Genomic DNA, 114,126 nt, shown 5'->3' on the forward strand with positions numbered 1-114,126 from the left:
GATGACGGCGGCGACGCCGAAGCCGCGGCGCGGGGTGAGGGCGGCGACCACGAGGCCGATGCCGGCGAAGAGGAGCGACAGCAGGGCCACGGAGACCAGTCCTTGCGCGAAGCCCTTCGTCTGGTCGGCGAAGTCCATCTTGGCGAGCAGCGCGCCCACGTAGAGGATCAGAAGGGGGACACCGGTGAGGATGAACAGGGCGGAGGCCATCGCCGCGAACTTGGCCGCCACATAGTCGACTCGCTCGATCGGGCGGGAGAAGTACAGCGGGATGGACTTGAAGCGCAGGTCGCGCGAGACGGACTGCGGTGCCTGCGCCGCCAGATAGAGGCCGATGACCGCCTGCATGACGACCGCGTAGCGGGTGTAGGCCACCGGGAGGTCGTTCATCTTGGTGGTCACCGCGACCGCCACCATGATGGCGGCGGGCACGCACATGACCCCGAAGAGGATCATCGGCAGGACCTTGGACTTCGCCGAGCGGCCCAAGCCGTACGCGCCGCGCAGGCTCTGCGAGAACAGCGAGCGGCGGGCGTAGGCGCGGCCGAGGCGGGCGCCGGAGTAGTTGCGGTAGCCGATGTTGTGGATGACGTCCTGGGCGGGCGCCGTGGTGGTCTCAGGCGGCATCGGGGGCGCCTCCGTTCTGCTGGTCGCGCTCGGCCTCTGCGGGCTTCCGCCGGTCGGTGCCCCGGGCCGGGGTCGTGGCGGGTGCCTCCTCGTCCCGGAAGACCTCCGCGATGCGGTGGCGGCGCTGTTCCATGCGGACCAGCCCGAGGCCGAGGTCGGCGACGGCGTCGCGGACCGTGTCGTACGTGCTGTCGTCGGCGACGTCGACGAGGAGCACCCGGCCGGAGGCGGGGGCGCCGTCGGCCGACCGGCCCGCCGGCTGGACCGTGAGCCCCGCGCCGGCGAGGGCGGTCAGCAGCGCGGCCGTGCCGTCCGGGCGGGCGTCCGAGTCCGTGACCTCCACGGCGAGGGAGCCGGTGGTCTGGGTGAACTCGTCCGTGGAGGAGGAGCGCAGGAGCTTGCCGCCGTCGATGACGACGACGTGGTCGCACGTGCGCTCCAGCTCGCCGAGCAGGTGCGAGGTGACCAGCACCGAGATGCCGAAGTCGCTGTGGACGCGCCGGATCAGGCCGAGCATCTCGTCGCGGCCGGCCGGGTCGAGTCCGTTGGTGGGCTCGTCCAGCAGGACCAGCTGCGGGTCGTGGACGAGCGCCTGGGCCAGCTTGACCCGCTGCTTCATGCCGGTCGAGTAGCCGCCGATGGGGCGGTAGCGCTCCTCGTAGAGCCCCACGTGGCGCAGGGTGTCGGCGGTGCGCTCGCGGGCGGCGGTGGCGGGCAGGCCGGACATGCGGGCCATGTGGACGACGAACTCCGTCGCCGAGACGTCGGGCGGCAGGCAGTCGTGCTCGGGCATATAGCCGACCCGCTCCCGGATCGCCCCGCCCTGGGTGGCGACATCGAGGCCGAGCACGCTGGCGCGGCCCTCGGTGGCCGGGGAGAGGCCGAGCAGGATCTTGATCAGGGTGGACTTGCCGGCTCCGTTGGCCCCCACCAGGCCCGTCACGCCCGGCGTGATGTCGACGGACAACTGGTCGAGAGCGGTCACCCGGGGGAACCGCTTGCTGAGGCTTTCGGTAGCGATCACAGTCACGTCCTCGACGGTAGTGGGGCGCACCGCCACGGTCGTCAGACCAGATGGCTGGTTGTGCCTAGTCCTCGGGTCTGACATTCCCGTAGGGGGTGTCGCACCCTCGGGGGCCGGAGCCCGGGGGTGAGGGTTACCGAAAGTTATCCACAGGCCGTGCACAACCCTTGACGCAGCCGCCGGGCATTGTCACATTCATCAGTGTCAAGTTGCGGGACGTGGACCGACGTGTGACCCACAGGGGACGGCGGGTGGCGATGACCTCAGCAGTGGCTCATGAACTCAGCGCGGATTTGCGGGGGTTCAAGGAAGTACAGCGCCTCGCCTACGCGTGCGCCGAAGCGGTCGCCGGGCAGCTCCGGCCGGGCGTGAGCGAGCGCGACGCGGCCCGGATGCAGCGCGAGTGGCTGCGCGAGCGCGGGGTGCGGGACTGGTTCCATCTGCCCTTCGCGTGGTTCGGGGACCGCACGGCGTTCGTGGGATTCCGGATACCGCTCCAGTTCTTCCCCACGGACCGGCGGCTGGAGCCGGGGATGGCGTTCATCCTCGACATGGCGCCGGTGCACCACGGCTTCACGGCGGACATCGGATATTCGGGCTGCCTCGGGCCCGATCCGCTGCACGACCGGTTGATGACCGACCTCCGGGCGCACCGGGAGCTGATCCTCCGCGAGGTGCGCGAGCGGCGGCCGCTGCGGGAGATCTATGAGGACGTGGACCGGCTCATGATGCGCCAGGGCTACGCCAACCGGCACCGCGCGTATCCCTTCGGCGTGATCGCGCACAAGGTGGGCCGGGTGCGGGAGCGCCGCTGGTCACCGCATGTGTTCGGGTTCGGCACCCAGGCGCTCAAGGGGCTGGCCGCCGACGCCCTGCACGGCCACCGGGAGGGCTGGTCGCCGCTGTGGAGCCCGCACCGGTTCTCGGACCACCCGCCCCGGCCGGGGCTGTGGGCGGTCGAGCCGCATCTCGGCTTCCGGGGGACGGGCGCGAAGTTCGAGGAGCTCCTGGTGGTCACGGATTCCCGTGACCCCGAGGAGAGCGCGTTCTGGCTGGACGACGATCTGCCGCATGTGCGGCACCGGCAGGAGGAGAGGGCCGCATGACCGGCGGAGCCGAGGAGATCGGGACCGGCGCGCGCGAGCGGCGGGTCCGCACGGGCGGCATCGAGCTGTGCGTCACGGAGCTGGGGGACGCCTCGCGCCCCACGGTGGTGCTGCTGCACGGCTATCCGGACAGCAAGGAGGTCTGGTCCGAGGTCGCCGAGCGGCTCCGCGACCGCTTCCACGTCGTGCTGTACGACGTCCGCGGCTGCGGGCGCTCGACGGCGCCGAAGCCGCTGCGGGGCGGCTTCACCCTGGAGAAGCTCACGGACGACTTCCTCGCGGTCGCGGACGCGGTGAGCCCGGACGCGCCGGTGCACCTCGTGGGGCACGACTGGGGATCGGTGCAGGGCTGGGAGTTCGCCACCGTGGCCCGCACCGAGGGCCGCATCGCCTCCTTCACCTCGATCTCCGGGCCGTCCCTGGACCACATGGCCCTCTGGCTCAAGGAGCGCGTGACGCGGCCGACCCCGCGCCGGGCCGCCCAGTTCCTCGGCCAGGGAGCACGGTCCTGGTATGTGTACGCCCTGCACACCCCGGTGCTGCCCGAGGCGCTGATGCGCGGACCGATGGCCAAGCAGTGGCCGAAGATCCTCGCCCGGATGGAGAAGCTGCCCAGCGACACCTATCCGACGCCCTCGCTCCCCACGGACGCGGCGCACGGCGCCTGGCTGTACCGCGACAACATCCGGGCCCGGCTGCGCCGGCCGCGCACGGACGCGTACTCCCATGTCCCGGTGCAGCTGATCACCCCGACCGGGGACGCCTTCCTTTCCGAGCGGCTCTACGACGGCCTGGAGAAGTGGGCGCCCGGCCTGGTGCGGCACACCCTGGCCGCCAAGCACTGGGTGCCGCGCACCCGGCCCGACCAGCTGTCCGCCTGGATCGCCGAGTTCGTGACGGCCCGGGAGGCCGGCACCGCGGGCGCTCCGGCGGGCGGCGGCGCGCCCGCCGACCCGTACGCCCAGGCGTTCGGCGGACGGCTGGTGCTGGTGACGGGGGCGGCCAGTGGCATCGGCCGTGCCACGGCGTTCGCCTTCGCGGAGGCCGGGGCCCGGGTCGTCGCGGTCGACCGGGACGCCGAAGGGGCGGCCCGTACGGCGGAGCTGGCCCGGCTGCTGGGCGCGCCCGAGGCGTGGGCCGAGACCGCCGACGTGTCGGACGAGCAGGTGATGGAGAAGCTGGCCGCCACGGTCGCCGCCGAATACGGCGTGGTCGACGTGCTGGTCAACAACGCCGGCATCGGCATGGCCGGCACCTTCATGGACACCTCGGCCGACGACTGGCGGAAGGTCCTCGACGTCAATCTGTGGGGCGTCATCCACGGCTGCCGGACCTTCGGCAAGCAGATGGCGGAGCGCGGCCAGGGCGGCCATATCGTCAACGTCGCCTCCGCGGCGGCCTTCCAGCCCGCGAAGGACCTCGTCGCCTACAGCACATCGAAGGCCGCCGTGCTGATGCTCACCGAATGCCTGCGCGCCGAGCTGGCCGGGCAGGGCATCGGGGTCACCGCGATCTGCCCCGGCATCGTCAACACCGGGATCACCGCCGGCGCGCGCTTCGCGGGCGTCACCGAGGAGGAGCAGCGGCGGCGCCGCGCCAAGGCCGCCCGCCTGTACGGCATCCGCAACTACCCGCCGGAGAAGGTCGCCGACGCGATCCTGCGGGCCGTGCTCCGCGATCGGGCCGTCGTCCCGGTCACCCCCGAGGCGCACGGGCTGCGCTTCATGTCCCGTTTCACCCCCCGGTTGCTGCGCGCCCTCGCGCGGATCGACCTCCCGCTGTAGCGCACACCCGACCACCGCCGGGAGGTACCCGGCGGACTGCCCGCAGAGGAGCGGAGATGGAGCACGGTCACCGAAGCGGCCACGCGATAACCCCGCGTCGCGTCTCCTTCGACTGGGGCGCGACGCCACTGCACTGGATCCCGGGCGAGCCCACCGCCACGCACGTCATCAACGTCCTGCACCTGCTGCTGCCGGCCGGCGAGCGGTGGTTCGTCAAGGTGTTCAAGGAGGCCCTCCCCCTCGTCGTGGACGAGGAGCTGCTCAAGGACGTGAGGGGCTTCATGGGCCAGGAGGCCACGCACAGCGTGCAGCACGCGTATGTGCTCGACCACCTCGCCGAACAGGGCCTGGACACCGCGCCGTACACCCGCCACGTGGAGTTCCTCTTCGATGTGCTGCTCGGCGAGAGACCGCCGCTCGGCCTGCCGATACCCGACCTGGAGTGGCTGCGGTTCCGGCTCTCGGTGATAGCCGCGGTCGAGCAGTTCACCGCCGTGCTGGGCAACTGGGTGCTCGCCGCCGACGGTCTGGACCGGGCCGACCCGGACCCGGTGATGCTCGACCTGCTGCGCTGGCACGGCGCGGAGGAGGTCGAACACCGGTCGGTGGCCTTCGACATGTACGAGCACTGCGGCGGTGATAACCCGGGACGCTACGCCCGGCGGGTGCTCGGGATGGCGTTCACCGCTCCCGTGCTGGTCTATCTGTGGACGTGGGGCTCGGACTATCTGCTGCGGCACGACCCCGAGCTCATGGGCCGGCAGCGCTATTCGCTGCGGGAGTTCAACAAGGCCGTGGCGAAGGGGCTGCTGCCCTCCTGGAGGGATTTGGGCGCGGCCGTGCCCCGGTACATGAAGCGGTCGTACCATCCCTCGAAGGAGGGGTCCCTGCGCCGGGCCGTGGACTACCTGGCGACCTCGCCGGCGGCGCGGGCCGCGGCGGGCGCGATCGGCCGCGCCGCCATCTCGTGAGGAGCTCCCCGTGAACCAGCGGTCCGAAGCCCCCGACCAGGCCGGGCGACAGTACGAGCGGGCCACGGCCGAGTACCGCATCGAGGACCTGGCCCACCGCAGCGGTGCCACCGTCCGTACGATCCGGGCCTACCAGGACCGTGGGCTGCTCCCCAAGCCGGAGCGGCGCGGCCGGGCCAACGTCTACGGGGACACGCACCTGGCGCGGCTGCGCCAGATCTCGGGGCTCCTGGACCGCGGATACACCCTGGCCAGCATCAAGGAGCTGCTGGACGCCTGGGACACGGGCCGGGGGCTCGGCGGAGTCCTCGGGCTGGTCACCGAGGTCGACGGGCCGTGGACCGACGAGACGACCGAGCGGATCACCCGCGCGGAGCTGGACGAGCGGTTCGGCGGCGCACGGGACGACGAGGCCGTCGACGACGCGGTGGACCTCGGCGTGCTCGTACGGCTGCCGGGCGCGCCGGACGAGTTCCTCGTGCCGAGCCCCCGGGAGCTGTCCGTCGCCGCCGAGCTGCATCTGGCCGGGGTGCCGCTGCCCGCCATCTCCGGGCATCTGCGCGAGCTGCGCACCCAGGTCGAGCACATCGCCGGGCGCTTCCTCGACTTCACGACCGAGCATGTCTTCCAGCCGTACTTCGACCACCCGCCGACCGACGAGGAGGCCACGGAGGCCGCCGCCCTGGTGCGCCGCCTGCGCCCCCTGGCCCAGCAGACCGTCGACGCCGAACTCGCCCGCGCGATGCGGATCTTGGCCACCCGGTATCTGCACCGCCACCTGGGGACGGCGGTCGCGGCGGAGGGTGAGGACGGGAGCGACGACACCGTCGCTCCGGCCGCCGCCCCCGGCGGTGACACCCCCGGCGAGGCGGTCCGTCTGCCCGCCGGGACCGTCCGGGCCGTCCGCGCGCTGGTGGGCGCGTCGAGCGTGGAGGCGTTCATCACCGCGGCCACCGAACGCGAGGTGCGGGCCCGCACGATGGACGCGCTGGTGTCCCGCGAGCGGGGAGACCGCGACGAAAATGGGGAAGCGCCCCCGGACAGGGCTTCTTAAGATCGTTGCCAGTAGGGGCGCGGAGTGCGGCCGAGGAGACCAGCGCGGCGAGGAGCCGATCATGGACACCCAGCGGTCCACCCGCATCTCGAAATTCCTCGCCAAGCACCTCCGCCACGAGCCCGAGCGGATCGGCATCGCCCTCGACCCGCACGGCTGGACGCCCGTCGACGGGCTGCTCGCCGCGAGCGCGGCGCACGGCTTCCCTTTCAGCCGGGCCGAGCTGGAGGAGGTCGTCGCCGCCAATGACAAGCGGCGGTACGCCATCGACGGCGACCGGATCCGCGCCAACCAGGGCCACTCCGTGCCAGTGGACCTGGGTCTGCCGGCCACCGAGCCACCCCCGGTGCTCTTCCACGGCACGGTGGCGGGCTCTGTCGCGCTCATCCGCGCCGAGGGTCTGCGGCCCATGGCGCGCCACGCGGTGCACCTGTCGGCCGACCGCGCGACCGCGACCCGGGTGGGCGCGCGCCGCGGCAAGGCGGTCGTGCTGACCGTCGACGCGGGTGCCATGCACCGGGCCGGTCACGTCTTCCGGCTCAGTGAGAACGGTGTGTGGCTGGTCGATCGCGTACCGGCGGAATTCCTGCGTTTCCCGGGCTGAGCACGACAAAGGCGCCGCGCCCGCACCCTTCTCGGCTCACAACCCGGGCGCTCCCCACACCGGGAACCAGCGCCCCAGGTCCTCCTCGATCCGCAGGTCGTCGCCCAGCAGGGCACGCGCCTGGAGCTCCAGCGCGCTGTCCCGCCTGTCTTCCCCGGCTCCGCCGCCCGCCACCGGCGCGAAGGGGTAGAACGTGCCGCGCTTGTAGAGATAGACGAGGGCCAGTGAACGCCCCTCGGCGGCGCGGAAGCCCAGCAGCGAGCAGAGCAGCTGCGGGCCGAAACCGCCTTCCTGGAGCAGGGTGTTGACCGCGTGCAGGTCGTTGACGAGCGCGACCGTGCCCTCCAGGTCCGCCGGCTGCCGCGCCAGCAGCCAGGTGTAGCCGTACGAGTCCTGGCTGAACTCCACGGGCACGCCGCCGCGCTCCGTATCGGCGTCCAGCAGTGCCCGTACGTCCTGCTGGAGGCGGGTGAAGGCCCCGCCCTCCACGCTCGCGAAACACACCGAGCCCTGCCCGGTGGGGGCGAAGCCGGCGCCCGCTTCGAGGGTGACGGCGGCCGACGGCAGGGCGAAGAGCTGGTCCAGGTCGGGGCGCACCGGCTTGCTGCGGCCGAGGATGGCGTCCAGGAAACCCACGGGCACACGCTCCTTTCAGCGAACCGTCCGGGCGGCGGCCCGGACAGGTCAGGCCCGGCCGAGCTGGGCCGAGATGCGACCGAGCTGCTCCAGCCGCTGTTCCAGGGTCGGGTGGGAGGAGAGCAGCCGGTGCGCGCTGCCCTTGGCGAAGGCCGGGGCGAAGTAGAAGGCGTTGAACGGCTCGGCCTGTCGCAGGTCCCGGGTGGGGATGCGCGCCATCTGCCCGGTGACCTTGGTGAGCGCCGACGCCAGCGCCGAGGGCCGGCCCGTCAGCAGCGCCCCGGCGCGGTCGGCGGACAGCTCGCGGTAGCGGGACAGCAGCCGGGTGAGCAGGAAGCTGATGGCGTAGACGACGGCGCTGATCAGCGGGATCAGCACCACGAGGAGGGCGGCGCTGCTGTCGCGGTCGCCCACCCGCCGGAAGCCGCCCCACAGCCCGATGCGGGTGATGATTCCGGCCAGCACGCCCAGGAAGGACGCGATGGTCATGACGGCGACGTCGCGGTGCGCGACATGGGAGAGCTCGTGGGCGAGGACGCCCTCCAGCTCCTCGGGCTCCAACCGGCGCATCAGCCCGGTCGTGGCGCAGACCAGGGCGTTCTTCTGGTTACGGCCGGTGGCGAAGGCGTTCGGCACGTCGCTGTCGGCCAGGGCCACCCGGGGCTTGGGCATGTCCGCGAGCGCGCACAGCCGGTCGACGGCCCCGTGCAGCTCGGGCGCCTGCTCCGGGGTGACCTCGCGGGCGCCCATGCTGAAGGCCGCTATCCGGTCGCTGAACCAGAACTGGGCGACGAACATGGCACCCGCGATGACCAGGATGATCGGCCAGCCGCCGCGCACCAGGGCCACCAGCACCCCCACGAAGACCACATAGAGCAGCCCGATGAAGAACATCGTGCCCACCATGCGGGTGGTCAGCCCCCGGTCGGCAGCGAATCGGGTCCTCGACGAGCGGTGCATGGGGTACCTCCAAGGCTCTGCGGAACCATGCCCCCAGTACGTGCCTCTGCCCCGATTCTCCCCCCTCACCGGCTGTGCGCGGGGTAAAGGGCGGGGTAAAGAAGGGTCTCCCGCCGCCAGGAGGCCCCACGCCCGTCAGGACAGCTGCGCGAGCCCGTCCGTGGCGATCTTCTCGAAGACCGCCGGGTCGGCCGCGAAGACCGAGTCCGCGATCGGCCAGTGCACCACGATCTCGTCGAAGCCCAGCTCCGCGTGCGAGCCCGCGAAGTCGACGAAGGCGTCGAAGGAGTCCAGCGGCCGGTCCGGGGTGAAGCCCGTGAGCAGGATCTTGTCCAGCTCGGCCGGGTCCCGGTCGAGCTCCGCGCAGGCCGCGCCGAGCCGCTCGATCTGCCCGGCGATGGCCGCCCGTGACTGCTCCGGCGTGCCCGTCTCGAACAGCTTCGGGTCCCCGGTGGTCACCCACGCCTGCCCATGGCGCGCGGCGAGCCGCAGCCCGCGCGGGCCGGTGGCGGCCACCGCGAACGGCAGCCGGGGCCGCTGCGCGCAGCCGGGTATGTTGCGCACCTCGAAGGCCGAATAGTGCTCGCCCTCGTGGGTGACGACGTCCTCGGTGAGCAGCCGGTCGAGCAGCGGTACGAACTCGCCGAAGCGGTCGGCGCGTTCGCGCGGCGTCCACGGGTCCTGGCCGCCCTTGAGGAGCGCCGTGGCGTCGAAGCCGGAGCCGCCCGCGCCGATGCCGAGGGTGATGCGGCCGCCCGAGATGTCGTCCAGGGAGATGAGCTCCTTGGCGAGCGTGACGGGGTGGCGGAAGTTGGGGGAGGTGACGAGCGTGCCCAGCCGCATCCGGGAGGTGGCGCAGGCCGCCGCCGTCAGGGTCGGCACGGCGCCGAACCACGGGCCGTCCCGGAAGGTGCGCCAGGACAGGTGGTCGTAGGTGTAGGCCGTGTGGAAGCCCAGCTCCTCGGCTCGTCGCCAGGTCTCGCGGCCGCCCTCGGACCAGCGGCGGTCGGGAAGGATCACGGTGCTCAGTCGCATGGGACCGAGCCTAAACGCTGGGTATGACAACGTCCTATGCATTGGGTATGACACATCACGCACGCGCGGGACACGGCTTCGCACCGGGCTCAGGCGCGTACCCGGGCGTACGCCAGTGCGCCCCGAATGCCCCGTCGACGAGAATGGGACCCGTGACTTCAGCAATCGAGCAGCCCGAGACCCCCGCGGTACGCCGCCCGGCCACCACCACCCGGCTGATCGCCACCGATCTCGACGGCACTCTCCTGCGCGACGACAAGACGGTCTCCGACCGCACGGTCGCCGCCCTTGCCGCGGCCGAGGCCGCCGGCATCGAAGTCTTCTTCGTCACCGGCCGTCCGGCCCGCTGGATGGACGTCGTCAGCGACCATGTGCACGGCCACGGCCTGGCGATCTGCGCCAATGGCGCGGCCGTCGTCGATCTTCACGACGGCGGTCGCTTCCTGCGGGTCAGCCCGCTGGCGCGCGCCGAGGCCCTCGCCATCGTCCACGCCGTGCGCGCCGCCGCGCCGGGCGCCTCGTTCGCCGTGGAGCACACCACGGGCATCCACTACGAGCCGGCCTACCCGCCGTTCTTCCTCGATCCGGGCGCGCTGATCGCCCCGGCCGAGAAGCTGCTGGCCGAGGCCTCCGGCCATGACGCGCCGATCCTCAAGCTCCTCGCCTTCCACCCCGATCTCGGACCGGACGAGTTCCTCACCGTGGCCCGGGAGGCCGGCGGGGCGCACGGCTCGTTCACCCGCTCCAGCCCGACCGCCCTGCTGGAGATCAGCGGCCTCGGGGTCAGCAAGGCCAGCACGCTGGCCGCGTGCTGCGCGGAGCGCGGCATAGCGCCGGAGGAGGTCGTGGCGTTCGGGGACATGCCCAACGACCTTGAGATGCTCGACTGGGCCGGCACCGCCTACGCCATGGCCAACGCTCACCCCGAGGTGCTGGCGGTCACGGCGCACCACACCGCGGGCAACAACGACGACGGCGTCGCCGCGGTCATCGAGCAGATCCTGCACGGGGCCCGGTGAGCCGCGCGCGCGGCGCCCGCGGCGCCTAGAGCCGCACCCCGCGCGCCACCAGCCACGCCACCGGGTCGACGGCCGACCCGAAGCCGGGCGTGGTGCGGATCTCGAAGTGCAGATGCGGGCCCGTGGAGTTTCCGGTGGTGCCGGACAGCCCGATCCACTGGCCCGCCCGTACCCGCGCCCCGGGCGCGACCAGCAGCGCCGACAGGTGCGCGTACTGCGAGTACCAGCCGCCCTCGTGCTGGACCACGACGCTGATCCCGAAGGGGCCGCCGCACCCCGTCGCGACCACCGTCCCGGCTCCCACGGAGCGCACCGGGGTGCCGCTGGGCACCGCGAAGTCCTGGCCGGTGTGCCCGTTGGCCCAGTTCGCTCCGGTGCCGCCGAAGCCCGCGGTGAGCTGGTACGACTCCACCGGGCGCACCCACTCCTGCGCCGCCCGCGCATCGCCCTGGTCGGCGGCGGCCGGACTCGTGGCGCCGGCGGGGAGGGCCACCGGCTCGCAGCGCCCGGCCCCGACCGCCTCCTGGGCCATCGCGTCGAGCTCGCCGCGCGCGGCCTCCAGCCGTCTGTCGAGGGAGCGCCCGGCCGCCCGCAGCCGCGCCCGGTCCTTGACGAGAGCGGGCCGGGCGCCGGCCAGTGCCTGGGCCTCGGTGATCAGCTTGAGGCTCGTACGACCGTTCTCGTCCAGCATCCGGGCGAGCCGCGCCCTGCGCTGTGCGGCGGGCCTCTGTATGGCCAGCAGCTCCAAGGGGTCGTCGGCCACCTCGGCGCTCTGCGGGGCGGTGAAGCCGCCCGTGCGGTACTGCGCGCGGGCGGCGGCCCCGGCGTCCTCGCGGAGCGTCGCCGTGACGACGCCGCGGCCGCGCAGCAGCTCTTCGAGCAGCTCGGCCCGCGCCGACTGCTCCTTCACCGCGCGCCGCACCCGGTCGTACCGCTGCCAGGTGCGCTCCGCCTCCTCCTCCAGCCGGAACACCTCGGCGGTGACACCGGTCGGCCGTGCGGGGGCCCTGACGGCGATCGACGACTCGGAGGCGAGCGGCGGGCAGACCACCGCGCAGAGCGCGCACAGGATCACACCACTGGTGCGCCGCAGTCGGCGCGGGCCGCGCGGTCCGGGATGAGGACGGTACGGGCGTCGCATGAACGCGATCGTGTACCGGGGCCCGGCCGCGCGCGCCCGCTGAGGCCCGTTCGGTGGAACGGATACGTCCACCAGGGCGGCCGGCGCCGGACGACCTGCCGCCGGTCGGCTGACAAGAGAGGACGCTCACGTGAGGGGCCGACAAAAGAGGAGGCTTGCAGCGCGTTCGGACAAGAGAGGACACCGAAAGGGCTACAAGGGCGCTTCCCACACCACCCGCGTGCCGCCCCCGTCCTCGCCCAGCCCGGGGCCGTACGAGCTGGAGCCGCCCAGCGACTCCGCCCGCTTGGCGAGGTTCTTCAGCCCGCTGCGCCGGCCGCCCTCGGGGATGCCGACCCCGTCGTCGGCGACGGTCAGCCGCACCGCCGCCCGGCCGTCGGGCAAGGTGGCCGTCGCGTCGACGACGATCTCCATCCGGGATGCCCGCGCGTGCCGGAAGGCGTTGGAGAGGGCCTCGCGCAGGGCGGCGATGAGGTTCTTGCCGGTGAGTTCGCCGACCTTCGCGTCGACCGGCCCGAGGAAGGTCGCGGAGGGCTGGAAGCCCAGCGGGACGGCCGCCGTGCCCAGTTCCCGCAGGACACGCGTGCGCAGCCCGGCGGGCGCCTCCGCCGGCCCCTGCTGGAGCGCGAAGATGGCCGTGCGGATCTCCTGGATGGTCACGTCCAGCTCGTCCACGGCCTGGCCGACCCGCATCCGTACGTCCGGCACGACGGCGTTGCGCTGCGCGCTCTCCAGCATCAGGCCGGTGGCGAACAGCCTCTGGATGACCAGGTCGTGGAGGTCGCGGGCGATCCGGTCGCGGTCCTCGAAGACGGCCAGCCGCTCGCGGTCGCGCTGTGCCTCGGCCAGGACGAGCGCCAGCGCGGCCTGCGCGGCGAACTGTGCGGCCAGGGTGCGCTCGGCGGGGGTGTACGGGCGCGCGCCGCGCGCCCGGGGGGTCGCGAGCGTGCCGAGGACGCGGTCGCCGCTCTTGAGCGGCAGCAGCATGCTCGGGCCGAAGCGGGGCGCCACCTCGGTGACCATGCGCGGATCGGTGGCCGAGTCGTCGATGAACACCGGTTCCCCGGCGAGCAACTGGGCGACGACCGGGCTGCCCGACGGCATCACCGTACCCAGCAGGCCGGTGGGGTCGTCGGCGGAGACGGCCACCATCTCCAGGCCGCCCTCGTCGTCCGGCAGCAGCACGATGCCGGCGGCGGAGTCCGCGAGCCGGCGGGCCTGTTCGGCGACGACGGAGAGCGCGTCCTCCGCGTCACTGCCCGACAGCAGGGCCGTCGTGACGGCCACGGAACCGTCGATCCAGCGCATGCGCTGGCGGCCCTCTTCGTGCACGCGCGCGTTGCCGATCGCGATGCCCGCCTCGGCCGCAAGGATCTTGACCATGTGGAGGTCGGCGATGTTGAACTCGCCGCCGCGCTTCTCCGTCAGATAGAGGTTGCCGAACACCTCGCCCTCCACCCGGATGGGCACGCCCAGGAAGTTGCGCATCGGTGGGTGCTCCGGCGGGAAGCCGCACGAGCGCGGGTCGGACGCCAGATCGGAGAGCATCACCGGGGCGGGGTGGTGGATGAGCGCGCCGAGCAGGCCGTGGTGTCCGTCCGGCAGCGCGCCGATGCGCTCGTGCTCCTCCTTGGTGACGCCGTAGGTGATGAAGTCGGCCAGTCCCCCGCCGGTGGTGTCGATGACGCCGATGGCCGCGTAGCGGGCGTCGGCGAGCTCGGCGGCGGTCCGGGCGATCCGGTCGAGGGTGGTGTGGAGTTCCAGGCCGGTGCCCACCGACCGCATGGCCTCCAGGAGCTGCGGCACACGTGCGGTCAGCTCCGTGGACATGCCCTGAAGGCTGCGGGTGGCCTCCGTGGCGATGGCGAGCGGGTCCATCGTGCCCTGGGGGGCCTCCCGCGCGTCCCGCCGGTCGGAGGGTTCTGCCGTGGCTGCCATACCTCAGAGCCTAATAAGCACCATTTGTCAGGGAAAGGCGGCCGTCCGCGGTATCCGTCGCCTCTTCGCGCTCCAGCATCCGCCGGAACGGCCCCTCGGCCGCCGCCAGCTCGCCGTAGGCGCCCCGCTGCACCGCCCGGCCCCCCTCCAGCACGATCACCTCGTCGACCGCTTCCAGGCCGGCCAGGCGGTGCGTGATCAGCACGGTCGTGCGGCCCTCGGTGGCGGCCAGCAGATCGGCGGTCAGCGCGTCGGCGGTCGGCAGGTCGAGGTGCTCGGCGGGCTCGTCCAGGACCAGCACGGGGAAGTCCGCGAGCAGCGCGCGGGCGAGCGCGAGCCGCTGCCGCTGCCCGCCGGACATCCGCGCCCCGTGCTCCCCCACGAGCGTGTCGAGCCCCTCCGGCAGCCCCCGCACCCACTCCAGCAGCCGCGCGGACCGCAGCGCGGCGCACAGCCGGTCGTCGCTCGCGTCCGGGCGGGCGAGCCGGAGGTTCTCGCGCAGGGAGCTGTCGAAGATGTGCGCGTCCTGCGCGCACAGCCCCATCAGCCGCCGCACCGCGTCACCCGCCATGGGCGCGGTGTCCTCACCGGCGAGGGTGTACGTACCGGATTCGGCGTCCAGGAAGCGCAGCAGCACCTGCGCCAGCGTCGTCTTGCCCGCCCCGGACTGCCCCACGACCGCCACCCGGCGGCCCGCGACCAGCTCCAGCGCGAAGTCCTCCAGGGCCGGTACGGGCTGCCCCGGATATCGCGCCGTCACACCGGTCAGGCGCACCGGGAACGGTGCCGGCGGCGCGTCGGCCGTTCCCTCCGTCACGGGCACGGGCGCGTCCAGCACCTCGTGTACCCGCTCCGCGGAGCGCCGCACACGCTGCCGGTACTGCACCGCGAGCGGCAGCCCGGCCACGGCCTCGAAGGCGGCCAGCGGTGTCAGCACGACCACGGCCAGCCACAGCCCGTCGAGGCGCCCGTCGCGCACGGCGGCCACCCCCGCCCAGGCGGCGGCCGCCACGGTCAGCCCACAGGCGAGGGCGCCCAGACCGGAACCGAGCGCCGTGGCGGCCGATCCCCGGCGCGCGATACCGGTGAGCGCGCCGTCGGCGCGGCGTGCGCGCTCCAGACGGGCCGGCAGGGCGCCCGCGACGGTCAGCTCGGCCGTACCCGCCAGCAGATCGACCACCTGCGCCGACAACTCGCCGCGCGCGGGCGCCAACTGGCGTTCCGCGCGCCGGGCGACCGCGCCCGAGAGCGCGGGCACGGCCACACCTGCGATCAACAGCCCCAAAGCCGACACCAGTCCCGCTTCCGGCAGCAGCCACGCGGTGAAACCCACCGAGGCGGCGCTGACGACCACGGCCGACCCGACCGGCAGCAGCCAGCGCAGGAAGTAGTCCTGAAGGGCGTCCACATCCGCGACCAGCCGGGAGAGCAGGTCCCCCCGGCGCGTGTCCCGCAGCCCGGCCGGCGCCAGCCGCTCCAGTCGCCGGTAGACGGCGACCCGCAGCCCCGCCAGGGCGCGCAGCACCGCGTCGTGGGAGACCAGGCGCTCGGCGTAGCGGAACACGGCGCGCCCGATGCCGAACGCGCGGGTCGCGGTGACGGCGACCATCAGATACAGCACGGGGGGCTGCTGCGAGGCGCGCGAGATGAGCCAGCCGGAAACGCCGAGCAGCCCCACGGCACTCCCGAGCGCGAGACTCCCGAGGAGGAGCGCCAGCCCGAACCGCCCCCACCAGGGGCGACCGGCGGCGCGGACCCGGCCCAAGGCGGGGGCGCGCGCGGCGCTTTCGCGCGCCGCGTCGGGGGCGACGTCGCCGGTGGCGTCGGTGATGGCCTCGGTGGCGGCGTCGAACGCGGCGTACGCGCCCGAGGCCGCACCCGCACCCGCCCCGACCGCCGCCCGACCACAGCCCGGCCCCCCGTCCCCCGCCGGCCAGGGCAACCGCACCACCCGGTCCGCGACCGCCAGCAGCGCCGGCCGGTGGACGACCAGCAGCACCGTGCGGCCCACCGCGAGCCGTCGTACCGCCTCCACCACCGCGGCCTCGGTCTCGCCGTCGAGGTTCGCGGTCGGTTCGTCGAGCAGGAGGACGGGCCGGTCGGCGAGGAACGCGCGGGCGAGCGCCAGGCGTTGGCGCTGCCCGGCGGAGAGCCCGGCGCCGTCCTCGCCGAGGCGGGTGTCAGTGCCGTGGTGCAGCATGGAGACGAAGTCGAGCGCACCGGCCGCACGCAGTGCTTCCCGCACCTGCGCGTCCGTGGCGTCCGGCCGGGCCAGTCGTACGTTCTCGGCGACCGTCCCGGCGAGCAGACGGGGTCGTTGCGGGACCCAGGCCACCTGGTCCCGCCAGCTTTCGGGGGAGAGCGATGACAGATCCGTACCGCCTACGAGCACCCGCCCGCCCGTGGGGCGCGCGAAGCCGAGCAGCACGTCCAGCAGGGTCGACTTGCCCGCGCCGCTGGGGCCCACGAGCGCGACCGTCTCCCCGGGCCGCACCTCGAACGAGGTCTCCGGCAGGGCGGGTTCGGCCCGCCCCGCGTGTCGTACGACCAGCCGGTCGACGGTCAGGGCCGCACCCCGCGCGTCGGGGGCCGGCCGGGTCCCGGCGGGCGCGGGCTCGGTCTCCAGGACCGCGAAGACGTCGTCGGCGGCCGCCAGCCCCTCGGCCGCCGCGTGGTACTGCGCGCCGACCTGCCGCAGCGGCAGATACGCCTCGGGGGCCAGGACCAGCACCATCAGGCCCGTGCGCAGGTCGAGTTCGCCGTGCACGAGCCGCATGCCGACGCCGACCGCGACCAAGGCCACCGAGAGCGTGGCCAGCAGTTCCAGCGCGAAGGAGGAGAGGAAGGCGACGCGCAACGTCCGCAGCGTGGCCCGCCGGTAGTCGGCGGTGATCGCGCGGATCGACTCGGCCTGCGCCTTGGCGCGTCCGAAGACCTTGAGCGTGGGCAGCCCGGCGACGACGTCGAGGAAGTGCCCGGACAGCCGGGACAGCAGCCGCCACTGCTTGTCCATCCGGGACTGGGTGGCCCAGCCGATGAGGACCATGAAGAGGGGGATGAGCGGCAGCGTGAGGACGATGACGAGCGCGGAGATCCAGTCCGCGGTGACGATACGGGCGAGCACGGCGACGGGCACCACGACCGCGAGGCCCAGCTGGGGCAGATAGCGGGCGAAGTAGTCGTCCAGCGCGTCGATCCCGCGCGTGGCGAGGGTGGTGAGTTCGCCCGTCCGGTGCGCGTCGAGCCAGCCGGGCCCGAGCCGTGTGGCACGCGTCAGCAGCCGGTCGCGCAGCTCGGACTTCACGGCCGCGCTCGCGCGGTGGGCGGCCAGCTCGGTGAGCCAGGACACCGCTGCCCGGCCGACGGCGACGGCGGCCAGCAGCGCCAGCGGGGTGCACAGGTCACCGGCGGTGCGGCCGTGCTGGAAGGCGCCGGTCACCACCTCGGCGATCAGCATCGCCTGGGCGATGACCAGGCCGGCCCCCGCCAGCCCGAGCACGACGGAGGCGACCAGGAAGAATCGGGTCGCGGAGGCGTACCTGAGCAGTCGGGGGTCGACGGGCTTCATGCGCGTTCCGTCCTCACTGACCTGCGCGGCCTCAGTGGCCGGTGGGTGCCGGGATGTGCTGGGTGCCGATCCGCTTGCGGAACACCCAGTAGGTCCATGCCTGGTAGGCGATGATCACGGGCGTCATGGGTATCGCGACCCACGTCATGATCTTCAATGTGTACGGGCTGGAGGCGGAGTCGGCGACGGTCAGGCTCCACGCCGGGTTGACCGAGGAGGGCATGACGTCCGGGAACAGCGCGAGGAAGACCAGCGCGAACGCGGCCGCGACGGTCACACCGGACAGTCCGAATGCCCAGCCCTCACGCCCGTAGTGGTTCATCACCAGCGCCGCCATCAGGGCGACCACGGCGACGACCAGCGCGGCCAGGCTGCGCCCGTTGCCCGACTCGACCTGGGTCCAGCCGAGGAACGCCACGGCGAGCACACCCGAGGTCATGCCGAGGATCGTGGCGTAGGACCGCGCCCGGCCGCGGATGTCACCGACCGTCTTGAGGGCGGCGAAGACCGCGCCGTGGAAGGTGAAGAGCACGAGCGTGAGGAGGCCGCCGAGGAGGGCGTACGGGCTCAGCAGGTCGAGGACGTCCCCGCTGAAGTTCTTGTCCGGGCCGATCGGCACGCCCCGCACGATGTTGGCGAAGGCGACGCCCCACAGGAAGGCGGGCAGCAGTGAGCACCAGAAGATGGCGTGCTCCCAGTTGCGCTGCCAGCGCTCCCCGGCGCGCTTGTGGCGGTATTCGAAGGCGACGCCGCGCACGATCAGGCAGACCAGGATCGCGAGGAAGGGCAGGTAGAAGCCGCTGAAGAGGGTCGCGTACCAGTCGGGGAAGGCCGCGAAGGTGGCACCGGCGGCGGTGATCAGCCAGACCTCGTTGCCGTCCCAGACGGGCCCGATCGTGTTGATCAGGACCCGCCGCTCGGCGCGGTCCCTGGCCAGGAGCTTGGTGAGGACGCCTATGCCGAAGTCGAAGCCTTCGAGGAAGAAGTAGCCGGTCCACAGGACGGCGATCAGCAGGAACCAGAAGTCGTGCAGTGGCATGGTCGGTGTCTCCGTTCCGCCGCGTCAGTACGCGAAGGTCAGCGGCTTGTCGGCGTCCTCGGGGTGCTCACCGGCACCGCCCTTGGGCAGCCGCAGCCTGGGGTCCTTCGTGGGCGGCTTCTCGTCGGTGTCCGGGCCGGCCTTGGCGTACTTCACCAGCAGCTTCACCTCGACCACCGCGAGCACGCCGTAGAGCAGGGTGAAGACGGCCATGGAGGTGAGGACCTCGCCCTGGCCGACGCCCGGCGACACCCCGCTGCCGGTCTTCATCAGCCCGTAGACGGCCCAGGGCTGGCGGCCCATCTCGGTGAAGATCCAGCCGAAGGAGTTGGCGATCAGCGGGAAGCCCATGGTCAGGACGCCGATCCGCCAGGACCAGGCGGTGAAGAAGGGGCTCATCTCACGGGTGCGCGTCAGCATCAGCCTCGGCACCTCGTGATCGCCCGTGCGGAACTCGGGCGCGAGCCAGAACTTCTTGCGGGTGGTCCACAGCCCGATGAGCGCGGCGACGAAGGACGTCATCCCGAAGCCGATCATGAGCCGGAAGCCCCAGAAGGTCATGAAGATGCTGGGGATGTAGTCCTCCGGCTCGCCGCCGTACCGCGCGGCCTCCTGCGCCGCGACGTCGTTGATGCCGGGGACGGCCTCGGAGAAGTTGTTGTGCGCGAGGAAGGAGAGAACGCCGGGGATCTCTATCTCCACGCTGTTGTGGCCCTTGGAGACATCGCCGACGGCGAAGACCGAGAAGGGCGCCGGCGCCTTGGTCTCCCACAGCGCCTCGGCGGCGGCCATCTTCATCGGCTGCTGCTCGAACATCACCTTGCCGAGGCTGTCGCCGCTGAGGGCGGTGCCCAGCCCGGCGATGACCGCGACGACCAGCCCGACCCGCAGCGAGGCCCGCATCGCGCCGATCTGGGTGCGCTGCTTCTCGCCGAGCTCCTCGCCGCGCAGCTGCTTGCGCTTGGCGCGCCACAGGTGGAAGGAGGCGATGCCGACGATGAAGGCGCCACCGGTGAGAAAGGCGGCGGTGAGGGTGTGGAAGACGACGACGAGAGTGGTGTTCTGGGTCAGGACGGCCCAGATGTCGGTGAGCCGGGCCTTGCCGGTCGCCTGGTCGATGGCGTAGCCCACCGGGTGCTGCATCCAGGAGTTCGCGGCCAGGATGAAGTACGAGGAGAGCACGGTGCCGATCGAGACGATCCAGATGCACGCGCAGTGGATCTTCTTCGGCAGCTTGTCCCAGCCGAAGATCCACAGACCGATGAAGGTCGACTCGAAGAAGAAGGCCAGCAGGGCCTCCATGGCGAGCGGGGCGCCGAAGACGTCACCGACGAACCGCGAGTAGTCCGACCAGTTCATGCCGAACTGGAACTCCTGCACGATGCCGGTGACCACGCCCATCGCGATGTTGATGAGGAAGAGCTTTCCCCAGAACTTGGTCGCGTGGAAGTACTTGTCCTTGCCGGTGCGGACCCAGGCGGTCTCCAGACCGGCCGTGATCGCCGCGAGGCTGATCGTGAGGGGGACGAAGAGGAAGTGGTAGACGGTGGTGATGCCGAACTGCCAGCGGGCCAGCGTCTCCGGAGCCAGAGCCAGATTCACGCGGTCTCTCCTTGCCTCTCGCGTCACCGGCGGCACAGGCCGCCGATGTTTTGCCCGTGTATGCCCCAGGTAAAGCGGGGCAATAAGGAGCGCTTGTGAACGCGTTCACATTCACAAGCCATTATGGCGCACAGCCTTTCGGACAAGTTCATGGGGGTACCCCCTTCGGCCCTAGCGGACCGGCCGCGCGCCGCCACGCGCCGTGGACGCACGAACGCCGCGCATCCCCGGCGGGGACACACGGCGTTCTGGGGGGCGGTCGGGCGATCAGGCCCCGAGCGTCAGATCTCCTTGCGGAACTCCTCCGCCACCCGCAGGAAGAGGTCGTTGGCGGCCGTCTCCCCGATCGTCGCGCGGATGCCCTCGCCCGGGAACGGCCGTACGACCACACCCGCCCGCTCGCACGCCGCCGCGAAGTCCACCGTCCGCTCCCCCAGCCGCAGCCAGACGAAGTTGGCCTGCGTCTCCGGCACCGTCCAGCCCTGGCCCGTCAGCGCCTCGACCACCCGCGCCCGCTCCTCCACCAGCGCCGCCACCCGCTCGCGCAACGCGTCCTCGCTGCGCAGCGAGGCCACCGCCGCCTCCTGGGCGATGTGGCTGACGCCGAACGGCACGGCCGTCTTGCGCAGCGCCGCCGCCACCGGCTCATGGGCGACCGCGAAGCCGACCCGCAGCCCGGCCAGCCCGTACGCCTTGGAGAAGGTGCGCAGCACGCAGACGTTCGGCCGGTCGCGGTAGAGGTCCAGCCCGTCGGGGACGTCTGCGTCCCGTACGAACTCGATGTACGCCTCGTCCAGCACCACCAGCACGTCCGAGGGCACCCGGTCCAGGAAGGACTCCAGCTCGGCCCGGCGCACCACGGTGCCCGTGGGGTTGTTGGGGTTGCAGACGAAGATCAGCCGGGTCCGCTCGGTGACCGCCGCCAGCATCGCCTCCAGGTCGTGGACCTCGTCCGACGTCAGCGGGACCTGCACCGGCGTGGCGCCGGAGACCTGGGTGATGATCGGGTACGCCTCGAAGGAGCGCCAGGCGTAGATCACCTCGTCGCCGGGGCCCGAGGTGGCCTGGACCAGCTGCTGCGCGACGCCCACCGAGCCGGTGCCGGTGGCGAGGTGCGAGAGCGGCACGGAGAAGCGCTCGGCCAGCTCGGCCATCAGGCCGGTGCACGCCATGTCGGGGTAGCGGTTGATCGAGCCGGCCGCCGCGACGGCCTTGTCCAGCACGCCGGGCAGCGGCGGGTAGGGGTTCTCGTTGGAGGACAGCTTGTACGCCACGGGGCCATCGGCGGCGGCGGGCTTGCCCGGCTTGTAGGACGGCACGCCGTCCAGGGCGGGGCGCAGCTTCGGGGTCTTCTCGGTCACCGCAGGTCCTCCTCGACATCCCGTGCGCTCGGGACCGCACGGACACACCGCACACGAAATAGCGGACATGAATACTGCACACCTTAAGAGGATTCCCCCGGGCGGCGTCCAGAGCAGGGGGAGCGCTCTTCAAAGTCACGCGCGCCGGTGGCGAGCGCCGTGGCGCGCATCCCCCATGAAGGTGAGTTGAGACCTCTTCGAGACCTGGGCCATTCACGACGCGCGGATATGCCAGAGGCCAACGGTTCACCGTAAATCCCTGCAAGTCTCTGCGTTTCCATGGTCATTGGGCGGAATTGCGCATGCAGAAACGTGCCTGTCAACAGTCAAAAGCGGCGCCCTGCCAACGGACCACCCGAGCCCTACTATCGGCTCGCCATGACAGCAGCAGGGAAGCATCAGGTGAGCCGGTCGACCGGCCGCCGGCTGGGACGGGCGGGCATCCGGGACGTGGCCGCCGCCGCCGGGGTTTCGATCACGACCGTCTCCGACGCGCTCAACGGCAAGGGCCGGCTACCGGACGCGACCCGCCGCCATGTCCGCGAGGTCGCCGACAGGCTGGGCTACCGCCCGTCCGCCGCGGCCCGCACGCTCCGCACGGGCAAGTCCGGTCTCATCGGCCTGACCGTGACCACGTACGGGGATGAACCTTTCACCTTCACCGAGTTCGCCTACTTCGCCGAGATGGCCAGGGCCGCCACGTCGGCCGCCCTGGCCCGGGGCTACGCCCTGGTCATCCTGCCCGCCACCTCACGCCATGACGTGTGGTCCAACGTCGCCCTCGACGGCACCGTCGTCGTGGACCCCTCCGATCACGATCCGGTCGTCTCCGACCTGGTCCGCCAGGGCATCCCGGTCGTCTCCGACGGCCGCCCCGCCGGCACCCTGCCGGTCACCGCCTGGGTGGACAACGACCACGAGGCCGCCGTGCTCGGCATCCTCGACCACCTCGCCGCGGCCGGCGCCCGCCGCATCGGCCTGCTCACCGGCACCACCACCGACACGTACACCCGGCTCTCCACCCACGCCTACCTGCGCTGGTGCGAACGGGTGGGCCAGGAGCCGGTCTACGAGAAGTACCCCGCGCACGACCCGTGCGCGGGCGCCGTGGCCGCCGACCGGCTGCTCGCCCGCCCCGACCGGCCCGACGCCGTGTACGGGCTGTTCGACCCCAACGGCACGGACCTGCTCGCCGCGGCCCGCCGCTACGGCCTGCGCGTCCCCGACGACCTGCTGCTCGTGTGCTGCAGCGAGTCCACGGTCTACGCCACCACCGAGCCGCCCATCACCACCCTGTCCCTCAAGCCGCGGCGCATCGGCACCGCGGTCGTCCAGCTCCTCATCGACGCCATCGAGGGGCTCGACACCGGGCGCCCGGTCGAGCAGGTCATACCGACCGAACTCATCGTCCGGACCTCCTCGCAGCGCCGCCCGCCCCGCACCACCGTCAGCCCGCCCCGGGGCCCGACGGGCTGAGGAACGGCCGCCGCGGCCCGCCCCGGGTCAACGTGCCGTTCCGCACCGTCGCGACTTCACCCGGCCGAGGGGAGGGCGCGCGGGGCGCGAGACCTGGGGGCGAATGACTCAATTGGGGAGAAAAAACCGTCCCGTGCGCCCGCCCGCCCCGATTCACGGCCCCTGGTGCGTCACAAGGCGCGACGGTCATTCCTATGATGGGCGCACGACACCACGGACCGCCGTCGACCAGGCAAGGTCCACAAGGTGCACGGCGGCGCGATGGTGGAGGGGTCGATGACTCAGGGGGCCGGTCAAGGACCCGCGGCACGGCACACGGCGGCGACCCCGCCCTTCCCCGGGTACGCCGCTCCTCCGCCCATGCCCGCGTACGCCCAGTCGGCGCCGCCCGTGCAGCCGCCCCTGGACGCCCCGGAGGGCTACACCCCGACCGCGCGCGACCTGCCGGTCATCGGCCAGGCCGTCCCCGACGACGTGCCCACGGTCGCCCTGACGCCCCTCCCCGAGCACCGCTCCCCGGCGGCGCCCGCCGGTCCCGGCCCGCTCTACGTCGTCGGCGACGTCCACGGCTATCTGGACGAGCTGCACGCCGCGCTCGCCGCCCAGGGGCTCATCGACGAGAACGGCAGCTGGTGCGCGGGCAACACCCGCCTGTGGTTCCTCGGCGACTTCACCGACCGCGGCCCGGACGGCGTGGGCGTGATCGACCTCGTCATGCGGCTGTCCGCCGAGGCCGCGGCCGCCGGCGGCTACTGCAAGGCGCTCATGGGCAACCACGAGCTGCTGCTCATCGGCGCCAAGCGGTTCGCCGACACGCCCGTCAACTCCGGCGCCGGCACCGCCTCCTTCCAGGCGGCATGGCTGCTCAACGGCGGCCAGCGCACCGACATGGAGCGCCTCCAGGACCACCACCTGCAGTGGATGTCGCGGCTCGACGCGATGGCGGAGGAGGACGGGCATCTGCTGGTCCACTCCGACACCACCGCCTACCTCGAATTCGGCGACTCCATCGAGGCCGTCAACGACGCCGTGACCGAGGCCCTCCAGCGCAACGACCCCGACGAGGTCTGGGACCTGTTCCGCAAGTTCACCAAGCGCTTCGCCTTCCGCGACGAGGCGGGCTCACAGGCCGCCCGCGAGCTGCTGGAGACCTACGGCGGCGGCCGCCTGGTGCACGGGCACAGCCCCATTCCGTATCTGCTCGGCGAAGTGGGCACCGAGGACGCGGACGGCGAGGACGGCGGCACGCCGGCCGTCGACGGTCCGCACCTGTACGCCGACGGGCTCGCGCTCGCCATGGACGGAGGGGTCACGATGGCCGGAAAACTGCTGGTGGTACAACTTCCGCTGAGTGGCTGAGGGTTCAGCGGGTAGGCGTCCGGGCAGGTACGGAGTTCCACCGCCGCGGGGGTAATTCGGCAAACACGCTGTCACCTCGCGCCGGAACGGCTCTACCATCGGGCTTATCCGTAGCAGGCTCTCCTCCGTTTCCGCCCACTGCCCGGTGCAAGCCGGCAAGAAGGCCCTACGGAGCATCGGGGGATGCACATGAACAGCGCTCCGCACCTGCTGGCCGAGGACCGCCCGGAATTCGAGCGGGTTCTCGACCAGGCGTTGCGTACCGCGGACCATGACCCGGAACTGGCCGCCGCGATAGGACAGCGGCTCAATGCAGAACAGCTGCGCACTATGGCGCTCAGCGCCACGACCGCCATCTCGGCATGCGCGAGTACCGAATACCAGAACTATGTAAGGGCGCGCGGCGCCCTGCGCGCGCTCTCCGCCTCTGCGCGCTCCCAGCCGGTTGGCGCCGGAGGCGCGCGCAGCGCCGAAAGCGCCCCTGACAATACGGCCGATCCCGCCACCGCCGACGAGGAGTCCGAGGGTTCCGCCGGAGCCGGCGCGGGCGCGGTCCTCGCCGTGCTCGCCCCGGTCCTCGCCGGGATCGCCGCCCTGCTCTTCCTGGCCGTCGGATACGCCCTGCGAACGGTCGGGACGGACGCGACCGTCGCCGATCCGATGGTCACCATCGGCTGGTGGTTCGCCGGCCTCACCGCCGCCGGGGCGTTCGTCGCCATGGTCGGCATGGTGCTGACGGCCCTGCGCAATGGGGTCGGCGAGGGGAGTGATGCGCGAGGGGTGGGTCTGAGCGAGGAGACCGAGCGGGCCAGGGAGGCATGGCGGCAGGCGCTGCTCCACCGCGGTGTGCTGCCCTTCCTCCGCGAGGCGCTCCACAACGCCCCGGCCCAGTCGCCACCCTCGTTTGTACCGCGCCGGCCCGACGGCCCGAGTCGTACGCCACAGCTGGGTTACTCCCGCCCGGGTTTCTCCAGCCCCGACAGCGAATCCGCCCCCAGCACCCGCCCGAGCTACAGCAGCCCCGACTTCACCAGCCCCGACTACGGCGGCCCGGACCACCGCCCGGACTGACCCGGGCCGCACCGAGAGCTCCGCGAGGCCCCGACACCTGCCGGGGCCTCTCTCAGATCCTCCGTCGGCCAGATCCTCCGTCGGCGGATGGAGCGGCTAGTCCGCGATCGGCAGATAGACCCGGTTGCCGGCCGCCGCGAACTCCTTGGACTTCTCCGCCATGCCCGCCTCCGGGTCCACGGCCAGGTCCCCGCCGTGCTCCCGGCGGATGTCCTGGGAGATCTTCATCGAACAGAACTTCGGCCCGCACATCGAGCAGAAGTGCGCCGTCTTCGCCGGCTCCGCGGGCAGCGTCTCGTCGTGGAAGGCCCGCGCCGTCTCCGGGTCGAGCGCCAGGTTGAACTGGTCCTCCCAGCGGAACTCGAACCGCGCGTCCGACAGCGCGTCGTCCCACTCCTGCGCCCCCGGGTGCCCCTTGGCGAGGTCCGCCGCATGCGCGGCGATCTTGTACGTGATCACCCCGGTCTTGACGTCGTCGCGGTCCGGCAGGCCCAGGTGCTCCTTCGGCGTGACGTAGCAGAGCATCGCCGTGCCCCACCACGCGATCATCGCCGCGCCGATGCCGGAGGTGATGTGGTCGTACGCGGGCGCCACGTCGGTCGTCAGCGGGCCGAGCGTGTAGAACGGCGCCTCCTCGCAGATCTCCTGCTGGAGGTCGATGTTCTCCTTGATCTTGTGCATCGGGACATGGCCCGGGCCCTCGATCATCGTCTGCACGTTGTGCCGCTTGGCGATGGTGTTGAGCTCGCCCAGCGTCCTCAACTCGGCGAACTGCGCCTCGTCATTGGCGTCCGCGATCGAGCCGGGGCGCAGCCCGTCGCCGAGGGAGTACGTGACGTCGTAGGAGGCGAGGATCTCGCAGAGCTCCTCGAAGTTCTCGTAGAGGAACGACTCCTTGTGGTGCGCCAGGCACCAGGCGGCCATGATCGAACCGCCGCGCGAGACGATGCCGGTCTTGCGGCGGGCGGTCAGCGGGACGTAGCGCAGCAGCACACCGGCGTGGACGGTCATGTAGTCGACGCCCTGTTCGGCCTGCTCGATGACCGTGTCCTTGTAGATCTCCCAGGTCAGCTCCTCGGCCCTGCCGTCGACCTTCTCCAGGGCCTGGTAGAGCGGCACGGTGCCGATCGGCACGGGGGAGTTGCGCAGCACCCACTCGCGCGTGGTGTGGATGTTGCGGCCGGTGGAGAGGTCCATGACCGTGTCGGCGCCCCAGCGGGTCGCCCAGGTCATCTTCTCGACCTCCTCCTCGATGGAGGAGGTGACGGCGGAGTTGCCGATGTTGGCGTTGACCTTGACCAGGAACTTCTTGCCGATGATCATCGGCTCGATCTCCGGGTGGTTCACGTTCGCCGGGAGGACCGCCCGGCCCGCCGCGATCTCCTCGCGGACGGTCTCCGGGGAAACGTTCTCCCGGAGGGCCACGTACTCCATTTCCTCGGTGATCTCACCGCGGCGGGCGTACGCGAGCTGGGTCACCGCGGTGCCCTGCCGGCCCCGGCGGGGCTGGCGCGGGCGGCCCGGGAAGACCGCGTCGAGGTTCTTCAGACCCCCGCGCGGAGAGGTGTGCTTGAGGCCGTCGTCCTCCGGGCGCATCGGCCGCCCGGCGTACTCCTCGGTGTCGCCGCGGCCGATGATCCAGTTTTCCCGCAGCGGCTGGAGGCCGCGCCGGACGTCCGTCTCCACGGTCGAGTCGGTGTACGGGCCGGAGGTGTCGTACAGCCGTACGTCCTGCCCGTTGGTGAGATGCACCCGCCGCACCGGGACCCTGAGGTCCGGTCGCGAGCCGGTCACGTAGTCCTTGTGCCAGCCGATCGGCTGACCGGTTTCGGACGTGCGTGCATCCTGCGAGGTCATGAGACCAGAACTCCCTACGCCGGCATTACCCGGTAACAGGTTCGGCGGTCGACGCAGCGGCTTCCGTACAACGATCCGTACGGAGGTCAGCGCCCTCTCAGCCCGGTGCTCCGAGCTCCCGCGATTGCAAAGGTGACACAACGCTAGCGGTTCCCCCGACCGGAGGGCCAGAGGGGCTTGCGATGATGCCTGGCGTGACCCCCACGGATCCTCAGCCTCCAGCCCGCCCGCACAGTCATGGCCACAGCCATGCGCACAGCCACGGCCCGCCCTCGCCGGTCTCCACGCACCTGCGCAAGGTGATCGCCGCCGTTCTGATCCCCTTCGCCGTCGCGGTGCTCGCCGGCCTCGTCATGATGTGGCCCGGCGGCCCGCCCCCGCACAAGCACGCCGGTCTCGGCCTCGACCAGCAGACCCGGTCGGGGCGCGTGGTGAAGATCGAGGAGCAGGACTGCGCCAGGACCGGCGCCCCGCCACCGCAGCAGCAGCCCCAGGAGTCCGGCGCACCGCAGCAGCCGCAGGGGCCCTGCGAGAAGACCGAGATCGAGGTGACGTCGGGCCCCGACAAGGGCCGCACCTTCACCGAGACCGTGCAGCCCAACGCCTCCCGCCGCTACTCGGTCGGTCAGGAGGTCGTCCTCGCCTACGCGCCCAAGGCGCCGAAGAACCTCCAGTACTCGGTCACCGATGTGGACCGCACCCTGCCCATGGCTGTGCTCGCCGGGCTGTTCGCCCTGGCGGTCGTGGTCGTCGGCCGGCTGCGCGGGCTCTTCGCGCTGATCGCGCTCGTGATCAGCTTCGGGGTGCTGACGCTGTTCATCCTCCCCGCGATCCTGCACGGTTCGGATCCGCTGCTGGTGGCGGTGGTCGGCGGCAGCGCGATCATGCTGATCGCGCTCTATATGTGCCACGGCCTGAACGCCCGGACGTCGGTGGCGGTCGTCGGCACGCTCACCTCCCTCGTCGTCATCGGCCTGCTCGGCACCCTGTTCACCGAGTGGGCGCACCTGACGGGCGACACCGACGACCAGACCGGACTCGTGCACGGGCTGTATCCGGAGATCGAGATCCGGGGCCTGCTGCTCGCCGGCATCATCATCGGCTCGCTGGGCGTGCTCGACGACGTCACCGTGACGCAGACGTCCGCCGTCTGGGAGCTGAAGGAGGCCGACCCGTCAGCGAGTTGGCGGAAGCTGTACGGGGCGGCGATGCGCATCGGGCGGGACCACATCGCCTCGGTGGTCAACACGCTGGTGCTGGCGTACGCGGGCGCGTCGCTGCCGCTGCTGCTGCTCTTCTCGATCGCGGACAGCGGGATGGGGACGGTCGCGACGAGCGAGCTCGTCGCGGAGGAGATCGTACGGACGCTCGTCGGCAGCATCGGTCTGGTGGCCTCGGTTCCGGTGACGACCGCGCTGGCAGCGCTCGTTGTCAGTGCCGACCGGCACAATGCGGGTACGGGGAAGGGCCGGGCGGCGAGGGGTGGCAAGCGCCGTCGGGCGAAGTGAGCGCTGAGATCGTGGGGGCGTCGGCGATCAAGGCCAGGGCCTTGGCCCTGGCCGAGAACCAGGATGCGGTGGTCGCGCGACAACTGGCCGAAAACCGGCCGGAGATCGTACGGGCCGGGGCGGGGGCCTTCGGGAACGTCGATCACGTGGTGCCGCTGAACGGCGCGGACGGGGTGTCCGACCTGTTCGCGAAGGCGCTGACGATGGGCGGTGGTACGGGCCTGGGACCGGCCCGGCGGCTACTCGCGAGCATGAGCACGACGACCGGCACGTAGGCCCCGGAAGGGGCTGCGGCGCCAAACGGGAGGAACGCGAAAGGACGACCTCACGGGACGACGGCCCGGCCGGCACGGACGGCACCGCCGAAGGCGGAGACCGGCCGAGGCGAGCAGAGGCCGGTCGAGGTGGCGGAGGCCGGCGGACGACAGCGGAGATCGGCGGACCAGCGAGGTCGGCGGAGATCGGCGGAGATCGGCGGACGACCGGCACGGCGACGCTGTCGGCGCCCGGCGCCGTCGGTGACGGCCTCGCGTCGGAGCGGACGCTCCGGCCGGCGGGAAGGCGGCAGGACCCGCAGCCGCCGTCGGGGACAGACGACAGGACAGCGGCAGGACAGCGGCAGAGCAGGCGGCAGGCCGACCGGCGAGAAGGCGGCAGGAGCCGCAGTCGCGGTCGCGGACAGGCGACAGGACAGCGACAGGACAGGCGGCAAGCCGACCGGCAGGCGAACCCGCCGCCGCTAACCCGCGTTCTGCCCCTCCGGGTTACCGGCGAGGATGTTGTCGAGCGCGGCGGCGAGGTCGTACTCGAAGTCCGCGACCGACCGCTCCTCGCCGAGCGGGGCGATCCGGTCCGTCCGGTCGAGGAAGGCCACCAGCGGCGCCGCCCCGGCACGGAACAGGGCCCCTTCGGCACCCACTTGCAGCCGGATGAACACGTCCGAGAGGTGCTCCGTGGAGGCGGGGGAGATGTGCACATCGCCCTCGCCCGACGGCTGGCTGAGCCCGTCCAGCAGCAACTCCCGAGCGAAAGCCCAGGTCACCGGAGCGTCCCCGGGCAGGTGAAAGGTGAACTTCACCGCATAGGGATCACTGCTGTCGTAGTCCAGCCCCACCGGAATCCGGAAGGACAGCTCCTCGGAGACGAGGAAGGTCATGATCACTTCTGCCTGAACCGTTTCGCGCATCGCCCAATGCCCCGATTCGTCGTTGTAGCCGGGATTGGCTCCCTATGCCCATATACGCTGTCGTCCGACAGCATCTGTGGATCACAGGGAGTGATTTTTCAGATACCAATAGAGATCGAGAGTGAGCTTACGAGCTCTATGACTCTGGAGCGTAGCGACTCGACTACGGGGCGGAGTCGTTCCGCGGGATTCAAGGCAGAGAAATCGCCATAAGCCGTCAACATCGACCCTGGGCATAGGTCAGGAAGGCTGTGGTGGCGATGCGCCGGGGTGACGTACTGCTGTCCCCCGTACACCGGTTGGAGCAGGCGGAACCGGACGCGCGGTCGCGGTCGGCGCGCCTACCAGTCGCCCTTCGACGACGAGGACGACGTGAACTTCTTGACGACGAAGATCAGGCCGCCGATGAGAGCGACCAGCAGCAGGGCCTTGAAGACCAGCGCGATGACGAAGCCGAGCACGCTCATGATCAGCCCGCCGAAGACGGCGAGGACGAGGACCGGCACGGCGATCCACTTCACCCACCACGGGAGTCCTCCGAAAATCCCCTTCTCAGCCATGTCGTTCGTCCCTGCTTTCGCTTCGTGGTCCCGGAGCGGGTCTGCTCCGGCCTCGCTCTCGATGCTAGGACGGACAGGCGGGCCCACGGGGGCCCCGGAGCCCCCGTCCGCCCCTGAGCGTTCCCCTACGGGTCGGGAGGACGGGAGGTCAGCTCTCAGGTGGAGAGAAGACGACCAGGACCCTCAGGTCCTCGCTGATGTGGTGGAAGCGGTGCGCGACGCCCGCGGGTACGTACACCACGCTCCCCCGCGCGACCTGCGTCGTCTCCGTGTCCACCGTGATCGACGCCCGCCCGCTCATCACCAGGTAGATCTCGTCCTGGGCGTGCGGGGTCTGCGGGTCGGTGTCGCCCGCGTCCAGCGCGTACAGCCCGACGGACATGTTCCGCTCGCGCAGGAATTGCAGGTACGCGCCGTCGTTCGCGGCCCGCTCCACCTCCAGCTCGTCCAGCCGGAAAGCCTTCATCGCTCGTCCACCCTCGTCACCCCTGGTCCTCGGTGCTCCACCTTCGGCCGCCCCGGTCCGTGCGGATCCGCGTCGGCCGATCCCGTCTGCAACGATCTCACCATGAAGAATTTCGTAGTCAAGACGATCGCCAACGCGGCGGCCCTGGCCGTGGCCATCTGGCTGCTCAAGGGCATCACCCTGTCCGGCGAGAACACCGTCCGTAAGGTGCTCACGCTGCTGGGCGTCGCGCTCGTCTTCGGCGTGGTGAACTTCATCGTCAAGCCGGTCGTCAAGTTGTTGTCGTTCCCGCTGTTCATCCTCACGCTCGGCCTCATCACGTTGGTGATCAACGCGTTGATGCTGTTGCTGACCTCCTGGATCGCGAGCAGGCTCGACCTGGCCTTCCATGTGGACGGGTTCTGGAACGCGCTGATCGGTGGCGTGATCATCTCGATCGTGGCGTGGGCGATGCACGTGATCCTGCCGGACGAGCAGGACTGACAGGGCCCCCGGCGGAGGCGGACCGAGAAAGGAAAACGCGCATGAAGGACGGCGACGGCACGCGTGTCGTACGGGCGGGGCTGCCGGAGCCGCGGGCGAACGAGCCGGTGCTCCCCGGCCCGGCCTTCGCCGCCCACTACCACCTGCCGGGCGAGGTCTCCGGCCCGTACACCTACGGCCGTGAGGCCAACCCCACCTGGACCGCCCTGGAGCGGGCCCTCGGCGAGCTGGAGTCGCCCGAGGACGGGCCCGGCGCCGAGGCCGTCGTCTTCCCCTCCGGGATGGCCGCGATCTCCGCCGTGCTTCTCTCCTTCCTGCGCCCCGGCGACACGGCGGTGCTGCCGGGCGACGGCTATCAGCTGCTGCCCGCCCTCCGCGAGCGCCTCGAAGGCTTCGGCGTCACCGTACGGACCGCGCCGACCGGCGACGACGCGCAGCTCGCCGCCCTGGACGGCGCGCGGCTGCTGTGGATCGAGTCGCCGTCCAACCCCGGCCTCGACGTGTGCGACATCCGCCGCCTCGCCGGGGCGGCGCACCGCCGGGGCGCGCTCGTGGCCGTCGACAACACCCTCGCGACACCGCTCGGCCAGCGCCCGCTGGAGCTGGGCGCCGACTTCTCCGTGGCCAGCGGCACGAAGGCCCTCACCGGCCACGGCGATGTGCTCCTGGGCCACGTGGCCACGCTCGACCCCGAACTCGCCGTGGCCGTACGGTCCTGGCGCAAGATCACCGGAGCCGTTCCCGGGCCCATGGAGGCATGGCTGGCCCACCGTTCCCTGGCCACGCTCCAGCTCCGCGTGGACCGCCAGGCGTCCACGGCCCTGGCCCTGGCGGAGGCCCTGCGCACCCGTCCCGAGGTCACCGGCCTGCGCCACCCGGGTCTGCCGTCCGACCCGGCGCACGAGGTCGCCGTGCGGCAGATGCGCGGCGGGCGCTTCGGCTGCGTCGTCTCCTTCGTACTCCCGGACCGGGCGCACGCCGAGCGCTTCTTGTCGTCGTTGCGCCTTGTCGACGAAGCGACGAGTTTCGGCGGCGTGCGGTCGACCGCCGAGCGGCGGGGAAGGTGGGGAGGGGACGCGGTGCCGGAAGGTTTCATCCGGTTCTCGGTGGGGGTGGAGGACACGGAGGACCTGGTCAACGACGTGTTGACGGCGCTGAACGCGGCTTAGCACAAAGTGAGTTGATGGCGCCAGAGGGTCATCGATCTACGGTACGGTTTCCGTTATCTCGGCCGCTTCGTGGCTTAAACGAGGCGACCCCCCGCGCTGGCGGCAACCGGCGGAGGGGGTCTACACCCAGCAGGAAGAACCCTTTCCCAGGATGTTCCGGCATGCTATCGCCCCTGCGCGATTCTTCTCCCAAGTCCCCAACGACATCATCAGGCACCCGCGCCTGTCGTCGGACGCCGTACGCCTGCTGAGCTGGCAGTTGTCGCTCCCGGAGGGCGCCGACGAGCCGCTGTCGAAGACGGCGGACAAGGCGGGCATCAAGAAGACGGCCCTCACCCGTGCCAAGCGGCAGCTCAACGCGGAGGGCTACTTCCACGAGTGGCGGCGGCAGGGCCGGGGCGGACTCTGGGCGACGGAGCAACTGGTCTCCAACACCCCGCTGACGCTCGCCGAGGCCAAGGAATTACGGGCGGGCGGGTGCGGCCGGCCACCGGCGGCCACGAAACCGGCCGCCGGTCAGCCGGAGAGCCGGTCCGCCGCCCATTCCCAAAGAAACACGGGGGAGAAGAGATCCAACCCTCCCTCCCCAGCCCCTCCGCCTCCGGCGCCGGAGTCCGCCGCGCCTCCTCCGCTGGTCGAACGGGCGGCGCGGGTGGTGGCCTCGATCTCCCACTCCGAACGCCGCCTGCGCCTGAACGGCCGCGACGTGGGACAACTGGCGCCGCTGGCAGCGGAATGGCTGCTGCGCGGCGCGTCGTCGCAGCACTTGCGCGAGGAGCTGACCGCCGGGCTCCCCGACCAGATCCACTCCCCCGTCGCGCTCCTGCGCAACCGCCTGGTCCGCAAGATGCCGGAGGCTCCGCCGTTCGCGGCGCCACCGCCGTCGGAGCCCCCGCAGCGGTTGCGTGCCTGCACCGGCGGCTGTGGTCGGGTGTTCCGCCCGCTGGGCGGGGAGACCTGTTGCCGCGCATGCCGTGAGGCCGCCGGGGACGACGCGTCGGGCGCGATCGCCGCGACGAGACGCGGCATGGCCGCGATCCGCGACGCGCTGAGTGGTACGGGCCTCAGCGGTACGGGTCTCAAGGGTGGGCTTGCCACTGATGCCTGCCCATGAGGCGCAGCGCGGCGGCCATCCGCTCCCGGTCGCCCTGGGCCTCGGCGGCGCGGCGCTCGGCCCTGATCTTTTCGCAGGCGCCACACCGGGGGAGCCGCAGCCCGGCGACGACGCACTCGTCCCGCGTGGCCAACCGCAGCGCGTCCGGCGGCACCTCCCACTCCCGCCCACCGCGCGGCGCCCGCACGTGCACACGCGGCCCCACGACCCCCATGACCTGCGCGAGCGTCCCGTTCCGCCTGTCCACGACGTACGCGCCCTCCCGGTACGTCATCACGCTCCGCTGCTGCTGATCGTTCCGCTGCTGATCACTCATGCGAGCACCGTCGCCCACCACCGGTCGGCAGCCCATCCCAACGCCCCATGGGGCGCCCTATATTCGACCTATGGGGGATCAAGTGGTGACCCTGTGGGCCCATCCCGAGCTGGCGGCAGCGGTCGCGAGTGAGGACTGGGCCGCCCTCTTCCGCACGTACCGGCGGCTCACCGGCGTGAGCCAGACCAGGCTCGGTGAGCTGGTCGGGCTCGTACAGCCCGATGTCTCCGCGATCGAACGCGGGCGCCGCCGCGCGACCTCCACGGAGGTGCGGCAGCGCATCATCTCCGGCCTGGCGATCCCCCCCGGGCTGCTCGCCGCCGTAGGGCAACGGCCCGGCGCCGCGCCCGTCCCCGGTCTGGCGCTGGCGGACCTCGCGCCCGATCCGGACCTTCTGGAGCGCGTGACGGGCACGGTCGGCGAGAGGCGACGTGTCGACAGCGCGACACTGGACTGGCTCGACCGGCTGCTGGCCGAGCACCGGCGGGCCGAGGACGTCATCGGTTCACGGCCGTTGGTCGACGTGATGCGGCAGCAGCTGCACACCGTGGTGGACCTCCACTCCGGCGCGCGCGGCGACCTCGCGCGGCGGGTGGTCCGGCTGGCCGCCGAGCACGCGCAGTTCTTGGCGTGGATGGCGCAGGACCAGGCCGCGAGCGCGGCCGCGCTGGCCTGGTACGACCGCGCTCACGAGTGGGCGCTGGAGGCCGGTGACGCGGGCATGGCGGCCACCACGCTCAGCATGAAGGCGCATATGGCCTGGTCGGGCGGGCGTGGCATGCGGTGTGTGCGGCTCGCGGAGGCCGCGCGGTGGTCAACTCCGGGCGCCTCCCCGGGGGTGCGGGGGATGGCCGCGCAGATGGAGGCTCGCGGTCACGCGCTGACCGGCGATGCCGACAGCACCCACCGCCTGCTCGACGAGGGACGGGACCTCATCGGCCGCGCCGCCGAGCGTCCCGAGGACGAGCCGCCGTGGATGTACTTCTACGGCGAGACGTGGTTCACGCTCCAACGCGGCATGGCGGAGCTGCACTTACGCGCCTGGCCGGTGGCGATCGACCTGCTCGGCAAGGGCCTCGCCGCCCTGCCCGACGACTACCGGCGCGACAAGACCTGGTATCGCGCCTGCCTCGCACACGCGCTGGCCGGAGCCGGAGAGGCGCCGCAGGCGCTCGTCGTGGCGCTGGGATGCGTTCCCGACGCGGCGGCCGTCGGGCGTCCGCACGCGTGGAACGAACTGCACAGAACGGCGGCGCTGTTGCTGCGGCAGGGCGCCCGGGAGGGCCACCGGCTGTCCAGCGCCCTGAAGGCGTACGGCTGATTCGACGCGACCTTGAAGGCGTACGACCCCTTCGGCGCGCCCCTGAAGGCGTCCGACTCCTTCGGCGCGGGCCGTCGCAGACCCTCGCGTAGAGGGGGGACGGCTCAAAGCCTCCCCCCTCATGGCTTTGAGCCGTCGCGGTTCCGGGCCGCACCCCGCCCCGCGAAAGCGCGCCGGGAACCGCGCGAACAAGGCTAGTTGACTCTGCGTCAGTGTCCAATCACGCTAGCGACACAGCCCTATCGACTTATTTATAGTTCGCGTACGACCGGGGGACGCCGAGTCAGGGAGACAGCATGGATCTGGCCCTGTTACGCACGTTTGTCACGGTCTACAGGGCCGGGTCGCTCACCCGCGCCGCCGCGCTCCTGGGGCTGTCGCAGCCCGCCGTCACCGGTCAGATCCGGACGCTGGAGAAGCAGCTGGGGCGGCCGCTCTTCCTGCGACAGGCGCGCGGGGTCACCCCCACCCCGATCGGCGACGAACTCGCGCACAAGATCGCCCCGCACGTCGACGCCCTCCTGGAGATCACCGAGGCCGGTCTCGACGACCGGAACGAGGGCCGCACGCTGCACCTCGCGGGACCGCCGGAGTTCACGGCGCTGCGCGCGCTGCCCGCGCTGGCACCGCTGATCGCGCAGGGGCTCACCGTGCGGGCCGCGCACGGCGTCGCCGAGGAGCTCTTCGAGGGGCTCGCGGCGGGCCATCACGATCTCGCGATCACCACTTCGCGCCCCCGTGGCCGGCTGCTCACCGCGACGCCGCTCTGCGACGAGGAGCACGTACTCGTGGCGGCGCCACGCTGGGCGGCCCGGCTCGGCGGCCCCGCCGTCATACGCGACAAGGGCGTGCGCGCCCTGGAGAACCTGCCGGTGGTCGAGGTCCACGAGAGCCTGCCGCTCGTCTCGCGCTACTGGGCCGCCGTCTTCGACAGCAAACCGATCGCCTCCGGCAGCGTGATCACCCCCGACCTGCGGGCCGTCCTGACCTGCGTCACGGCGGGCGCCGGCCTCGGGGTGCTGCCGCGCTACCTGTGCAGCGACGCGCTCGACACCGGGGAGGTCGTCGCCCTCCTCGACCCTCCCGTACCACCGTTGCGTACGTACTTCCTCGTCGTACGGACGGGCACGCTCGCACACCCGCACCTCGCCCGCGCACACGAGTGGCTCCTGCGCGCCGCTGTCTCCTGGTGAGAACGCTCCTGATGAGAACGTTCCTGGTGAAGCTCCTGGTGAGAAAGAGGGGCACCGAGGGTTTCACCGGGTGTTCTACGCGGCAGATGTCCCCTATGACCGAACGTCCAGTGGTCAAGCGCACAGCACGTGCCATCCTGCTCGACAGCACGCCCGACGCGGAGGGCTCCGCAGGCCCCCGCCCGGACCTCGAAATGATCCTGATCAAGCGGACGAAGCCCGGCGAGGCCCCGTACTGGATCACTCCCGGCGGCGGCATGGAGCCCGAGGACACCACCGTCGTCGCCGCCCTGCACCGCGAGGTCGACGAGGAGCTCGGGGCCAAGGTCATCGACGTGGTGCCCGCCTTCGTCGACACCGTCTCCCACTCCACCCACCACGCCGCGCACGGCGTGAAGGTGCAGCACTTCTTCGTCTGCCGGCTCGCTTCCATGGACCTCGCCCTGCGCCACGGCCCCGAGGTCGACGAGCCTTGTGGGACGTACGAGGTGGTGCGCATCCCGTTCACGCGGGCGGGCATCGCGTCGGTGGAGCTCGTACCGCCGTCGCTGCGCGCGTATCTGGACGCGAACATCGAGGGCGTACGGGCCCTGTTGGCGGACGACCTCGGCTGAGCGGGCGGGGGCGCCGCTCGCGCCTCAGCCCGCCGACGCCCTCAGCTCGTCGATCGAGTCGTGGCGTATTCGGTGGGGCGGCATGCCGATCCCGACCAGCGTGTCCACTCCGCTGCGGATCATGCCGGGCGGACCGGAGAGATAGGCGTCGTAGGCGTTCCAGGGGCCGTATTGCCGGACGATGTGCGGCAGTTCGCCGCTCAGGCAGCGCGTGGGGCCGTCGGAGACGACCGGGCGGACCGAGATCCAGGGGTGCGAGCGCTGGAGGCTCAGCAGGGTGTCGATGTCGTAGAGGTCGTCGTCGTGGCGGGCGCCGTAGAAGACCTCGACGGGGCGGCGGCGGCCGTGCTCGGCGACGTCCTCGATCAGGGCCTTGATGGGGGCGATGCCGGTGCCGCCGCCCAGGCACAACAGCCCGTTGTCAGTGGTGTGGTCCACAATCATGGAACCGGTGGGGGGACCGAGACGGAGGACATCGCCCGGGCGGGCGCGATGGACGAGGGCATTGGACACCCAGCCGGCCGGCACGGCTTTGACGTGGAAGGAGAGCAGCCCGTCCGGGCGGGGCGCGGCGGAGAAGGAGTAGTGCCGCCAGACACGCGGCCACCACGGGGTTTCCAGGCTGGTGTACTGCCCGGCGAGAAAGGGATACGGCTGGTCGGGCCGTACGGTCACGACGGCGATGTCCCGCGTGCGCTGCTCATGGCCGACGATCTCGGCCTGCCACCAGGCGGGGGCGCGCGCCTCGTCCTCGGCGGCGGCGTCGATCATGATCTGTGAGACGGCGGTGTAGACGCGGGCCCAGGCGGCCTCGGTGTCCTCGTTCCAGGTGATGGACGCGTAGCGGCTGAGCGCCGCGATCAGGCACTCTCCGACGGCCGGGTAGTGCCCGGGCAGCGTGCCGTACTTCCGGTGTCCACGGCCGAGCCGGGAGAGGTACTGCGTGAGGGTGGCGGCATCGTCCGCGTGCTCGGCGGCGGCGAGCAGCGCCTTGAAGAGGCGGTCGCGCTGCGTGTCCATGGCGGCGGGGAAAAGCTCGCGCAGATCGGGGTGGCGTACGAACAACAACGCGTAGAAGTAGGAGGTCGCCTTGTCGGCGACGGGCCCTATCTCCGCCAGGGTCCGCCGGATGAGCACGGCATCGGGGGAGGGGGTGGGGGGCGGGGGCGGGGAGGGGCGGGCGGCCCGGTTCGGGGGTGGTGGCTCGGTGAGGCGTTGATGCTCCTGGCGTTCCCGAGGATCCCGGGGTTCGTGGGGCGGCACGGCCCCTGGCCGTACGGGCGGTGTCACCCGCTCCCACGTGGGCGCGGGTGGCGGGGTCGGAGCCGGGGCCGGTGCCCACCCGTTTCCGGCCGCCGGTTCCACCGGTTCCGCCGGGTGGGTCGGGCCGGCGACCGTGTGGATGGGCATCCACTTGCCCTGCCGCTCCGTCGCGGGGCGGGAGGCCGGCGCGCTCGGCGGCTCGTACGGGGCCCGGCCATGCCTCTCGCCGACTCCACCGGCCTCACCGGTCGTACCAGCCGCGCCGGTCGTACCGGTCGTACCGGCCGTGTCACGCTCAGCGCGCTCGGCGTGCCCTCCGCGCTCAGCGTCCTCGGCGTGCCCTCCGCCCTCGGGGGCCGCATGGCGTCCGCCGCCTTGTCGGGGGGTGAACCAGCCCCGTTCACCCCCGGTGCCGTCATTGCCGCCATCGGCCGGCGTGGTGGTCGGAGCGTCCTTCATCGTCTCGCCTCGAACATCTCTCGGTCGGTCCTCGCGCATTCCGACCGAGCCGGAATGCGCCGGATTTCCCCGCTCTGCTCAGGGGTCGCTGTTCCCGTCCGCGCAGCATGCCATCATTCGCACGGCCTCCGAACAATTCGCCGGAAGTGTGGGCGCCGCAGGGCGCGTTGGGGCTAGGCTGAGCCGCTTTCGCACACCTGAAGGCACGGCATGCGGAACCGGTCGGGCCGCCGAGCGGTCCGACGCGAATCTCCGTCGCGAATCGGAGTTGACCATACCGGGCGAGCGGGAATCCACAACCCCTGTCCCGGCGGAAGCGGCGGCGTGACCCCAATTCGGCCGGGACCACCAATTACCGCGAGTCACCGACCAATTCGTAAGCCTCACGGAGGTCCCGTCCCGCATACGCGTGCCCGGCGATATCCCGCACATGGTGGTCCGCGTTCACCGCCACCGACACCGGCACCACGGCGAACAGCCGGGCGTCCGACATGGAATCCCCGTACGCGACGCAATCGGCGCGGCTCAACCCGAACCCGGCGCAGAGTTCGTCCGCGATCCGTACCTTCGCGTCCGCGTCGAGAATGCCCGTCGGGTCCACCGGGTCGCGGAACGGCACCGCTGGCCAGCGCGATCCGTGCGCGGCGTCCGCGCCCCAGGTCAGCAGGCGTTCCACGAAGAAGCCCGGCGACAGCGAGATCACCGCGCACCGCTCGCCCCGGGCCCGGATCTCCGCCCAGACGTCCCGGATGCCCTCCATCCAGGGAGCGCCCTCGAAGGCGGCCGTGACCTGTTCCTCGGTGAGTTCGTGCCAGAGCTCGACGGCGAGGGCCGCGAAGCGGGCCGGGGTCAGCTCGCGTGCCGCGAATGCCCGTTCCAGTTCGGCGATCTCGCGTTCCAGTCCGAGTTGCCGGGATATCTCGATGGCCGCCGCGGAACCGTGCATCAGGGTTCCGTCCATGTCGAACAAATGCAGTCTGGTCACGGTCCCCGAGGGTAGGCGTACTCGCCGGTGAGTACGCCGGAATACTCCCGCCGTCAGACGCCGCCGCACCCCGCGCCGGGCACGGTGGGAAGCATGCAGCAGCTGGCCCGCCCCACTCGCAGGGCGCTCCTCGTCGTCCATGTCGCCGCGTCCGTCGGCTGGCTCGGGCTCACGCTCGGGCTGCTGACCCTCGGGCTCACCGGCGCGTCCACCGCCTCACCGGACACGGCGGCCGCCTGCTATCGCGCCATGAAGATCTTCGGCGACTGGCTGATCATCCCGATCAGTGTGTTGTCCCTGGTCACGGGCGTGGTGCTGGCCGTCGGCACGCCCTGGGGGCTTGCTCGGTACCGCTGGGTGTACATCAAGTTCTGGCTGACCCTCGTCGCGACCGCGGCCTCCGCCTTCGCGCTGCGGTCCTCTCTCGACGCCGCCGCCGCGGCCGTCTCGGCCGGCCGGGCCGTCGGCGCGACCGAGCAGAGCCTGGTGGCCGCGCCGACCGTGTCGCTGAGCCTGTACGTCTTCATGACGGCGATCTCGGTCCTCAAGCCGTGGGGCCTGACGACCCGGGGCAAGCGCGGACGGGCCCGCGTCGCGAGCCCGTCCGGCGTTTGAGGACAGATTTGAGGACAAAGGGGGCCCGGGGGCTTGCCCCCGGTTTCGGGAAGGGGCGGGTCAGGGGAAACCCCGCCGTCAGCCGCCCAGCACCTCCGCGACCGCCGCGACCGCGATCGCGTGGTCCTGCTCCGGCGCACCCCCGCCCACCCCGATCGCCCCGACCAGCCGCCCGTCCCGGCGCACGGGAACCCCACCCGCGATGAAGAGCAGCGGCCGGTCCAGCGCCGTCGGCAGCGTGTGGAAGAGCCCGCCGGGCTGCACCGCGTCGACCACGTCCGCGGTCGGCGCGTCGAGCTGGAGCGCGGTGAACGCCTTGCGGGTGCTGGTCTCCCCCGCGATCAGGACGGCCCGGTCGTCCCGGCGGAAGGCCAGCGGGTGCCCGCCCGCGTCCAGGACGCTGACGGCGGCTCGTACGCCCTGCTCCTCGGCGGCGCGGCGGGCGGCGGCGACGAGGGCCTCCGCTTCGGCCGTGGTGAGGAGGAGGACGGGGGTGGCGGTGGGGTTCATGGGGTGGGTGCTCCTGGGTTCGTACGAGGTGCGGCCTTGCGGGGGAACCGGCACCGGCCGTCCTGTGCGGCCGGTGCCGGTGGCTTTCAGTGGCTCGCGGCGGTCACGGCCGCGGGGGCCTCGGCCGACGACGACCGGGCGGCGATCCGGCCGTCGGCACGGCGGTTCGTACGCCGCTCCAGCGACGCGGACACCAGGGCCAGGACGAGGGCGGAGGCCGCCATCAGCGCGCCGACCCAGTTGGGCGCGGTGTAGCTGAAGCCGGCGGAGATGACGAGGCCGCCGAGCCAGGCCGCGATGGCGTTGCCGAGGTTGAAGGCTCCGATGTTGACGGCGGAGGCGAGGGTCGGCGCGTCGGCGGTCTGGTCGAGGACGCGCTTCTGGAGCGGCGGTACGGACGCGAAGCCGAAGGCGCCGATGAGGGGGATGGTGACGGCGGCCGCGATCTTGTTGTGCGCGGTGAGCGGCAGCAGGGCCAGGACGATGGCGAGCGCGCTCAGTGACACGTAGAGCATGGGCATGAGCGCGCGGTCGGCGTACCGTCCGCCGACGAGGTTGCCGGCGACCATGCCGAGGCCGAAGAGGACGAGCAGCCAGGTGACGGAGGACGGTGCGAAGCCCGTGACCTCGGTCATCATCGGCGTGATGTAGGTGCTCATGGTGAAGACGCCGCCGAAGCCGAGGACCGTCATGGCCATGGCGAGCAGCACCTGGGGGTTGCGGAAGGCGGCCAGCTCGCCGCCGATACGGCTGCGCTCGGGGCGGGGCTGCGGGGGCACGAGGGCGGCGATGCCGAGGACGGCGAGGACGCCGAGGCCCGCGATGATGAAGAAGGTGACGCGCCAGCCGAGGTTCTGGCCGACCAGGGTGCCCAGGGGGACACCGACGACATTGGCCACGGTCAGGCCGGTGAACATCATCGCGATGGCGCCCGCCTTCTTCTGCGGGGCGACGAGCCCGGCGGCGACGATCGCGCCGATGCCGAAGAACGCGCCGTGGGCGAGCGAGGCGACGATGCGCCCGGCGAGCATCACGCCGAAGACGGGGGCGGCGGCGGAGAGGGCGTTGCCCACGACGAACAGCCCCATCAGGGACATGAGCATCCGCTTGCGCGGCACACGGCTGCCGAGGATGGCGAGGATCGGGGCGCCGATGACGACGCCGAGGGCGTATCCGGTGGTCAGGAAGCCGGCGGTGGGGATCGAGACGCCGAATTCCTCCGCCACCTCGGGGAGCAGGCCCGAGGTCACGAATTCGGTGGTGCCGATACCGAAGGCGCCGATGGCGAGCGCCAGCAGTGCGAGAGGCATGACGGGGGTCCTTCGAGGAGGGGAGGGGAGGGGAGGGGCGGCGAGCTCGGACTACTTCTTGCAGGCGAGCCTTACGAGCGTTCACAATAGTTGCAGACGCGGGTTACTTGCAAGCGCGGGCTATTGCGATGGAGAGCTATCCTGTCCGTACGACTCCGGAACCGCCCCCGGACGCCGGTCCCCGGTCTCCGTATCGAAGGAGGGCCCCATGTCCCGCACCCCGGACCCCGCACTGCTCGGCCTGGCCCAGGGCTGGTGCGCGCTCTCCGCGCTGCACGGCCGGATCGAGACCCACATCGAGCGCGCGCTCCAGTCGCGCCACGATCTGAGCGTGCGCGAGTTCTCGGTCCTGGACGTGCTCAGCCGCCAGCACAGCGGCGAGGGCGGCCACCTGCGCATGAACCAGGTCGCCGATTCCGTCCTCCTCAGCCAGAGCGCGACAACGCGCCTGGTCAACCGCCTGGAGGACCGCGGCCTGCTCACCCGCTACCTCTGCCTCACCGACCGCCGCGGCATCTACACCGACGTCACGGAGGCGGGGCTGGCCCTCCTGGCGGAGGCGCGGCCGACCAACGACACGGCTCTGCGGGAGGCGCTGGAAGAGGCGTCGAAGCGGCCGGAGTTGGCACCGCTGGTCGCCGCGGTGGAGTCGCTCGCTCCGGTGGCGTGACGGGCGGCGGGGCGCCCCGGCGCCACCGCCGGTTCTACCCCTGAGAGGCCCGCAGAGCCATCCGCTCGCGGTGTGCCTTCTGTCGGCAGGCACCCCCGCAGTACCGGGCGGGCCGGCCCGTACGAGCTGAGGCCACCGGACCGCCACAGGCCGCGCACCCGGTTTCGTTACGCGGAACGGCCGGAACAGGCGGAAGTTTCGTCACACGACGCCCCGGCCGGAGACTGTCGCACATCAGGGCCGTCATCCTCCCGGACGGCCCGTCCGGGCCCCGCCGACGCTCCATCGACAGACACCCGAAGAGCAGCGTCAGCACATCCTCGATATCCACGTCCTTCCGTACAGCGCCCGCCTTTTGAGCTCGCGTCAGAAGTACGGTCAGGGCCTCGCGGAACTCCCTCTCGACCCCTGGCGAGGGCAGGAAAGCACCCTCGGCGCTCGCCTCCAGAGCGTCCCGGAGCCCTTTGTTGCGCGCTGACAGGCGCACCACGGCCGACAGGTAGCGGAAGAACACGGCACCGGGGTCCGCCGCGTCCGCCAACTCCCTTGCCGTATCGGTGAAGAGCGCTATCCGATCCACCACGGTCGCCCTGAACAGGGTTTCCTTGGAAGGGAAATGGCGGTAGACGGTCCCTGGACCGACCCCGGCGCGGCGTGCGATCTCACCGAGCGGTACCGCCAACCCGCCCTCGGCGAAAGCCGATCGAGCCGCTTCGAGCACCAGCGCCCGGTTGCGCCGGGCATCGGCCCGCCGAGGCACGGAGGCGGTGGACAGCCGTGCCGGCTTCTTGCGCTGCGGCATGCGAGGGGCCTCCGATGGGTGCGGATACGAAGCGGGGCGAGCGTTCCGATTTTATCGGGGCACGAGAGCGAGGCACCGGAGGCGACATACAGGCGGAAAGGAGGAATTAAGGGAAGAAAGGCAGCAAAAAGGCCGCCGTCGGCGCTCCATGCGCCGACGGCGGCCTGAAAGCCCTGACCGGAGAGGGCCAGGCGCTCAGGTCGTCAGGGGATCAGCCCGTGATCACCGCGTCCCACGCCGCACCCGCCGCCACCAGCGGCTCATCCCCCTTCGCGACCCGCACGCCCAGCGTCCGCAGGCCCGCGGCGAGCGCCGTCAGCGAGGCGAGGACGACGTCGCGATCGGCGGCGAGACCGTAGTGGTTGACGCGGATCATCTCCTTGGCCAGCGCTCCGGCCGCCGCCTGCACGGGCACGGTGGAGTCGGCCGCCAGGGCCGCCGCGACGACCTCGCGGGCGTCGACGCCGTCAGGGGTGCGCAGAGTGGTCGCCGCGGGGGCCGCGTCCTCGTCCCGGGTGACGTAGGGAGAGAGGGCGCCCAGTGCCCGTACACCTGCGCGTGTGGCGGCAGCGGCACCGCGGTGACGTGCGATGACGGCGTCCAGCCCCACCGCGCCGATGCGGTCGACGGCCTGCTCCAGGGCGAGCATCTCCAGCTGCGCGGGGGCGTGCGGCAGCACGGCGCGGCCGCCGTCGATCCAGCGCTCCTTCCAGTCCAGGAGGGAGAGGTAGGAGCGGCGCGGAGCCTGCTCGTTGGCGGCGATGCGCTCCCACGCGCGGGCGCTGACCGACACCGCCGACACCCCCGCCGGCCCGGCCATCGCCTTCTGCCCGCCGATCACACACAGGTCGACGCCCCACTCGTCGGTGAGCAGCGGCTCGGCGGCCACGGAGGCGACCGCGTCGAGCATCAGCAGCGCGCCGTGTGCACGGACGACGGCGCCGATCTCGGCGACGGGGTTGGTGTTGCCGGTGGCCGCCTCGGCGTGCACCAGGCTCACGAAGTCGATCTCGGGGTGGGTGCGCAGCGCCTCGGCGACCTGCTCCGGGCCGACGGCGCCGCTGAACGGCGCCGTCACCGTGACCACCTCGGCGCCGCAGGAGCGCAGCCAGCCGCCGAACGTCTCGCCGTACGGGCCCGTGATGACGTTGAGCGCTGTGCTGCCGGGGCGCACGGCCGAGCGGATGCACGCCTCCAGGGGCAGCAGCGCCTCGCCCTGCATCGCGACGACGCTCTCGCGCGTGCGCATCAGCGCGGCGATCTTGTCCTCGATCCGCGCGAAGTGCGCGGCGCCGAGCGGCGCGAGGTCGAGCAGGACCGGTGCGGTGTTCGCAGTCACGGTGGCCTTCCAGGGAGGTATCGCGCCGCGTACCGGCGCCCGCCAATCTCTCCCCGACCCTACGTCCGCGGGATGGGGCGGGGCGCGCCGAGCTCGTAGGGGGCGCTCCCCCGCCCAGCCGCGCGCTACCGCACCACCGCGCTACCGCCAGCCGTCCTTGTCCACCCCACCCGGCACCGCGCTCCCCGGCTCGTACGGTTGGCGGGTGAGGACGAACGTGCCGAGGTCCAGGTGGCTCACCGCGTCCTCCTCCGTGCGGACGACCCTCAGCGTCTCCCCCTTGTAGTAACCGTCGAGGCCCGTCCAGGTGCCGTCGTCCTCCGGGCGGAAGCGCGAGGCGCGCCCGGCGGCGCCCGCGAGCGGGGCCAGCTCCAGCTCCCGGCCGGCGCGCAGGCGCAGCCCGAACGCGGTCGCGCCCCAGTACCAGGGGCCGGTCAACGCCAGCACCGCCGGATCGGCGTCGCCGAGCGGCCGCCAGGGGGTCGGGATCCGGGGCTCGCGGTCGGCGACCGTGCCCACGAGGTCCAGCGCGGTGGGGGTGGCCTCGGGGCAGGAGGTGCAGTTGGCCAGTACGACGCCGGCCAACCCCTCCTCCGGGCACGCCCACAGCGCGGCCACGAAGCCCGGCATCGAGCCCGAGTGCCCCACGAGGGTCCGGCCGTCGCGGCGTTTGACCTGGAGCCCCAGCCCGTATCCGGCGGTCCAGGCGGCGTCGTCCGGCGCCGACTCCGGCACCCGCATCTCGGCCGTAGTCGCCGCGCGGAGCACCCGCTCGTCACCGTCCACCAGGAACGCCGCGAAGCGGCACAGGTCGGCGGCCGTGGACCAGAGCTGGCCGGCCGGCCCCATCACGCCGGTGTCCACGGCGGGTTCGGGGAGGAGGACGTCGGCCCAGGGGTGCACGGCCCAGCCCTCGGCGTGCGGCGCCTGGGGCAGGAGCGTCGTACGGTCCATGCCCAGCGGCGCCAGCACCTCCCGGCGCAGCACCTCGCCCCACGGCTTCCCGCGCAGCCGCTCCACGACGGCGCCGAGCAGCGCGTACCCGGGGTTGGAGTAGTGGTGCAGGTGCCCGGCGCGGTGCGGCTGAGCGCGCTCCCCGAAGACGTCCACGAGCGCCGGGCGCAGATCGCCTTCCGTGCGCTCCCACCAAGGACCGCGCGCCTCCGCGGCCAACCCCGCCCGGTGCGCCAGGAGCTGCCTGACGGTGGCGTCGCCGCCCTCGGGTGTGTCGAGGTACGTACGGAGCGGGGCGTCGAGGTCGAGCAGCCCCTCGTCGCGCAGGCGCATGATCAGGACGGCGACGAAGGTCTTGGTGATCGAGCCGATGCGGTACTGCGTATCGGCCCCGGCCTCCTCGCCGCCCACCGCTCCCCGCCCACCGGACCAGACCATGCGTCCCTCGCGCATCACCGCTCCCACCATGGAGGGCGTACGGCCGTCCGTCTGGCCAACGGCGAGCCTGCGCAGCAGAGCGCGTCGCGTGTCGGGCAGCAGCTCCGCGAACCGCTCGTCGTGCCGGGGTGCTTCATAGGAGTCGATCACGACTGCACCCTAACCACCGGGCGGAAAGGCTGCCCCTGGCTTTGACGACGCCTGGATTGGGGCGGCGCCTTGGCTTTGACGTCGCTCTGGCTCTCGGCATCGCCCTGGCTTTGACGTCGACGTCAAGGTCTACGGTCGTGGCATGCGCATCGGGGAACTTGCCCAGCACGCGGGCACCACCACCCGCACCCTGCGGTACTACGAGGCCCTGGGCCTCCTGCCCGCCCGCCGGGCCGGCAACGGCTACCGCACGTACGACGAGGACGACCTGCGCCTGCTGCGGCAGATCCGGATCCTCCAGGATTTCGGCTTCGGCCTGGAGGAGACCCGGCCGTTCGTGGACTGCCTACGGGCGGGCCACCCGGCCGGCGACTCGTGCCCGGCCTCCCTGGAGGTCTACCGCCGCAAGCTCGCGGAGCTCGACGACTGCATCGAGCGCCTCCGGCACGTACGGGCGGAGGTCGGCGCCCAACTCGCCCGCGCGGAACTGGAAGCCGCCGCCGACATACCCGGCGGCCCGCCCCCGCTGTGCGCCCTCACCCCGCCGGAATCCCCGAAAGACCGGAATCCCTGAACCCCTAAGAGGAGCCCAGCACGCCATGACCACGCCTACCTCGACCGCAGCACCCGCCTCGACCGCACCTTCCGCATCGCCCGTCCCGACGGTCACCGACGCCACGTTCTCCACCGAGGTACTGGCCTCGGACCTCCCCGTCCTCGTGGACTTCACCGCCGCCTGGTGCAAGCCCTGCCGAGCCATCACGCCCGTACTCGCCGAGCTGGCACAGGAGGAGGCCGGCCGACTCAAGATCGTGCAGCTCGACGTGGACACCAACCCGCGGACGCAGGCCGCCTACGGCGTCCTCTCCATGCCCACGCTCATCCTCTTCCGCGCCGGCGAACCGATCAGGTCCGTGGTCGGCGCCCGCCCCAAGCGCCGCCTCCGCCAGGACCTGGCGGAGGACCTCCCCTGGATGGCACCCCGCTGACAGGTCCGTTCCCCAGCGGCTCACTCCCCTGGGCCGCCGATCCGCCCCTTCGGCAGTCATGGGCCCGCGGTTGAGGCGAATCCCGCCGTAACCACCCGAGCCCCTGACAGCCCCGCTATAGGGATCGCGACTTCTTCAGCCGGTGAACCCCGGCACCACCAGACCTGATTCGTACGCGATCACCACCGCGTGGGTCCGGTTCTGCGCACCGAGCTTGGTCAGCACATGCCCGACGTGCGTCTTCACCGTCTCCAGGCTCACCATGAGCGACTGCGCGATCTCCGGGTTGGACAGGCCGGTGGCCATCAGCCGCAGCACCTCCTCCTCCCGCTCCGTCAGCGCCGCCTTCGGCAACGCCTCGGCGGAGCCCAGCGGGCGGGCGGCGACCATCCGGCGCAGGGCCGCCGGGAAGAGGATCGCCTCCCCCGCCGCCACCACGCGTACCGCCTCGGCGATCTGCCGGACCGGAAGCCGCTTCATCCTGCAAAGCGAGTGGGACCCCGCGACGCCCCCGGCCGGCGGCCAGGCCATGCACCGGGCCCTGCGCGGATCCCGGATGGTCACCGTCATCGGCGGAGAGGGACACATCGTCAACGGCACCAACTCCTGCGCAGACAAGAGCGCCACGGTCTGCCTGACCACGGGCAGGCTCCCGGCCAAGGACCTGACCTGCCGAGCGCCAACGAAGTCGCGGCTCCTGGACCCGCGACGTCAGGCCCCCGCCATGTCCACGAAGCGGGAGTAGTGGCCCTGGAAGGCCACCGTGATCGTGGCCGTCGGGCCGTTACGGTGCTTGCCGACGATGATGTCCGCCTCGCCCGCGCGGGGCGACTCCTTCTCGTAGGCGTCCTCGCGGTGGAGAAGGATGACCATGTCGGCGTCCTGCTCGATGGAGCCGGACTCTCGGAGGTCGGAGACCATCGGCTTCTTGTCCGTGCGCTGCTCGGGGCCACGGTTCAGCTGGGACAGCGCGATGACCGGGAGTTCGAGCTCCTTGGCCAGCAGCTTGAGGTTTCGGGACATGTCCGAGACCTCCTGCTGGCGGCTCTCGGCCCGCTTGGAGCCGCCTGCCTGCATCAGCTGCAGATAGTCGATGATCACGAGCTTGATGTCGGCGCGCTGCTTGAGGCGACGGCACTTGGCGCGGATCTCCATCATCGACAGGTTGGGGGAGTCGTCGATGTAGAGCGGCGCGGCCGAGACGTCCGGCATGCGGCGGGCGAGGCGCGTCCAGTCCTCGTCCGTCATGGAGCCGGAGCGCATGTGGTGCAGGGCGACCCGGGCCTCGGCGGACAGCAGGCGCATTGCGATCTCGTTGCGCCCCATTTCGAGCGAGAAGATCACGCTCGGCAGGTTGTGCTTGATCGAACACGCGCGGGCGAAGTCCAGCGCGAGGGTCGACTTACCCATCGCGGGACGGGCCGCGATGACGATCATCTGGCCGGGGTGGAGGCCGTTGGTCAGCGAGTCGAGGTCGGTGAAGCCGGTGGGGACGCCCGACATCTGGCCGCTGCGCGAGCCGATGGCCTCGATCTCGTCGAGCGCGCCCTCCATGATGTCGCCGAGCGGGAGGAAGTCCTCGCTGGTGCGCTGCTCGGTGACGGCATAGACCTCGGCCTGCGCCTTGTTCACGATGTCGTCGACGTCGCCGTCGGCCGCGTATCCCATCTGCGTGATCCGCGTACCGGCCTCGACCAGCCGGCGCAGCACGGCGCGCTCATGGACGATCTCGGCGTAGTACTCGGCGTTGGCCGCGGTGGGGACGGTCTGGACGAGGGTGTGCAGATACGGCGCGCCGCCGACCCGGGTGATCTCGCCGCGCTTGGTGAGCTCCGCCGCGACCGTGATCGGGTCGGCCGGCTCGCCCTTGGCGTAGAGGTCGAGGACGGCCTGGAAGATCGTCTCGTGTGCCGGGCGGTAGAAGTCGTTGCCCTTGAGGACCTCGACGACGTCGGCGATGGCGTCCTTGGAGAGCAGCATGCCGCCGAGCACGGACTGCTCGGCGTCGAGGTCCTGCGGCGGTACGCGCTCGAAGCCGCCGGCCGGGCCCTGCGACCCCGAATCGCCCTGGGACCACGAGCCGCCGTCGTCGCCGCCGCGGTCGTGCCGCTCTCCACGGGACTGGCCGTCGCCCCGGCGGGGGCGGGAGACGGGGAGCCGATCGCTGGGACCGGAGTCCGCCCAGGGGTCGTCCATGGGCTCGGGGATGCTCATCCCGCCACCTCCTCCCGTCCGCGACGCGGACCTCGCCGTGCTGTTCTTTCTTACGGCACGGCTCTGACAATTAGGACGCCCGACTCCGGTTCCGACGCGTTGAGTTCGTGTCGATCTCGTAAGGTCTTTGAGGCCGGAACAGGCGGCAGGCGCCGGTCCACGGTAGGCCCGCGGGCACCGTCAGCCAATCTGGTTATCCACAGGGCATGTGGATGATGGGCCCCATCCTGTGGAGAAGTCCGTGGATCCTGTGCACGGGTCGGGGGAAACCGCTGTGGACAAACACACAATTGCTCCGCTCTCACCCGTCTGACCTGGCGTTTCACCGTCCACCGGCTGTTGAGGAGAAAAACTTTCCCGGTCAGTCGAAGATCGCGACAAACGGCGCAGAGAAGATCACCCGCAGCAGTCGGATGTAAGGGTCGCAGATCAGTTGCGGCGATTACCTGTGGAAGATTAGGTTGAGCGCATGACCAAGGCCCCCGCACGAGAACCGCACGGCGCCCGCCGCCACGACCGCGAGATCGTCGCGCTCGCCCTGCCGGCCTTCGGCGCGCTCGTCGCGGAGCCCCTCTTCGTGATGGCCGACAGCGCCATCGTCGGCCACCTCGGCACCCCGCAACTCGCCGGGCTCGGCGTCGCCGCGGCCCTGCTCACCACCGCCGTCAGCGTCTTCGTCTTCCTCGCCTACGCCACCACCGCCGCCGTCGCCCGCCGCGTCGGAGCCGGCGACCTCCCGGCCGCCATCCGCCAGGGCATGGACGGCATCTGGCTGGCCGCCCTCATCGGCGCCGCCGTCATAGCCGTCGTCCTCCCCACCGCGCCCGCGCTCATCGACCTCCTCGGCACCTCCCCGACCGCCGCACCCTACGCCGTCACCTATCTGCGGGTCAGCGCCCTCGGCATCCCCGCCATGCTCGTCGTCCTCGCCGCCACCGGCGTGCTGCGCGGCCTCCAGGACACCCGGACACCGCTGTACGTCGCCGTCGGCGGCTTCACCCTCAACGCCGTCCTCAACGTCGCCCTCGTCTACGGCGCCGGCCTCGGCATCGCCGGCTCCGCCTGGGGCACGGTCATCGCCCAGTGCGCCATGGCCGCCGTCTACCTCAGCGTCGTCGTCCGGGGAGCGCGGCGGCACGGCGCCTCCTTGCGGCCCGACGCCGCCGGGATCCGCGCCTGCGCGCAAGCCGGGGCGCCCTTGTTGGTCCGTACGCTCTCGCTGCGCGCCGTGCTCATGATCGCCACGGCGGTCGCGGCCCGGCTCGGCGACACCGCCCTCGCCGCCCACCAGGTCGTCCTGACCCTGTGGAGCCTGCTCGCCTTCGCCCTGGACGCCATCGCCATCGCCGGTCAGGCGATCATCGGCCGCTACCTCGGCGCCGACGACCCCGCCGGAGCACGCGCCGCCTGCCGCCGCATGGTCCAGTGGGGCATCGCCTCGGGCGTGGTGCTGGGGGTGCTGGTGGTGGCCGCGCGGCCGCTGTTCATCCCACTGTTCACATCCGACGCGACCGTACGGGACGCCCTGCTGCCCGCGCTGCTCGTCGTGGCCCTGTCCCAGCCCATCGCCGGGGTGGTCTTCATCCTGGACGGCGTACTGATGGGCGCCGGGGACGGCCCCTACCTCGCCTGGGCGATGCTGCTGGTCCTCGCCGTCTTCGCCCCCGCCGCGCTGCTCGTCCCCACCCTCGGGGGCGGACTCACGGCCCTGTGGTGGGCGATGATGCTGATGATGGCGGCCAGGATGCTGACCCTGTGGCTGCGGACCCGCTCGGGACGCTGGATCGTCACGGGGGCGGTACGGGCCTGAGGTCGGCTGGCCAAGTACGGGCCCGAAGCCCTGCGCTCCGGCCGAAACCCCGGAAACGGCGGAAGGGCCGCACCCCAGTGGGGTGCGGCCCTTCTTACGCTCACCGATCGCTGGGCGATCAGGCAGCGACGACCTCGATGCCGACCTTGGCAACGACCTCGGCGTGCAGGCGCACGGTGACCTGGTGCGAGCCCAGGGTCTTGATGGGCGAGCCCACCTCGACGCGGCGCTTGTCGACCTTCGGGCCACCCGAAGCCTCGATCGCCGAAGCGATGTCGGCGGGGGTGACGGAGCCGAAGAGGCGGCCGGCCTCGCCGGCGCGGGTGCTCAGGCGCACCTTGGTGCCCTCGAGCTTGCCCTTGACCTCGTTGGCCTGCTCGATCGTGGCGATCTCGCGGATCTTGCGGCCGCGGCGGATCTGCGCCACGTCCTGCTCGCCACCCTTGGTCCAGCGGATCGCGAAACCGCGCGGGACCAGGTAGTTGCGGGCGTAGCCGTCCTTGACGTCGACGACGTCACCGGCGGTGCCGAGGCCGGAGACCTCGTGGGTGAGGATGATCTTCATTTTTCGGTCACCCTTCCCTTATCGCGCGGACGAGGTGTAGGGCAGCAGCGCCATCTCACGGCTGTTCTTCACGGCCGTGGCGACGTCACGCTGGTGCTGAGTGCAGTTACCGGTCACGCGGCGGGCACGGATCTTGCCGCGGTCGGAAATGAACTTCCGCAGCATGTTCGTGTCCTTGTAGTCCACGTAAGCGGTCTTGTCCTTGCAGAACGCGCAGACCTTCTTCTTAGGCTTGCGCGGAGGCGGCTTCGCCATTGTCTCTCTCCTGTGTGATCAAGAAGTTTTTGGTGCTTCGCCCTCGGGCCGTGTGGGGCCCGGGCCCGCGAAGGGCCTAGAAGGGCGGCTCGTCCGAGTAGCCGCCGCCGGAGTTGCCGGAGCCGCCGCCCCAGCCACCGCCGCCGCCGCCCTGCTGGCCGCCGGACGGAGCGCTGGTCGCCCACGGGTCGTCGGCGGGAGCCCCGCCGCCACCCTGCTGGCCGCCGGCGGGGGCATTGCCCCAGCCGCCGCCCTGCTGCTGGCCACCACCGCTGCCGCCGCCATAGCCACCCTGGCCACCGCGACCCGCGGTCTTGGTGACCTTCGCCGTGGCGTTCTTCAGGCTGGCGCCGACCTCTTCGACGTCGAGCTCGTAGACCGTGCGCTTGACGCCCTCGCGGTCCTCGTAGGACCGCTGCTTGAGCCGGCCCTGCACGATGACGCGCATGCCGCGCTGAAGCGACTCGGCGACGTTCTCCGCCGCCTGCCGCCAGACCGAGCACGTGAGGAAGAGGCTTTCGCCGTCCTTCCACTCGTTGGTCTGGCGGTCGAAGGTGCGGGGAGTGGACGCGACGCGGAACTTCGCGACCGCCGCACCGGACGGGGTGAAGCGCAGCTCGGGGTCGTCGACGAGATTGCCGACGACCGTGATGACGGTCTCGCCTGCCATGGATGAACCTCTCGGCGGGTGTGCTGCTGGCTGCTTGCTACTCGTTGCGATGCAGCCCGATTACCTCTGAACCGCTGGGGTTCAGTGGGTCTCGGGACGGAGGACCTTGGTCCGGAGGACCGACTCGTTCAGGTTCATCTGGCGGTCGAGCTCCTTGACGACCGCAGGCGTGGCCTGCAGGTCGATGACCGAGTAGATGCCCTCGGGCTTCTTCTTGATCTCGTACGACAGACGACGACGGCCCCAGGTGTCGACCTTCTCAACCTTTCCGTTGCCCTCACGGACGACGGAGAGGAAGTTCTCGATCAGCGGGGAGACAGCGCGCTCCTCGAGATCGGGGTCGAGGATGACCATCACCTCGTAGTGACGCATGTGGAACCCACCTCCTTTGGACTCAGCGGCCACGGTCGTTCCGTGGCAGGAGGGTCGTGATGCGTGAACAACGGTATCGGCCGACACTGACAATCAGCGGAAAGTCCCTGGGTTGCCCCAGAGGACCGAAGCTGGTCTGGGCAGACACCGGTGCAGACCGTACACAGTACCCGCACTCGGGCTTCCGGTTGAAATCCGGTCGCCCGGGCACTCAATCTGGACCCATCGGGTGTGACCGGCGCTACAGTGCGCCACCTGCGTTCAGGAGGTAGCCCCATGACACAGGCAGTACGCCGACCCAACGGATCGCGCTCACTGATCCACACGGTCCTCAACAGCGACGGCAAGCCGCATCCGGTGGAGAACACCCTGGTCGCGGTCACGGTCGTGCTGGGGGCGCTCGCCGCCATCTCCTCCCTCTGGACCAGCCTCCACCTGATCAGCTCCTGGAGCGGGCTGGTGGGCATCCTCACCGGGGCCTGGGGCCAGTTCATCTCGGCCACGACGGGCGAGCGGTTCCTGCTGATCATCGGACTCGGCGCTTCGGCCTTGGGCTTCTTCATCGGCATGGCGCACGGCGGACTCTTCGGGGGGCTCGTCGGATAGCGCCGGGGCCGCTCCCCACGCGCCGGTCCCAGCCCACGCCGGGGCGCTCCGGCGCACTCCACCAGGGCTTCCCGGCCGGGTTCCGACCCGGCCGCGCGAGGCCGTGAGGCAGTACGCCCAGTCGGGCCGCTCCCCCGTCGCAGTAGGCTTCGGCGCGAGAGCCGGAGCCCCGACCCTGGGGACACACCTGCCGAGGAGCGCCCCGCATGACCCTGACCCTGAGGACAATCAGCCGAGAGCAGCATCTGGCGTACATCCAGAGCCTGCCCGCGGCCAGTCACATGCAGGTGCCGGCGTGGGCGGATGTGAAGGCCGAGTGGCGCTCGGAGAACCTGGGCTGGTTCGACAAGAACGGCCAGCTGGTCGGCGCGGGCCTGGTGCTCTACCGCCAGCTCCCCAAGATCAAGCGTTACCTGGCCTACCTGCCCGAGGGCCCGGTCATCAACTGGTTCTCGCCGAACCTCGACGACTGGATGCGGCCGATGCTGGCCCATCTCAAGCAGCAGGGCGCCTTCTCCGTGAAGATGGGCCCGCCCGTCGTGATCCGGCGCTGGGACTCCAACGCGATCAAGGCCGGCATCGCCGACCCCGACGTCAAGCGCCTGCGCGACATCGAGGCCACCCACATCGAGCCGCGCGCCTTCGAGGTCGCCGACCAGCTGCGCCGGATGGGCTGGCAGCAGGGCGAGGACGGCGGCGCCGGCTTCGGTGACGTACAGCCGCGCTACGTCTTCCAGGTGCCGCTGTCGAACCGGTCCCTCGAAGACGTCCACAAGGGCTTCAACCAGCTCTGGCGCCGCAACATCAAGAAGGCCGAGAAGGCCGGCGTCGAGGTCGTCCAGGGCGGCTACGAGGACCTGCCCACCTGGCAGCACCTCTACGAGATCACCGCCGAGCGTGACAAGTTCCGTCCGCGCCCGCTGAGCTACTTCCAGCGCATGTGGTCGGCCCTCAACACCGAGGACCCCAACCGCATGCGGCTGTACTTCGCCGTGCACGAGGGCGAGGCCGTCGCCGCCGCGACGATGCTGATCGTCGGCGGGCACGTCTGGTACTCCTACGGCGCCTCCGCCAACCACAAGCGCGAGGTCCGCCCGTCGAACGCCATGCAGTGGCGGATGCTGCGCGACGCCTACGCCCTGGGCGCGAGCGTCTACGACCTGCGCGGCATCGGTGACTCCCTCGACGAGAGCGACCACCTCTTCGGCCTGATCCAGTTCAAGGTCGGCACGGGCGGGCAGGCGGCCGAGTACCTCGGTGAGTGGGACTTCCCGCTCAACAAGCTGCTCCACAAGGCTCTGGATATGTACATGTCGCGTCGCTGATCCCGCATCCCCGTGCGGCGTCTCCGACGCTTCCGTACGTCCACGATCCGATGCCGTCAGGCATCCGACCACATCACCCAGCAGGCACAGGGAAAGGTTCCGGGACCGGCCATGGCGCTCACGCTCTACGTCGACACCGCGCGCTGGCGGGCACACCAGCAGAACATCCTCCAGCAGTTCCCGGGGATCGTCCCGGTCTGCAAGGGCAACGGCTACGGCTTCGGCCATGAGCGGCTGTCCGACGAGGCTGCGCGCTTCGGCTCGGACATCCTCGCGGTCGGCACGACCTACGAAGCGGCCCGGATCAAGGACTTCTTCAGCGGCGACCTGCTCGTGCTCACCCCCTTCCGGCTGGGTGAGGAGCCGGTGCCGCTGCCCGACCGCGCCATCCGCTCGGTCTCCTCGGTCGAGGGCGTACGCGGCCTGGTCGGCGCCCGCGTCGTCGTCGAGGTCATGAGCAGCATGAAGCGGCACGGCATCAGCGAGGAGGACCTCCCCAAGCTGCACGCCGCCATCGAGGACGTGCGCCTGGAGGGCTTCGCGATTCACCTCCCGCTGGACCGCACCGACGGCTCCGACGCCGTCCAGGAGGTCAGCAACTGGATGGAGCTGCTGCACAACGCCCGGCTGCCGCTGCACACCATGTTCGTCAGCCACCTGCGGTCCGACGAACTCGCCCGTCTCCAGCAGCAGTACCCGCACACCCACTTCCGCGCCCGCATCGGCACGCGGCTGTGGCTCGGCGACCCCGACGCCACCCAGTACCGCGGCGCGGTCCTGGACGTCACCCGCGTCTCCAAGGGCGACCGCTTCGGCTACCGCCAGCAGAAGGCCGCCGGTGACGGCTACCTCGTCGTGGTGGCCGGCGGCACCTCGCACGGCGTCGGTCTGGAGGCTCCCAAGGCGCTGCACGGCATGATGCCGCGCGCCAAGGGCGTGGCCCGCGCGGGCCTGGCGACCATGAACCGCAACCTCTCGCCCTTCGTCTGGGCGGGCAAGCAGCGCTGGTTCGCCGAGCCCCCGCACATGCAGGTCTCGATCCTCTTCGTGCCGGGCGACGTCGCGCCCCCTCAGGTCGGCGACGAGCTGGTGGCGCATCTGCGCAACACCACCACTCAGTTCGACCGTCTGCTCGACCACTGACCCACCCCCTCGGGTACGGGGCCGGAGAGCCGCTACGTCAGCGGGCGGTTCTCGGTCCCCCATCGGACACTCATGCCGTCGGTGTGCTCCGCGTGCCGTACCGGGCGCGCGGAGCCGAGGGCGAATATGTCCGGCGTCCCGTCCAGGACGCCTCCGGAGGGGTCGTCCGAACCGTCCCGGCGGACGACGTCCCGCTCGGGCATGAGGATGTCGCGGACGACGACCGCGCAGAGATACAGCGTCCCCAGCAGGTGCAGGATGATGGCCAGTTGATAGCCCTCCGTGGGCAGCCCCTGGTGCTTGTCGCCGCTTCCGGTGTAGGCCAGGTGGGACCAGATGCCGAAGAAGTACAGCCCCTCGCACAGCTGCCAGATGAAGAAATCGCGCCACTTGGGGCGGGCCAGCGCCGCGAGCGGGACGAGCCAGAGCACGTACTGCGGTGAGTAGACCTTGTTGGTGAGGATGAACAGCGCCACCACCAGGAAGGTCAACTGGGCGAAGCGCGGGCGCCTGGGCGCGTAGAGACCGAGCGCCCCTATGGCCAAGCAGCCCAGGATCATCAGCACCGTCACATAGGTGTTGGCGTTCTCCAGGGGATTTCCGGTGCGCTGGGAGATCAGGAGCCACACCGAGCCGAAGTCGATCGGGCGCTCCTGGCTGAAGGTGTAGAACTTCGCCCAGCCCTCGCGGATATGGAAGCCCGTGCCGTCATGCCTGATCATCACCGGGGCGTTCACCACCAGCCAGGCCACGACGGCGGACAGCGCGGCGGTACGGAACGCCTTCATGCGCCCGGCCCGCCAGCACAGGATCAGCAGCGGCCCCAGCAGCAGCACCGGATAGAGCTTCGCGGCGGCCGCGAGCCCGATCAGGGCCCCCGCCAGGGCGGTCCGCCTCCGTGACCACATGAGCATCGCGGCGGCCGTCAGGGCGACCGCGAAGAGGTCCCAGTTGACGGTGGCCGTCAGGGCGGAGGCGGGGGCCAGGGCGACCAGCAGGGCGTCCCAGGGGCGGCGGCGGTGCGTACGGGCCACGCAGACCGCGACGACCGCCGTGCAGGCCATCAGCATCCCGGCGTTGACGAGCCAGTTGAGCTGCTCGCGATGCTGGAGCGTCCCGCCGCCCAGGGTGAGCCGGGCGGCGACCTCCATGAACAGGCCGGTGAGGACCGGGTACTCCAGGTAGTCCATGCCGCCCGACAGCGACTGCGGGATCCGGTCGAAGTACGGGATCAGCCCCGCGTCGAAGCCGCGACCGCTGTACAGATGCGGGATGTCGGAGTAGCAGGCGTGGGTGTACTGCGTGGTGGCTCCGAAGAACCAGCCGTAGTTGTAGCAGGGGAGCTTCTGCACCATCCCGAACGCGAACATGCCGATCGCCACGAGCGCGATCACCCGCACGGGCGTCCACCAGCCCCGGCCGGGCAGGGCTCGCCGCCCCGCCGGCCCGCCGATGAGCTCGCTGCCGGCGGCGGCCACCTCGTCCTCGACGGTGGGCCGTACAAGCTGGTCGTCCCGCACGCTCCTCATGGCGACCATCCTGCCGTACCCGCCTGTGCGCCGTCCGAGCCTGTGGATAACCTCGAGGGCCGCCTCACGCGAACGCGGGACGGCCCTCGATTCGAATGGCTCAGGCAGTTGGCCCGGCCCGGTGACTCAGCAGGTCAGCCGCTGGGACCCCCGAACAGCCCACCGCCGCCGGGCCGCCCGCGGCTCGGCTCGGGCGACGGCGACGTGCCCGGGTCGCCACCGCCGGACCCGCCGATACCGCCCGGTCCACCCGTCATGCCGCCGTTCGTACCGCCGCCGTTGCCGTTCTGCTGGCACCGGCGGTCCAGCGGGTGACAGGACCTGCTCGCCGACGGGCTCGGCGAGGCAGGCTTCGACGGGGACGCCGACGGGGACGTGGACGGCTTCGCCGACGGCGTCGCGGAAGGCACCGCGCTCGGCGAGGGGCTCGCGCCGTCGCCGTAGACCTTCTCACCGATCGGCTGGGCCGGATCGAACTGCTCGATCGGCTGGCCCTTGAGCGCCTTGCCCATGTAGTCGGCGAAGATGTCCGAGGGGTACGAGGCACCGTGAATGGTCGCCTGACCGCCCACACCGCGCAGGGACAGGAACTCCTGCTTCTTGGCGTTGGGGTCGACCCGGTACATCCCGATCGCGGTCGACAGCTGGGGGGTATAGCCCGCGAACCAGGCCGAGCGGTTTCCGTCGGTCGTACCCGTCTTGCCCGCCACCGGCCGGTCGCCGAGCTGCGCGTGCGTACCCGTACCCGACTCCACCACGGTCTTCAGCACGTCGGTGACGTTGTTGGCGACCTTCGCGGAGAACGCCGGCGAGCTCTTCATCTCGTGCGTGTAAGCCGGCTTGCCGTCCTTCTCCACCTTCTCGACCGAATACGGGTCGATCTGCTTGCCGCCGGCCGCGAAGGTCGCGTACGAGCCCGCCAGCCGGATCGCGCTGGGCGCCGATGTGCCGAGCGAGAACGTCGGGGTGGTCGACGCGAGCTGGTCCTTGTCCAGACCGGCCTTGAGCGCGGCCTCCTTCACCAGATCGGTGCCGACGTCCATGCCGAGCTGGATGTAGGGCGTGTTCACCGAAAACTGCATGGCGGTGCGGAGGGTGATGGGCCCCCTGTCCTCGTCACCGTCGTTCGCCTGGTGCCATTCGCCGCCGCCGTTGTCGTCGCGCCAGACCGACCCGTTGTAATTCCTCAGCGTCACCTTGTTGTTGCCGTCGTAGATGCTCTCCGGCGAGACGAGCGTGCGCTGGCTGTCGCTCTGCTGGGCGCCAAGGCGGGGGTCCCGCTTGCCGTGCGTCATGGCGGCGGCGAGGACGAACGGCTTGAAGGTCGAGCCGACCTGCACACCGGTGTAGTCGGCGTTGTTGGTGTAGTGCTCCAGGGCGTTCTCACCGCCGTAAATGGCGACGATCTTGCCGGTCTTCGGCTCCACGGAGGCCCCGCCGAACTGCACGAACTTGTCGCGGTCGCGCACGTCGGGCTTGATATTGGCCTTGCGCACGTCCTCGACCGCCTTCGACAGGGCGTTGACCTTGTCCCGGTCGAAAGTCGTATGGATCTGATATCCGCCGTGGTCCAGCTGACTCTTGCTGATCGTGGAGTGGGCGACGATGTAGTTGTCGGCGAGGTCGGTGAGATAGCCGATCTGACCCGCGCGGTTGGTCGCGGGCTTGGGTCGCTGAGGCTTCGGGAAGCCCTTCTGCACCCAGCTGTCGCGATCCGACGACTGCATACGGCCGACCTCGACCTCACGGTCGAGTGTCCACTTCCAGCGATCCATGGCCCGCTTGGTGTTCTTCTCCGCGGTCGCCGCGGGGCCCTGACCACCATAGGGGTCGTAGAGATTCGGGCCGTTCAACGTAGCGGCCAGGAAGGCGCCCTCACTGGGCGTCAGCTGCGTGCAGTCCTTGTCGTAATACGCCCGCGCGGCGGCCTGGATGCCGTACGCGCCACGCCCGTAATAGGCGGTGTTCAGATAGCCCGCAAGGATCTCGTCCTTGTCCTTGGTGGCGCCCACCTTTATGGAGATGAGCAGCTCCGTCGCCTTGCGCTTGAGCGTCTGTTCCTGGCTGAGATAGGTGTTCTTCACGAACTGCTGGGTGATGGTGGAACCACTCTGGGTCTCACCGCCCTGCGCCATCTTCACGACCGCTCGCGCGATACCCATCGGGTCCACGCCCCAGTCGTCCTCGAAGCTGGCGTTCTCGGCAGAGATCACCGCTTCCTGCATGCCCTTGGGAATCTTCTCCAGGGGCACGATCTGCCGGTTGAGGGAGCCGCCACCGGCGACGACCATCTGCTTGCCGTCCGACCAGTAATAGACGTTCTTCTGGACCTCGGCGGCCTTCTGCGCGTCCGGCACCTGCACCACGGCCAGCGCGACGCCGACGGTGCCCAGGATCAGCCCTATGAACGTGAAGCACGCCCCGAGGACGAGCTTCCACGAGGGCAGCCAGCGCTTCACCCCGTCCTTGCCCGCGCGCGGGTAGTCGATGAAGCGCTTCTTCCCCGGACGCCCGCCGCGTCCGCGCCCTCCTCCGGAGCCCGGATCGCCCGGGCGTCTGCGCCCGCCGGCCGGGCCGGACGGGGTGGAGCGCCGGGCATCGGCCCGGCTGCCATGCTGAGTGCCTCCACCGGAATCCGGCGTGGCGGAACTGCTGGACGGTGCCGCACGGCGGCCGGGCGTCGGCTGTGCCGCGCGCCTGGCCGCGGCGCGTCCGCCGCCCTGAGGCTGCGGCGGCTTGCGGCGGTGCTCGCTCATCGAACGACTACTCCTCGGGCAGGCGCTATCGCCTGGAAGCGGCAGGTGGCTTGCGTTCCCCCCGATGCGCTGTCCGGCCGCCCCCCTGAGCAACCGGGCGCACTGCATCCAGGACGAGGACGCCTGATGGCGTCACTCGGTTCCCGGTGGTCTGCATGGCGCACAGACTACGCACGGCCAAATCGCACCCACTGGGGATCTTCACTCCAAATCAGGCAGGTTGTGTCCCACGAATCGGTGATGTGACCTCGTTCACCGTGCCCCCTCTTGTCGCAACCGGGTGGTCGTTCTATCGTCTGGATGTATCGAGTCGATACATCAGCTCGGCATACGGGACCTAAGGGACCAAGGAGGCGACACATGAGCAGACGCTCCGGCATCCTCGAGTTCGCCGTCCTGGGCCTGCTCCGCGAGTCCCCGATGCACGGCTACGAGCTGCGGAAACGCCTCAACACCTCGCTCGGGGTGTTCCGCGCGTTCAGCTACGGCACCCTCTATCCCTGCTTGAAGACTCTCGTCGCCAACGGTTGGTTGATCGAGGAGCCGGGCAGTGCTCCGGAGGACGCCCGCGCGGCGTCGCTCGCCGGACGGCGGGCGAAGATCGTCTATCGCCTGACCGCGGAAGGCAAGGAGCACTTCGAGGAGCTGCTCGCCCACACCGGCCCGGACGCGTGGGAGGACGAGCACTTCGCCGCCCGCTTCGCGTTCTTCGGGCAGACCTCGCGGGACGTACGGATGCGGGTGCTGGAAGGCCGCCGCAGCCGGCTGGAGGAGCGTCTGGAGAAGATGCGCGCCTCCCTGGCCCGTACCCGCGAGCGGCTGGACGACTACACGCTCGAACTGCAGCGGCACGGCATGGAGTCGGTGGAGCGCGAGGTCCGCTGGCTGAACGAGCTGATCGAGAGCGAGCGGACGGGGCGCGACATGCGCACCGCCTCCGCGCAGCAGGACACATCAGGAGAATCGGGCGGCACCCCCCGTGACCGGGGTAGTTCCCGGACGGATCCGTCCGACGACACCGCCAAGTGAGCCCTGCACTCCGCAGGGTTTCGTCGAGTACAAACAGGGAGCAACCGGAATGGGTTCGGTTCGCGTAGCCATCGTCGGCGTGGGCAACTGCGCCGCCTCGCTGGTGCAGGGCGTCGAGTATTACAAGGACGCCGACCCGAACGGCCGCGTGCCGGGTCTGATGCACGTGCAGTTCGGCGAGTACCACGTGCGTGACGTGGAATTCGTGGCTGCCTTCGACGTCGATGCCAAGAAGGTCGGTCTCGACCTCGCCGACGCCATCGGCGCCAGCGAGAACAACACCATCAAGATCTGCGACGTGCCGTCCTCGGGCGTCACCGTCCAGCGCGGCCACACCCTCGACGGCCTGGGCAAGTACTACCGCCAGACCATCGAGGAGTCCGCCGAGGCTCCGGTCGACATCGTCCAGACCCTCAAGGACAAGCAGGTCGACGTCCTGGTCTGCTACCTGCCCGTGGGTTCCGAGGCCGCCGCGAAGTTCTACGCGCAGTGCGCCATCGACGCCAAGGTCGCGTTCGTCAACGCTCTTCCGGTCTTCATCGCCGGTACCAAGGAGTGGGCGGACAAGTTCACCGAGGCGGGCGTCCCGATCGTCGGCGACGACATCAAGTCGCAGGTCGGCGCCACGATCACGCACCGCGTGATGGCCAAGCTGTTCGAGGACCGGGGCGTCATCCTGGACCGCACGATGCAGCTGAACGTCGGCGGCAACATGGACTTCAAGAACATGCTCGAGCGTGAGCGCCTGGAGTCCAAGAAGATCTCCAAGACGCAGGCCGTCACCTCCCAGATCCGCGACCGCGAGCTGGGCGAGGACAACGTCCACATCGGCCCGTCCGACTACGTGGCCTGGCTCGACGACCGCAAGTGGGCCTACGTGCGCCTCGAGGGCCGCGCGTTCGGTGACGTCCCGCTGAACCTGGAGTACAAGCTCGAGGTCTGGGACTCCCCGAACTCCGCCGGTGTCATCATCGACGCCGTGCGCGCCGCGAAGATCGCGAAGGACCGCGGCATCGGTGGCCCGATCCTCTCCGCTTCCTCGTACTTCATGAAGTCGCCGCCGGTGCAGTACTTCGACGACGAGGCCCGTGAGAACGTCGAGAAGTTCATCGCGGGCGAGGTCGAGCGCTAAGCGCGTCGGCACGCCTTGATCATGGGCCCCCGGGTTATCCGCCCGGGGGCCCATGCGTTGTGTGAGGCTGGGCGCCATGCCTGTTGTACGCGATCTCCGCGTCCTTCTCCGGCTGCGCGATTTCCGCCGCCTGCTCGCCGTCCGCCTGTTCTCCCAGGCCGCCGACGGCGTCTACCAGGTCGCCCTGGCCGCTTATGTCGTCTTCTCCCCCGAGAAGCAGGCTTCCCCCGCCGCCATCGCCTCCGCCATGGCCGTCCTGCTGCTGCCCTACTCGCTCCTGGGCCCGTTCGCCGGCGTGCTGCTGGACCGCCGGCGCCGCCGCCAGGTGCTGCTCCACGGCAATCTGCTGCGTACGGCGCTGGCCACGGTCACCGCCCTGCTCATCGTCGCCCGGCCCCCCGACTGGCTCTTCTACGCCTCCGCCCTGTCGGTCACCGCCGTCAACCGCTTCGTGCTCGCCGGCCTCTCCGCCTCCCTGCCCCGCGTGGTCGATTCCCGCGAGCGCCTGGTCATGGCGAACTCCCTCTCCCCGACAGCGGGCACTCTGGCGGCCACCGCGGGCGGCGGTCTCGCCCTCGCCGTCCGCCTCGTGGCCCCTGAGGGCACCGGCGCCGACGCTCTGGTCGTCCTGGTGGGAGCGGCCCTCTATCTGTGCGCCGCCCTCTGTTCCCTGACGATGCCCGTCGGCCTCCTGGGCCCGGACACCTCCGCACCGAGGGCGCCCCTGGCAACGACCCTCGCCGCCACGGTGAGCGGCCTGGCCGAGGGGTTGCGGCACCTCGCGGAGCGCGGCGTCGCGGCTCGCGCGCTGGCCGCCATGACGCTGATGCGCTTCTGCTACGGCGCGTTGACGATCACGGTGCTGATGCTCTGCCGGTACGCGTGGACCCGCACCGAGGCCGACGGGCTGGCCCTCCTCGGTCTGGCCGTCGTCGTCTCGGGGGCCGGGTTCTTCGCAGCGGCCGTGGTCACGCCGTGGGCGGTGTCCTGGCTGGGGCGCCGGGGCTGGATGCTGGCCTGCGCGGCGCTGGCGGCGATCCTGGAGCCCGCCCTGGGTCTCCCCTTCGAGCGCGTCCCCATGCTGGTCGCCGCCTTCGTCCTGGGCCTCATCACTCAGGGCGCGAAGATCACCACCGACACGGTGGTCCAGTCGACGATCGACGACCGCTTCCGCGGCCGGATCTTCTCCCTCTACGACGTCCTGTTCAACGTCGCCTTCGTGGGCGCGGCAGGGGTGGCGGCTCTGATGCTGCCGCCCGACGGCCGGTCGGCCGTGCTGGTGGTGACGGTCGCCCTGATCTACGCGGCGACCGCTGCCGCCCTGGCCTGCTTCCGCCGCCGGTGAGCAGGTCGTCCGCGGCTTCACCGGATGGTGCCGAGGGGCGGTGTTTCACGTGAAACACCGCCCCTCGGCACCGTCCACCCGCTCATGTTTCACGTGAAACCACCGGAAACAGCGGCGTGGCGAGTCAGCCCTGCGCCGCCCACCACTCCTTGAGGGCGGCGACGGCGGCGTCGCGCTCCATCGGACCGTTTTCCAGCCGCAGCTCCAGCATGTGCTTGTACGCCTTGCCGATCTGCGGGCCGGGGCCCACCCCGAGAATCTCCATGATCTCGTTGCCGTCCAGGTCCGGCCGGATCGAGTCCAGCTCCTCCTGCTCCTGGAGCCTGGCGATGCGCTCCTCCAGGCCGTCGTAGGCACGCGAGAGCGCGTTCGCCTTGCGCTTGTTCCGCGTCGTGCAGTCCGACCGCGTCAGCTTGTGCAGCCGGTCCAGCAGCGGCCCGGCGTCGCGCACATAGCGGCGTACGGCCGAGTCGGTCCACTCGCCCGTGCCGTAGCCGTGGAAGCGCAGGTGGAGCTCGACCAGCTTCGAGACGTCCTTCACCAGCTCATTGGAGTACTTGAGCTTGGTCATCCGCGCCTTGGTCATCTTCGCGCCCACCACCTCGTGGTGGTGGAAGGAGACCCGGCCGTCCTTCTCGAAGCGACGGGTCTTCGGCTTGCCGATGTCGTGCAGCAGCGCCGCCAGGCGCAGCACGAGGTCGGGGCCGTTCTCCTCGAGGTCGATGGCCTGCTCCAGGACGATGAGCGTGTGCTCGTAGACGTCCTTGTGCCGGTGGTGCTCGTCACGCTCCAGGCGCAGGGCCGGAAGCTCGGGCAGGACGAGGTCGGCGAGCCCGGTGTCGACGAGGAGCTTGAGGCCCTCGCGGGGGTGGTCGGAGAGGATCAGCTTGTTGAGCTCGTCGCGCACCCGCTCGGTCGAGACGATCTCCAGCCGGCCGGACATCTCCGTCATCGCGGTGACGACCTCGGGTGCGACCTCGAAGTCCAGCTGCGCGGCGAAGCGCGCGGCCCGCATCATGCGCAGCGGGTCGTCGGAGAAGGACTCCTCCGGGGTGCCGGGGGTCCTAAGGATCCGCGCGGCCAGGTCCTCCAGACCGTTGTGCGGGTCGATGAACTCCTTCTCCGGGAGCGCGACGGCCATCGCGTTCACGGTGAAGTCCCGACGGACGAGGTCGTCCTCGATGGACTCGCCGTAGGAGACCTCCGGCTTGCGCGAGGTCCGGTCGTACGCCTCCGACCGGTATGTCGTGACCTCGATGTCGAAGTCCGACTTGCGGCACCCGACGGTACCGAACGCGATACCGACCTCCCAGACGGCGTCGGCCCACGGCCGCACGATCTTCAGCACGTCGTCCGGGCGGGCGTCCGTCGTGAAGTCCAGATCGTTACCGAGCCGGCCGAGCAGCGCATCCCGCACCGACCCGCCGACCAGGGCAAGCGTGAACCCGGCCTCCTGGAAGCGGCGGGCGAGATCGTCAGCGACGGGGGAGACCCTCAGGAGCTCGCTCACAGCACGGCGCTGCACGTTGCTGAGCTCGTTCGTCGACGACTGGGTGAGGCTGTCATTGTTGGCGTTCGGCACAACAGAAGAGGGTACGTGGCCACACGCCCGGGGGCCTCCTCGTTACGGTCGCATGGCGACAGCAGGCACAAAGCGGGCGCAGCCCGGACAACGGGCCACGGCGGTGATCTTGCGGAATGGTCCGCGGCACTTCGTCACAGCGGGCCTCGTTACCATTCGTGGACGCACATCCGACGACCACTGACGACGACGAGGGACGGGCGAGCGCGTGGCCGAGGCGGCAGAGTTCCAGGGGACTACCTCCGCTCCTGCCTGCCGGTGGTTCCGGCACACCGTGGCACTGCTCCTCGGGGTGCTGCTGCTGGTGGGCCTGACGCAGCTGCCCGCGGCGCCCGCCGCGCACGCCGAGTCCCGTGGCTCCCGCACGGTCGGTGTCTCCGTCGACTCGCTGACGCCCGTCGCGCCGACGCAGAACGACACGATCACCGTCTCGGGCACCGTCACCAACAACGGCGGCTCGACCGTCACCGACGCCCACGTGGGCCTGCGGGTGGGTCCTCAGATCAGCGGCCGCAGTGACATCGACGACCTCGGCTACCGGACCGGCTTCTCGGCGGGCACCGACGGCTCCGAGATCGGCAAGCACACCCAGAAGATCGACAAGCTGCCTCCGGGCGTCAGCCGGGACTTCAGCATCTCCCTGCCGGCGAAGGACCTCGACCTCGGCCATGACGGCGTCTACCAGCTCGGCGTCTCCCTCTCCGGGCAGTCCGCCGATCAGCCCTACGAGCAGGTGCTCGGCATACAGCGGACCCTGCTGCCCTGGCAGCCGTCCCCCGCCGAGGGCAAGAAGACGCAGCTCACGTTCATGTGGCCGCTCGTCTCCGCGACACACCTGACCGCCCGCACCGAGTCCGACCAGCAGCAGACACCGATCTTCCCCAACGACGACCTCGCCGCCGAGCTGGCCCCGGGCGGCCGGCTGAACCAGCTCGTGGCGCTGGGCAAGAACCTCAAGATCACCTGGGTGATCGATCCCGACCTTCTCGCCACGGTCGAGGCCATGACGAAGAGCTACCGGATCGACGGTCCGGGCGGGAAGAGCGTCCCGGGCAGGGGCCAGGCGGTCGCGAAGCAGTGGCTCAGCCAGCTCCAGAACGCCGTGGGCGGCCACCAGGTGGTGGCACTCCCCTTCGGCGACCCCGACATCGCCTCGCTCGCCCACCGCGGCAAGGACGTCTCCGGCGTCCTGAGCCACCTCCAGTCCGCGACGGAGCTCGCCGCGACCACGGTCGACACCATCCTCGGCGTGAAGCCGCGCACGGACTTCGCCTGGCCGGTCGACGGCGCGGTCGACTCCTCGATCGTCGACGTGGCCACCTCGGCGGGCGCCCACAACGTGATCGCCCGCAGCGACAGCCTCCGCGAGCCCCGGGCCTCGTACACGCCCACCGCGGCCCGGCAGATCGGCGGCGGCAACACCGCGGTCGTCGCCGACGCCCGGATGTCCACGGCCTTCCAGGGCGACCTGATCCGCGCGGCGGACTCCTCGCTCGCCGTGCAGCGCTTCGTGGCACAGAGCCTCCTGGTGAACCGACAGGCCCCCGACGACGAGCGCAGCATCGTCGTCGCGCCCCAGCGCATGCCCACCACCAGCCAGGCGCAGGCCATGGCGGCGGCGATCAACGGTCTGTCGGACGGTCGCTGGACCCAGCCGCTCGACCTGGGGGACGCCGCGAAGGCCAAGCCGGACCCGTCCGCGAACCAGCAGGTGCCCGGCACCGGCTCCTATCCGGACGCGCTGCGCGAGCGGGAGCTGACCACCGAGGCGTTCGAGGAGATCCAGAAGACCCAGGGCACGCTGGACAGCTTCAAGGTCATCCTGACCTCGCAGGACCGGGTGGTCACCCCGTTCGGCAGCGCGATCATGCGGGAGATGTCCACATCGTGGCGCGGAGACCGCCGGGGTGCCGCGGAGTTCCGTGACGCGGTGCAGTCGTATCTGTTCAAGCTCACCCGCCAGGTGCAGCTGATCAAGAAGTCCGACGCCACGCTCTCCGGGCGCAGCGCCACGATCCCGGTGACGGTGCAGAACGGCCTGCTGCAGGGTATCGCCGGGCTCCGGCTCGTCCTGGAGTCCAGCCAGCCGAACCGCCTGAAGGTCGACGCCTCCCAGCCGGTCAAGATCGACGGTGGGCACAGCCAGTCGGTGAAGTTCGAGACGCGGGCCAACGCCAACGGCCCCGTCCAGGTGACGGCCCGGCTCTACACGGACGACGGCCAGCCCTACGGCGAGCCGATGCGCTTCACTGTGCATGTCACGTCGATCACCCCTATGGTGCTGCTGGTCATCGCCGGTGGCGTACTCCTCCTGGTCCTCGCGGGGCTCCGCATCTACATCCAGCGCAAGCGGTCCGCCGCCCGCCGGACGACGGACGGCGGAGAACCGGAGGGGGACGGGGGAGACTCCGGTGACAACGGCCCGGGCGACGACAAGCCCGCGCAGCCGAGTGACCCCGCCCCGGACACCGGATCGGAAAGCTCCGACCCGTCCGGCTCAGGTGAGAAAGTGGAACGTTGACGTGTAGTGGGGCCGGCCGGCCGCGGACGATGAGGTGGGGTAGCGATGAACGCGCCGTACGACGGTGACCGCGGGCAGGGCACGGGCGGTGAGCAGCGGGGACACTACCCGCCGCCTCCGCCCGGCCAGGAGTCCCGTCCGGGCCCGTACGCCCAGGATCCCTACCTCCGGGACGCGTACGCCTCCGACCCGTACCCCGAGCACGACCCGTCCGCGCAGGATCCGGTGAGCGACGCGCTGTACGACCGTGCCGCGCACCCCCCGCCGCCCGGCACGTACCAGAACACCTACCCGCTCCATCAGCAGCCGTCCGGGCCCCAGCAGGGCCCCGACCCCCAGCTGTGGGCGCCGGCCACGGCCCATCGGCCGGAGACCGCGCATCCCTACGGCGACGAGCCGACGACGCAGTTCGCCGGGGTGGGCGGGCTGGTCGGCCAGGCGTCGGAGGAGCGCCCCGAGCGGGACGCCTTCGCGCACCTGTACCGGGATCAGCAGCAGCCGTACGAGCCCCAGCGCCCGTCCGGCCAGCCGATCCCGGCCCCCGGTCATTACGCCGCCCAGTCCCCGCAGGGCCCCGCGGCCGAGCCGGGCCCCGAGCCGGAGCCCGCGGTGGTCCCCGAGGCCCCCACTGCGGCGAAGGGCGGCGGCAAGGCGGCGAGCCTGCTCAAGTCGAGCGCGGTGATGGCCGCGGGCAGCTTCGTCTCCCGCATCCTGGGCTTCGGCCGCAACCTCATCATGGCGGCCGCGATCGGCGTCGGCACGCTCAACGACAGCTACCAGGTCGCCAACACCCTGCCGACGATGATCTACATCCTGGTCGGCGGCGGCGCGCTCAACGCGGTGTTCATCCCGCAGCTGGTGCGTGCCATGAAGAACGACGAGGACGGCGGCGAGGCATACGCCAACCGGCTCCTCACCCTGGTCGTCGTGCTGATGGCGGGCGTCACCACCGTCTGTGTCCTGGGAGCCCCGCTCCTGGTCAGGATGATGATGCCGGACAACGCCTCGGATCCGGCCCAGATGGACGTCGCCGTCGCGTTCGCCCGCTACTGCCTGCCCACCATGTTCTTCATGGGTGTGCACGTCGTGCTCGGCCAGATCCTCAACGCCCGGGGCAAGTTCGGCGCGATGATGTGGACGCCGGTCCTCAACAACATCATCGTGATCGCCACCTTCGGCGCCTTCATCTGGGTCTTCGGCGGCTTCACCGCGAGCGGCATCACCCCCGCGACCATCAGCCCCGAGGGCATCCGGCTGCTCGGCATCGGCACCCTGCTCGGCCTCGTGGTCCAGGCGCTCGCCATGTTCCCGTACCTCCGCGAGACCGGCTTCCGGCTCCGCCTGAGGTTCGACTGGCGCGGCCACGGCCTCGGCAAGGCGGCCGGCCTCGCCAAGTGGACCTTGTTCTTCGTGCTCGCCAACCAGCTCGGCATGGTCGTCGTCACCCAGCTCGCCACCCGGGCGGGCGCGATCGCCGAGAAGGCACACCACTCCGGCACCGGTATCACCGCCTACAACTTCGCGCTCCAGCTCTGGCAGATGCCGCAGGCCATCATCACCGTCTCGGTCATGACCGCGGTCCTCCCCCGGATCTCCCGCGCGGCCCACGACGGCGACGTCTCGGCCGTGCGCGACGACCTCTCCCACGGGCTGCGCACCTCGGCCGTCGCAATCGTGCCCTGTGCCTTCGCCTTCCTCGCGCTCGGCATCCCCATGTCCACGCTGATGTTCTCCAGCGCCGGTACGGGAAGCGCCGTGAACATCGGTGTCATCCTGATGGCCTTCGGCCTCGGCCTGATCCCGTACTCGGCGCAGTACGTCATCCTCCGCGGCTTCTACGCGTACGAGGACACCCGCACCCCCTTCTACAACACCCTGATCGTCGCCGGCGTCAACGCGGCGGCCTCCGCGCTGAGCTTCGTCGTCCTGCCCGCGCGCTATGCGGTAGCGGGCATGGCCGCCTCCTACGGGCTTGCCTACGCCGTCGGCGTAGGCGTCGCGTGGCGCCGTCTGCGCACGCGACTGGGCGGCGACCTGGACGGCTCGCACGTCATCCGTACCTACGCCCGTCTCGCCGGCGCGTGCGTCCCCGCGGCCCTGATCGGCGGAGCCGTCGCGTACGGGATCGGTCAGGTTCTCGGCCATGGTGTTGTCGGATCGCTCGCCGCTTTGATCAGTGGTGGTCTGATCCTGATCGCCGTCTTCTACATCGCCGCGAAGCGGATGCGCGTGGAGGAGCTGACCGCCATGGTCGGTATGGTCCGCGGACGACTCGGACGCTGATTCGGGCGCCGACGGAAGCACAACCATCGCCCGCTGCCGTGTGTCGTGCATAGCGACAGACTGTGGGCACAATTGTCTTGGCTGTGGACAGCGTGCAACGGATGGGGAGGCAGGAACGACGGTGGCGGAACGGAGCACAGCTGCCGTCGACGTGGCAGGCAACAGCGGCGGAAAGCCGCTGACCGCCAAGGCGGGCAAGGCCACGGCCGACGGGGCGGAGGCCGCGATCAAGGCCGGCACGCACAACGACGCCGAGCAAGCGGAGAGCAAGAGCACCGCGCGCGACGCACAAACTCCCGAACTCCACAGCGGCCACAAACTCGCCAGGCGGTACCGCCTGGAGGAGTGCGTCACCCGTCTGGAGGGATTCAGCAGCTGGCGCGCGGTCGACGAGAAGCTGCGCCGCGCCGTGGGTGTCCACCTGCTGCCCGCGGACCACCCGCGCGCCCGCCCGGTGCTCGCCGCGGCACGCTCGGCCGCCCTGCTCGGCGACCCCCGCTTCGTCCAGGTCCTCGACGCCGTCGAGGAGAACGACCTCGTCTACGTCGTCCACGAGTGGCTGCCCGACGCCACCGAGCTGAGCTCCGTCCTCTCCATCGGCCCCATGGAGCCGCACGACGCCTACCAGCTCGTGAGCCAGGTTTCCCAGGCCATGGCCGCCGCCCACCGCGAGGGCCTCGCGCACCTGCGCCTCAACCCCGGCTCCGTCCTGCGCACCGAGTCCGGCCAGTACCGCATCCGCGGGCTCGCCGTCATGGCCGCGCTGCGCGGCATCACGTCCGATCACCCGCAGCGCACCGACACCGAGGCCATCGGCGCCCTGCTGTACGCCGCGCTCACCCAGCGCTGGCCGTACGAGAACAACGCCTACGGGCTGCCCGGCCTGCCCAAGGGAGTGGGCCTCATCGCCCCCGACCAAGTACGGGCCGGGGTCCACCGGGGCCTCTCGGAGCTGGCGATGCGCGCGCTCGTCAACGACGGCGCCACCGCCTCCCGGCAGGAGCAGCCCTGCGCCACTCCGGAGGAGCTGGCGAAGGCGGTCGCCGCGATGCCGCGGATCCGGCCACCGGAGTCGAGCTTCTCCACCCCTCCCGGCGGCTACCAGCGCACGACCTACCAACAGGGCGTGTACGGTCAGCCGCCGTCGCGCAACGGCGTCCCCGTACAGCCGGCCCCCGTGCTCCCGCCTCCGCCGCTCCAGAGCCGCACGGGCAGGGCATTGAAGTGGAGCGTCTCGGCTCTGCTGATCGCGGCGCTGGGCCTGGGCAGCTGGCAGCTGGCGGACACGCTCCTGAAGGCCGGAGAGCCGGACCACCCGCCGAGGACCGAGTCGACGAACGACGCCTCGTCGAAGAAGAACCTGCCCATCGCGATCCAGGACATAAAGGACTTCGACCCGAAGGGTGACGGCGAGGAAAAGCCGGGGAGGATCCGCGAGGCCATCGACAACGACGCCACTACGCAATGGCAGACGGCCTCCTACACCAACGCCAACTTCGGAAGCCTGAAGAGCGGCGTCGGTCTCATCCTGGACCTCGGAAAAAAGCAGCACTTCGGCAAGGTGCAGGTGACCTTCCGGGGTAAGACCTCCGTGCAGCTGCGGACGGCCTCGGCCGACTCCGAAATGCCCTCCTCCCTGGAGGATTTCACGCAGGTCGCGCAAGAGGCGGGCGAGGATGTATCGCTCAAGCCCAAGAAGGACGCGCAAGCACGGTACGTTCTGGTCTGGCTGACGAAGCTGCCACAGGTCGAAGGCGAGTACCGCGGCAGGGTCATCGAGATCAAGGTGACCAGCTAGCCGCACGGTCGCTCGGAGGGGGAGGGGACCAGAGGTTGGACGACGTCACCCATGGCGACGTGAGCGACGCCGACCTTCTCGCACGGCATGTCGACGGCGACCCCGACGCGTTCGCCGAGATAGTGCGCCGCCACCGCGACCGACTCTGGGCGGTGGCACTCCGTACGCTCGGCGACCGGGAAGAGGCCGCGGACGCCGTGCAGGACGCGCTGGTCTCCGCCTACCGCGCCGCTCACACCTTCCGCGGGCAGTCCGCCGTCACCACCTGGCTGCACCGCATCACCGTCAACGCCTGCCTGGACCGGGCGCGCAAGGCCGCTTCCCGCAAGACCGCGCCGCTCGCCGAGACCGAGCGGCTGGAGCAGCTCCTCGAACCCCATGAATCCGCCGCCGCGCCCGCCGAGCGCGGCGATCTCCACCGCGAGCTGCTCCAGGCACTGGCCACCCTGCCGCCGGACCAGCGCGCCGCCCTCGTCCTCGTGGACATGCAGGGCTATCCCGTCGCCGAGGCGGCCAAGGTCCTGGATGTGCCCGTCGGCACTGTGAAAAGCAGATGTGCGCGGGGACGGGCCAGGCTTCTTCCCATGCTCACCCATCTGCGCCCTGATGGCGGGGGTAGTCCGACGCCCGGTGGGGGAAGGAACCGGTCGCCGGGGACGTCCGTCCCACCACCGGCAGGACAGAGTGACGCAGATCCAGTGAAGGGTGGAGGTGGGCGAGCGTGACTTCAACGACCGGCACGGATGAGCACCCGGAGGTCGCGGAGATCTCCGCGCTCACCGAGGGTGTGCTCTCACCGTCGCGGACGGCGGATGTGCGGCGGCACCTGTCCGGCTGTGAGCTGTGCGAAGACGTACGGAGCTCGCTGGACGAGATCCGGGGGCTGCTGGGCACGCTGCCCGGGCCACCCCGGATGCCGGCGGACGTCGCCGGCCGTATTGAAGCCGCGCTCGCCGCGGAGGCGCTTCTCGACTCGACCACGCATGATGCCGACGACGGCGTTCCACGTGAAACCGTGGCGGCCGAAGCCGTGGCGATGTCGCCTGGTGGGGCTGTTTCACGTGAAACCGCGTCGCTCGTCACCGCACACGTTTCACGTGAAACGGTCGACCGCCCCACCGGGCGGCCGCGCGGCGCCAAGGGGCCGGGACGGCAGAGGCCCGCCCCCGGAAAGACCAGGACCGCCCGGGTCCGGCGTTGGCCCAGGGCGCTCCTCGGCACGGCCTGCGCCGCCGCGGTCATCGGGCTCGGCAGCTTCTTCCTCCAGTCCGGTGATGCGGGCAACACGCACGCGGCGCCCGACACGAGCCGGGAGAGTCGGTCGGCCGCGATCGTGCTGGGCTCCGGCGAGCTGGGGGCGCGCGTACACGACCTGCTGAGGACGCCGTTCGGGGGCGAGGAGGGCCGGGGCAAGACATCGGAGAACAACTCACCCCACACCCAGTCGACCCTGAGCGACCCCGGCGGCGCCACAGCTCCCTCATGCGTGCGGGAGGGCATCGGCCGGTCGGATGCCTCTTCGGCCACCCTGGCGGCTGTGCCGGACACATACGAGGGCCAAGAGGCCTACCTCGTCGTCCTGCCCCATGTCAGTGACGCCACCCTGGTCGACGCCTATGTCGTCGCATCGAGCTGTGTCTCCGCCTCCCCCCCGTCTCCGGGCAAGGTGCTGGCCGAGAGGACGGTCCCCCGCTCCTGAGCCTGCTGCCGACCCGAGCTGTCGCCCTTCAGGAATGCCCTTCGGGAATGCGCGCCCCGTAGGATCCGTTGGGTGGGGTGAATACCCCGCAAGGTCCCGTGACAGCAGTCGGCAGACAAGGAAGACTCCCGTGAGCGACGTCCGCAACGTGATCATCATCGGTTCCGGGCCCGCTGGCTACACGGCCGCGCTCTACACCGCCCGCGCTTCGCTGAAGCCGCTGGTCTTCGAGGGTGCCGTGACCGCTGGTGGCGCGCTGATGAACACCACCGACGTGGAGAACTTCCCCGGTTTCCGCGAAGGGATCATGGGTCCGGACCTGATGGACAACATGCGGGCACAGGCCGAGCGCTTCGGCGCCGAGCTGATCCCGGACGACATCGTCGCGGTCGACCTCAGCGAAGAGATCAAGACCGTCACCGACACCGCCGGCACCGTCCACCGCGCCAAGGCCGTGATCGTCACCACCGGCTCCCAGCACCGGAAGCTGGGCCTGCCCCGCGAGGACGAGCTCTCCGGCCGCGGTGTCTCCTGGTGCGCCACCTGCGACGGGTTCTTCTTCAAGGACCAGGACATCGCCGTGATCGGCGGCGGCGACACCGCGATGGAGGAGGCCACCTTCCTCTCGCGCTTCGCCAAGTCCGTCACCGTCGTCCACCGTCGTGACACCCTGCGCGCCAGCAAGGCGATGCAGGAGCGTGCCTTCGCCGACCCGAAGATCTCTTTCGTCTGGGACAGCGAGATCGCCGAGATCCACGGTGAGAACAAGCTGTCCGGGCTGACGCTGCGCAACCTCAAGACCGGCGAGTCCTCCGAGCTTCCGGTGACCGGCCTGTTCATCGCGATCGGCCACGACCCGCGCACCGAGCTGTTCAAGGGCCAGCTGGACCTGGACGACGAGGGCTACCTCAAGGTCGACGCCCCTTCGACGCGCACCAACCTGACCGGCGTGTTCGCTGCCGGTGATGTGGTGGACCACACGTACCGTCAGGCCATCACCGCCGCCGGTACGGGCTGCTCCGCCGCGCTCGACGCCGAGCGTTTCCTCGCCTCCCTCTCCCACAGCGAGCACGTTCGCGAGCCCGAGCAGACCGCCTGACCCACCCCCACCCTCCACCCCCACGCAGAGAAGATTTAAGGAGACCTCCGTGGCTCTCAAGACCGTGACCGACGCTTCCTTCGACGAGGACGTCCTGAAGAGCGACAAGCCCGTTCTGGTGGACTTCTGGGCCGAGTGGTGCGGCCCGTGCCGCCAGATCGCCCCCTCCCTGGAGGCGATCGCCGCCGAGCACGGCGACAAGATCGAGATCGTCAAGCTCAACATCGACCAGAACCCGACGACCGCCGCCAAGTACGGCGTCATGTCGATCCCGACCCTAAACGTCTACCAGGGCGGCGAGGTCGTCCAGACGATCGTCGGTGCGAAGCCCAAGGTCGCCCTTGAGCGCGAGCTGGACGCTTTCCTCAGCGCGAAGTAAGCAAACAGCCTCCCGCTGTTTCACGTGAAACAGGCCCGCCCATTCCCCGGGCGGGCCTGTTCGCGTTCGAAGGGTGCGCAGTGTCACAGCGGCCTGAGGGCAGGTTCCTTCTGTACCGCCCCCAGCAGCCGGTCCAGGGCCAGCTCGACGTCTTCCTTCCAGGAGAGCGCCGTACGCAGCTCCAGCCGCAGCCGTGGAAAACGAGGGTGCGGCCGTACCGTCTTGAAGCCCACCGCCAGCAGGTGATCGGCGGGCAGCACGCACGCGGGTTCCTTCCAGCGGGCATCACCGAATGCCTCGATGGCCTTGAAGCCCCGCCGGAGGACGTCCTTGGCGACGGTCTGCACCATCGTTCGCCCCAGGCCCTGACCCTGGTAGCCCGGCGCGAGCCAGGCCGTCATCAGTTGCACGGCGTCCGCGGCGACGGGGCTCGTGGAGAAGGCGGCCGACCGCGGCACATAGGCCGGAGGGGCGTAGAGCACAAAGCCCACCGGGATCTCATCGACATAGACGACCCGGCCGCAGGATCCCCACTCCAGCAGGACGGCCGAGATCCAGGCCTCCTTCTCCAGCTCCGGACGCCCCGCTTTCAGCGCGGCTTCGCCGCTGACGGGGTCGAGCTCCCAGAAGACGCAGGAACGGCAGCGCTGGGGAAGATCCGGGAGGTTGTCCAGCGTGAGCGGTACGAGCCGACGCCCCATGGAGCCCATTCCTCACTTCCGTCGCGTGTCACACCCCAGGCGGCGCTCAGCGCGCTCCGCTCCCTGAGGAGGCTGCCGACGAATCCGCCGACTGCCCCCAGGCCAAAGCCCGTCGCCACCAGTCCGGTCCGGCTCATCGTTCGCATGGCCCCGCCCCTCCGTGAACTGAGTCCAACGTGGATGCGCCATACCTCAACGCATCGTATCGGGGGGTCCATTGGGCGAAAAGCGGAGAAAGGCAAAGGGCGGGTTGTGTTCCACGTGAAACACAACCCGCCCTGAGCGACGGACACCGCCGGGCCTACTCCGCCTCGTTCCCGTCGGCGCCGGCGAGCTTCTGCTCCAGCACACGCCCCTCGCCCGGGGCCAGCGTGCCGAGGATCCTCTCCAGGTCCTCCATCGAGGCGAACTCGACGACGATCTTGCCCTTCTTCTGCCCCAGGTCGACCTTCACCCGGGTCTCGAAGCGGTCGGACAGTCGCGTGGCGAGGTGGTTGAGCGCCGGGGAGACCCGTGCCCCGGCGCGCGGCCCCTTGGCCTTAACCGAGCCGCGCGACCCCGACCCCGGCTCCATGAGCTTGACGATCTCCTCCACCGAACGCACCGACAGCCCCTCGGCCACGATGCGCTTGGCAAGCCGCTCCTGCTCCTCGGAGTCATCGACCGAGAGCAGCGCCCGGGCATGACCGGCGGACAGCACACCGGCCGCGACCCTCCGCTGCACGTCGGGCGGAAGCTTCAGCAGCCTGAGGGTGTTGGACACCTGCGACCGAGATCGGCCGATGCGCTCCGCCAGCTCGTCATGCGTGCAATTGAAGTCCTTGAGGAGCTGATCGTAGGCAGCGGCTTCCTCAAGGGGGTTCAGCTGGGCACGGTGCAGGTTCTCCAGCAGCGCGTCCAGGAGCAGCTTCTCGTCGTCGGTCGCCCTGATGATGGACGGGATTTTCTCCAGTCCGGCCTCACGGCATGCCCGCCAGCGCCGCTCACCCATGATGAGCTCATAGCGCTCCGGCGCCAGCTGACGTACGACCACCGGCTGCAGAAGCCCGACCTCACGGATGGAGGTCACCAGTTCGGCGAGCGCCACCTCGTCGAACACCTCACGTGGCTGGCGAGGGTTGGGCGTGATGGAGTCCAGGGACAGCTCGGCGAAGTGCGCTCCGGCCACCATCTCCATGGCATCCAGGGCATCCGGGGCCGCACCCGGCGCGCTCTCCGTTTCACGTGAAACGGGGACATCGTTCATGGACAGGCCGGCGACCCTCGCCGCTGCGACACCGCGCTCCGCCGTGAGCACCGGGACCGCGGTCGGGGACGTCGCACCGGCACCCATGGCCGGTCCGGCGTTGTCCGATGTCTTGGGTGCCGCCGGAATCAGCGCACCGAGCCCGCGGCCCAGTCCTCTACGTCGCTCGCTCACTGCAGCCCCTCCGACATGCTGTGCTGGTCTTGCTGATGCTGATGACCCACGGTGTGGGCGTTGCTGCCGTCGTAATGCACGCCGACCCCCCGCAGCGCGATCTCCCGCGCGGCTTCCAGATAGGACAGCGCCCCGCTGGAACTCGGGTCGTAGGTAAGAACGGTCTGCCCATAGCTGGGCGCCTCGGAGATACGCACCGACCGCGGGATGCTGGTGCGCAGCACCTCATGGCCGAAGTGGCTCCGGACCTCGTCGGCCACCTGCGAGGCGAGCCGGGTCCGTCCGTCGTACATCGTCAGCAGAATCGTGGACACGTGGAGCGTGGGGTTCAGATGGCCCCGCACCAGATCCACATTGCGCAGCAGCTGGCCCAGTCCCTCCAGCGCGTAGTACTCGCACTGGATGGGGATCAGCACCTCCGCGCCGGCGACCAGGGCATTGACCGTCAGCAGGCCGAGCGAGGGCGGGCAGTCGATGAGGATGTAGTCCAGCGGCTGCTCGTACGCCTTGATCGCCCGGTCCAGCCTGCTCTCCCGGGCGACGAGCGAGACGAGCTCGATCTCGGCTCCCGCCAGGTCGATCGTGGCGGGAGCGCAGAAGAGCCCCTCCACATCGCGCACCGGCTGCACCACGTCGGAGAGCTGTCGGCTGTCCACCAGGACGTCATAGATCGACGGGACGTCGGCGTGGTGATCAATACCCAGTGCCGTCGAGGCGTTGCCCTGCGGGTCCAGGTCGATGACCAGAACGCGGTTGCCGTGGAGGGCCAGAGACGCCGCCAGATTCACGGTGGTCGTGGTCTTACCCACACCGCCCTTCTGGTTGGCGACCACCATCACCCGGGTCTGCTCGGGCCTGGGCATCGGGGTCGGCGGCGTTTCACGTGAAACGACGTCCCCGGCCGCCAGGGAACCGGGCTCGGCCCCCGGCTCGGGGTCAGCGGGGCGGGGACCGGGGACCGGGTCGGCCATCGGCCCCGCGATATTGGCGTCGGACCGCAAGGATTCACCCTCCTCGACATCAGGCTCGCAATGCACAGAGCCTGCCATGCTTTCGGGGCCGTGAACCAGCGGGGCATGTTCTCCTGTGGATGAATCCCCCTCACCTGTGGATGAACCCAGGTCCCGGGGCATTCGCCGGTCACACGGACCGACATCCAGGCGACCGCGGCCGATGATTCCCTTAAGCAAGGAGCGACGTTTCACGTGAAACACGATGCACCGGACGCTCCGCTACCCCGCCACGACACTCCGTAATGCGTAGGTTTGACAGCTTGTATGGAGCATTGTCCGGTTGCTGGCGGCTACCCTTTTCGCAGGCAGCCGCCTCCCCGCTGAGGTACCTACTCAGCGCTGACGGCGGGACCGGCCGGCTGCTTTGGCCCTCTTGGCCGCGAACCGCACTCCGCCGGGGCTCTCCCCGACCTCGACCCGTACGACCGTGGACATCGGATCGACGATGCCCTCGCCGACCTGAAGCACCGAGGTCCGTACGACCCCGAGCTTGCTCAGCGCGGCACGAGCGCTCTTGAGCTCCTCCTCGGCCGTGTCGCCCTTGAGCGCCAGCATCTCGCCGTAGGGGCGCAGCAGGGGCACTCCCCAGCCGGCCAGGCGGTCCAGCGGGGCCACCGCCCGAGCCGTCACCACGTGCACCGGCTCCACCTTGCCGAGCATCTCCTCGGCGCGGCCGCGGACTACGGTGACGTGGTCCAGGCCGAGCAGCTCGACGACCTCCTGGAGGAACGTCGTGCGGCGCAGCAGCGGCTCCAGCAGCGTGATCTGGAGGTCGGGCCGCACCAGGGCCAGCGGGATACCGGGCAGCCCGGCGCCGGAGCCCACATCGCACACCGAGACACCGTCCGCGACGGCCTCGGAGAGCACCGCGCAGTTCAGCAGGTGCCGCTCCCACAGCCGCGGGACCTCACGGGGGCCGATCAGGCCGCGCCGTACGCCCGCGTCCGCGAGCAGCTCCGCGTACCGGACGGCCTCTGGCAAGCGGTCGCCGAATACCGCCTGCGCCTCCGGTGGCGCCGGGGGGAGCTCCGCTGCCTCTTCCACGGGGAACCGTCCTTCCGTACGACGTTCTCTCTGAAGGTCAGAGTCTGACTATCAGGCTGACAAGGATCGGCCCCGCCTGCGAGCAGACGGGGCCGTACACACCTAGACGGGGATCTAGAAGGGCAGCGTTCAGGCCGGAAGTACGACCACTCGGCGCTGCGGCTCCTCGCCCTCGGACTCGCTGCGCAGACCCGCGGCGGCCACCGCGTCATGGACGACCTTGCGCTCGAAGGGCGTCATCGGGTCCAGCTTGACCGCCTGGCCGGTGCTCTTGGCCTCCTCGGCGGCCTTGGCACCGACCTGCGCCAGCTCCTCGCGCTTACGGGCCCGGAAGCCCGCGATGTCGAGCATGAGGCGGCTGCGGTCACCGGTCTCGCGGTTCACGGCGAGGCGGGTGAGCTCCTGGAGCGCCTCCAGCACCTCGCCGTCACGGCCGACCAGCTTCTGCAGGTCACGACTGGTCGAGTCGCTGATGATCGACACCGCGGCACGGTCGGCCTCGACGTCCATGTCGATGTCACCGTCGAGGTCGGCGATGTCCAGCAGACCCTCGAGGTAGTCGGCCGCGATCTCGCCTTCCTGCTCCAGGCGGGACAGGGTGTCGGTGCCCTCGGCGGCGGCATCGGTCTGACGCTGCGTGTCCGTCACGGTGGACTCCTTCATTACTTCTTGGTCGGGTGCTTGGGCCGCTGGGGGCCGCCCTTGCGCTGCCCGGACTTGGCGTTTCGGGAAGAGCCGCCGCCGGCCTGCTTCGGCTTTTCGTCCTCGGGCTGCGTCTTCTCCAGCGAGGTCTTCTCACCGCCGGTGGCCGGCTGCGCGGCCGCGCCCGCGACCTGGCGCTTGGCCTTCGGCTGCCGCTTGGGCTGCTGCCGCTTGGCGCGGGCGGCCTCGACCGCCTTCCGGGCCTCGACCTCCGCCGGGTCCTCCTTCAGCTTGCCCTTGGCCCGCAGCCGCTCCTGGCGCTGGTTGAAGGCGATGCTGCCCGGGGTGGGGTTGCGGCGGATGACGAACATCTGCTGGCCCAGGGTCCACACGTTGGTGGTCAGCCAGTAGACGAGAACACCGACGGGGAAGTTGATGCCGAAGACGGCGAACATGATCGGGAAGACGTACATCAGCATCTTCTGCTGCTGCATGAACGGCGTCTTCACCGTGAGGTCGACGTTCTTCGTCATCAGCTGGCGCTGCGTGTAGAACTGCGACAGCGACATCAGGACGATCATGATGACCGTGACGACGCGGACGTCGGTCAGCGTGGCACCCAGCGACTCGACCTTGGAGGCCGAGTCCATGAACTTCACGGACAGCGGGGCACCGAAGATGTGCGCCTGCCGGGCGCTGTCCAGCAGGCCCTTGTCGATGACACCGACGGTCTTGCCCTGCGCGATGTGGTTCAGGACCTGGTACAGCGAGATGAAGAAGGGCGACTGGGCCAGGATCGGGAGACAGCTCGAGAGCGGGTTGGTGCCCGTCTCCTTGTAGAGCTTCATCATCTCTTCGGACTGGCGCTGCTTGTCGCTCTTGTAGCGCTCCTGGATCGCCTTCATCTTCGGCTGGAGCGCCTGCATGTTCCGCGTCGCCTTGATCTGCTTCACGAAGAGCGGGATCAGGCAGATACGGATCAGGACCACCAGCGAGACGATGGACAGACCCCACGCCCAGCCGCTGTCCTCGTCGAAGACAAGGCTGTACAGCGAGTGGAACTGGACGATGATCCAGGAAACTGCGTAATAGAGAGGACCGAGGATCGTGTCCACGAATCAGGCTCCTTGGGCGTTGGGCTGAGTCTCGGGCTGTGCGGTGGATCCCACGGCGGGATGCCCACCCAGTCGGCTCCTCAGCCGCTGGTGCCAGACCGGACGCTTCCGGGGAGGGACGTGGTCGACGCCACCGAGCGACCACGGGTTGCAGCGCAGGATGCGCCAGGCCGTCAGCGCCGTTCCTTTGACCGCGCCGTGCACATCAATGGCTGTGTAGCCGTAGTGCGAGCACGACGGGTAGTACTTGCAGACCGGGCCCAGAAGAGGGCTGATGGTCCACTGATAGAGCTTGATCAACCACAGCAGCGGATACTTCACTGTGCGCTCCCTCCCGGGCCTGGGCCGGGGTTCCGGGGGGCGTCCCCCGGGGGACCGGAACAGCGCGGCGCCCCTCCCAGCAGCCGCTGCAGTGCGGTGTCGAGATCGCGGGCCAGCTGATCGTGGTCCGCCTCACCCGCGCCGGGCAGGGCCCGTACCACCACAAGGCTACCGGCGGGCAGCTGATCCAGCCGGTCGCGCATCAGGTGGCGCAGTCTCCGCTTCACCAGATTGCGGACCACGGCGACGCCGACGGCCTTGCTCACGACGAAACCCGCACGCACCGGGAGAGCAGTCTCCCCAGGTGCGTGCGGGTCCGTAGCGGTACGTAGGTGGACGACGAGGAGCGGGCGGCCGGCCCGGCGTCCTCGACGAACCGCGGTCGCAAAGTCCTCGCGCCGCCTCAGCCGAGACTCGGAAGGCAGCACGTCATGGACCTTGACGTCAGGGTGGTCAGGCCGACAGCTTGGCGCGACCCTTGCCACGGCGGGACGCGAGGATCGCGCGGCCGGCACGGGTGCGCATGCGCAGTCGGAAGCCGTGGGTCTTCGCGCGACGGCGGTTGTTCGGCTGGAAGGTGCGCTTGCTCACTCGGGGGCTCCAGAAATGAATCGTGTGATGGCGGGACATCGCCTGGCTGTCACCGTGCGCCCACGAGAAGCTCGCAATACGCCCGAGTGCACCGCTTCATGACCCCGTCCCTGAGAGGGACGAAGCCGTTGCCCATCGGAGGCAGGCGGCAGCAGCCATCGACAACTCGACCTGGTCACGGTACGCGCGGCTACGCCATTCGGTCAAACCGGCAGTGCACCAGGGGTACACCGTAGCGTCCTGCGGACCGGTGGGGCGCCACCACTCGCCTCATGGCACATTTGTACACACCCTGTGGACAACGACTTGAACCACGCGCCTCGGCCTGACTACCTTGGCGGAACTCCAAATACTTCCCGCCCGTCCCGAGAACCACACATTCGTGGGACTCACGGGGCTCCCCCCAGTGACTGAGAGAGCGTGCCCTGTGGCTGACCTGCCTGCCGATCTTGCCGCAGTGTGGCCGCGCGTGCTCGAGCAGCTCCTGGGCGAGGGCCGAGGACAGGGCGGCCCGGGCGTCGAGGGCAAGGACGAGCACTGGATCAAGCGGTGCCAGCCGCTCGCGCTGGTGGCCGACACCGCGCTGCTCGCCGTCCCCAATGAATTCGCCAAGGGCGTCCTCGAGGGCCGGCTCGCCCCGATCGTCAGCGAGACGCTGAGCCGGGAGTGCGGCCGCCCCATCCGAATCGCGATCACCGTCGACGACTCCGCCGGCGAGCCTCCGGCCGAGCGGCCGCAGGGCCCCCAGCAGTCGCGCTACGAGGACGCTCCGGGCCCCCACGGCGCCGGGCAGGGCCGCGACGCGTACGAAAAGCGTGACGCACGCGACACCTACGAGAACTACGACAACCACGGCGGCTACGACGGCCGCGAGAGCTATGGCCGCCAGGCCCCGGCCGACGACCTGCCGTCCGTGCGCCCGGCCTACCCCGACTACCAGCAGTCCCGCCCCGAGCCGGGCGCCTGGCCGCGCCACTCCGGTCCGCCCGCGCCCGACCGGGGCGACCGCGGCGACTACGGCTGGCAGCAGCCGCGCCTGGGCGGCTTCCAGGACGGCGAGCGCGACCCGTACGCCACGCAGCACGGCTCCTCCTACGAGCAGCAGCCGTACGAGCCGGAGCGGCCGGACTACCGCTCCCAGCCGCCTGAGCGCCTGCCCTACGAGCAGCAGCAGCGCCGTGAGCTGCCCGACAGCCACTCCCGCGGCGGCGGCCAGGGCGGCCTGCCCAAGTCGAGCGGAGCCCCCGGCCCGCTGGCCGCGCAGCCCGCGCCGGCGACGGGGCCCGGCGAGCCGACGGCCCGTCTGAACCCGAAGTACCTCTTCGACACCTTCGTCATCGGCGCGTCCAACCGCTTCGCGCACGCGGCCGCGGTCGCCGTGGCGGAGGCGCCGGCCAAGGCGTACAACCCCCTGTTCATCTATGGCGAGTCGGGGCTGGGCAAGACCCACCTGCTGCACGCCATCGGGCACTACGCGCGCAGCCTCTACCCGGGTACGCGCGTGCGCTACGTGAGCTCCGAGGAGTTCACCAACGAGTTCATCAACTCCATCCGCGACGGCAAGGCGGACGCGTTCCGCAAGCGCTATCGCGACATGGACATCCTGCTGGTCGACGACATCCAGTTCCTGGCGAGCAAGGAGTCGACGCAGGAGGAGTTCTTCCACACCTTCAATACGCTCCACAACGCGAACAAGCAGATCGTGCTGTCCTCGGACCGGCCGCCCAAGCAGCTGGTGACCCTGGAGGACCGGCTGCGCAACCGCTTCGAGTGGGGCCTGATCACCGACGTCCAGCCGCCGGAGCTGGAGACGCGCATCGCGATCCTGCGCAAGAAGGCGGTACAGGAGCAGCTCAACGCGCCGCCGGAGGTCCTGGAGTTCATCGCCTCCCGGATCTCGCGCAACATCCGTGAGCTGGAGGGCGCGCTGATCCGCGTCACCGCCTTCGCGAGCCTCAACCGGCAGCCGGTCGACCTCGGCCTCACCGAGATCGTCCTCAAGGACCTGATCCCCGGTGGCGAGGACGCCTCGCCGGAGATCACCGCGCCGGCCATCATGGCCGCGACCGCCGACTACTTCGGCCACACGGTCGAGGACCTGTGCGGAGCCTCGCGCAGCCGGGTGCTGGTGACGGCCCGGCAGATCGCCATGTACCTGTGCCGTGAGCTGACGGACCTGTCGCTGCCGAAGATCGGTGCGCAGTTCGGCGGCCGTGACCACACGACCGTGATGCACGCGGACCGCAAGATCCGCGCGCTGATGGCCGAGCGGCGCTCCATCTACAACCAGGTGACCGAGCTGACGAACCGCATCAAGAACGGCTGACACAGACCGCGGGAAGCACCACCAGGGCGCTTCGGGAGGCTTCCCGGAGCGCCCTTTCGCCATCCGGCGGGGTTCGTGGACGACGTCGTGGAGGAAGCGCCGCGGCTTCCGTGGGCCGCTCCCAAGACAGGCCGTCGGAGGCTTCCGAGGGCTTCCCGAGGCCCGTCGAAGCTTTCTGGGAGCACTACGGAAGCCCACTGCGCTCCCGCCCGGCCGGTGCCTCTGTTCGAATACTGACCCGCGACCACCGGTTCTCCACAGATTTCCGGCCGACCAGCTGTCCACACCCTGGGGACCGTGAAGTTGTCCAGATCCTGTCCACAGTCGAGGCTGTTGATACGCCATCAGGGGAGGTCAGCGGCGTGTGGATTTGTGGTCGACGGAAGTCCACAGCCTGTGGACGACGGAATCACCCACAAGGACGATCGAACGTTGTCCACCGACCGCCCACAGGGAAGTGGATGTTGTACACAGTGTTTCCACATCCCTGTCCACTGTTCGGTAACGAAACGCCCCCTCTCACCGCCCCGAGTGAAAGGCGTCACACAAGGTTGCCTGGTTGGGCTGTGGGGAACCTGGGTAAAACTGGGGACGGCGCTGGGGAGAAGTGCGCCCTGCCTGTGCACCGGGTGTGCAGAACTTTCCGCGGTCCACAGAACACCCCGCTTTTCCACCGCCCCCACCCACAGGCCCGGTGGACAAAAAATCCGGGCTGACCTGGGCAAAGACGGTTTTCCACCGTTTCCACAGGCCCTACTACTACGACCACAGAGATCTACCGGGGAACTCGCTTCGAAGTGGGGCCTGTGCACAACTCGGCCGCGGACCGCGCCACGCCCTCCGACCCGACTTGACCCCGAGACGCACCGACTGTCAGCGGCGTGCGTCAGACTGGTCTCCGGCAACTCAGCCGACGACGTAGCCAGCAGGGCGAGCCAGCAACAAGCAGGAGGCGGTTCCGGTGAAGATCCGGGTGGAGCGCGATGTACTCGCGGAGGCAGTGGCCTGGGCGGCCCGCAGCCTCCCGGCCCGTCCGCCCGTGCCCGTCCTCGCGGGCCTGCTGCTGAAGGCGGAGGACGGCTCCCTGAGCCTCTCCGGCTTCGACTACGAGGTCTCGGCCCGGGTCTCGGTCGACGCGGATGTGGAGGAGGACGGCACCGTCCTCGTCTCCGGCCGGCTCCTCGCCGACATCTGCCGCGCGCTTCCCAACAGGCCTGTGGAGATCTCCACCGACGGGGTGCGCGTCACCGTCGTCTGCGGCTCGTCGCGATTCACACTCCACACCCTGCCTGTGGAGGAGTACCCGGCCCTGCCGGAGATGCCGACCGCCACCGGCACCGTCCCGGGTGAGGTCTTCGCCGCCGCCGCCGCCCAGGTGGCCATCGCCGCCGGCCGCGACGACACGCTGCCGGTCCTCACCGGTGTCCGCATCGAGATCGAGGGCGACACCGTCACCCTGGCCTCCACGGACCGCTACCGCTTCGCGGTCCGCGAGTTCATGTGGAAGCCCGAGACCCCGGACATCTCCGCGGTCGCCCTGGTGCCCGCCAAGACCCTGCTGGACACCGCCAAGTCCCTCAGTGGCGGCGACACCGTGTCGATCGCCCTGTCCGGCTCCGGCAAGGGCGAGGGCCTCATCGGCTTCGAGGGCGCCGGTCGCCGTACGACCACGCGACTGCTCGAGGGCGACCTGCCGAAGTACCGCACGCTCTTCCCGACCGAGTTCAACTCCGTCGCGGTGATCGAGACGGCCCCCTTCGTCGAGGCCGTCAAGCGCGTGGCGCTCGTCGCCGAGCGGAACACCCCGGTGCGGCTCAGCTTCGAGCAGGGCGTGCTCATCCTGGAGGCCGGCTCCAGCGACGACGCACAGGCTGTGGAAAGGGTCGACGCCCAGCTCGACGGCGACGACATCTCGATCGCGTTCAACCCGGGCTTCCTGCTGGAGGGCCTCTCCGCGATCGACTCCCCGGTCGCCCAGCTGTCCTTCACCACGTCCACCAAGCCCGCGCTGCTCAGCGGCAAGCCGGCCGTGGACGCCGAGGCGGACGACGCGTACAAGTACCTGATCATGCCGGTGCGGCTCTCGGGCTGAGAACCGATCCAACGCTTCTCGAGTGGGTCGGCTGTCCACAGTCGGCCCACTCACCTGTGAGCGGCCGAGCCCACAGCTGTGCGCGGACCCCCGGGCGTAGGCTCGGACGCAGGCATGAACGCAATCAAGGCATAGAGGATCACCCATGGAGCTCGGTCTCATCGGTCTCGGCAAGATGGGCGGCAACATGCGCGAGCGCATCCGCCGCGCAGGCCACACCGTCATCGGATACGACCGCAACGCGGACCTCGCGGATGTCCACAGCCTCCAGGAGCTTGTGGATTCCCTCAAGGGTCCGCGCGTCGTCTGGGTCATGGTCCCGGCCGGCGCCGCCACCCAGTCCACGATCGACGAGCTCGGTGAGCTGCTCTCCCCCGGCGATGTCGTCGTCGACGGCGGAAACTCCCGCTGGACGGACGACGAGAAGCACGCCGACGAGCTGGCGGCCAAGGGCATCGGCTTCGTCGACTGCGGCGTCTCCGGCGGTGTCTGGGGCCTGGAGAACGGCTACGCCCTGATGTACGGCGGCGACGCCGAGAACGTCGCGAAGGTCCAGCCGATCTTCGACGCTCTCAAGCCCGAGGGCGACTTCGGCTCCGTCCACGCGGGCAAGGTCGGCGCGGGCCACTTCGCGAAGATGGTCCACAACGGCATCGAGTACGCGATGATGCAGGCCTACGCCGAGGGCTGGGAGCTCCTGGAGAAGGTCGACTCCGTCACCGACGTGCGCGAGGTCTTCCGCAGCTGGCAGGAGGGCACGGTCATCCGCTCCTGGCTGCTCGACCTGGCCGTCAACGCCCTGGACGACGACGAGCACCTCGACAAGCTGCGCGGCTTCGCCGCGGACTCCGGCGAGGGCCGCTGGACGGTCGAGGCGGCGATCGACAACGCCGTGCCGCTGCCGGCGATCACCGCGTCGCTCTTCGCCCGCTTCGCCTCCCGCCAGGAGGACTCGCCGCAGATGAAGATGATCGCCGCGCTGCGCAACCAGTTCGGTGGCCACGCGGTCGAGAACAAGAAGTAAGACCCAGTAAGTCACCAGCCGGGAGAGGTCGGCGCGCCCCCATGCACGTATCGCATTTGTCGCTGGCCGACTTCCGCTCGTACGCCCGGGTCGAGGTCCCGCTCGACCCGGGCGTCACGGCCTTCGTGGGGCCCAACGGCCAGGGGAAGACCAACCTCGTCGAGGCGGTCGGCTATCTGGCCACGCTCGGCAGCCACCGGGTCTCCTCCGACGCGCCGCTGGTGCGGATGGGCGCCGACCGCGCGATCATCCGTGCGGCCGTCGTCCAGGGCGAGCGCCGGCAGCTGATAGAGCTGGAGCTCAACCCCGGCAAGGCCAACCGCGCCCGGATCAACCGTTCCTCGCAGGTCAAGCCGCGTGACGTGCTCGGCATCGTCCGTACGGTCCTCTTCGCGCCCGAGGACCTGGCGCTGGTCAAGGGTGACCCCGGTGAACGCCGCCGCTTCCTGGACGAGCTGATCACCGCCCGCTCCCCCCGGATAGCCGGTGTGCGCTCCGACTACGACCGCGTACTCAAGCAGCGCAACACCCTGCTCAAGAGCGCGGCCATGGCCCGCCGCCACGGCGGGCGCGGGCTGGACCTGTCCACCCTGGACATCTGGGACCAGCACCTGGCCCGCGTCGGCGCCGAGCTGCTGGCGCAGCGGCTCGACCTGATCGCCACGCTGCGGCCGCTGGCCGACAAGGCGTACGAGCAGCTGGCGCCCGGCGGCGGCCCGGTCGCGTTCGACTACCGCGGCCCGGACGCCATCGAGGGCGCCCACACCCGCGAGGAGCTGTACGAGGCCCTGCTCACGGCGCTCGCGGAGGCGCGCAAGCAGGAGATCGAGCGCGGTGTGACGCTGGTCGGCCCGCACCGCGACGAGCTGCTGCTCAAGCTCGGCCGGCTGCCCGCCAAGGGCTACGCGAGCCACGGCGAGTCCTGGTCGTACGCGCTGGCGCTGCGCCTGGCCTCGTACGAGCTGCTGCGCTCCGAGGGCAATGAGCCGGTCCTCGTGCTGGACGACGTCTTCGCGGAGCTGGACGCCCGGCGCCGGGAGCGGCTGGCGGAGCTGGTCGCGCCGGGTGAGCAGGTGCTGGTGACGGCCGCCGTCGACGACGATGTGCCGGATGTCCTGGTGGGGGCGCGGTACGCGGTCTCGGAAGGCGTGGTGGAGCGCGTATGAACGACGTGCCCGAGAAGCGGCCCGAGGCCGCCAAGACGCCCGAGCCCTCCGGGGTGGACCTGGCGAGGGTGGCGCTGCGCGCCGCGAAGGAGCAGGCGCGGGCGCGAGGGAACGCCGCGCAGCAGAAGAAGCAGGCGCGCCGCGGCGGTCTGCGCTCCGGCGCGCGAGCGGACGGACGCGATCCCCTGCCGCTGGGTGCGGCGATCAACCGGCTGATCACCGAGCGCGGCTGGGAGACGCCCGCGGCGGTGGGCGGGGTGATGGGCCGCTGGCCGCAGATGGTGGGGCCGGAGGTCGCCCTGCACTGCGAGCCGCAGAAGTACGACGAGGACGCGCGGGTGCTGACCGTGCAGTGCGACTCGACGGCCTGGGCGACGCAGTTGCGGCTGCTGGCGCCCCAGCTGGTGGCGCGGCTGAACGCCGATCTGGGCCAGGGCACGGTCAAGCTGATCAAGGTGCTGGGGCCGGGCGGCCCCGCCCGCCGGTACGGCCCGCTGCGCGCGCCCGGCTCCACGGGACCCGGCGACACGTACGGGTGACACGGCGCTCGGCGCCGGCTCCGTCATCCCCCGCAAAGGCCGCGAAGGTCTCGTAACGGACGCGAAGGTCCCGTGACGGATCGGTGAACGATGCGATGCGCGCGAAGCCGTCCGATGAGCGCGCGAGCTCCCCGCGGAAGCGCGCGCGCCCGTGCGGCGCGCCCGGGGCTCACGCGGCTCCGCGACGCCGTCGGCCCGGTACCCCGCTCACGGTTGCGGGCCGTTGACAGCCAGAAGCGCTGAGTGCCGCTGTGAGCCTCTCGGAGCCCGGGTCCACATATAGGGAGTCGGCTGATGCCGGTTCAGGGCGGCACGTGAGGACTCAGGTACCGGCAAACCCCCATTCATGTCAGTGCTACCGGTAGACTGGTGGCAATCCCGCCGCTTGCGGGACACGCCGACCAACGCAGAACGACGCAGCCGCTCCTGCCTGACCCGGGTGGGGTCTCCCCGCCGTAGGCAGGGGAGGGCCTGTGCTGTGCCAGAAAGGGCGCTTCGTGGCCGATTCCGGCAACCCCAACGAGAAGAACGACCCCTCCGAGAAGGAGGTGACCGCCACCGGCTCCTCCGCAGGTGAGACGTCGTACGACGCCAGCGCGATCACCGTCCTGGAGGGGCTGGACGCGGTCCGCAAGCGGCCCGGTATGTACATCGGCTCGACCGGTGAGCGTGGTCTGCACCACCTCGTGCAAGAGGTCGTCGACAACTCCGTCGATGAGGCCATGGCCGGTCACGCGGACACCATCGACGTGACGATCCTGCCCGACGGCGGTGTGCGCGTCGTGGACAACGGCCGCGGCATCCCGGTGGGCATCGTCCCCTCCGAGGGGAAGCCGGCCGTCGAGGTCGTGCTGACCGTGCTGCACGCGGGCGGCAAGTTCGGCGGCGGCGGCTACGCGGTCTCCGGTGGTCTGCACGGCGTCGGCGTTTCCGTCGTCAACGCCCTGTCGACGCGCGTCGCCGTCGAGGTCAAGACCGACGGCTACCGCTGGACGCAGGACTACAAGCTCGGTGTCCCGACCGCCCCGCTCCAGAAGAACGAGGCGACCGACGAGTCGGGCACCTCCGTCACCTTCTGGGCCGACGGCGACATCTTCGAGACCACCGAGTACTCCTTCGAGACGCTCTCGCGGCGCTTCCAGGAGATGGCCTTCCTCAACAAGGGCCTGCGCATCTCGCTGACGGACCTCCGCGCCGACCATGTCGACGAGGAGGGCAAGCCGCTGACGGTGGAGTACCACTACGAAGGCGGCATCGTCGACTTCGTGACGTACCTCAACTCGCGCAAGGGCGAGCTGATCCACCCGACCGTCATCGACATCGAGGCCGAGGACAAGGAGCGCATGCTCTCGGTCGAGATCGCGATGCAGTGGAACAGCCAGTACAGCGAGGGCGTGTACAGCTTCGCGAACACCATCCACACCCACGAGGGCGGTACGCACGAAGAGGGCTTCCGCGCCGCGCTGACCGGTCTGATCAACCGTTACGCCCGCGACAAGAAGCTGCTCCGCGAGAAGGACGACAACCTCGCGGGTGAGGACATCCGCGAGGGTCTGACCGCGATCATCTCTATCAAGCTCGGCGAGCCGCAGTTCGAGGGCCAGACGAAGACCAAGCTCGGCAACACCGAGGCCAAGACCTTCGTCCAGAAGGTGGTCCACGAGCACCTCACGGACTGGCTGGACCGCAACCCCAACGAGGCCGCGGACATCATCCGCAAGTCCATCCAGGCGGCGACGGCCCGCGTGGCGGCCCGCAAGGCCCGCGACCTGACCCGCCGCAAGGGCCTGCTGGAGTCGGCGTCGCTGCCGGGCAAGCTCAGCGACTGCCAGTCCAACGACCCGACGAAGTGCGAGATCTTCATCGTCGAGGGTGACTCCGCCGGCGGCTCGGCCAAGTCCGGCCGCAACCCGCAGTACCAGGCGATCCTCCCGATCCGAGGCAAGATCCTCAACGTCGAGAAGGCGCGGATCGACAAGATCCTCCAGAACACCGAGGTCCAGGCGCTGATCTCCGCCTTCGGCACCGGTGTGCACGAGGACTTCGACATCGCGAAGCTCCGCTATCACAAGATCATCCTGATGGCGGACGCCGACGTCGACGGTCAGCACATCAACACCCTGCTGCTCACCTTCCTCTTCCGCTTTATGCGGCCGCTGGTCGAGGCCGGGCACGTCTACCTCTCCCGCCCCCCGCTGTACAAGATCAAGTGGGGCCGGGACGACTTCGAGTACGCCTACTCCGACCGCGAGCGCGACGCTCTGATCGCGCTCGGCCGCGAGAACGGCAAGCGGATCAGGGACGACTCGGTCCAGCGCTTCAAGGGTCTCGGTGAGATGAACGCCGAGGAGCTGCGCATCACCACCATGGACGTCGACCACCGCGTGCTGGGCCAGGTCACCCTGGACGACGCCGCGCAGGCGGACGACCTGTTCTCGGTGCTCATGGGCGAGGACGTCGAGGCACGGCGCTCCTTCATCCAGCGCAACGCCAAGGACGTCCGCTTCCTCGACATCTGAGCCTGTCGGCCCACGACAAACAGCCGCAGCGCGAAAGGACTTTGAACAGCAATGGCCGACGAGACTCCCGAGACTCCCACCGCCCCGATCCCCGAGGTGACGCCCGAGGGCGCTCCCGCGCCCCTGGAGGGCGTCGGCATGCGCGTCGAGCCCGTGGGGCTCGAGACGGAGATGCAGCGCTCGTACCTCGACTACGCGATGAGCGTCATCGTCTCGCGCGCGCTGCCCGACGTGCGGGACGGGCTCAAGCCCGTGCACCGCCGCGTGCTCTACGCGATGTACGACGGCGGCTACCGGCCCGAGAAGGGCTTCTACAAGTGCGCCCGCGTCGTCGGTGACGTCATGGGTACGTACCACCCGCACGGCGACTCCTCGATCTACGACGCGCTGGTGCGCCTCGCCCAGCACTGGTCGATGCGCATGCCGCTCGTCGACTCCAACGGCAACTTCGGTTCCCCGGGCAACGACCCGGCCGCCGCCATGCGGTACACCGAGTGCAAGATGATGCCGCTGTCGATGGAGATGCTCCGGGACATCGACGAGGAGACCGTCGACTTCCAGGACAACTACGACGGCCGCAACCAGGAGCCGACGGTCCTGCCGGCCCGCTTCCCGAACCTGCTGATCAACGGTTCGGCGGGCATCGCGGTCGGCATGGCCACCAACATCCCGCCGCACAACCTGCGCGAGGTCGCCGAGGGCGCCCAGTGGTACCTGGCCAACCCCGAGGCGACCCCCGAGGAGCTCCTCGACGCGCTCATGGAGCGCATCAAGGGCCCCGACTTCCCGACCGGCGCCCTCGTGGTGGGCCGCAAGGGCATCGAGGAGGCCTACCGCACCGGCCGCGGTTCGATCACCATGCGCGCGGTGGTCGAGGTCGAGGAGATCCAGGGCCGCCAGTGCCTGGTGGTCACCGAGCTGCCCTACCAGGTCAACCCGGACAACCTCGCGCAGAAGATCGCCGACCTGGTGAAGGACGGCAAGATCGGCGGCATCGCCGACGTCCGCGACGAGACCTCCTCGCGCACCGGCCAGCGCCTGGTCGTCGTGCTCAAGCGCGACGCGGTCGCCAAGGTCGTGCTGAACAACCTCTACAAGCACACCGACCTCCAGACGAACTTCGGCGCGAACATGCTGGCGCTCGTCGACGGGGTGCCGCGCACCCTCTCGATCGACGCCTTCATCCGCAACTGGGTCATCCACCAGGTCGAGGTCATCGTCCGGCGCACCCGCTTCCGGCTGCGCAAGGCCGAGGAGCGCGCGCACATCCTGCGCGGCCTGCTCAAGGCGCTCAACGCGATCGACGAGGTCATCGCGCTGATCCGGCGCAGCGACACGGTCGACATCGCGCGCGAGGGCCTGATGGGCCTCCTGGAGATCGACGAGATCCAGGCGAACGCGATCCTGGAGATGCAGCTGCGCCGCCTGGCGGCCCTGGAGCACCAGAAGATCACCGCGGAGCACGACGAGCTCCAGGCGAAGATCAACGAGTACAACGCGATCCTCGCCTCGCCCGAGCGGCAGCGGATGATCATCAGCGAGGAACTGACAGCCATCGTCGAGAAGTTCGGCGACGACCGGCGCTCCAAGCTGGTCCCCTTCGACGGTGACATGTCCATCGAGGACCTCATCGCCGAAGAGGACATCGTCGTCACCATCACCAACGGTGGCTACGTCAAGCGCACCAAGACCGAGGACTACCGCTCGCAGAAGCGCGGCGGCAAGGGCGTGCGGGGCACGAAGCTCAAGCAGGACGACATCGTCGACCACTTCTTCGTCTCCACCACGCACCACTGGCTGCTGTTCTTCACCAACAAGGGCCGGGTCTACCGCGCCAAGGCGTACGAGCTGCCGGACGCCGGCCGGGACGCCCGCGGCCAGCACGTGGCCAACCTGCTGGCCTTCCAGCCGGATGAGAAGATCGCCCAGATCCTCGCCATCCGCGACTACGAGGCGGCACCCTATCTGGTGCTCGCCACCAAGTCGGGTCTGGTGAAGAAGACTTCGCTGAAGGACTACGACTCGCCGCGCTCCGGCGGTGTCATCGCGATCAACCTCCGGGAGACCGACAGCGGCGCCGAGGACGAGCTGATCGGCGCCGAGCTGGTCTCCGCCGAGGACGACCTGCTGCTGGTCAGCAAGAAGGCGCAGTCGATCCGGTTCACCGCGACGGACGAAGCGCTGCGCCCCATGGGCCGCGCCACCTCGGGCGTCAAGGGCATGAGCTTCCGCGAGGGCGACGAGCTGCTCTCGATGAATGTCGTCCGGGCGGGTACGTTCGTCTTCACCGCCACCGACGGCGGGTACGCGAAGCGGACCAATGTCGACGAATACCGCGTCCAGGGCCGAGGTGGCCTCGGTATCAAGGCGGCCAAGATCGTGGAGGATCGTGGCTCGCTGGTCGGCGCGCTGGTGGTCGAGGAGACGGATGAGATCCTCGCCATCACGCTGGGCGGCGGTGTGATCCGTACCCGGGTCAACGAGGTCAGGGAGACGGGCCGTGACACCATGGGCGTCCAGCTGATCAACTTGGGCAAGCGCGATGCCGTCGTGGGCATCGCACGGAATGCCGAGGCCGGTCGCGAGGCTGAAGAGGTCGAGGAGTTGGCCGACGCAGCAGCGGAAGACGGGCCTCAGGCGGCCGAGGGCGCAGCGCCCCCGGCCGAGGACACCGAGGAGTAAGTCGTGAGTCGAGCCACGGGCGCCGCGGCAAGCGGTGCGGGTGCCAAGCGGCGCAGCACCGCGGGCCCTGCCACCGATAAGGCCGGTACCCGTGGCTCTGCCGCCGACGGCGCAGACTCCCAAGGGGGGACCGTGACGGACACCCGAGACCCGAAGCCCTACCACCCGCCGCAGGCGTACGTGCCGCCGGCGGAGGGTTCCGCTTCGGGTTCCGGTTCCACAGACTCCAAGAGCCCGAAGGCCGCCAAGGCGGCGCCGAAGGCTCCCGGAGAGAAGACCGAGACCGCCGATGAGGCGCGGCCGGCCGCCGACGGTGCGGAGCCGGCCGGGAAGCAGGCCGGCAAGGCGGTGCGGGCCGAGAAGCCCGCGCCAACCGGGAAGGCCCAGAAGGCGGCCGCCAAGGCCGCCACGGGGGCCCCGGAGGGCGCTCAGGGCGCCACGGCGAGCCTGCCGGCCGCCCGGCGGCCCGAGGAGCGCCAGGCGCCGCCGAGCCCCGTGGCGGCCCGCCCGGCCCCGCGGACGCGCAAGGCGCGGCTGCGGGTGGCCAAGGCCGACCCGTGGTCGGTGATGAAGGTCAGCTTCCTGCTGTCGATCGCGCTGGGCGTGTGCACGATCGTGGCGGCTGCGGTGCTGTGGACGGTCATGGACGCCATGGGCGTCTTCTCGGCCGTCGGCGGCACGGTCAGCGACGCCACGGGCTCCAGCGAGGGCGGCGGCTTCGACCTGGAGTCGTTCCTGTCGCTGCCGAACGTCCTGCTGATCACTTCGATCATCGCCGTGATCGACGTGGTGCTGGCGACCGCGCTGGCGACGCTCGGGGCGTTCGTCTACAACCTCTCCGCCGGTTTCGTGGGCGGAGTGGAGCTGACTCTCGCCGAGGACGAATAGCGTCCTCGGGCACCGGGGCCCGGGCGATTTTGGGACTGGGCCCCGAGTGCGCTAATCTTTCGGTGTCGCGCGGGGCTATAGCTCAGACGGTTAGAGCGCTTCCCTGATAAGGAAGAGGCCACAGGTTCAAGTCCTGTTAGCCCCACCGCCGGATCGGCCCGGACGGAGAATTCTCCGTCCGGGCCGATCTGTTTTTCCTGGAGGGGGAGTTGAGGCCGGGGCAGGGCGCGGGAAGTGGGCGCCGCCAGGTCACCGATCGGTATCGGCCGGTGTGTATCATCGGCCACCAGAGGTCCCCTTACGTCAAGGAAAGACGAGGTCGCGCGGTGAAGAAGCTCCTCCTGGTCGCACTGGCCGCCATCGGCGGGCTCCTCGTGTACCGCCAGATCCAGGCGGATCGCGCCGAGCAGGATCTGTGGACGGAGGCGACCGACTCCGTGCCCGCAGGTTCGGGTGTGTGAGACAACGAGTCCTGAAGCAGAGCCCCGGCCGCCGACGCGGCCGGGGCTCTGTCGTGTTTCCGGACGATCGCTATTCACTCCTGCAAATAAAATGATTGCAAAGGTGAATCAGCTGGCGGAGAGCGCCCAGACGCCGACCGCCAGGCAGATCAGCGCCACCAGCAGCACCGGAATCGCCACTTTCGCGGGTGGCCCCGGCCGGCGGCGCGGTCCACTCGCGACGGGGGGCCCGCTCCACGCGCCGGACGGGGGTGAGGGCTCGCCGAGCGAGCGCGCCGCGGTGTACGGGCGCGTGGGCGGATAGGCGGGCACAGGAGGCGTCGTGGGCGTCGGTGGGGCGCTCCCGGGCGCGGGTGGGAACGAAGGCGCCGACCGGGGCGTCGGCGCCGTCCAGGGCGGCGGTATGGATTCCGGTACGCCTTCCGCATCCGCGGCCAGTGGCTCGGGCCCGTCGGGGCCGAAGCCCGGGGGCAGGGGCCCCAGATGGTCGAAGACCTCGATCGGCTCCTCGTCCGGGCCGGGGTCGTCCATCAGCTCCACGGCCGCCGCCAGGGCCTTTCGCGCACCCGTGGCCGTACGGAAGCGCATGCCCGGATCGGGCTGCAGGAGGCCCGCGATCATCTGCCAGAGCGGCTCGGGCACCTCTTCCGGCGCGTTCGGTGTGCCCTTTTCCAGAAAACGCCGTACCAGAGCCTCGGCGTCGGGTTTGGCGCCCGTGAGGAGGTACAGGGCCATCAGACCCACGGCGAAGAGATCCGCCGGGAAGTCGGGTTCGTCCCCGAGCATTTGCTCCGGCGCGAAGTAACCGGGCGTGCCCATCACATAGTTGGTGTCCGTCAGCCGCGGCTCGCCTTTGCGCATGGCGATCCCGAAATCGGACAGCCGCAAGTGGGGGCGGCCCTTCCCCGTCGCTTCCAGAAGGACGTTGGCCGGTTTGATGTCCCGGTGCACGACGCCCTCCGCGTGCACCGCCGTGAGCCCCGACAGCAGCTGGTCGAGCAGTACACATACGTAATGCGGCGGTAAGGGCCCGTAGTCGCCGATGAGATGGGCGAGCGAGCCACCGCGCACCACGTCCATGGTGAACAGCACCTTGTCGTCGTCCGCGGCCCAGCTCATGGGCGCCAGCACATGGGGGTGGTCGATCCGCAGCCCCTGCTCGCGGACGAATCTCAGCAGTGTGTGGGCGTCGCTCTGCTGGAGGACCTTCGCGGCCACATAGCGCCGCCGGCGCCGGTCCCAGGCCCGCCAGACGGCACCCACCCCGCCGCGCCCGATCGGGTCCACCAGCTCGTACCGCCCGGCGAAGACCTCACCCATCGCGTCCGCGTCGCCCCCGTATCAGCCGTTCCCGGCACCGGTCCGGCACGGTCACATCAGCTCTGGTGCGCCTCGTAGTGCGCGACCGCCTCGGCGGTCCGCCCGGCGCCGTACACCCGCAGGAATTCGGCCAGTTCGGGGTGGGTGGGGGCGAGGACCTTGGCGGCGTCGATGATGTCGCCGGCGCCCGCCACCGAGCGCAGCAGCGACTGGATCTCGCGCACCACCCGCCGTACGGTCGGCGCACCGCTGCTGGCGGTGGTCTGGGTGGAGTTGAGGACCGAGCCGCCCGAGCTCTTCTTGACCTCCTCCATGCGGTCCGCCGCTTCGGCGGCGCTCACGCTGCCGTCGGCGACCTGGCTGGAGAGCTCCTGGAGGGCCTGTACGCGCTGCACCACCGCGGGATTGCCGATCTTCGCCCGCTGACCGCTCATCAGCTGGGAGAGCATGGGCGCGGACAGCCCCAGGACGGAGGCGAGACGGGCCTGGTTGAGACCGAGATCGTCGATGAGACGGCGGAAGAGCGCCCCCAAGGGCTCCCCGTACCAGCTCCGCTGGAGCTCCCGTGCGCGGGCGGTGGCTTCCTGCTGTGCTGCGTCCATCTCGCTCTCCCCTTCGCTTCGCTGCCGCGAATCTTGCGGTGCATCCTACGGAGAGTGCTGGGCCCCGGCGATACCCGGTCGGGAAAGAGCGCCGGCACCGGGTATCCTGATCGGCGAAGGGGCCTTAGCTCAGTTGGTAGAGCGCCGTCTTTGCATGGCGGATGTCAGGAGTTCGACTCTCCTAGGCTCCACAGCGACAAGCCGCGAGGCGGGAGACCACCGGGTCTCCCGCCTCGCGGCTTTTTCCGCCTCAAGAGCGGATCGGCGCAGGTCGGAGCAGCACGTCAGCGCTGGTCGCCGCGCTCCTCGATGTCGTCCTCCACCCGGTCCTCAAGATCCTGCTTGGCCTGGACCTCGGGGTCGAGGGAGGCTTCCGAGCTGCCGTCCACCGAGGTCAGCGGTGCGCGGTCGGCGACCTCGGTGGGGGCCGGCGGCTCGACGAGCCAGTCGGGGTTGGCCTGCTTGTCCCACCACTTCCAGGCGGCGTACGCGCCTCCGGCCAGCAGCCCGAGCAGCGCGAACCGCTTCGCCGCGCGCCCGGCGCGGCCCCTGCGGTCGCGGCGCCGCACCAGCTTCTCGATGTCGGCGGCCGAGACCTGGCCGCGCAGGGCGGCCAGCGCCGCGGCGGACCGGGCGACGGCCTCCTCACGCACGGGCTCGGCGACGGCGCGGGCCTTGGCGGCGGCCTGGTCGACCTTGGGCGGCAGGGAGCCGCGGACGTGCTCGAGCCGGGGGGCGAGATGCGCGTGGTACTGCTCGCCGGCGGTGTGGCGGGCGTGCCGGGCCGCGGTCGAGACCTTGGGGGCGAGCTGGGTACGGGTTTCGTGCGCGAAGTGCACGGCGGCGTCCTTGGCCGTGCCGGCGTAGGGCGCCACCACTTCCGCGGCGTGCCGCACGCTGTCCTTCGCCGTGCATGTCGCGGCGCGCACGCTGTCCTTGCGGGTCACGAGAACCTCCTCCTCGGTGGCGTGTCTTTTGTCGCCTTTCCACCCAGTGAGAAATCATGCCTGCCGTTGGGCGGTCCGGCATGTGTGAGCGGGCATCCGGGTCATCGGAGAGCTTGTGGGGAGCCGTGGACGGCTTCGGTGAGTTCTTCCGGGAGCTTCGGTCGACAATGCCACGATTCCGCGCGGCGCGCGGGTGTTTGCCCGCTACTCGCCGCGAAGCGGTCCGTGCGAGGATCGGTAGCCGTCAGTGGAGACTATGGAAGGTAGACCGTGGCCGAGCAGCTCTACGCCACCCTGAAGACCAACCAGGGCGACATCGAGATCCGGCTCCTGCCGGACCACGCCCCCAAGACGGTGCGGAACTTCGTCGAGCTCGCCAAGGGCGAGCGTGAGTGGGTCAACCCGGAGACGGGAGCCAAGACGACGGACAAGCTGTACGACGGTACGGTCTTCCACCGCGTCATCGAGGGCTTCATGATCCAGGGCGGCGACCCGCTCGGGAACGGCACCGGCGGTCCCGGCTACAAGTTCGCCGACGAGTTCCACCCGGACCTGGCCTTCACCAAGCCGTACCTGCTGGCCATGGCCAACGCCGGACCGGGCACCAACGGCTCGCAGTTCTTCATCACCGTCTCGCCCACCGCCTGGCTGACCGGCAAGCACACCATCTTCGGCGAGGTCGCGAGCGACGCCGGCAAGAAGGTCGTGGACGCGATCGCCACCGCGGACACCAATCCGCGCACCGACCGCCCGGTGAACGACGTCGTCATCGAGTCGGTCGTGGTCGAGTCCCGCAAGGGCTGACCGGCCTCCCGCACGGGAACCCGGTGCCCCGCCCGTCCGTATGACGGGCGGGGCCGTGCGTCGCAACAGGCCCGCCCGTGACAGCGCGAGGGGAACGCATGAACGACCAGGCCGTCGGCTGCTACCGGCACCCGGACCGGGAGACAGGCATCCGCTGCACCCGCTGTGAGCGGCCGATCTGTCCGGACTGCATGGTCAGCGCGTCCGTGGGTTTCCAGTGCCCGGACTGCGCGGGCGGCCGTACGGACGCCCATGCCGCCGGCCCGGCCGCCGCCCCGCGCGACATCGCACCCCGCACGATCGCGGGCGGCGCCCACACGGCGGACCCACGCCTGGTGACCAAGATCCTCCTCGGGCTGAACGTGGCCCTGTGGATCGCGGTGATGGCCGTGGGCGACCAGGTGCTCGACGACCTGGAGCTCTTCGGCCGGGCATTCCTCGACGGCCGGTTGCAAGGCGTCGCGGAGGGCCAGCCGTACCGCCTGCTGACGGCGATGTTCCTGCATCAGGCGCCGATGCACATCGCCTTCAACATGCTCTCGCTGTGGTGGCTCGGTCCTCCGCTGGAGGCGGCGCTGGGCCGCGTCCGCTTCATCGCGCTCTATCTGCTGTCCGGCCTCGGCGGCAGCGCGCTGACCTTCGTCGTCGCCGACCCCCACCAGCCCTCGCTGGGCGCCTCCGGTGCGATCTTCGGCCTGCTGGGCGCGACGGCGGTGCTGATGCGCCGGCTCAACTACGACATGCGCCCGGTCGTCGCGCTGCTCGTACTCAATCTGATCTTCACCTTCACGTGGCACAACATCGCCTGGCAGGCGCACATCGGCGGGCTCGTGGTGGGCACCGCCGTCGCGTACGGGCTGGTGCACGCCCCCCGGGAGAAGCGCGCGCTGGTGCAGCGGGTCACCTGCGGGCTGGCGCTGCTGGTGATCGTCGCGGCGGTGGCCGCGCGCACGCTCCAGCTCGGCGGCTGAGCCCCGGCGCCACACCGCCGCCGATCTTCACAGCGGCCCGGACCGGGCTGTTCCCCACCGGTTGTCCACAGCGCGTACAGGATGTTGTGCACGCTGTGGGGAACAGCTGTCCGAGATCGCACAGAGCTACGTTTCCGCTGGAAGCGGCCCTGTGTACGGGGCTACCCAGCGCTTGTGATCAGTCACACCGGCGTCAACGCCTGGGAAGTTATCCACAGATCTTCTGAGTTTTCCCCACTGTGGACGAGGGTGTGGATAACTCCCCGGCAGGCTCCCCGGAGGGCTTGCGCGAGAGGGCCGACCGGCCCTACTTCCACTGCGTGGAGACCACGAACCCCGCCGCGATGAAGCCGAAGCCGACCACGATGTTCCAGTTGTGGAGCGACTCCACCGGCATATCGCCACTGGTCACATAGAAGACGACGATCCAGGCCAGCCCGATGAGGAACATCGCCAGCATCAGCGGCGCCACCCAGCTGCGACCGCTGGTCAGCTTGATGCTCTGCTGCTGCTTCGCCGGCGGCGGCGTGAAGTCGTCCTTCTTGCGGATCCGTGACTTCGGCACGAGGAACTCTCCTGTCGATGCGCTGCGTGACCGCGCTGGGGTTACAAGGGCTGGCCGCCGAGTCGGGGGCGACGGACGCCACCTTCTCTCAGGCGTCCGTTAGCGTAGTGCTTCCGCGGCGTCGGAGAGGATAAGGGTACGTTGAGCAATTCTGCCGACTCCACCAGCACGCCTTCCCGGCGATTCCGACCGGTACGTCTGCTGACCGCCGGCGTCTTCGCGCTCGCCGGCCTGATCTTCTGGATGAGCTTCAACACCGCTCAGGGCACCGACATCCGCACCGACGACTCGATGCTGCGGCTGTCCGACCTCATCCAGGAACGCAGCCGCAAGAACGCCGAGCTGGACGAGAGCGCCGGCGCCACCCGCTCCCAGGTCGACGCCCTCGCCCGGCGCGACAGCGGCAACACCGCCGCCGAGAACCGCGAGCTGGCCGCCCTGGAGACGGGCGCCGGCACCAAGGAGCTCAAGGGGACGGGGATGACCGTCACCCTCACCGACGCACCGCCCAACGCCACCGCCAAGATCCCCGGCGTGCCCGAGCCCCAGCCCAACGACCTGGTCATCCATCAGCAGGACCTCCAGGCCGTCGTCAACGCCCTGTGGCAGGGCGGCGCCAAGGGGATCGAGGTGATGGACCAGCGGCTGATCTCCACCAGCGCCGTCCGCTGCGTCGGCAACACCCTCATCCTCCAGGGCCGCGTCTACTCCCCGCCCTACAAGGTCACCGCCGTCGGCGACCGCGGGGCGCTGCGCAAGGCCCTGGACAGCTCCCCCGCGATCCAGAACTACCTCCAGTACGTCAACGCGTACGGGCTCGGCTGGAAAGTCGACCAGCACGACGCGGTGACTCTTCCCGGTTACTCGGGCACAGTGGATCTCCACTACGCGAAGCCCACGGGGTAACCGAGGAGGGGAGCGCCGGTGAGCGCGCGACTCGTCGTCCGGACACTCAGCGAACTGTGCGTCACCGTCGGCACCCTGCTCGTCCTCCTCGTGGTCTACATCCTGTACTGGACCGGCGTACGGGCGGACAGCGCCATGGACGGCGAGCTGGGCCGCCTCCAGGAACAGTGGTCCAGCGGGCCCGTCGCCCAGGACGCTCCCCCCGCCCGCGGCGGCGACCGGGCGGCGCCCGCCCCCACCCGCCCCTACCGCGACGGCCGGCCCTTCGCGGTCATGTACATCCCGCGCTTCGGCGCCGGCTGGGCCAAGCCCGTACTCCAGGGCACCGGCACCGAGCTGCTGAAGAAGGGCCTCGGCCACTACGACCGGACCGCGCGGCTCGGCGAGACCGGCAACTTCGCCGTCGCCGGCCACCGCCGCACCTACGGCGACCCCTTCAAGGACGTCCCCCGGCTGCGCCCCGGCGACCCCGTCGTCCTGACGGACGGCACGACCTGGTTCACCTACCGCGTCGACTCCGAGCCGTACCGGACCCTGCCCGACGACATAGGGGTCATCGACCCCGTACCGGCCAAGTCCGGCTACCGCGGACCGGGCCGCTATCTGACCCTCACCACCTGCGACCCGGAGTGGGGCCACAGCCACCGACTGATCGTCTGGGCGCATCTGGACGCCACCCGGGCCGTCGCGGACGGCAAGCCGAAGGCTTTGGCCGGCTGACCCACCGGGCCCGCGCGCGCCCCTTAGTCTGGTGCTGCAAAACGACTCTCGACCACGTCATCGGCAAGTAGGGACAGCATGTACGGCTGGATCTGGCGGCATCTGCCGGGCAACGCATGGGTGCGGGCGCTGACCTCGCTGGTGCTCGTGCTGGCGATCGTCTACGTCCTCTTCCAGTACGTCTTCCCCTGGGCGGAACCGCTGCTGCCGTTCAACGACGTGACGGTCGACAACGGAATGGCGGTCAACCGATGAGCGCGCGCATCCTCGTCGTGGACAACTACGACAGCTTCGTCTTCAACCTCGTCCAGTACCTCTACCAGCTCGGTGCCGAGTGCGAGGTGCGGCGCAATGACGAGGTCGACCTGGGCCACGCCCAGGACGGCTTCGACGGCGTGCTGCTGTCGCCCGGTCCGGGCGCGCCCGAGCAGGCGGGCGTGTGTATCGACATGGTGCGCCACTGCGCGGCCACCGGGGTGCCGGTGTTCGGCGTGTGCCTGGGGATGCAGTCGATGGCCGTCGCGTACGGCGGTGTCGTCGGCCGGGCCCCGGAGCTGCTGCACGGCAAGACGTCGCTGGTGACCCACGAGGGTCTCGGCGTCTTCGAGGGCCTGCCCTCGCCCTTCACGGCCACCCGCTACCACTCCCTCGCCGTCGAGCGGGAGAGCTGGCCCGAGGAGCTGGAGATCACCGCCTGGACGGACTCGGGCATCGCGATGGGCCTGCGCCACCGCGAGCTGGCCGTCGAGGGCGTGCAGTTCCACCCCGAGTCGGTGCTCACCGAATGGGGCCACCGGATGCTCGCCAACTGGCTGGTGGCCTGCGGTGACACGGCCGCCGTGAAGCGCTCGGAGGGGCTCGCCCCGGTGGTGGGCAAGGCCGGGGCGTGACCTCGCGCCCCCGCGTCGTATCGCAGCCCCTGCCGCCCGAGGACCAGGCGACCATGGTGCTGCGGGCGGTCCGGGGGGCGGACCCGCCCGCCCGGACGGACAGCGGCCGGGCGGCCCGCAGGAAGGCCGCCCGGCGGGCCCGCAGGGGCAGCGTGGGCGTGCTGCTGTGCCGGTCGGTCGGCGAGCTGTTCATCACCCTCGGCGCGCTGATGCTGCTCTTCGTCGCGTACCAGCTGTACTGGACGAACGTGATCGCCCACTTCCAGGCCGGCGGCACCACCGATCATCTGCGGGACTCCTGGAAGAAGGACGAGGGCGTCGACCGGGACGCGGGCGCGTTCTCGCCGGGCGAGGGCTTCGCGATCCTCTACATCCCCTCGCTGGACGTGAAGGCGCCGATCGCCGAGGGCATCGGCAAGCAGAAGGTCCTGGACCGGGGGATGGTCGGCCACTACGGCGAGGGCGCGCTGAAGACGGCGATGCCCTGGGACAAGGAGGGGAACTTCGCCCTGGCCGCCCACCGCAACACCCATGGCGAACCGTTCCGGTACGTCAACCGGCTGAAGCCCGGTGACAAGATCGTGGTGGAGACGCGAAGCGCCTTCTACACCTATGAGATGACCACCCGGCTGGATCAGACCTCGCCGGCGAATGTCACGGTCATCAGGCCCGTACCGACGGGTTCGGGCTTCACCCGGCCCGGCCGCTACATCACGCTCACGACCTGCACTCCGGAATTCACCAGTACGTATCGTCTGATCGTCTGGGGCAAGATGGTCGACGAGCGGCCACGGAGCAAGGGCAAGCCGGACGCCCTCGTCGAGTGAACGGGCCGCCGGGCGGCGGCAGAGCGAATCGGGGTACGACGCGGTGTCAGGGAACGACGGCGACGAGCACCCACGGCCGGGCCCCGCGCGAGGACGGCTCGCCGCCACGATCGGGGTGGTCGGCGAACTGCTGATCACCGCCGGTGTGCTGATGGCGCTCTTCGTCGTCTACTCGCTGTGGTGGACGAACGTGCTCGCCGACCGCGAGGCCGCGCGCCAGAGCGACCACGTGCGCGACAACTGGGCCAAGGCGCCGGGCGCGCTGGACACCAAGGACGGCATCGGCTTCCTGCACGTACCGTCGATGCGCAACGGCGAGGTCCTGGTCAAGGCCGGCACCGGCAGCGACGTCCTCAACGAGGGCGTCGCGGGCTTCTACCGCTCGCCGGCGAAGGCCGCGATGCCGTGGGAGAAGCAGGGCAACTTCACCCTGGCCGCCCACCGGGACGGGCACGGCGCGCGGTTCCACAACATCGACAAGATCAAGACCGGTGACGCGGTCGTCTTCGAGACGCGGGACGTCTGGTACGTCTACAAGGTCTACGCGGAGCTCAAGCAGACCTCGAAGTACGACGTCGACGTGCTGGACCAGGTCCCCAAGGCGTCGGGCAAAGCCAAGCCGGGCCGCTATCTGACCCTGACGACCTGCACGCCCGTCTACACCTCCGACTACCGCTACATCGTCTGGGCGGAGCTGGAGCGCACGGAGAAGGTCGACAGCGAGCGTACGAGGCCCCAGGAACTGCGCTAGGGCGGTCACAGCGAAGGCCCGGCACCCTGGTGGTGGTGCCGGGCCTTCGTGGTGCTGATGGGCGGTCAGCGGCTGACGGGAGGTCAGTGGTGCCGGCCGCCGAACATGCCCCCGAAGAGACCGCCGTCGCCGCCGCCGGGCGTTCCGGTGCCGCCCGGGGCGCCGGTGTCACCGCCGGGGGCGCCGGCGATGGTGAAGAGGTCGACGGGGGTGTTCTTGTCGACCTGGGTGCCGGCGGCCGGGTTGGTGCTGACGATGACGGCGTTGTCGTCCTGGGGGCCGTTGATGTTGCCGACCTTGAGACCCAGGTCCGTCAGCGTCTTCTTGGCGTCCTTGACCTTGGAGTTGGTCAGGGCCGGCACGGCGACCTTCTGGGCCGCCTTGGCGACCGTCAGGGTGACCGTGGAGCCGGGCTTCGCCGCCGTATTGCCCTCGGGGCTCTGCTTGGTGACCGTGCCCGGGGGCTGGGTCGACTCCTCCTCCTGCTTCTGCACCTTGAAGCCGAGGTCGGTCAGCTGCTTGTTGGCCGCGTCGAAGGACTGGCCGACCACCAGCGGCACCTGCTTGGTCTGCTGGGCCTCGGCGACCGTGATCGTGACCTCGGAGCCCTTGGCGGCCTTCTTGCCGCCACCGGGGTTCTGGTCGAGGACGACGCCGGGGGTGTTGTCGGACTCCTTCGTCTTCACGTTGACGGAGAAGCCCTTGGCCTCCAGGGTCGACGTGGCTTCCTCGGTCGACAGGCGGAGGACGTCCGGGACGGTCACCTTCTCCGCCCCCGACGAGATCATGACCTTGATCTCGCTGCCGCGCTTCACCTGCGTGCCGGACTTGGGGTCCTGCTCGCAGACCTTGCCCTTGTCCTGGTCGCAGGGCTTGTCGCCGGCCTTGGCGACCTTGAGGTCGACGTTCTCGCCCAGCGACTTGGCCTCGGCCAGCGTCGAGCCGACCAGGTTCGGCGCGCCCACCTCGGAATTGTTGTTGTTGCTGCTGAAGAGCGACTTCCCGATGAAGATCGCGCCGACGAGCACCAAGATGCCCGCGACGATCAGCAGGATGGTCGAGAGGTTGCTCTTCTTGCCGCCTCCGCCCCGCCTGCGGCCGTTGCCGTCGTCGTAACCGCCGTAGCCGCCGTCGTCGTCGCGCACGGGCGGCAGCATCGACGTCTGGCCGCCGCCGTGGTCCTGCGAGCGGAGCATGGCGGTCGGCTGGTCCTCGCCGTAGCCGGCGACGCCCATGGACTGGGTCGCCGCCACCGGCTGGCCCTCCAGGGCCGCCTCGATGTCGGCGCGCATCTCGTCGGCGGACTGATAGCGGTAGTCCGGGTCCTTGGTCAGCGCCTTGAGGACGATGGCGTCCATCTCCGGCGTGATCTCGGGGTCGTGGATGCTCGGCGGGTTCGGCTCTTCCCGTACGTGCTGGTAGGCGACGGCCACCGGTGAGTCGCCCACGAACGGCGGACGGACCGTCAGCAGCTCGTACAGCAGGCAGCCGGTGGAGTAGAGGTCGGAACGCGCGTCGACCTGCTCGCCCTTGGCCTGCTCCGGGGAGAGGTACTGGGCGGTGCCGATGACGGCCGCGGTCTGAGTCATCGTCATGCCGGAGTCGCCCATCGCGCGGGCGATGCCGAAGTCCATGACCTTGACCTGGCCGGTGCGCGTCAGCATGACGTTGGCCGGCTTGATGTCGCGGTGGACGATGCCGGCGCGGTGGGAGTACTCCAGCGCCTGGAGGACGCCGATGGTCATCTCCAGCGACCGCTCGGGGAGCAGTTTCCGGCCGGAGTGCAGCAGCTCGCGCAGGGTGGAGCCGTCGACGTACTCCATGACGATGTACGGGATCGAGACCCCGTCCACGTAGTCCTCGCCGGTGTCGTAGACGGCGACGATCGACGGGTGGTTGAGCGAGGCCGCGGACTGGGCCTCACGCCGGAACCGGGCCTGGAAGGACGGGTCGCGGGCAAGATCCACCCGCAGCGTCTTCACGGCGACGGTGCGGCCGAGCCGGGTGTCGTGTGCGAGGTAGACCTCGGCCATGCCACCGCGGCCGAGCACCGAGCCCAGCTCGTACCGGCCGCCGAGGCGACGCGGCTCTTCCATAGCTCCAGCCCTTCCGTTTTCCTGACCGCACCGGCGTGGGTCCGGCGGTGTGCTGTCCGGCATACCGTACCCGGCACGCCGCACGCCTTCCGGCTGCGACGGTCACCTGATACACGACCGGTACCGTCACCCGCGGCGCTCGGGTGCGGCGGTGAACGGCGTCACTTCGACGTCTTGAGCACCGCCTCCATGACGCTCTTCGCGACCGGCGCGGCGAGCGCGCCACCGGCGATGTCGTCACGGACGGTGTCCGAACCCTCGATCACGACCGCGACGGCGACCGGCGAGCCGTTGTCCGTCTTGGCGTAGGAGATGAACCACGCGTAGGGGTTGCCGCTGTTGTCCACACCGTGCTGGGCGGTTCCGGTCTTGCCGCCGACCGTGACGTTGTCGATCTGGGCGTTCTTGCCGGTGCCCTTCTCGACCACAGTCTCCATGATCGACTGGAGCTTCTGCGCGTTCTCCCGGGAGACCGGCTGCGACATCTCCTTGGGCTGGTGCGTCTCGATGACGTTCAGGTTGGGCGCGCGCACCTTGTCGACCATGTACGGCTCCATGAGCTTGCCGTTGTTGGCGACCGCGGCGGCCACCATGGCCATCTGGAGCGGCGTGGCGCGGTTGGACGCCTGACCGATGCCGGCCATGGCGTTCTGCGGCCGGTTGTCCTTGGGGTAGACGCTCTCCTCGGCGCGGACGGGCGTGAGGATCTGCTTGTTGTTGAAGCCGAACTTCGCGGCCTCGTCCATCATCTTCTTGTTGCCGAGGTCGGCGCTGACCTTGCCGAAGACGGTGTTGCAGGAGTACTGGAGGGCCACCCGCAGCGAGGCGTCCTTGCAGGGGATGTTGCCCTCGTTCTTCAGCTCGGTGACCGTGTCCGGCAGCGTCCACGGCAGCGGGGAGTCGGTCTTGGAGTCGACGTCCTTGTACAGGCCGTTCTCCAGCGCCGCGGCGGCCGTGACGACCTTGAAGGTGGAGCCGGGCGGGTAGGTCTGCCGCAGCGCCCGGTTGAGCATCGGCTGGTTCTTGTCCTTGTCCAGCTTCGTCCACTCCTCGCCGTCGTTCGCACCTGCGATCTTCGACGGGTCGTACGAGGGGGTGGACGCCAGGGCGAGGATCTTGCCGGTGCGCGGGTCGAGGGCGGCGACGGCGCCCTTCTTGTCACCCAGGCCCTTGAAGGCGGCTTCCTGGGCCTTGGAGTTCAGGGTGGTGATCACGTCACCGCCCTTCTTGCCCTTGCCCGTGATCATGTCGACGGTGCGGTTGAAGAACAGGCGGTCGTCGTCGCCGATGAGCACCCGGTCGTAGAGGTTCTCCAGCTGGGTGGCCCCGTAGACCTGCGAGGAGCGGCCGACGACCGGCGCCCACATCTCGCCGTTCTTGTACGTCCGCTTGTACTTGAAGTCGACGCCGCCGGTCTCCTGGGAGCCGGTGATGGGCTGGCCGTCGACGATGATGTTGCCGCGCGGCTGGCTGTAGCGGGCGATGTCGACGCGGCGGTTCTTCTTGTGCGTCTTGAGCTCGTCGGCCTGGACGAACTGGATCCAGTTGTCGCGGATCAGCAGGGCCAGGACGAGCAGACCACAGAAGATGGCGATCCGGCGCACGGGCTTGTTCACGGGCGGACCACCTGGGTCATCTCGGCGTCGGGGGACGGTGCGGGGGCCGGTGCCGGGCGGCGCGCGGTATCGCTGATCTTGATCAGGATGGCGATCAGGGCCCAGTTGGCGATGACGGACGAGCCGCCCGCCGCGAGGAACGGCATGGTCATACCGGTCAGCGGGATCAGGCCCATGACGCCGCCGGCGACGACGAAGACCTGGATGCCGAAGGCGGCGGAAAGACCCGTGGCGAGCAGCTTGCCGAAGGGGTCGCGGGCGGCCAGCGCGGTGCGCACGCCGCGCTCGACGATCAGGCCGTAGATCAGCAGCAGCCCCATGGCGCCGGCCAGCCCCAGCTCCTCGCCGAAGGAGGCGAAGATGAAGTCGGAGTTGGCGGCGAACTGGATCAGGTCGGAGGAGCCCTGGCCCCAGCCCGTACCGAAGACGCCGCCGGAGCCGAACGCGAAGAGGGCCTGCGCGATCTGCTCGGTGGTGGCCCAGGACGGGCGCGGCGTGTCGTAGACCGCGAAGGGGTGCAGCCAGGCCATCACACGGACCTTGACGTGCGGCTCGACCGAGCCGACCACGGCCGCGCCGCCCGCGGACATCAGCAGACCGAAGACGATCCAGCTGGTGCGCTCGGTGGCGACGTACAGCATTACGACGAACATGCCGAAGAACAGCAGCGAGGAGCCCAGGTCGGTCTCGAAGACGAGGATGACCAGGCTGAACGCCCAGACGGCGAGGATCGGGCCGAGATCGCGGCCGCGCGGCAGGTAGAGCCCCATGAAGCGGCGGCTGGCCAGCGCCAGGGCGTCGCGCTTCACCATCAGATAGCCGGCGAAGAAGATCGCCAGGATGATCTTCGCGAACTCACCGGGCTGGATCGAGCCGAGGCCCGGGATGACGATCCAGATCTTGGCGCCGAACTTGCCGGGGAAGAAGACCGGGGCGATGAGCAGGACCAGCGCGACCACCATGGAGATGTAGGTGTAGCGCTGGAGGATGCGGTGGTCCTTCAGGAAGATCGTGACGGCCACGAACAGCGCGATGCCCAGAGCCGAGAAGAGCAGCTGGTTCGGCGCGGACGCCTGGAACGTGAAGCCCTGCATCTTGGCCAGGCGCGCGAGACGCTCCGACTGGTCCAGCCGCCAGATCATCACCAGGCCGAGCCCGTTGAGCAGGGTGGCCAGCGGCAGCAGCAGCGGATCGGCGTACTTGGCGAACTTACGCACCACCACGTGGCCCACGCCGGCGAGCAGGCCCAGGCCGAGCCCGTAGCCGAGCATGCCGGAGGGCATCTCGCCGTTGAGGGCGAGCCCGACGTTCGCGTACGCGAAGCACGGGATGATCACCGCGAAGGCGAGCAGCGCCAGCTCGGTGTTGCGCCTGCTGGGCGGGCCCACGGTGCTGATCGTGGTCGTGGTGGTGGTGCTCGGCGAAGATGGCATGGCTGACATGAGTTGTGGCCCCCTACGGCTTCACTGCTGAGTGCTGCACTGCGGGGCCACGTCCTGCTCTTCCTGGGTGAGGGTGGGGCCCGGGCTGGGCGTGGGAGTGGGCGTGACGGCGTTCGGCTTGGCCTCGGACCGGGGGTCCTTGGCGACATCGCCCACGGCGCCGCCGACCCGCTCGCCGTTCTGCTTCTCCTGCTCCCGCTGCCGCTGCTCGGCCTTGCGCCGCTCGTCCTGCTTCTTGCAGGCGCTGGCGAGGACGCCCAGCTCCTTGGCCTTCTGTTCGGCCTTGTCCCGGCTGTCGAGCGCGATGGTGCTCTCGACGCGGGCGCGCTGGTCGTCCGGGAGGTACTTGAGTTCGATCTCGGGGTGGTCCTTGTAGAGCTTGCTCAGGCTCACCCAGGCGAGATCCTGGTTGATGCCCTGGTAGACGGCCACGTGCTGGTCGTCCTTGGCACCCACGAAGTACTGCGTCTGGGTCCAGCTGTAGCCGCCGTAGAGGCCGCCGGCGACGATACCGAGCGCGATCGCGAAGATGACCGTCCGCTTGATCCACCTGCCGCGGCGCGGGGGCTTGACGAAGTCCTCGTCCATGAACGCGCCGAACGAGCCGTCCGGCACCCCGCCCATGCCCGCGTCGCCGCTGCCGGGCGGGCCGAAGCCGCCTCCCGGCGCGCCGGGGCCCTGCGGCGGTACGGGCCGGTTGGCGCGGGCGTGCTCGGCGGCGCGGCCGGCCGGGGTCTGCATGACGCCGTCGTCGCCCAGCTGGAGCTGGTTCTCGGCGACCGCCCCGACGATCACGGGCGTGTCGTTGAGCTGCCCGGCCAGGGTGTCGCCGCCGTCGACGTCGAGGACGTCGGCGACGATGCAGGTGATGTTGTCCGGGCCGCCGCCGCGCAGGGCGAGCTGGATGAGGTCCTGGACCGTCTCGTGGGGACCCTGGTAGCTGGCGAGCGTCTCCTCCATCGTCTGATGGCTGACGACGCCGGAGAGCCCGTCGGAGCAGATGAGATAACGGTCACCGGCGCGGACCTCGCGGATCGACAGATCCGGCTCCACGTGGTCGCCACTGCCCAGCGCGCGCATCAGCAGGGAGCGCTGCGGGTGGGTGGTGGCCTCCTCCTCGGTGATCCGGCCCTCGTCGACCAGCCGCTGCACCCAGGTGTGGTCCTGGGTGATCTGGGTCAGCACGCCGTCGCGCAGCAGGTACGCGCGCGAGTCGCCGACGTGTACGAGGCCGAGCCGCTGGCCGGTCCACAGCAGGGCGGTGAGGGTGGTGCCCATCCCCTCCAGCTGCGGGTCCTCCTCGACCATGACGCGCAGCTGGTCGTTGGCCCGCTGCACGGCGGTGCCGAGGGAGGTGAGGATGTCGGAGCCCGGGACGTCGTCGTCGAGCGTCACCAGGGTGGAGATCACCTCCGAGGAGGCGACCTCGCCCGCGGCCTGGCCGCCCATGCCGTCGGCGATGGCGAGCAGCCGGGGGCCGGCGTAACCGGAGTCCTCGTTGCCCTCCCGGATCATGCCCTTGTGCGATCCGGCGGCGAAGCGCAGTGACAGACTCATGCGCACCTCGCCCGTCGGCTCCGGGTACATCCGCACGGTGCCCACCCTCCGGTCGTCATGGTCCTACTACTTCCGCAGCTCGATGACGGTCTTGCCGATGCGGATCGGCGCACCGAGCGGGATCGGGGTCGGGGTGGTCAGCCGGGTCCGGTCGAGATAGGTGCCGTTGGTCGAACCGAGGTCCTCGACGATCCACTGGCCGTCGCGGTCCGGATAGATCCTGGCATGCCTGCTGGAGGCGTAGTCGTCGTCCAGCACGATCGTGGAGTCGTGCGCACGGCCCAGGGAGATGGTCTGGCCCTGGAGGGCCACCGTGGTCCCGGTGAGCGTGCCTTCGGAGACCACCAGCTTGGTGGGCGCGCCGCGGCGCCCGCGATCGGCCCGGCGGCCGCCGGCCTGCTGCTGGCGCTGCTGCGGCGGTGCGGTCTGCTGCGCGCGCTGCGGCTGTCGGTCCGGGCCGCCGCGGCGCGAGCCGCGCTGGGTCACGCGCGTGCCGAAGAGGTCGCTGCGGATGACCTGTACGGCCACGATGACGAACAGCCACAGTACGGCGAGGAAACCCAACCGCATGACCGTGAGGGTCAGCTCTGACATTGCCCCCGCTTCACCCTTCGGCTTGCCGATAAACGATGGTGGTGCTGCCCACGACGATGCGTGAGCCGTCGCGGAGCGTAGCGCGCGTGGTGTGCTGCCCGTCCACCACGATGCCGTTGGTCGACCCCAGGTCCTGGATCGTCGCGGGGGTGCCGACCCGGATTTCGCAGTGCCGGCGGGAGACGCCGGGGTCGTCGATCCGTACGTCCGCTTCGGTACTGCGACCCAGCACCAGGGTGGGGCGGGAGATCTGGTGGCGGGTGCCGTTGATCTCGATCCAGCGCCGGGTCTGGCCGCCGGACGCGGGTCCGGCCGCGGGGCCGGGCGCGCCCGTACGGGGCACGGGGCGCCCTGGCGGTGCCGCGCCGGGCGGCGGGGACGCCGGCATGGGCGGGAGCCCGGCCGGCGGCGCCGGATAGCCGCCGCCACCCTGGGTGACGGCGCCGCCGGCGCCGGGGCGCGGCGAGGCCGGGCGGGCCTGCGGGTCCTGGGACTCGCTGGCCGCGAGGGTGCGGCTGCGCACCCGGTAGAGACCGGTGTCGAGGTCGTCCGCCTTCTCCAGGTGAACCTTGATGGTCCCCATGAAGGTGTACCGCTGCTGCTTGGCGTAGTCGCGGACCATGCCGGCCAGCTCGTCGCCGAGCTGCCCGGAATAGGGGCTGAGGCGCTCGAAGTCCGGGGCGCTCAGCTCCACGATGAAGTCATTGGGGACGACGGTGCGGTCACGGTTCCAGATGGTGGCGTTGTTGTCGCACTCCCGCTGGAGCGCGCCCGCGATCTCGACCGGCTGTACCTCGGACTTGAACACCTTGGCGAAGGTGCCGTTCACGAGACCTTCGAGACGCTGCTCGAAGCGCTTCAGTACTCCCACGGGGCACCTCCTTCCCTCAGTGACGTTCCTGATGCTCGGTGTCGTTCCTGATACTGCTTACTGATCGTATCCACGCGTCGGGAAATCGGCTGGTTCCCCTTCGGCGCCAGGAGTGACGAGTGTCGCCTTCATGGTGCCCTGATGTCGCCTTCGCACCGCCTTCACTAGGGATCGTAGAGGCGGCCGCGAGTCAGTGTCCCGCAACCGGTGCGCTCCTCACCGGCCCCCCGGGTCCGACGGCTGTCCGGCGGGCCCGACGGCCCTCATGGGTCCGGCCTGCGGGGAGCCATGGAAACGGGTGTGAAGGCACCCTCGACACCGTGCTAATGTTCTCCGTGTCGGAAG

At 70.4% G+C, this 114,126-nt stretch carries 100 protein-coding genes, 2 tRNA genes and 4 pseudogenes (1 of these 106 cut by a window edge); 55 read left to right on the forward strand and 51 right to left on the reverse strand.

Going from position 1 to position 114,126, the window contains the following annotated elements:
- Positions 1-627, reverse strand: the 5' portion of a protein-coding gene (locus ACZ303_RS01910) for an ABC transporter permease subunit (protein WP_467334045.1). The gene continues 273 nt to the left of window position 1, outside the view; only the first 627 of its 900 coding nucleotides appear in the window; its start codon is at positions 625-627; the stop codon falls past the left edge of the window.
- A complete protein-coding gene (locus ACZ303_RS01915) occupies positions 617-1,651 on the reverse strand; it encodes an ABC transporter ATP-binding protein (protein ID WP_467334601.1) in 1,035 nt (344 codons plus the stop codon). The genes ACZ303_RS01910 and ACZ303_RS01915 overlap by 11 nt, the downstream gene beginning before the upstream one ends.
- Positions 1,652-1,908: 257 nt before the next feature.
- Between ACZ303_RS01915 and ACZ303_RS01920 the strand changes: the two genes are divergently transcribed.
- From ACZ303_RS01920 to ACZ303_RS01940, 5 genes are all read left to right on the forward strand, one after another.
- Positions 1,909-2,757 carry a M24 family metallopeptidase gene (locus ACZ303_RS01920; protein ID WP_467334047.1) on the forward strand — a complete coding sequence of 283 codons (849 nt, stop codon included), beginning with the start codon at positions 1,909-1,911 and terminating at the stop codon, positions 2,755-2,757.
- On the forward strand, positions 2,754-4,541 hold the full coding sequence (locus tag ACZ303_RS01925; RefSeq protein WP_467334049.1) for an SDR family oxidoreductase: 1,788 nt from the start codon (positions 2,754-2,756) through the stop codon (positions 4,539-4,541). Before ACZ303_RS01920 ends, ACZ303_RS01925 begins: the two co-directional genes overlap by 4 nt.
- Positions 4,542-4,597: 56 nt before the next feature.
- Positions 4,598-5,512, forward strand: a complete 915-nt coding sequence (locus ACZ303_RS01930) for a metal-dependent hydrolase (RefSeq protein ID WP_467334051.1) — start codon at positions 4,598-4,600, stop codon at positions 5,510-5,512.
- A gap of 10 nt (positions 5,513-5,522) precedes the next feature.
- Complete coding sequence (locus ACZ303_RS01935; protein WP_467334053.1) at positions 5,523-6,566, forward strand: MerR family transcriptional regulator; 1,044 nt, start codon at positions 5,523-5,525, stop codon at positions 6,564-6,566.
- 61 nt (positions 6,567-6,627) lie between these two features.
- Entirely contained in the window at positions 6,628-7,170 is a 543-nt protein-coding gene (locus ACZ303_RS01940; protein ID WP_467334055.1) for an RNA 2'-phosphotransferase, read from the forward strand.
- A gap of 36 nt (positions 7,171-7,206) precedes the next feature.
- Here ACZ303_RS01940 and pspAB read toward each other — a convergent pair whose 3' ends face one another.
- From pspAB to ACZ303_RS01955, 3 genes are all read right to left on the reverse strand, one after another.
- The gene (gene pspAB / locus ACZ303_RS01945; RefSeq protein WP_467334057.1) at positions 7,207-7,806 is read right to left on the reverse strand and encodes a PspA-associated protein PspAB; all 600 of its coding nucleotides are present in this window, start codon (positions 7,804-7,806) and stop codon (positions 7,207-7,209) included.
- 48 nt (positions 7,807-7,854) lie between these two features.
- Entirely contained in the window at positions 7,855-8,766 is a 912-nt protein-coding gene (gene htpX / locus ACZ303_RS01950; protein WP_467334059.1) for a zinc metalloprotease HtpX, read from the reverse strand.
- 135 nt (positions 8,767-8,901) lie between these two features.
- Positions 8,902-9,801, reverse strand: coding sequence for an LLM class flavin-dependent oxidoreductase (locus ACZ303_RS01955; protein WP_467334062.1), 900 nt, complete (start codon positions 9,799-9,801; stop codon positions 8,902-8,904).
- A gap of 143 nt (positions 9,802-9,944) precedes the next feature.
- Between ACZ303_RS01955 and ACZ303_RS01960 the strand changes: the two genes are divergently transcribed.
- Positions 9,945-10,820 (forward strand): Cof-type HAD-IIB family hydrolase, encoded by an 876-nt coding sequence (locus ACZ303_RS01960; RefSeq protein ID WP_467334063.1) that lies wholly within the window; start codon positions 9,945-9,947, stop codon positions 10,818-10,820.
- 25 nt (positions 10,821-10,845) lie between these two features.
- Here the strand turns inward: ACZ303_RS01960 and ACZ303_RS01965 are convergent, their stop codons facing one another.
- From ACZ303_RS01965 to hisC, 6 genes are all read right to left on the reverse strand, one after another.
- The gene (locus tag ACZ303_RS01965; RefSeq protein ID WP_467334065.1) at positions 10,846-11,961 is read right to left on the reverse strand and encodes a M23 family metallopeptidase; all 1,116 of its coding nucleotides are present in this window, start codon (positions 11,959-11,961) and stop codon (positions 10,846-10,848) included.
- A gap of 192 nt (positions 11,962-12,153) precedes the next feature.
- On the reverse strand, positions 12,154-13,839 hold the full coding sequence (locus tag ACZ303_RS01970) for a sensor histidine kinase (RefSeq protein WP_467334603.1): 1,686 nt from the start codon (positions 13,837-13,839) through the stop codon (positions 12,154-12,156).
- A 70-nt stretch (positions 13,840-13,909) separates the two neighbouring features.
- Complete coding sequence (gene cydD, locus ACZ303_RS01975) at positions 13,910-17,467, reverse strand: thiol reductant ABC exporter subunit CydD (protein ID WP_467334067.1); 3,558 nt, start codon at positions 17,465-17,467, stop codon at positions 13,910-13,912.
- A gap of 31 nt (positions 17,468-17,498) precedes the next feature.
- The gene (gene cydB, locus ACZ303_RS01980; RefSeq protein WP_467334069.1) at positions 17,499-18,506 is read right to left on the reverse strand and encodes a cytochrome d ubiquinol oxidase subunit II; all 1,008 of its coding nucleotides are present in this window, start codon (positions 18,504-18,506) and stop codon (positions 17,499-17,501) included.
- A gap of 24 nt (positions 18,507-18,530) precedes the next feature.
- Positions 18,531-20,108 carry a cytochrome ubiquinol oxidase subunit I gene (locus ACZ303_RS01985; protein WP_467334071.1) on the reverse strand — a complete coding sequence of 526 codons (1,578 nt, stop codon included), beginning with the start codon at positions 20,106-20,108 and terminating at the stop codon, positions 18,531-18,533.
- A gap of 281 nt (positions 20,109-20,389) precedes the next feature.
- The gene (gene hisC, locus ACZ303_RS01990) at positions 20,390-21,469 is read right to left on the reverse strand and encodes a histidinol-phosphate transaminase (protein ID WP_467334073.1); all 1,080 of its coding nucleotides are present in this window, start codon (positions 21,467-21,469) and stop codon (positions 20,390-20,392) included.
- Positions 21,470-21,847: 378 nt separating this feature from the next.
- On the opposite strand from hisC, the gene ACZ303_RS01995 reads away from it, so the two are divergent.
- The 3 genes from ACZ303_RS01995 to ACZ303_RS02005 all read left to right on the forward strand — a co-directional run bounded on the left by ACZ303_RS01995 (position 21,848) and on the right by ACZ303_RS02005 (position 25,375).
- A complete protein-coding gene (locus ACZ303_RS01995; protein ID WP_467334075.1) occupies positions 21,848-22,945 on the forward strand; it encodes a LacI family DNA-binding transcriptional regulator in 1,098 nt (365 codons plus the stop codon).
- Between the two features lie 276 nt (positions 22,946-23,221).
- Positions 23,222-24,304, forward strand: a complete 1,083-nt coding sequence (locus ACZ303_RS02000) for a metallophosphoesterase (RefSeq protein WP_467334077.1) — start codon at positions 23,222-23,224, stop codon at positions 24,302-24,304.
- Between the two features lie 183 nt (positions 24,305-24,487).
- Positions 24,488-25,375, forward strand: a complete 888-nt coding sequence (locus tag ACZ303_RS02005) for a hypothetical protein (RefSeq protein ID WP_467334079.1) — start codon at positions 24,488-24,490, stop codon at positions 25,373-25,375.
- A 96-nt stretch (positions 25,376-25,471) separates the two neighbouring features.
- Here the strand turns inward: ACZ303_RS02005 and thiC are convergent, their stop codons facing one another.
- Positions 25,472-27,232, reverse strand: a complete 1,761-nt coding sequence (thiC, locus tag ACZ303_RS02010) for a phosphomethylpyrimidine synthase ThiC (RefSeq protein ID WP_467334081.1) — start codon at positions 27,230-27,232, stop codon at positions 25,472-25,474.
- Positions 27,233-27,417: 185 nt separating this feature from the next.
- Here thiC and ACZ303_RS02015 point away from each other — a divergent pair, with 185 nt between their 5' ends.
- Both ACZ303_RS02015 and ACZ303_RS02020 read left to right on the forward strand, forming a co-directional pair.
- Positions 27,418-28,740 (forward strand): YibE/F family protein, encoded by a 1,323-nt coding sequence (locus ACZ303_RS02015; protein WP_467334604.1) that lies wholly within the window; start codon positions 27,418-27,420, stop codon positions 28,738-28,740.
- A 17-nt stretch (positions 28,741-28,757) separates the two neighbouring features.
- A pseudogene (locus tag ACZ303_RS02020) lies at positions 28,758-29,015 on the forward strand (flotillin family protein); the annotation flags it as partial.
- A 464-nt stretch (positions 29,016-29,479) separates the two neighbouring features.
- Here the strand turns inward: ACZ303_RS02020 and ACZ303_RS02025 are convergent.
- The 3 genes from ACZ303_RS02025 to ACZ303_RS02035 all read right to left on the reverse strand — a co-directional run bounded on the left by ACZ303_RS02025 (position 29,480) and on the right by ACZ303_RS02035 (position 30,952).
- On the reverse strand, positions 29,480-29,926 hold the full coding sequence (locus ACZ303_RS02025) for an SsgA family sporulation/cell division regulator (protein WP_215079873.1): 447 nt from the start codon (positions 29,924-29,926) through the stop codon (positions 29,480-29,482).
- Between the two features lie 341 nt (positions 29,927-30,267).
- The gene (locus tag ACZ303_RS02030; RefSeq protein ID WP_467334086.1) at positions 30,268-30,486 is read right to left on the reverse strand and encodes a DUF5326 family protein; all 219 of its coding nucleotides are present in this window, start codon (positions 30,484-30,486) and stop codon (positions 30,268-30,270) included.
- 148 nt (positions 30,487-30,634) lie between these two features.
- Entirely contained in the window at positions 30,635-30,952 is a 318-nt protein-coding gene (locus ACZ303_RS02035; protein ID WP_467334088.1) for a cupin domain-containing protein, read from the reverse strand.
- Between the two features lie 102 nt (positions 30,953-31,054).
- Between ACZ303_RS02035 and ACZ303_RS02040 the strand changes: the two genes are divergently transcribed.
- The 3 genes from ACZ303_RS02040 (at position 31,055) to ACZ303_RS02050 (ending at position 33,718) form a co-directional block, all read left to right on the forward strand.
- The gene (locus tag ACZ303_RS02040; RefSeq protein ID WP_467334090.1) at positions 31,055-31,435 is read left to right on the forward strand and encodes a phage holin family protein; all 381 of its coding nucleotides are present in this window, start codon (positions 31,055-31,057) and stop codon (positions 31,433-31,435) included.
- Positions 31,436-31,476: 41 nt separating this feature from the next.
- Positions 31,477-32,604, forward strand: a complete 1,128-nt coding sequence (locus tag ACZ303_RS02045) for a cystathionine gamma-lyase (protein WP_467334092.1) — start codon at positions 31,477-31,479, stop codon at positions 32,602-32,604.
- Between the two features lie 151 nt (positions 32,605-32,755).
- On the forward strand, positions 32,756-33,718 hold the full coding sequence (locus ACZ303_RS02050; RefSeq protein WP_467334094.1) for a hypothetical protein: 963 nt from the start codon (positions 32,756-32,758) through the stop codon (positions 33,716-33,718).
- Here ACZ303_RS02050 and ACZ303_RS02055 read toward each other — a convergent pair.
- Entirely contained in the window at positions 33,684-34,034 is a 351-nt protein-coding gene (locus ACZ303_RS02055; RefSeq protein WP_467334096.1) for a hypothetical protein, read from the reverse strand. The two genes, ACZ303_RS02050 and ACZ303_RS02055, sit on opposite strands and share 35 nt — an antisense overlap.
- A gap of 70 nt (positions 34,035-34,104) precedes the next feature.
- Here ACZ303_RS02055 and ACZ303_RS02060 point away from each other — a divergent pair, with 70 nt between their 5' ends.
- The 3 genes from ACZ303_RS02060 (at position 34,105) to ACZ303_RS02070 (ending at position 37,162) form a co-directional block, all read left to right on the forward strand.
- Entirely contained in the window at positions 34,105-35,355 is a 1,251-nt protein-coding gene (locus ACZ303_RS02060; protein ID WP_467334098.1) for an XRE family transcriptional regulator, read from the forward strand.
- A 296-nt stretch (positions 35,356-35,651) separates the two neighbouring features.
- On the forward strand, positions 35,652-36,548 hold the full coding sequence (locus ACZ303_RS02065) for a LysR family transcriptional regulator (RefSeq protein WP_467334100.1): 897 nt from the start codon (positions 35,652-35,654) through the stop codon (positions 36,546-36,548).
- Positions 36,549-36,643: 95 nt separating this feature from the next.
- A complete protein-coding gene (locus ACZ303_RS02070; protein ID WP_467334102.1) occupies positions 36,644-37,162 on the forward strand; it encodes an NUDIX domain-containing protein in 519 nt (172 codons plus the stop codon).
- A gap of 24 nt (positions 37,163-37,186) precedes the next feature.
- On the opposite strand, the gene ACZ303_RS02075 is transcribed toward ACZ303_RS02070, so the two are convergent.
- Positions 37,187-38,299 (reverse strand): globin domain-containing protein, encoded by a 1,113-nt coding sequence (locus ACZ303_RS02075; protein ID WP_467334104.1) that lies wholly within the window; start codon positions 38,297-38,299, stop codon positions 37,187-37,189.
- A 937-nt stretch (positions 38,300-39,236) separates the two neighbouring features.
- Positions 39,237-39,869, reverse strand: a complete 633-nt coding sequence (locus ACZ303_RS02080) for an HAD family hydrolase (RefSeq protein WP_467334106.1) — start codon at positions 39,867-39,869, stop codon at positions 39,237-39,239.
- 93 nt (positions 39,870-39,962) lie between these two features.
- On the opposite strand from ACZ303_RS02080, the gene ACZ303_RS02085 reads away from it, so the two are divergent.
- Positions 39,963-40,484: a DUF2269 family protein gene (locus ACZ303_RS02085; protein WP_467334108.1), complete on the forward strand. Its 522-nt coding sequence runs from the start codon at positions 39,963-39,965 to the stop codon at positions 40,482-40,484.
- 78 nt (positions 40,485-40,562) lie between these two features.
- On the opposite strand, the gene ACZ303_RS02090 is transcribed toward ACZ303_RS02085, so the two are convergent.
- Positions 40,563-40,994, reverse strand: coding sequence for a GlcG/HbpS family heme-binding protein (locus ACZ303_RS02090; RefSeq protein WP_467334110.1), 432 nt, complete (start codon positions 40,992-40,994; stop codon positions 40,563-40,565).
- A gap of 86 nt (positions 40,995-41,080) precedes the next feature.
- Complete coding sequence (locus ACZ303_RS02095; protein ID WP_467334112.1) at positions 41,081-42,304, reverse strand: MFS transporter; 1,224 nt, start codon at positions 42,302-42,304, stop codon at positions 41,081-41,083.
- Positions 42,305-42,512: 208 nt separating this feature from the next.
- On the opposite strand from ACZ303_RS02095, the gene ACZ303_RS02100 reads away from it, so the two are divergent.
- Entirely contained in the window at positions 42,513-42,974 is a 462-nt protein-coding gene (locus tag ACZ303_RS02100) for a MarR family winged helix-turn-helix transcriptional regulator (protein WP_467334114.1), read from the forward strand.
- A 34-nt stretch (positions 42,975-43,008) separates the two neighbouring features.
- On the opposite strand, the gene ACZ303_RS02105 is transcribed toward ACZ303_RS02100, so the two are convergent.
- The 3 genes from ACZ303_RS02105 to ACZ303_RS02115 form a co-directional block, all read right to left on the reverse strand.
- Positions 43,009-43,776, reverse strand: a complete 768-nt coding sequence (locus ACZ303_RS02105) for a TetR/AcrR family transcriptional regulator (protein WP_467334116.1) — start codon at positions 43,774-43,776, stop codon at positions 43,009-43,011.
- 211 nt (positions 43,777-43,987) lie between these two features.
- Positions 43,988-45,115, reverse strand: a complete 1,128-nt coding sequence (locus ACZ303_RS02110; RefSeq protein WP_467334118.1) for a pyridoxal-phosphate-dependent aminotransferase family protein — start codon at positions 45,113-45,115, stop codon at positions 43,988-43,990.
- Positions 45,116-45,256: 141 nt separating this feature from the next.
- Positions 45,257-46,657 carry a serine hydrolase domain-containing protein gene (locus tag ACZ303_RS02115; RefSeq protein WP_467334120.1) on the reverse strand — a complete coding sequence of 467 codons (1,401 nt, stop codon included), beginning with the start codon at positions 46,655-46,657 and terminating at the stop codon, positions 45,257-45,259.
- Positions 46,658-46,799: 142 nt separating this feature from the next.
- Here ACZ303_RS02115 and ACZ303_RS02120 point away from each other — a divergent pair, with 142 nt between their 5' ends.
- Positions 46,800-47,231, forward strand: coding sequence for a MerR family transcriptional regulator (locus ACZ303_RS02120; RefSeq protein WP_467334122.1), 432 nt, complete (start codon positions 46,800-46,802; stop codon positions 47,229-47,231).
- A gap of 25 nt (positions 47,232-47,256) precedes the next feature.
- Positions 47,257-47,646, forward strand: coding sequence for a thioredoxin (gene trxA / locus ACZ303_RS02125; RefSeq protein WP_467334124.1), 390 nt, complete (start codon positions 47,257-47,259; stop codon positions 47,644-47,646).
- A gap of 135 nt (positions 47,647-47,781) precedes the next feature.
- Here trxA (ACZ303_RS02125) and ACZ303_RS02130 read toward each other — a convergent pair.
- Positions 47,782-48,126 (reverse strand): annotated as a pseudogene (locus ACZ303_RS02130) (response regulator transcription factor); the annotation flags it as partial.
- 49 nt (positions 48,127-48,175) lie between these two features.
- Between ACZ303_RS02130 and ACZ303_RS02135 the strand changes: the two are divergent.
- Positions 48,176-48,391, forward strand: coding sequence for an alpha/beta hydrolase (locus ACZ303_RS02135; protein WP_467334126.1), 216 nt, complete (start codon positions 48,176-48,178; stop codon positions 48,389-48,391).
- Here ACZ303_RS02135 and dnaB read toward each other — a convergent pair.
- Positions 48,358-49,860: a replicative DNA helicase gene (gene dnaB / locus ACZ303_RS02140; protein WP_467334128.1), complete on the reverse strand. Its 1,503-nt coding sequence runs from the start codon at positions 49,858-49,860 to the stop codon at positions 48,358-48,360. The genes ACZ303_RS02135 and dnaB overlap by 34 nt on opposite strands.
- A gap of 469 nt (positions 49,861-50,329) precedes the next feature.
- On the opposite strand from dnaB, the gene ACZ303_RS02145 reads away from it, so the two are divergent.
- Positions 50,330-51,670, forward strand: coding sequence for an MATE family efflux transporter (locus tag ACZ303_RS02145; protein WP_467334130.1), 1,341 nt, complete (start codon positions 50,330-50,332; stop codon positions 51,668-51,670).
- A 118-nt stretch (positions 51,671-51,788) separates the two neighbouring features.
- On the opposite strand, the gene rplI is transcribed toward ACZ303_RS02145, so the two are convergent.
- The 4 genes from rplI to rpsF all read right to left on the reverse strand — a co-directional run bounded on the left by rplI (position 51,789) and on the right by rpsF (position 53,532).
- A complete protein-coding gene (rplI, locus tag ACZ303_RS02150) occupies positions 51,789-52,235 on the reverse strand; it encodes a 50S ribosomal protein L9 (protein ID WP_467334132.1) in 447 nt (148 codons plus the stop codon).
- Between the two features lie 18 nt (positions 52,236-52,253).
- Positions 52,254-52,490: a 30S ribosomal protein S18 gene (rpsR, locus tag ACZ303_RS02155; protein ID WP_004950692.1), complete on the reverse strand. Its 237-nt coding sequence runs from the start codon at positions 52,488-52,490 to the stop codon at positions 52,254-52,256.
- A gap of 76 nt (positions 52,491-52,566) precedes the next feature.
- Positions 52,567-53,160: a single-stranded DNA-binding protein gene (locus ACZ303_RS02160; protein WP_467334134.1), complete on the reverse strand. Its 594-nt coding sequence runs from the start codon at positions 53,158-53,160 to the stop codon at positions 52,567-52,569.
- Between the two features lie 81 nt (positions 53,161-53,241).
- Entirely contained in the window at positions 53,242-53,532 is a 291-nt protein-coding gene (gene rpsF, locus ACZ303_RS02165; protein WP_058045341.1) for a 30S ribosomal protein S6, read from the reverse strand.
- Positions 53,533-53,808: 276 nt separating this feature from the next.
- Between rpsF and ACZ303_RS02170 the strand changes: the two genes are divergently transcribed.
- The 3 genes from ACZ303_RS02170 (at position 53,809) to ACZ303_RS02180 (ending at position 56,606) form a co-directional block, all read left to right on the forward strand.
- On the forward strand, positions 53,809-54,138 hold the full coding sequence (locus ACZ303_RS02170; protein ID WP_467334137.1) for a hypothetical protein: 330 nt from the start codon (positions 53,809-53,811) through the stop codon (positions 54,136-54,138).
- 206 nt (positions 54,139-54,344) lie between these two features.
- Entirely contained in the window at positions 54,345-55,463 is a 1,119-nt protein-coding gene (locus ACZ303_RS02175) for a lipid II:glycine glycyltransferase FemX (RefSeq protein WP_467334138.1), read from the forward strand.
- Between the two features lie 111 nt (positions 55,464-55,574).
- Positions 55,575-56,606, forward strand: a complete 1,032-nt coding sequence (locus ACZ303_RS02180) for an alanine racemase (RefSeq protein WP_467334140.1) — start codon at positions 55,575-55,577, stop codon at positions 56,604-56,606.
- A gap of 32 nt (positions 56,607-56,638) precedes the next feature.
- Here the strand turns inward: ACZ303_RS02180 and ACZ303_RS02185 are convergent, their stop codons facing one another.
- Together ACZ303_RS02185 and ACZ303_RS02190 are read right to left on the reverse strand one after the other, a co-directional pair.
- On the reverse strand, positions 56,639-58,135 hold the full coding sequence (locus ACZ303_RS02185) for a glycosyltransferase family 87 protein (RefSeq protein WP_467334142.1): 1,497 nt from the start codon (positions 58,133-58,135) through the stop codon (positions 56,639-56,641).
- Positions 58,136-58,269: 134 nt separating this feature from the next.
- A complete protein-coding gene (locus ACZ303_RS02190) occupies positions 58,270-60,891 on the reverse strand; it encodes a transglycosylase domain-containing protein (RefSeq protein WP_467334144.1) in 2,622 nt (873 codons plus the stop codon).
- A gap of 360 nt (positions 60,892-61,251) precedes the next feature.
- Here ACZ303_RS02190 and ACZ303_RS02195 point away from each other — a divergent pair, with 360 nt between their 5' ends.
- The 3 genes from ACZ303_RS02195 (at position 61,252) to ACZ303_RS02205 (ending at position 64,397) form a co-directional block, all read left to right on the forward strand.
- A complete protein-coding gene (locus ACZ303_RS02195) occupies positions 61,252-61,920 on the forward strand; it encodes a PadR family transcriptional regulator (RefSeq protein ID WP_467334146.1) in 669 nt (222 codons plus the stop codon).
- A gap of 49 nt (positions 61,921-61,969) precedes the next feature.
- Positions 61,970-63,052 carry an inositol-3-phosphate synthase gene (locus tag ACZ303_RS02200; RefSeq protein WP_467334148.1) on the forward strand — a complete coding sequence of 361 codons (1,083 nt, stop codon included), beginning with the start codon at positions 61,970-61,972 and terminating at the stop codon, positions 63,050-63,052.
- A gap of 76 nt (positions 63,053-63,128) precedes the next feature.
- Positions 63,129-64,397: an MFS transporter gene (locus ACZ303_RS02205; RefSeq protein WP_467334150.1), complete on the forward strand. Its 1,269-nt coding sequence runs from the start codon at positions 63,129-63,131 to the stop codon at positions 64,395-64,397.
- A gap of 124 nt (positions 64,398-64,521) precedes the next feature.
- Here the strand turns inward: ACZ303_RS02205 and ACZ303_RS02210 are convergent, their stop codons facing one another.
- Complete coding sequence (locus ACZ303_RS02210; RefSeq protein WP_467334152.1) at positions 64,522-65,979, reverse strand: CCA tRNA nucleotidyltransferase; 1,458 nt, start codon at positions 65,977-65,979, stop codon at positions 64,522-64,524.
- Positions 65,980-66,187: 208 nt separating this feature from the next.
- Between ACZ303_RS02210 and ACZ303_RS02215 the strand changes: the two genes are divergently transcribed.
- The 7 genes from ACZ303_RS02215 to trxA (ACZ303_RS02245) all read left to right on the forward strand — a co-directional run bounded on the left by ACZ303_RS02215 (position 66,188) and on the right by trxA (ACZ303_RS02245) (position 75,758).
- Positions 66,188-68,500 (forward strand): DUF6049 family protein, encoded by a 2,313-nt coding sequence (locus ACZ303_RS02215; protein WP_467334154.1) that lies wholly within the window; start codon positions 66,188-66,190, stop codon positions 68,498-68,500.
- 45 nt (positions 68,501-68,545) lie between these two features.
- Positions 68,546-70,783: a murein biosynthesis integral membrane protein MurJ gene (gene murJ, locus ACZ303_RS02220; protein ID WP_467334156.1), complete on the forward strand. Its 2,238-nt coding sequence runs from the start codon at positions 68,546-68,548 to the stop codon at positions 70,781-70,783.
- 121 nt (positions 70,784-70,904) lie between these two features.
- Positions 70,905-72,581, forward strand: coding sequence for a protein kinase family protein (locus ACZ303_RS02225; RefSeq protein WP_467334158.1), 1,677 nt, complete (start codon positions 70,905-70,907; stop codon positions 72,579-72,581).
- Positions 72,582-72,616: 35 nt separating this feature from the next.
- Positions 72,617-73,306 (forward strand): RNA polymerase sigma factor SigM, encoded by a 690-nt coding sequence (gene sigM / locus ACZ303_RS02230; RefSeq protein WP_467334160.1) that lies wholly within the window; start codon positions 72,617-72,619, stop codon positions 73,304-73,306.
- The gene (locus ACZ303_RS02235) at positions 73,303-74,280 is read left to right on the forward strand and encodes a hypothetical protein (RefSeq protein WP_467334161.1); all 978 of its coding nucleotides are present in this window, start codon (positions 73,303-73,305) and stop codon (positions 74,278-74,280) included. Before sigM ends, ACZ303_RS02235 begins: the two co-directional genes overlap by 4 nt.
- A gap of 130 nt (positions 74,281-74,410) precedes the next feature.
- Positions 74,411-75,379: a thioredoxin-disulfide reductase gene (gene trxB, locus ACZ303_RS02240; RefSeq protein WP_467334163.1), complete on the forward strand. Its 969-nt coding sequence runs from the start codon at positions 74,411-74,413 to the stop codon at positions 75,377-75,379.
- A gap of 49 nt (positions 75,380-75,428) precedes the next feature.
- Complete coding sequence (gene trxA / locus ACZ303_RS02245; protein ID WP_467334165.1) at positions 75,429-75,758, forward strand: thioredoxin; 330 nt, start codon at positions 75,429-75,431, stop codon at positions 75,756-75,758.
- 83 nt (positions 75,759-75,841) lie between these two features.
- Here trxA (ACZ303_RS02245) and ACZ303_RS02250 read toward each other — a convergent pair whose 3' ends face one another.
- The 9 genes and pseudogenes from ACZ303_RS02250 to rpmH form a co-directional block, all read right to left on the reverse strand.
- Entirely contained in the window at positions 75,842-76,459 is a 618-nt protein-coding gene (locus ACZ303_RS02250) for a GNAT family N-acetyltransferase (protein ID WP_467334167.1), read from the reverse strand.
- Positions 76,460-76,760: 301 nt separating this feature from the next.
- Positions 76,761-77,879: a ParB/RepB/Spo0J family partition protein gene (locus ACZ303_RS02255; RefSeq protein ID WP_467334169.1), complete on the reverse strand. Its 1,119-nt coding sequence runs from the start codon at positions 77,877-77,879 to the stop codon at positions 76,761-76,763.
- Positions 77,876-78,928, reverse strand: coding sequence for a ParA family protein (locus ACZ303_RS02260; protein ID WP_467334171.1), 1,053 nt, complete (start codon positions 78,926-78,928; stop codon positions 77,876-77,878). Before ACZ303_RS02260 ends, ACZ303_RS02255 begins: the two co-directional genes overlap by 4 nt.
- A 297-nt stretch (positions 78,929-79,225) precedes the next feature.
- On the reverse strand, positions 79,226-79,936 hold the full coding sequence (gene rsmG / locus ACZ303_RS02265; protein ID WP_467334173.1) for a 16S rRNA (guanine(527)-N(7))-methyltransferase RsmG: 711 nt from the start codon (positions 79,934-79,936) through the stop codon (positions 79,226-79,228).
- Positions 79,937-80,065: 129 nt separating this feature from the next.
- On the reverse strand, positions 80,066-80,584 hold the full coding sequence (locus ACZ303_RS02270; protein ID WP_467334175.1) for a Jag family protein: 519 nt from the start codon (positions 80,582-80,584) through the stop codon (positions 80,066-80,068).
- Between the two features lie 14 nt (positions 80,585-80,598).
- The gene (gene yidC, locus ACZ303_RS02275; RefSeq protein ID WP_467334177.1) at positions 80,599-81,693 is read right to left on the reverse strand and encodes a membrane protein insertase YidC; all 1,095 of its coding nucleotides are present in this window, start codon (positions 81,691-81,693) and stop codon (positions 80,599-80,601) included.
- Between the two features lie 3 nt (positions 81,694-81,696).
- Positions 81,697-82,014: a membrane protein insertion efficiency factor YidD gene (gene yidD / locus ACZ303_RS02280; protein ID WP_467334179.1), complete on the reverse strand. Its 318-nt coding sequence runs from the start codon at positions 82,012-82,014 to the stop codon at positions 81,697-81,699.
- Positions 82,015-82,076: 62 nt separating this feature from the next.
- Positions 82,077-82,442 (reverse strand): annotated as a pseudogene (gene rnpA, locus ACZ303_RS02285) (ribonuclease P protein component); the annotation flags it as partial.
- Positions 82,443-82,467: 25 nt separating this feature from the next.
- The gene (rpmH, locus tag ACZ303_RS02290; RefSeq protein WP_251415124.1) at positions 82,468-82,605 is read right to left on the reverse strand and encodes a 50S ribosomal protein L34; all 138 of its coding nucleotides are present in this window, start codon (positions 82,603-82,605) and stop codon (positions 82,468-82,470) included.
- A 427-nt stretch (positions 82,606-83,032) separates the two neighbouring features.
- Between rpmH and dnaA the strand changes: the two genes are divergently transcribed.
- The 10 genes from dnaA to ACZ303_RS02340 all read left to right on the forward strand — a co-directional run bounded on the left by dnaA (position 83,033) and on the right by ACZ303_RS02340 (position 96,302).
- The gene (gene dnaA, locus ACZ303_RS02295; RefSeq protein ID WP_467334183.1) at positions 83,033-84,931 is read left to right on the forward strand and encodes a chromosomal replication initiator protein DnaA; all 1,899 of its coding nucleotides are present in this window, start codon (positions 83,033-83,035) and stop codon (positions 84,929-84,931) included.
- Positions 84,932-85,892: 961 nt separating this feature from the next.
- A complete protein-coding gene (gene dnaN, locus ACZ303_RS02300) occupies positions 85,893-87,023 on the forward strand; it encodes a DNA polymerase III subunit beta (RefSeq protein WP_467334185.1) in 1,131 nt (376 codons plus the stop codon).
- Between the two features lie 145 nt (positions 87,024-87,168).
- Positions 87,169-88,047 (forward strand): phosphogluconate dehydrogenase (NAD(+)-dependent, decarboxylating), encoded by an 879-nt coding sequence (gene gnd, locus ACZ303_RS02305; protein ID WP_467334187.1) that lies wholly within the window; start codon positions 87,169-87,171, stop codon positions 88,045-88,047.
- 41 nt (positions 88,048-88,088) lie between these two features.
- Positions 88,089-89,213 carry a DNA replication/repair protein RecF gene (recF, locus tag ACZ303_RS02310; RefSeq protein ID WP_467334189.1) on the forward strand — a complete coding sequence of 375 codons (1,125 nt, stop codon included), beginning with the start codon at positions 88,089-88,091 and terminating at the stop codon, positions 89,211-89,213.
- On the forward strand, positions 89,210-89,752 hold the full coding sequence (locus ACZ303_RS02315) for a DciA family protein (RefSeq protein ID WP_467334191.1): 543 nt from the start codon (positions 89,210-89,212) through the stop codon (positions 89,750-89,752). Before recF ends, ACZ303_RS02315 begins: the two co-directional genes overlap by 4 nt.
- Before the next feature lie 473 nt (positions 89,753-90,225).
- Entirely contained in the window at positions 90,226-92,271 is a 2,046-nt protein-coding gene (gene gyrB / locus ACZ303_RS02320; protein WP_467334193.1) for a DNA topoisomerase (ATP-hydrolyzing) subunit B, read from the forward strand.
- A 51-nt stretch (positions 92,272-92,322) separates the two neighbouring features.
- Positions 92,323-94,953, forward strand: a complete 2,631-nt coding sequence (gene gyrA, locus ACZ303_RS02325; protein ID WP_467334194.1) for a DNA gyrase subunit A — start codon at positions 92,323-92,325, stop codon at positions 94,951-94,953.
- 3 nt (positions 94,954-94,956) lie between these two features.
- The gene (locus ACZ303_RS02330) at positions 94,957-95,841 is read left to right on the forward strand and encodes a DUF3566 domain-containing protein (RefSeq protein ID WP_467334196.1); all 885 of its coding nucleotides are present in this window, start codon (positions 94,957-94,959) and stop codon (positions 95,839-95,841) included.
- 71 nt (positions 95,842-95,912) lie between these two features.
- Positions 95,913-95,986 (forward strand) — tRNA-Ile (locus tag ACZ303_RS02335).
- A 181-nt stretch (positions 95,987-96,167) separates the two neighbouring features.
- Positions 96,168-96,302: a DLW-39 family protein gene (locus ACZ303_RS02340; RefSeq protein WP_003958712.1), complete on the forward strand. Its 135-nt coding sequence runs from the start codon at positions 96,168-96,170 to the stop codon at positions 96,300-96,302.
- Positions 96,303-96,410: 108 nt separating this feature from the next.
- On the opposite strand, the gene ACZ303_RS02345 is transcribed toward ACZ303_RS02340, so the two are convergent.
- Together ACZ303_RS02345 and ACZ303_RS02350 are read right to left on the reverse strand one after the other, a co-directional pair.
- A complete protein-coding gene (locus ACZ303_RS02345) occupies positions 96,411-97,622 on the reverse strand; it encodes a serine/threonine-protein kinase (protein WP_467334198.1) in 1,212 nt (403 codons plus the stop codon).
- A 56-nt stretch (positions 97,623-97,678) separates the two neighbouring features.
- Positions 97,679-98,224 (reverse strand): helix-turn-helix domain-containing protein, encoded by a 546-nt coding sequence (locus ACZ303_RS02350; RefSeq protein WP_467334200.1) that lies wholly within the window; start codon positions 98,222-98,224, stop codon positions 97,679-97,681.
- A gap of 118 nt (positions 98,225-98,342) precedes the next feature.
- Between ACZ303_RS02350 and ACZ303_RS02355 the strand changes: the two genes are divergently transcribed.
- Positions 98,343-98,415, forward strand: a tRNA-Ala gene (locus ACZ303_RS02355).
- Between the two features lie 93 nt (positions 98,416-98,508).
- On the opposite strand, the gene ACZ303_RS02360 is transcribed toward ACZ303_RS02355, so the two are convergent.
- The gene (locus tag ACZ303_RS02360; protein WP_467334202.1) at positions 98,509-99,171 is read right to left on the reverse strand and encodes a DUF5324 family protein; all 663 of its coding nucleotides are present in this window, start codon (positions 99,169-99,171) and stop codon (positions 98,509-98,511) included.
- A 270-nt stretch (positions 99,172-99,441) separates the two neighbouring features.
- Here ACZ303_RS02360 and ACZ303_RS02365 point away from each other — a divergent pair, with 270 nt between their 5' ends.
- Complete coding sequence (locus tag ACZ303_RS02365) at positions 99,442-99,975, forward strand: peptidylprolyl isomerase (RefSeq protein ID WP_467334204.1); 534 nt, start codon at positions 99,442-99,444, stop codon at positions 99,973-99,975.
- A gap of 98 nt (positions 99,976-100,073) precedes the next feature.
- The gene (locus ACZ303_RS02370) at positions 100,074-100,946 is read left to right on the forward strand and encodes a rhomboid family intramembrane serine protease (RefSeq protein ID WP_467334206.1); all 873 of its coding nucleotides are present in this window, start codon (positions 100,074-100,076) and stop codon (positions 100,944-100,946) included.
- Between the two features lie 307 nt (positions 100,947-101,253).
- Here ACZ303_RS02370 and crgA read toward each other — a convergent pair whose 3' ends face one another.
- Positions 101,254-101,511, reverse strand: coding sequence for a cell division protein CrgA (gene crgA, locus ACZ303_RS02375; protein ID WP_467334208.1), 258 nt, complete (start codon positions 101,509-101,511; stop codon positions 101,254-101,256).
- A 141-nt stretch (positions 101,512-101,652) separates the two neighbouring features.
- Between crgA and ACZ303_RS02380 the strand changes: the two genes are divergently transcribed.
- The 6 genes and pseudogenes from ACZ303_RS02380 to ACZ303_RS02405 all read left to right on the forward strand — a co-directional run bounded on the left by ACZ303_RS02380 (position 101,653) and on the right by ACZ303_RS02405 (position 105,605).
- Positions 101,653-102,417 carry a DUF881 domain-containing protein gene (locus ACZ303_RS02380; RefSeq protein ID WP_467334210.1) on the forward strand — a complete coding sequence of 255 codons (765 nt, stop codon included), beginning with the start codon at positions 101,653-101,655 and terminating at the stop codon, positions 102,415-102,417.
- An 18-nt stretch (positions 102,418-102,435) separates the two neighbouring features.
- Positions 102,436-103,137: a class E sortase gene (locus tag ACZ303_RS02385; RefSeq protein ID WP_467334212.1), complete on the forward strand. Its 702-nt coding sequence runs from the start codon at positions 102,436-102,438 to the stop codon at positions 103,135-103,137.
- A gap of 78 nt (positions 103,138-103,215) precedes the next feature.
- Positions 103,216-103,392 (forward strand): hypothetical protein, encoded by a 177-nt coding sequence (locus ACZ303_RS02390; protein WP_467334214.1) that lies wholly within the window; start codon positions 103,216-103,218, stop codon positions 103,390-103,392.
- On the forward strand, positions 103,389-104,027 hold the full coding sequence (locus tag ACZ303_RS02395) for an aminodeoxychorismate/anthranilate synthase component II (RefSeq protein WP_467334216.1): 639 nt from the start codon (positions 103,389-103,391) through the stop codon (positions 104,025-104,027). Before ACZ303_RS02390 ends, ACZ303_RS02395 begins: the two co-directional genes overlap by 4 nt.
- A pseudogene (locus ACZ303_RS02400) lies at positions 103,991-104,854 on the forward strand (class E sortase); the annotation flags it as partial. The gene ACZ303_RS02395 and the pseudogene ACZ303_RS02400, both read left to right, overlap by 37 nt.
- 43 nt (positions 104,855-104,897) lie before the next feature.
- A complete protein-coding gene (locus ACZ303_RS02405) occupies positions 104,898-105,605 on the forward strand; it encodes a class E sortase (RefSeq protein ID WP_467334218.1) in 708 nt (235 codons plus the stop codon).
- Positions 105,606-105,688: 83 nt separating this feature from the next.
- Here the strand turns inward: ACZ303_RS02405 and pknB are convergent, their stop codons facing one another.
- The 6 genes from pknB to ACZ303_RS02435 form a co-directional block, all read right to left on the reverse strand.
- A complete protein-coding gene (gene pknB / locus ACZ303_RS02410) occupies positions 105,689-107,701 on the reverse strand; it encodes a Stk1 family PASTA domain-containing Ser/Thr kinase (RefSeq protein ID WP_467334220.1) in 2,013 nt (670 codons plus the stop codon).
- Between the two features lie 161 nt (positions 107,702-107,862).
- Complete coding sequence (locus tag ACZ303_RS02415) at positions 107,863-109,317, reverse strand: peptidoglycan D,D-transpeptidase FtsI family protein (RefSeq protein WP_467334222.1); 1,455 nt, start codon at positions 109,315-109,317, stop codon at positions 107,863-107,865.
- Positions 109,314-110,759 (reverse strand): FtsW/RodA/SpoVE family cell cycle protein, encoded by a 1,446-nt coding sequence (locus tag ACZ303_RS02420; protein WP_467334224.1) that lies wholly within the window; start codon positions 110,757-110,759, stop codon positions 109,314-109,316. Before ACZ303_RS02420 ends, ACZ303_RS02415 begins: the two co-directional genes overlap by 4 nt.
- A 21-nt stretch (positions 110,760-110,780) precedes the next feature.
- Positions 110,781-112,316, reverse strand: a complete 1,536-nt coding sequence (locus tag ACZ303_RS02425; RefSeq protein ID WP_467334226.1) for a PP2C family protein-serine/threonine phosphatase — start codon at positions 112,314-112,316, stop codon at positions 110,781-110,783.
- Between the two features lie 66 nt (positions 112,317-112,382).
- Complete coding sequence (locus tag ACZ303_RS02430) at positions 112,383-112,910, reverse strand: FHA domain-containing protein FhaB/FipA (RefSeq protein WP_467334228.1); 528 nt, start codon at positions 112,908-112,910, stop codon at positions 112,383-112,385.
- 10 nt (positions 112,911-112,920) lie between these two features.
- The gene (locus tag ACZ303_RS02435) at positions 112,921-113,781 is read right to left on the reverse strand and encodes an FhaA domain-containing protein (RefSeq protein WP_467334229.1); all 861 of its coding nucleotides are present in this window, start codon (positions 113,779-113,781) and stop codon (positions 112,921-112,923) included.
- Positions 113,782-114,126 lie beyond the last annotated feature (345 nt).

The organism is Streptomyces sp. NPDC023527 (assembly GCF_055560115.1).

What these genes read in the sequence shown, in the direction of transcription:
- ACZ303_RS02370 (WP_467334206.1), top strand. Translation starts at nt 100,074, where the DNA reads ATGAACGACCAGGCCGTCGGCTGCTACCGGCACCCGGACCGGGAGACA.
- ACZ303_RS02090 (WP_467334110.1), bottom strand. Translation starts at nt 40,994, where the DNA reads ATGAACCCCACCGCCACCCCCGTCCTCCTCCTCACCACGGCCGAAGCG.
- ACZ303_RS02045 (WP_467334092.1), top strand. Translation starts at nt 31,477, where the DNA reads ATGAAGGACGGCGACGGCACGCGTGTCGTACGGGCGGGGCTGCCGGAG.
- rpsF (WP_058045341.1), bottom strand. Translation starts at nt 53,532, where the DNA reads ATGCGTCACTACGAGGTGATGGTCATCCTCGACCCCGATCTCGAGGAG.
- ACZ303_RS02005 (WP_467334079.1), top strand. Translation starts at nt 24,488, where the DNA reads ATGCACATGAACAGCGCTCCGCACCTGCTGGCCGAGGACCGCCCGGAA.
- ACZ303_RS02420 (WP_467334224.1), bottom strand. Translation starts at nt 110,759, where the DNA reads ATGTCAGCCATGCCATCTTCGCCGAGCACCACCACCACGACCACGATC.
- ACZ303_RS02170 (WP_467334137.1), top strand. Translation starts at nt 53,809, where the DNA reads ATGACACAGGCAGTACGCCGACCCAACGGATCGCGCTCACTGATCCAC.
- ACZ303_RS02200 (WP_467334148.1), top strand. Translation starts at nt 61,970, where the DNA reads ATGGGTTCGGTTCGCGTAGCCATCGTCGGCGTGGGCAACTGCGCCGCC.
- ACZ303_RS02430 (WP_467334228.1), bottom strand. Translation starts at nt 112,910, where the DNA reads ATGTCAGAGCTGACCCTCACGGTCATGCGGTTGGGTTTCCTCGCCGTA.
- cydB (WP_467334069.1), bottom strand. Translation starts at nt 18,506, where the DNA reads ATGCCACTGCACGACTTCTGGTTCCTGCTGATCGCCGTCCTGTGGACC.
- ACZ303_RS02000 (WP_467334077.1), top strand. Translation starts at nt 23,222, where the DNA reads ATGACTCAGGGGGCCGGTCAAGGACCCGCGGCACGGCACACGGCGGCG.
- cydD (WP_467334067.1), bottom strand. Translation starts at nt 17,467, where the DNA reads ATGAAGCCCGTCGACCCCCGACTGCTCAGGTACGCCTCCGCGACCCGA.
- ACZ303_RS02040 (WP_467334090.1), top strand. Translation starts at nt 31,055, where the DNA reads ATGAAGAATTTCGTAGTCAAGACGATCGCCAACGCGGCGGCCCTGGCC.
- ACZ303_RS02035 (WP_467334088.1), bottom strand. Translation starts at nt 30,952, where the DNA reads ATGAAGGCTTTCCGGCTGGACGAGCTGGAGGTGGAGCGGGCCGCGAAC.
- thiC (WP_467334081.1), bottom strand. Translation starts at nt 27,232, where the DNA reads ATGACCTCGCAGGATGCACGCACGTCCGAAACCGGTCAGCCGATCGGC.
- ACZ303_RS01930 (WP_467334051.1), top strand. Translation starts at nt 4,598, where the DNA reads ATGGAGCACGGTCACCGAAGCGGCCACGCGATAACCCCGCGTCGCGTC.
- ACZ303_RS02100 (WP_467334114.1), top strand. Translation starts at nt 42,513, where the DNA reads ATGTCCCGCACCCCGGACCCCGCACTGCTCGGCCTGGCCCAGGGCTGG.
- gnd (WP_467334187.1), top strand. Translation starts at nt 87,169, where the DNA reads ATGGAGCTCGGTCTCATCGGTCTCGGCAAGATGGGCGGCAACATGCGC.
- ACZ303_RS02250 (WP_467334167.1), bottom strand. Translation starts at nt 76,459, where the DNA reads ATGGGGCGTCGGCTCGTACCGCTCACGCTGGACAACCTCCCGGATCTT.
- ACZ303_RS02055 (WP_467334096.1), bottom strand. Translation starts at nt 34,034, where the DNA reads ATGAGTGATCAGCAGCGGAACGATCAGCAGCAGCGGAGCGTGATGACG.
- ACZ303_RS01955 (WP_467334062.1), bottom strand. Translation starts at nt 9,801, where the DNA reads ATGCGACTGAGCACCGTGATCCTTCCCGACCGCCGCTGGTCCGAGGGC.
- ACZ303_RS02120 (WP_467334122.1), top strand. Translation starts at nt 46,800, where the DNA reads ATGCGCATCGGGGAACTTGCCCAGCACGCGGGCACCACCACCCGCACC.
- ACZ303_RS01920 (WP_467334047.1), top strand. Translation starts at nt 1,909, where the DNA reads ATGACCTCAGCAGTGGCTCATGAACTCAGCGCGGATTTGCGGGGGTTC.
- ACZ303_RS02060 (WP_467334098.1), top strand. Translation starts at nt 34,105, where the DNA reads ATGGGGGATCAAGTGGTGACCCTGTGGGCCCATCCCGAGCTGGCGGCA.
- ACZ303_RS02205 (WP_467334150.1), top strand. Translation starts at nt 63,129, where the DNA reads ATGCCTGTTGTACGCGATCTCCGCGTCCTTCTCCGGCTGCGCGATTTC.
- dnaB (WP_467334128.1), bottom strand. Translation starts at nt 49,860, where the DNA reads ATGAGCATCCCCGAGCCCATGGACGACCCCTGGGCGGACTCCGGTCCC.
- htpX (WP_467334059.1), bottom strand. Translation starts at nt 8,766, where the DNA reads ATGCACCGCTCGTCGAGGACCCGATTCGCTGCCGACCGGGGGCTGACC.
- ACZ303_RS02030 (WP_467334086.1), bottom strand. Translation starts at nt 30,486, where the DNA reads ATGGCTGAGAAGGGGATTTTCGGAGGACTCCCGTGGTGGGTGAAGTGG.
- ACZ303_RS02015 (WP_467334604.1), top strand. Translation starts at nt 27,418, where the DNA reads ATGCCTGGCGTGACCCCCACGGATCCTCAGCCTCCAGCCCGCCCGCAC.
- ACZ303_RS02185 (WP_467334142.1), bottom strand. Translation starts at nt 58,135, where the DNA reads ATGAGGAGCGTGCGGGACGACCAGCTTGTACGGCCCACCGTCGAGGAC.
- ACZ303_RS02070 (WP_467334102.1), top strand. Translation starts at nt 36,644, where the DNA reads ATGACCGAACGTCCAGTGGTCAAGCGCACAGCACGTGCCATCCTGCTC.
- ACZ303_RS02395 (WP_467334216.1), top strand. Translation starts at nt 103,389, where the DNA reads ATGAGCGCGCGCATCCTCGTCGTGGACAACTACGACAGCTTCGTCTTC.
- ACZ303_RS01995 (WP_467334075.1), top strand. Translation starts at nt 21,848, where the DNA reads ATGACAGCAGCAGGGAAGCATCAGGTGAGCCGGTCGACCGGCCGCCGG.
- ACZ303_RS02180 (WP_467334140.1), top strand. Translation starts at nt 55,575, where the DNA reads ATGGCGCTCACGCTCTACGTCGACACCGCGCGCTGGCGGGCACACCAG.
- ACZ303_RS02345 (WP_467334198.1), bottom strand. Translation starts at nt 97,622, where the DNA reads ATGGGTGAGGTCTTCGCCGGGCGGTACGAGCTGGTGGACCCGATCGGG.
- ACZ303_RS01970 (WP_467334603.1), bottom strand. Translation starts at nt 13,839, where the DNA reads ATGGACCCGCTCGCCATCGCCACGGAGGCCACCCGCAGCCTTCAGGGC.
- ACZ303_RS02195 (WP_467334146.1), top strand. Translation starts at nt 61,252, where the DNA reads ATGAGCAGACGCTCCGGCATCCTCGAGTTCGCCGTCCTGGGCCTGCTC.
- ACZ303_RS02085 (WP_467334108.1), top strand. Translation starts at nt 39,963, where the DNA reads ATGCAGCAGCTGGCCCGCCCCACTCGCAGGGCGCTCCTCGTCGTCCAT.
- ACZ303_RS02050 (WP_467334094.1), top strand. Translation starts at nt 32,756, where the DNA reads ATGTTCCGGCATGCTATCGCCCCTGCGCGATTCTTCTCCCAAGTCCCC.
- rpsR (WP_004950692.1), bottom strand. Translation starts at nt 52,490, where the DNA reads ATGGCGAAGCCGCCTCCGCGCAAGCCTAAGAAGAAGGTCTGCGCGTTC.
- ACZ303_RS02315 (WP_467334191.1), top strand. Translation starts at nt 89,210, where the DNA reads ATGAACGACGTGCCCGAGAAGCGGCCCGAGGCCGCCAAGACGCCCGAG.
- ACZ303_RS02390 (WP_467334214.1), top strand. Translation starts at nt 103,216, where the DNA reads ATGTACGGCTGGATCTGGCGGCATCTGCCGGGCAACGCATGGGTGCGG.
- ACZ303_RS02350 (WP_467334200.1), bottom strand. Translation starts at nt 98,224, where the DNA reads ATGGACGCAGCACAGCAGGAAGCCACCGCCCGCGCACGGGAGCTCCAG.
- ACZ303_RS01965 (WP_467334065.1), bottom strand. Translation starts at nt 11,961, where the DNA reads ATGCGACGCCCGTACCGTCCTCATCCCGGACCGCGCGGCCCGCGCCGA.
- ACZ303_RS02095 (WP_467334112.1), bottom strand. Translation starts at nt 42,304, where the DNA reads ATGCCTCTCGCACTGCTGGCGCTCGCCATCGGCGCCTTCGGTATCGGC.
- ACZ303_RS02425 (WP_467334226.1), bottom strand. Translation starts at nt 112,316, where the DNA reads ATGAGTCTGTCACTGCGCTTCGCCGCCGGATCGCACAAGGGCATGATC.
- ACZ303_RS02160 (WP_467334134.1), bottom strand. Translation starts at nt 53,160, where the DNA reads ATGGCAGGCGAGACCGTCATCACGGTCGTCGGCAATCTCGTCGACGAC.
- ACZ303_RS02065 (WP_467334100.1), top strand. Translation starts at nt 35,652, where the DNA reads ATGGATCTGGCCCTGTTACGCACGTTTGTCACGGTCTACAGGGCCGGG.
- trxA (WP_467334124.1), top strand. Translation starts at nt 47,257, where the DNA reads ATGACCACGCCTACCTCGACCGCAGCACCCGCCTCGACCGCACCTTCC.
- ACZ303_RS02145 (WP_467334130.1), top strand. Translation starts at nt 50,330, where the DNA reads ATGACCAAGGCCCCCGCACGAGAACCGCACGGCGCCCGCCGCCACGAC.
- murJ (WP_467334156.1), top strand. Translation starts at nt 68,546, where the DNA reads ATGAACGCGCCGTACGACGGTGACCGCGGGCAGGGCACGGGCGGTGAG.
- ACZ303_RS02175 (WP_467334138.1), top strand. Translation starts at nt 54,345, where the DNA reads ATGACCCTGACCCTGAGGACAATCAGCCGAGAGCAGCATCTGGCGTAC.
- pknB (WP_467334220.1), bottom strand. Translation starts at nt 107,701, where the DNA reads ATGGAAGAGCCGCGTCGCCTCGGCGGCCGGTACGAGCTGGGCTCGGTG.
- rplI (WP_467334132.1), bottom strand. Translation starts at nt 52,235, where the DNA reads ATGAAGATCATCCTCACCCACGAGGTCTCCGGCCTCGGCACCGCCGGT.
- ACZ303_RS02135 (WP_467334126.1), top strand. Translation starts at nt 48,176, where the DNA reads ATGCACCGGGCCCTGCGCGGATCCCGGATGGTCACCGTCATCGGCGGA.
- ACZ303_RS01960 (WP_467334063.1), top strand. Translation starts at nt 9,945, where the DNA reads ATGGGACCCGTGACTTCAGCAATCGAGCAGCCCGAGACCCCCGCGGTA.
- ACZ303_RS02190 (WP_467334144.1), bottom strand. Translation starts at nt 60,891, where the DNA reads ATGAGCGAGCACCGCCGCAAGCCGCCGCAGCCTCAGGGCGGCGGACGC.
- gyrA (WP_467334194.1), top strand. Translation starts at nt 92,323, where the DNA reads ATGGCCGACGAGACTCCCGAGACTCCCACCGCCCCGATCCCCGAGGTG.
- ACZ303_RS02025 (WP_215079873.1), bottom strand. Translation starts at nt 29,926, where the DNA reads ATGCGCGAAACGGTTCAGGCAGAAGTGATCATGACCTTCCTCGTCTCC.
- ACZ303_RS01925 (WP_467334049.1), top strand. Translation starts at nt 2,754, where the DNA reads ATGACCGGCGGAGCCGAGGAGATCGGGACCGGCGCGCGCGAGCGGCGG.
- recF (WP_467334189.1), top strand. Translation starts at nt 88,089, where the DNA reads ATGCACGTATCGCATTTGTCGCTGGCCGACTTCCGCTCGTACGCCCGG.
- ACZ303_RS01940 (WP_467334055.1), top strand. Translation starts at nt 6,628, where the DNA reads ATGGACACCCAGCGGTCCACCCGCATCTCGAAATTCCTCGCCAAGCAC.
- ACZ303_RS02260 (WP_467334171.1), bottom strand. Translation starts at nt 78,928, where the DNA reads ATGGCAGGCTCTGTGCATTGCGAGCCTGATGTCGAGGAGGGTGAATCC.
- ACZ303_RS02105 (WP_467334116.1), bottom strand. Translation starts at nt 43,776, where the DNA reads ATGCCGCAGCGCAAGAAGCCGGCACGGCTGTCCACCGCCTCCGTGCCT.